General features: G+C 60.7%; 75 protein-coding genes and 5 tRNA genes (1 of these 80 only partly in view). 46 read left to right on the top strand and 34 right to left on the bottom strand.

Annotated features, from left to right (window positions below; all coding sequences use genetic code 11):
* The 7 genes from JNM85_07515 to JNM85_07485 form a co-directional block, all read right to left on the bottom strand.
* Positions 1-76, bottom strand: a tRNA-Arg gene (locus JNM85_07515).
* Positions 77-104: 28 nt separating this feature from the next.
* A complete protein-coding gene (locus JNM85_07510) occupies positions 105-701 on the bottom strand; it encodes a hypothetical protein (protein MBL8087901.1) in 597 nt (198 codons plus the stop codon).
* Between the two features lie 35 nt (positions 702-736).
* Positions 737-1,468, bottom strand: coding sequence for a hypothetical protein (locus JNM85_07505; protein MBL8087900.1), 732 nt, complete (start codon positions 1,466-1,468; stop codon positions 737-739).
* Between the two features lie 16 nt (positions 1,469-1,484).
* Positions 1,485-2,807, bottom strand: a complete 1,323-nt coding sequence (locus tag JNM85_07500) for a dihydroorotase (protein MBL8087899.1) — start codon at positions 2,805-2,807, stop codon at positions 1,485-1,487.
* Positions 2,804-3,784, bottom strand: a complete 981-nt coding sequence (locus JNM85_07495; GenBank protein ID MBL8087898.1) for an aspartate carbamoyltransferase catalytic subunit — start codon at positions 3,782-3,784, stop codon at positions 2,804-2,806. The genes JNM85_07500 and JNM85_07495 overlap by 4 nt, the downstream gene beginning before the upstream one ends.
* Positions 3,781-4,326 (bottom strand): bifunctional pyr operon transcriptional regulator/uracil phosphoribosyltransferase PyrR, encoded by a 546-nt coding sequence (gene pyrR / locus JNM85_07490; protein MBL8087897.1) that lies wholly within the window; start codon positions 4,324-4,326, stop codon positions 3,781-3,783. Before pyrR ends, JNM85_07495 begins: the two co-directional genes overlap by 4 nt.
* Before the next feature lie 65 nt (positions 4,327-4,391).
* Positions 4,392-4,464: transfer RNA gene (locus tag JNM85_07485), tRNA-Lys, on the bottom strand.
* A 48-nt stretch (positions 4,465-4,512) separates the two neighbouring features.
* Here JNM85_07485 and JNM85_07480 point away from each other — a divergent pair.
* Positions 4,513-5,553: a phosphoribosylformylglycinamidine cyclo-ligase gene (locus JNM85_07480; protein MBL8087896.1), complete on the top strand. Its 1,041-nt coding sequence runs from the start codon at positions 4,513-4,515 to the stop codon at positions 5,551-5,553.
* Here JNM85_07480 and JNM85_07475 read toward each other — a convergent pair.
* On the bottom strand, positions 5,546-6,409 hold the full coding sequence (locus tag JNM85_07475) for a tyrosine recombinase XerC (GenBank protein MBL8087895.1): 864 nt from the start codon (positions 6,407-6,409) through the stop codon (positions 5,546-5,548). The two genes, JNM85_07480 and JNM85_07475, sit on opposite strands and share 8 nt — an antisense overlap.
* A gap of 331 nt (positions 6,410-6,740) precedes the next feature.
* Between JNM85_07475 and JNM85_07470 the strand changes: the two genes are divergently transcribed.
* The 6 genes from JNM85_07470 (at position 6,741) to fabF (ending at position 13,038) form a co-directional block, all read left to right on the top strand.
* Positions 6,741-7,715 (top strand): PEP-CTERM sorting domain-containing protein, encoded by a 975-nt coding sequence (locus JNM85_07470; GenBank protein MBL8087894.1) that lies wholly within the window; start codon positions 6,741-6,743, stop codon positions 7,713-7,715.
* 126 nt (positions 7,716-7,841) lie between these two features.
* Positions 7,842-8,705, top strand: coding sequence for a PEP-CTERM sorting domain-containing protein (locus JNM85_07465; GenBank protein ID MBL8087893.1), 864 nt, complete (start codon positions 7,842-7,844; stop codon positions 8,703-8,705).
* Between the two features lie 145 nt (positions 8,706-8,850).
* Positions 8,851-10,182, top strand: a complete 1,332-nt coding sequence (locus JNM85_07460) for a hypothetical protein (protein ID MBL8087892.1) — start codon at positions 8,851-8,853, stop codon at positions 10,180-10,182.
* A gap of 122 nt (positions 10,183-10,304) precedes the next feature.
* Positions 10,305-11,462, top strand: coding sequence for a CofH family radical SAM protein (locus tag JNM85_07455; GenBank protein MBL8087891.1), 1,158 nt, complete (start codon positions 10,305-10,307; stop codon positions 11,460-11,462).
* 77 nt (positions 11,463-11,539) lie between these two features.
* Entirely contained in the window at positions 11,540-11,779 is a 240-nt protein-coding gene (locus JNM85_07450; protein ID MBL8087890.1) for an acyl carrier protein, read from the top strand.
* Between the two features lie 17 nt (positions 11,780-11,796).
* Positions 11,797-13,038 carry a beta-ketoacyl-ACP synthase II gene (fabF, locus tag JNM85_07445; protein ID MBL8087889.1) on the top strand — a complete coding sequence of 414 codons (1,242 nt, stop codon included), beginning with the start codon at positions 11,797-11,799 and terminating at the stop codon, positions 13,036-13,038.
* On the opposite strand, the gene JNM85_07440 is transcribed toward fabF, so the two are convergent.
* From JNM85_07440 to JNM85_07425, 4 genes are read right to left on the bottom strand one after another with little or no spacing between them, the layout of a single operon-like run.
* Positions 13,035-13,832 (bottom strand): biotin-dependent carboxyltransferase family protein, encoded by a 798-nt coding sequence (locus JNM85_07440; GenBank protein MBL8087888.1) that lies wholly within the window; start codon positions 13,830-13,832, stop codon positions 13,035-13,037. The genes fabF and JNM85_07440 overlap by 4 nt on opposite strands.
* The gene (locus JNM85_07435) at positions 13,825-14,499 is read right to left on the bottom strand and encodes a LamB/YcsF family protein (protein MBL8087887.1); all 675 of its coding nucleotides are present in this window, start codon (positions 14,497-14,499) and stop codon (positions 13,825-13,827) included. The genes JNM85_07440 and JNM85_07435 overlap by 8 nt, the downstream gene beginning before the upstream one ends.
* Positions 14,499-15,146: a carboxyltransferase domain-containing protein gene (locus JNM85_07430; protein MBL8087886.1), complete on the bottom strand. Its 648-nt coding sequence runs from the start codon at positions 15,144-15,146 to the stop codon at positions 14,499-14,501. Before JNM85_07430 ends, JNM85_07435 begins: the two co-directional genes overlap by 1 nt.
* 8 nt (positions 15,147-15,154) lie before the next feature.
* Positions 15,155-15,508 carry a hypothetical protein gene (locus tag JNM85_07425; protein MBL8087885.1) on the bottom strand — a complete coding sequence of 118 codons (354 nt, stop codon included), beginning with the start codon at positions 15,506-15,508 and terminating at the stop codon, positions 15,155-15,157.
* A gap of 50 nt (positions 15,509-15,558) precedes the next feature.
* On the opposite strand from JNM85_07425, the gene JNM85_07420 reads away from it, so the two are divergent.
* From JNM85_07420 to JNM85_07405, 4 genes are read left to right on the top strand one after another with little or no spacing between them, the layout of a single operon-like run.
* Positions 15,559-16,419: an NAD(P)-dependent oxidoreductase gene (locus tag JNM85_07420; protein MBL8087884.1), complete on the top strand. Its 861-nt coding sequence runs from the start codon at positions 15,559-15,561 to the stop codon at positions 16,417-16,419.
* A complete protein-coding gene (locus JNM85_07415; protein MBL8087883.1) occupies positions 16,412-17,917 on the top strand; it encodes an ABC transporter ATP-binding protein in 1,506 nt (501 codons plus the stop codon). The genes JNM85_07420 and JNM85_07415 overlap by 8 nt, the downstream gene beginning before the upstream one ends.
* Positions 17,914-18,903, top strand: a complete 990-nt coding sequence (locus tag JNM85_07410) for an ABC transporter permease (GenBank protein ID MBL8087882.1) — start codon at positions 17,914-17,916, stop codon at positions 18,901-18,903. Before JNM85_07415 ends, JNM85_07410 begins: the two co-directional genes overlap by 4 nt.
* A complete protein-coding gene (locus JNM85_07405; GenBank protein ID MBL8087881.1) occupies positions 18,896-19,741 on the top strand; it encodes an ABC transporter permease in 846 nt (281 codons plus the stop codon). The genes JNM85_07410 and JNM85_07405 overlap by 8 nt, the downstream gene beginning before the upstream one ends.
* A gap of 3 nt (positions 19,742-19,744) precedes the next feature.
* Here the strand turns inward: JNM85_07405 and JNM85_07400 are convergent, their stop codons facing one another.
* Entirely contained in the window at positions 19,745-21,964 is a 2,220-nt protein-coding gene (locus JNM85_07400) for a S8 family serine peptidase (GenBank protein MBL8087880.1), read from the bottom strand.
* A gap of 167 nt (positions 21,965-22,131) precedes the next feature.
* On the opposite strand from JNM85_07400, the gene nuoG reads away from it, so the two are divergent.
* The 12 genes from nuoG to JNM85_07340 all read left to right on the top strand — a co-directional run bounded on the left by nuoG (position 22,132) and on the right by JNM85_07340 (position 36,222).
* A complete protein-coding gene (nuoG, locus tag JNM85_07395; protein ID MBL8087879.1) occupies positions 22,132-24,243 on the top strand; it encodes an NADH-quinone oxidoreductase subunit NuoG in 2,112 nt (703 codons plus the stop codon).
* A 67-nt stretch (positions 24,244-24,310) separates the two neighbouring features.
* Positions 24,311-25,612, top strand: coding sequence for an NADH-quinone oxidoreductase subunit H (locus JNM85_07390; protein ID MBL8087878.1), 1,302 nt, complete (start codon positions 24,311-24,313; stop codon positions 25,610-25,612).
* A 49-nt stretch (positions 25,613-25,661) separates the two neighbouring features.
* Positions 25,662-26,183, top strand: coding sequence for an NADH-quinone oxidoreductase subunit J (locus JNM85_07385; protein MBL8087877.1), 522 nt, complete (start codon positions 25,662-25,664; stop codon positions 26,181-26,183).
* 28 nt (positions 26,184-26,211) lie between these two features.
* The gene (gene nuoK, locus JNM85_07380) at positions 26,212-26,529 is read left to right on the top strand and encodes an NADH-quinone oxidoreductase subunit NuoK (GenBank protein ID MBL8087876.1); all 318 of its coding nucleotides are present in this window, start codon (positions 26,212-26,214) and stop codon (positions 26,527-26,529) included.
* Between the two features lie 17 nt (positions 26,530-26,546).
* The gene (gene nuoL, locus JNM85_07375) at positions 26,547-28,703 is read left to right on the top strand and encodes an NADH-quinone oxidoreductase subunit L (GenBank protein MBL8087875.1); all 2,157 of its coding nucleotides are present in this window, start codon (positions 26,547-26,549) and stop codon (positions 28,701-28,703) included.
* Positions 28,703-30,439 (top strand): NADH-quinone oxidoreductase subunit M, encoded by a 1,737-nt coding sequence (locus JNM85_07370; GenBank protein MBL8087874.1) that lies wholly within the window; start codon positions 28,703-28,705, stop codon positions 30,437-30,439. The genes nuoL and JNM85_07370 overlap by 1 nt, the downstream gene beginning before the upstream one ends.
* Positions 30,436-31,104 (top strand): hypothetical protein, encoded by a 669-nt coding sequence (locus JNM85_07365; protein ID MBL8087873.1) that lies wholly within the window; start codon positions 30,436-30,438, stop codon positions 31,102-31,104. Before JNM85_07370 ends, JNM85_07365 begins: the two co-directional genes overlap by 4 nt.
* 3 nt (positions 31,105-31,107) lie before the next feature.
* Complete coding sequence (locus JNM85_07360) at positions 31,108-32,571, top strand: NADH-quinone oxidoreductase subunit N (GenBank protein ID MBL8087872.1); 1,464 nt, start codon at positions 31,108-31,110, stop codon at positions 32,569-32,571.
* A complete protein-coding gene (locus JNM85_07355) occupies positions 32,568-33,422 on the top strand; it encodes a sugar phosphate isomerase/epimerase (GenBank protein MBL8087871.1) in 855 nt (284 codons plus the stop codon). Before JNM85_07360 ends, JNM85_07355 begins: the two co-directional genes overlap by 4 nt.
* Before the next feature lie 48 nt (positions 33,423-33,470).
* Entirely contained in the window at positions 33,471-34,499 is a 1,029-nt protein-coding gene (gene aroF, locus JNM85_07350) for a 3-deoxy-7-phosphoheptulonate synthase (GenBank protein MBL8087870.1), read from the top strand.
* Positions 34,496-35,206, top strand: a complete 711-nt coding sequence (locus tag JNM85_07345) for a DUF554 domain-containing protein (protein ID MBL8087869.1) — start codon at positions 34,496-34,498, stop codon at positions 35,204-35,206. Before aroF ends, JNM85_07345 begins: the two co-directional genes overlap by 4 nt.
* The gene (locus JNM85_07340) at positions 35,203-36,222 is read left to right on the top strand and encodes a mechanosensitive ion channel (GenBank protein MBL8087868.1); all 1,020 of its coding nucleotides are present in this window, start codon (positions 35,203-35,205) and stop codon (positions 36,220-36,222) included. The genes JNM85_07345 and JNM85_07340 overlap by 4 nt, the downstream gene beginning before the upstream one ends.
* Here the strand turns inward: JNM85_07340 and JNM85_07335 are convergent.
* The gene (locus tag JNM85_07335; protein ID MBL8087867.1) at positions 36,219-37,982 is read right to left on the bottom strand and encodes a hypothetical protein; all 1,764 of its coding nucleotides are present in this window, start codon (positions 37,980-37,982) and stop codon (positions 36,219-36,221) included. The two genes, JNM85_07340 and JNM85_07335, sit on opposite strands and share 4 nt — an antisense overlap.
* An 86-nt stretch (positions 37,983-38,068) precedes the next feature.
* On the opposite strand from JNM85_07335, the gene JNM85_07330 reads away from it, so the two are divergent.
* From JNM85_07330 to JNM85_07320, 3 genes are read left to right on the top strand one after another with little or no spacing between them, the layout of a single operon-like run.
* On the top strand, positions 38,069-40,012 hold the full coding sequence (locus JNM85_07330; GenBank protein ID MBL8087866.1) for a sensor domain-containing diguanylate cyclase: 1,944 nt from the start codon (positions 38,069-38,071) through the stop codon (positions 40,010-40,012).
* A gap of 31 nt (positions 40,013-40,043) precedes the next feature.
* Complete coding sequence (gene mtnA / locus JNM85_07325) at positions 40,044-41,018, top strand: S-methyl-5-thioribose-1-phosphate isomerase (protein ID MBL8087865.1); 975 nt, start codon at positions 40,044-40,046, stop codon at positions 41,016-41,018.
* A gap of 5 nt (positions 41,019-41,023) precedes the next feature.
* Entirely contained in the window at positions 41,024-42,130 is a 1,107-nt protein-coding gene (locus tag JNM85_07320) for a phosphopentomutase (protein ID MBL8087864.1), read from the top strand.
* Here JNM85_07320 and JNM85_07315 read toward each other — a convergent pair.
* The 3 genes from JNM85_07315 to JNM85_07305 are packed head-to-tail and all read right to left on the bottom strand — an operon-like array spanning position 42,116 to position 44,655.
* Positions 42,116-42,760: an HAD family phosphatase gene (locus tag JNM85_07315; GenBank protein MBL8087863.1), complete on the bottom strand. Its 645-nt coding sequence runs from the start codon at positions 42,758-42,760 to the stop codon at positions 42,116-42,118. The two genes, JNM85_07320 and JNM85_07315, sit on opposite strands and share 15 nt — an antisense overlap.
* Positions 42,757-43,209: a hypothetical protein gene (locus JNM85_07310; GenBank protein MBL8087862.1), complete on the bottom strand. Its 453-nt coding sequence runs from the start codon at positions 43,207-43,209 to the stop codon at positions 42,757-42,759. Before JNM85_07310 ends, JNM85_07315 begins: the two co-directional genes overlap by 4 nt.
* A 12-nt stretch (positions 43,210-43,221) precedes the next feature.
* Entirely contained in the window at positions 43,222-44,655 is a 1,434-nt protein-coding gene (locus JNM85_07305) for an SLBB domain-containing protein (GenBank protein ID MBL8087861.1), read from the bottom strand.
* Positions 44,656-44,715: 60 nt separating this feature from the next.
* Between JNM85_07305 and JNM85_07300 the strand changes: the two genes are divergently transcribed.
* Both JNM85_07300 and JNM85_07295 read left to right on the top strand, forming a co-directional pair.
* Positions 44,716-44,789, top strand: a tRNA-Gly gene (locus JNM85_07300).
* A gap of 46 nt (positions 44,790-44,835) precedes the next feature.
* Positions 44,836-45,732: an alpha/beta hydrolase gene (locus JNM85_07295; GenBank protein ID MBL8087860.1), complete on the top strand. Its 897-nt coding sequence runs from the start codon at positions 44,836-44,838 to the stop codon at positions 45,730-45,732.
* Here JNM85_07295 and JNM85_07290 read toward each other — a convergent pair.
* From JNM85_07290 to JNM85_07280, 3 genes are all read right to left on the bottom strand, one after another.
* Entirely contained in the window at positions 45,686-46,687 is a 1,002-nt protein-coding gene (locus JNM85_07290; GenBank protein MBL8087859.1) for a tRNA-dihydrouridine synthase family protein, read from the bottom strand. The genes JNM85_07295 and JNM85_07290 overlap by 47 nt on opposite strands.
* Before the next feature lie 178 nt (positions 46,688-46,865).
* Positions 46,866-47,330 (bottom strand): SRPBCC family protein, encoded by a 465-nt coding sequence (locus tag JNM85_07285; GenBank protein ID MBL8087858.1) that lies wholly within the window; start codon positions 47,328-47,330, stop codon positions 46,866-46,868.
* Between the two features lie 68 nt (positions 47,331-47,398).
* A tRNA-Val gene (locus JNM85_07280) sits at positions 47,399-47,473 on the bottom strand.
* 114 nt (positions 47,474-47,587) lie between these two features.
* Here JNM85_07280 and JNM85_07275 point away from each other — a divergent pair.
* The 3 genes from JNM85_07275 (at position 47,588) to JNM85_07265 (ending at position 49,931) form a co-directional block, all read left to right on the top strand.
* Positions 47,588-47,965 (top strand): hypothetical protein, encoded by a 378-nt coding sequence (locus tag JNM85_07275; protein MBL8087857.1) that lies wholly within the window; start codon positions 47,588-47,590, stop codon positions 47,963-47,965.
* Between the two features lie 176 nt (positions 47,966-48,141).
* Positions 48,142-49,263, top strand: coding sequence for a hypothetical protein (locus tag JNM85_07270; GenBank protein MBL8087856.1), 1,122 nt, complete (start codon positions 48,142-48,144; stop codon positions 49,261-49,263).
* Positions 49,260-49,931: a response regulator transcription factor gene (locus JNM85_07265; protein ID MBL8087855.1), complete on the top strand. Its 672-nt coding sequence runs from the start codon at positions 49,260-49,262 to the stop codon at positions 49,929-49,931. Before JNM85_07270 ends, JNM85_07265 begins: the two co-directional genes overlap by 4 nt.
* 69 nt (positions 49,932-50,000) lie before the next feature.
* On the opposite strand, the gene JNM85_07260 is transcribed toward JNM85_07265, so the two are convergent.
* The 4 genes from JNM85_07260 to JNM85_07245 form a co-directional block, all read right to left on the bottom strand.
* A complete protein-coding gene (locus JNM85_07260) occupies positions 50,001-50,387 on the bottom strand; it encodes a hypothetical protein (protein MBL8087854.1) in 387 nt (128 codons plus the stop codon).
* 80 nt (positions 50,388-50,467) lie between these two features.
* Complete coding sequence (locus tag JNM85_07255) at positions 50,468-50,950, bottom strand: hypothetical protein (GenBank protein MBL8087853.1); 483 nt, start codon at positions 50,948-50,950, stop codon at positions 50,468-50,470.
* An 8-nt stretch (positions 50,951-50,958) separates the two neighbouring features.
* Positions 50,959-51,873, bottom strand: coding sequence for a bifunctional riboflavin kinase/FAD synthetase (locus tag JNM85_07250; GenBank protein MBL8087852.1), 915 nt, complete (start codon positions 51,871-51,873; stop codon positions 50,959-50,961).
* A gap of 12 nt (positions 51,874-51,885) precedes the next feature.
* Positions 51,886-52,920 carry an NHL repeat-containing protein gene (locus tag JNM85_07245; GenBank protein ID MBL8087851.1) on the bottom strand — a complete coding sequence of 345 codons (1,035 nt, stop codon included), beginning with the start codon at positions 52,918-52,920 and terminating at the stop codon, positions 51,886-51,888.
* A 189-nt stretch (positions 52,921-53,109) separates the two neighbouring features.
* On the opposite strand from JNM85_07245, the gene JNM85_07240 reads away from it, so the two are divergent.
* Genes JNM85_07240 through JNM85_07230 form a run of 3 tightly spaced genes read left to right on the top strand, consistent with a single transcriptional unit; the run spans position 53,110 to position 59,099 of the window.
* Positions 53,110-55,917, top strand: coding sequence for a hypothetical protein (locus tag JNM85_07240; protein ID MBL8087850.1), 2,808 nt, complete (start codon positions 53,110-53,112; stop codon positions 55,915-55,917).
* A complete protein-coding gene (locus JNM85_07235) occupies positions 55,901-58,204 on the top strand; it encodes a UvrD-helicase domain-containing protein (protein ID MBL8087849.1) in 2,304 nt (767 codons plus the stop codon). Before JNM85_07240 ends, JNM85_07235 begins: the two co-directional genes overlap by 17 nt.
* A gap of 37 nt (positions 58,205-58,241) precedes the next feature.
* Positions 58,242-59,099, top strand: coding sequence for a hypothetical protein (locus tag JNM85_07230; protein ID MBL8087848.1), 858 nt, complete (start codon positions 58,242-58,244; stop codon positions 59,097-59,099).
* Here the strand turns inward: JNM85_07230 and hisD are convergent.
* Complete coding sequence (gene hisD / locus JNM85_07225) at positions 59,096-60,409, bottom strand: histidinol dehydrogenase (protein MBL8087847.1); 1,314 nt, start codon at positions 60,407-60,409, stop codon at positions 59,096-59,098. The two genes, JNM85_07230 and hisD, sit on opposite strands and share 4 nt — an antisense overlap.
* Positions 60,406-61,932 carry a glutamate--tRNA ligase gene (locus tag JNM85_07220; GenBank protein ID MBL8087846.1) on the bottom strand — a complete coding sequence of 509 codons (1,527 nt, stop codon included), beginning with the start codon at positions 61,930-61,932 and terminating at the stop codon, positions 60,406-60,408. The genes hisD and JNM85_07220 overlap by 4 nt, the downstream gene beginning before the upstream one ends.
* A 133-nt stretch (positions 61,933-62,065) precedes the next feature.
* On the opposite strand from JNM85_07220, the gene JNM85_07215 reads away from it, so the two are divergent.
* Genes JNM85_07215 through JNM85_07195 form a run of 5 tightly spaced genes read left to right on the top strand, consistent with a single transcriptional unit; the run spans position 62,066 to position 65,029 of the window.
* Positions 62,066-62,626: a DUF4339 domain-containing protein gene (locus JNM85_07215; protein ID MBL8087845.1), complete on the top strand. Its 561-nt coding sequence runs from the start codon at positions 62,066-62,068 to the stop codon at positions 62,624-62,626.
* 50 nt (positions 62,627-62,676) lie between these two features.
* The gene (locus JNM85_07210) at positions 62,677-63,231 is read left to right on the top strand and encodes a peptidylprolyl isomerase (GenBank protein MBL8087844.1); all 555 of its coding nucleotides are present in this window, start codon (positions 62,677-62,679) and stop codon (positions 63,229-63,231) included.
* A 26-nt stretch (positions 63,232-63,257) separates the two neighbouring features.
* Positions 63,258-63,827 carry an orotate phosphoribosyltransferase gene (locus JNM85_07205; protein MBL8087843.1) on the top strand — a complete coding sequence of 190 codons (570 nt, stop codon included), beginning with the start codon at positions 63,258-63,260 and terminating at the stop codon, positions 63,825-63,827.
* A 30-nt stretch (positions 63,828-63,857) separates the two neighbouring features.
* Complete coding sequence (locus tag JNM85_07200) at positions 63,858-64,823, top strand: prepilin-type N-terminal cleavage/methylation domain-containing protein (GenBank protein ID MBL8087842.1); 966 nt, start codon at positions 63,858-63,860, stop codon at positions 64,821-64,823.
* Between the two features lie 17 nt (positions 64,824-64,840).
* A complete protein-coding gene (locus tag JNM85_07195) occupies positions 64,841-65,029 on the top strand; it encodes a hypothetical protein (protein ID MBL8087841.1) in 189 nt (62 codons plus the stop codon).
* Between the two features lie 57 nt (positions 65,030-65,086).
* On the opposite strand, the gene JNM85_07190 is transcribed toward JNM85_07195, so the two are convergent.
* The 7 genes from JNM85_07190 to JNM85_07160 all read right to left on the bottom strand — a co-directional run bounded on the left by JNM85_07190 (position 65,087) and on the right by JNM85_07160 (position 75,088).
* Complete coding sequence (locus JNM85_07190) at positions 65,087-68,587, bottom strand: DUF1939 domain-containing protein (protein ID MBL8087840.1); 3,501 nt, start codon at positions 68,585-68,587, stop codon at positions 65,087-65,089.
* A gap of 7 nt (positions 68,588-68,594) precedes the next feature.
* Positions 68,595-69,059, bottom strand: coding sequence for a YbaN family protein (locus tag JNM85_07185; protein MBL8087839.1), 465 nt, complete (start codon positions 69,057-69,059; stop codon positions 68,595-68,597).
* Between the two features lie 68 nt (positions 69,060-69,127).
* Positions 69,128-69,892 (bottom strand): ABC transporter ATP-binding protein, encoded by a 765-nt coding sequence (locus JNM85_07180; protein ID MBL8087838.1) that lies wholly within the window; start codon positions 69,890-69,892, stop codon positions 69,128-69,130.
* An 8-nt stretch (positions 69,893-69,900) separates the two neighbouring features.
* On the bottom strand, positions 69,901-71,109 hold the full coding sequence (locus tag JNM85_07175) for an ABC transporter permease (GenBank protein MBL8087837.1): 1,209 nt from the start codon (positions 71,107-71,109) through the stop codon (positions 69,901-69,903).
* A complete protein-coding gene (locus JNM85_07170; GenBank protein MBL8087836.1) occupies positions 71,109-72,875 on the bottom strand; it encodes an efflux RND transporter periplasmic adaptor subunit in 1,767 nt (588 codons plus the stop codon). Before JNM85_07170 ends, JNM85_07175 begins: the two co-directional genes overlap by 1 nt.
* Positions 72,872-74,188 carry a TolC family protein gene (locus JNM85_07165; GenBank protein MBL8087835.1) on the bottom strand — a complete coding sequence of 439 codons (1,317 nt, stop codon included), beginning with the start codon at positions 74,186-74,188 and terminating at the stop codon, positions 72,872-72,874. The genes JNM85_07170 and JNM85_07165 overlap by 4 nt, the downstream gene beginning before the upstream one ends.
* 90 nt (positions 74,189-74,278) lie before the next feature.
* The gene (locus JNM85_07160) at positions 74,279-75,088 is read right to left on the bottom strand and encodes a prolipoprotein diacylglyceryl transferase (GenBank protein ID MBL8087834.1); all 810 of its coding nucleotides are present in this window, start codon (positions 75,086-75,088) and stop codon (positions 74,279-74,281) included.
* A gap of 79 nt (positions 75,089-75,167) precedes the next feature.
* On the opposite strand from JNM85_07160, the gene JNM85_07155 reads away from it, so the two are divergent.
* The 4 genes from JNM85_07155 (at position 75,168) to JNM85_07140 (ending at position 78,916) form a co-directional block, all read left to right on the top strand.
* The gene (locus JNM85_07155) at positions 75,168-75,926 is read left to right on the top strand and encodes a prepilin-type N-terminal cleavage/methylation domain-containing protein (protein ID MBL8087833.1); all 759 of its coding nucleotides are present in this window, start codon (positions 75,168-75,170) and stop codon (positions 75,924-75,926) included.
* Positions 75,927-76,184: 258 nt separating this feature from the next.
* A complete protein-coding gene (efp, locus tag JNM85_07150) occupies positions 76,185-76,724 on the top strand; it encodes an elongation factor P (protein ID MBL8087832.1) in 540 nt (179 codons plus the stop codon).
* A 32-nt stretch (positions 76,725-76,756) separates the two neighbouring features.
* Positions 76,757-77,848: a hypothetical protein gene (locus tag JNM85_07145; protein MBL8087831.1), complete on the top strand. Its 1,092-nt coding sequence runs from the start codon at positions 76,757-76,759 to the stop codon at positions 77,846-77,848.
* Positions 77,849-78,916 carry a hypothetical protein gene (locus JNM85_07140; GenBank protein MBL8087830.1) on the top strand — a complete coding sequence of 356 codons (1,068 nt, stop codon included), beginning with the start codon at positions 77,849-77,851 and terminating at the stop codon, positions 78,914-78,916. It begins immediately after the preceding gene.
* A gap of 9 nt (positions 78,917-78,925) precedes the next feature.
* Here JNM85_07140 and JNM85_07135 read toward each other — a convergent pair.
* Positions 78,926-79,001 (bottom strand) — tRNA-Arg (locus JNM85_07135).
* A gap of 125 nt (positions 79,002-79,126) precedes the next feature.
* On the opposite strand from JNM85_07135, the gene JNM85_07130 reads away from it, so the two are divergent.
* The 3 genes from JNM85_07130 to JNM85_07120 all read left to right on the top strand — a co-directional run.
* A complete protein-coding gene (locus JNM85_07130; protein MBL8087829.1) occupies positions 79,127-79,957 on the top strand; it encodes a prepilin-type N-terminal cleavage/methylation domain-containing protein in 831 nt (276 codons plus the stop codon).
* Between the two features lie 3 nt (positions 79,958-79,960).
* Positions 79,961-80,197, top strand: coding sequence for a hypothetical protein (locus tag JNM85_07125; protein MBL8087828.1), 237 nt, complete (start codon positions 79,961-79,963; stop codon positions 80,195-80,197).
* A gap of 76 nt (positions 80,198-80,273) precedes the next feature.
* Positions 80,274-81,270, top strand: the 5' portion of a protein-coding gene (locus JNM85_07120) for a phosphoglycerate kinase (GenBank protein MBL8087827.1). It continues 179 nt past the right edge of the window; only the first 997 of its 1,176 coding nucleotides appear in the window; the start codon lies at positions 80,274-80,276; its stop codon lies beyond the right edge, outside the window.

The raw sequence follows: 81,270 nt of genomic DNA, 5'->3' as shown, positions 1-81,270 counted from the left end.
TGGCGGCCCCGGAGGGAATCGAACCCCCGACGCCCTCCTTAGGACGGAGGCGCTCTATCCACTGAGCTACGAGGCCGCGAGGCCCCAGTATATCCCTCGCGGGTTCAGGGGTTGAAGAACCAGCTCACCGCAGGCAACAGGCTCAGCAGCGTGAAGCACAGTTGGATCGTGATCCCCACGATGCCCCAGTTGTTCCACTTGCGTTGCGTCGCTTCCAGTTGGGCTTGGCTGGCGAAACGTCCACTCTGCCACGCCCAGCGCATTCCGCGTCGGCCCCAGGCGATGCAAAATGTCCACACCAAAACGGCCTGTACGATGGCTCCGAGCGGATGGAAGAAGGTCAGCACGCTGCCCAAGAACCCAATGGGCACGCACATCAGTGGTTTCCAGTTGCGGTGGGCGATGCCCCAGAAAAACGGAAGTCCCATTGCACCGTACGAGAATGCGGTGAGCGTTTCCTGTTCGACCTGCGCGGGGCCACCGTCCACGACCCGCAAGGGGTTCGCTTCGGCTGCAAAGAGCGTCTCCCCGCCGGCAGCCATCAGGCCCGGGATCTGACGCGCGAGCACGCGCTCGCCCGTTTGGGCGTTCTCGATCCATGTATCCGGCAACACTCGGCGCTCCGCGGCCCAGTTGCGCAGAACCTCGGCGGTCACCGGCCCATAGCGTTGGCCGTCTGGCATCACCACGTACAGTTGCATGTCACCCGAATTTTCGGCAAAACCGAACGAGAATCTCAGGTGCCGCGGATGGCGGAGAGGGTATCGCGTCGCTTTCGTTGAGCCCACTTCGCCTTCTCGGCCAGCCCAGCCCGAGCGTAAAGCCGCGAAGCGAGGTCGTAAGCGTTACGGATGTGGAAAGGGCGGGCTTGCATGAAGGCTTTGCCCGGATCGGTCGAGGTATCGACGACGGTCTGTAGGTGCTGCTCCACCGCGTCTACGAGCAAATCGGCCAGAGGCACGTCGGCACCCTTCCCCATGGCAGCGGGGGCGATCTCCAGGAGCGAGGCAGGCAGGATTGCGCCCTTATCCCCAGGGGGCGTATCGAAGACTGAACGGGCCAACTCAACAGCCTCCTTCGGGCGACCGAGCTTCGCTTCGCACTGAGCCAGCCGCAGGGTGTCGTTCACGCGTCTGTCCGGTGTGGCGGCTACCTTCACGGCGGCGCGAAACGCTTCGGACGCCTTGTCCCAGAGCTCGGCAGTTCGGTAGATGTCGCCGAGTCGCCACGCATCGGCGGGATCAGCCGAGCCGAGATCCAAGTACTTTGCGAACTCCCTTGCGCGGGCGCGCAGTTCATCGCGCAACTGGTACTGCGTGAGCTCCTTGGTTCGGACTCGGTCATCCAGGCTTTCGTAGACTCCGCGCAGCGCGTTCTGGATCGCCTCGGGCTCTACGAGCGAGGCGTTGGCCGGATCGTTCGGGTCGGGCGGGTGCTGGATCTTGCACCCGATGAGCACGAGACCCACCAAACCGCAAGCGAGCTTAGTCGAAAGTCTTATAGCGATCCTCGCGGAACCGGGCATCGCGGTAGATTTCGCCGCCGCAGAAAGTCGCCACGGCCTTGCCCTTGAGCTCCCAACCGTGGAAAGGCGTGTTCTTGCCCTTGCTGAACGTCCTCGCTGCGTCGAAAGTCCATTCGACCTCCGGGTCGATCAAGGTGATTTGCGCAACGGGGGTCTCGCCCGGGGTCAGGCATCCCGCGTCCAGTCGCAGAATGCGCGCGGGGGCCGTGCTGAGCTTCTCAATGGTGTCGAGCGGCGAGAGTAGACCCTTGTGGGTGACGTGGGTCAGTGTGAGACCGACCACCGATTCGAGCCCGACCATGCCGTAAGGAGCCTCTTCGAATGGGACTTGGACCTCGTAGTTGGCGTGCGGCGAGTGGTCGCTCGCAATGCAGTCGATGGTGCCATCGGCGAGCGCCTGGCGTAGGATATCGAGGTCGATCGGTGTCCTCAAGGGCGGCGTCGTCTTGTAGTGGGGATCGAATTCGCCCACCATGTCATCGGTCAGCGTGAAGTACTGCGGGCAGATCTCGCATGTAACCGGTGCGCCCAAGTACTTGGCTTGCCGGATCATCTCGACCGCGCCCCAGGTGCTAACGCGCATGACGTGCAGTTGGCAACCGGTGTGCAGCGAGAGCAGACAATTGCGCATCACCATGATCTCTTCGGCGCTGCGCGGCATCCCCTTCAAACCTAGCATCGCGCTCATCGCGCCATCGTTCATGCACGCGCCACGGCTCAGGTTCATGTCCTCGGCGTGCGACATGATGGGCAGATCGAGCTGGGCGCAACTCACCATCGCGCGAGTGAGGAGCGCAGAATCTTGGATCGGCGCGCCTTCATCGCTGGCGGCGATGATGCCCGCCTTCTTGAGCGCGGCGAGGTCACTGAGCCGCTCATTCTTGAGCCCAATCGTCAGGGCACCGACCGGCGCGACGAAGACGCCGCCCGCATCGGGCGAGGCCGCCCGGTCTAGGATGAAGTCGATAAGCTCCGGCTTGTCCAGCGGGGGGCTGGTGTTGGGCATGCAGCACACGGTGGTGAACCCGCCCGCAGCTGCCGACTGGGTACCGCTGGCGATGGTCTCTTTGTGCTCTTCACCCGGTTCGCGCAGGTGTACGTGTGGGTCCACCAGGCCAGGGGTGATCCACAGGCCTGTGCAATCGTATATCTCCTCGGCCCCGTCCTCATTCACCTTTGCACCGAGCTCGGTGATCTGGTCGAATTCGATGACAACCGAGCCGATCATGTCGGTTTTGGTAGACGGGTCAAGGATGCGGCCGTTCTTCAGGACTGTCTTCACTTCTTTCCTCCGCTCCCCGATTTGGGCCTCTTCGCGCTGGTTTTAGCAGACGGTTTCAGCCCCGCCGCCGCATGGCCGCCAAAGACCCAGTCATAAGCCGCCATCCGGACAAAGATGCTGTTCTCCACTTGGTCTCGGATTGCCGAACTCACGCCGTCGGCCGCCGCGTCGTCTAGCTCTACGCCACGGTTGATGGGGCCGGGGTGCATGACCAAACAGTCCTTCTTGGCGTACTTGAGGGTGCGCGCGTTGATCTGGTAGGCACGCCGAAACTCACCGATAGAGACGAGGCCGCTGTCCATCCGTTCGCGTTGCAGGCGCAAACACATGATCACGTCGGCCCCTTCGATCCCGGCGGCGAGGTCGTAGTACGTCTGGCCGGGCATGAGCGCCATATGCGAGGGCATCAGGGTTCGCGGCGCGACAAATCGGACGGTCGCTCCAAGTTTGCTTAGGAGCCAGGCGTTCGAACGGGCGACCCGTGAATGCAAGATATCGCCCACAATTGCGACCGTCAGCCCTTCGATTCGTCCCTTGCGATCGAGGATCGTCAAGGCATCGCCGAGCGCTTGGGTCGGGTGCTCGTGCTGGCCGTCGCCAGCGTTCAGGACAGGGGAGCCGAAGAACTGTGCCGCAAGTTGGGCCGATCCACTGGCCGGATGCCGGATCACCAGCCCTTCCAGCCGCTCATAGCGGAGGGTGAGGATTGTGTCCCGAAGCGTCTCCCCTTTGGCCATCGAACTGCCTTGGCTGGCGAAGTTGGTGGTGCGATAGCCTAGGTAGTGCGCGGCCTGCTCGAAGCTGACGCGGGTGCGGGTCGAGCCTTCAAAGAAGACGAGCCCAACGACGCGCGAGGGGTTTGCGGTGAGCGTTTCGCCCGCGAGGACCTTTGCGCGGAAAAGTTTCGCATTCTCGATGAGCTCTTCGATGATCGGGGTCTCGAGGGACCGGATCGTTAGTAGGTGGCGGGTGCTCATGCGTGCGACTCCTCGGCGATGGTGGCCGACTCCAGGACCACCGCGTCTTCGCCGTCAAACTCGTGGACTTTGACGATGACGTGGTCCCCGCGGTCGGACTCGATCTCCCGCCCGCAGTAGTCGGGCTGGATCGGAAATTCTCGATAGCCGCGGTCTACGAGGACGGCAAGTTGAATGGTGCGGGGGCGGCCAAATTTGAGCAGTGCGTCCATGGCGGCGCGGATCGTGCGACCGGTGAAGATGACCTCGTCCACCAGAATCACGTCTTTGTTCGTGACTTCGAATGGGATCTCGCTAAGGTCTTCGGTCTCGCCGGGGCGAATGTCGTCTCGGTAGCGCGAGGTGTCGAGCTTGCCACACGGGATGGTGCGCCCTTCGACGGTGGTCATGACAAAGGCGAGCCGCTTGGCGACCGGGTAGCCGCGCTTCATGACGCCGACGACGACCAGATCTTGGGCACCGCCGTGCGCCTCAAGGATTTCATGAGCCAATCGGCCCAGGGTTCGCTTCATGTCGTTGGCATCCAAGAGGACGATGCTCATAGGTTTATCGGATTATGACGACTTGTAAGCGGTGCATGCGCATGGGCGCGCAATGAATGAGAATGTGAGCCAGCTGGGACTCGAACCCAGGACCCACGCCTTAAAAGGGCGTTGCTCTACCGACTGAGCTACTGGCTCGGACCCGCTGAGGATACCCCGACCCAATCCTGGTACGCTCACCAGACGATGGCCGATCAATCGTTGACGTACCAGGATGCCGGGGTAAATATCGATGGCGCAGCAGTCGTGCTTCGGTCGGTTTCCGAAACGCTCCGCAAGACTCACAACGACTCGGTGATCGGCGGCATCGGCGGATTCGGCGCACTCTTCCAACCCGACTTCTCCGACATGGCGCGCCCGGTGCTCGTGAGCAGCATCGACGGCGTGGGGACCAAGACAAAGGTCGCAGCGATGCTCGGCAAATTTGATGGCCTCGGTGCGGACATCGTCAATCACTGCGTGAACGACATCCTCTGCCAGGGTGCACGGCCTCTCTTTTTCCTTGACTACTTTGGGTGTTCGCACCTAAACGCCGAGCAGTTTGGCGATGTGCTCCGATCGGCAGCAGACGCGTGCTCGGCAGTCGGATGCGCGCTCATTGGAGGCGAGACGGCCGAGTTGCCTGGCGTGTACGTAGATGACGAGATCGACATCGTCGGCTCAATCGTCGGCGTGGTGGACTACGAAAAGAAGTTGCCGCGGGCCAAGATGCAAGCGGGAGATGCGGTCGTCGGGATCGCTTCAAGCGGGTTGCACACGAACGGGTACTCGCTGGCCCGCCGCGCGCTGTTCGATTCGGCTGGCATCAGTGCCCGGGACGAGATTGCGGGTCTGGGCACGACGGTCGGGGAGGAGCTTCTTCGCCCGCATCGGTGTTACTTCAACGCGGTCTATCCCATCCTCAGTGAGGTGCCTGAGGTGTACGCGGCGGCGCATGTCACTGGCGGTGGGTTCTACGACAACATCCCGCGGATTCTGCCGACCGACTGCCGAGTCATCATCGACCGCCGAAGTTGGACGCCGTTGCCAATCTTCCAGATGATCCAGGAAGCAGGGAACATCGAGACAGCCGAGATGTACCGGGTCTTCAACATGGGCGTCGGCATGGTGCTCATCTGCAGCCGCGAGGTTGCGCCATCGGTCGTGCAGCGGCTGTCCCAAGAGGGCGAGAATGCGGCGATCATCGGCGAAGTGCAGAAGGGCCCGAACGACGTTCAGATCATGTAGTGCCGGTCTTGGCCTTTGGGTGCGCCGTCCGCACCGCATCCCGCAATCGCTCGACGCTAATGTGCGTGTACACCTGGGTCGTGGCGAGGCTCTCGTGGCCAAGGAGTTGCTGCACCGACTTGAGATCCGCTCCGCCATCCAGTAGGTGAGTTGCGAAGCTGTGTCGCAACGTGTGCGGAGTGGTGGTCGGCGGGAGTCCGGCATTGGCCGCCCACCGGTGGACGATGTTCTGCACCGTGCGGGTGCTAAGGCGTCCTCCTTTTGGATTGATGAAGAGCGCATCGCCGTTCCGAGCGGGGCCAGCCGCGATGTACTCGCGAATCGTGCGCGCAGCGGTCTCCGAGAAGATGACGACCCGTTGCTTGTTGCCCTTTCCGCGCACCAGCAGCGTGTTGTCTTGAAAGTTCAAATCGCTCCAATTGACCCCGACGGTCTCGTTGGCCCGCAGTCCTGCCGAATACATCAGCTCGAGAATCGCCTGGTCGCGCAGCGGCGTCTTGCCCGGGTTGTTCTGATCGAGCATCTCACCCATCTGGGTTTGGTTGAGGGCTTTGGGCAACCGTTTCCGGTGGATGGGTGACTCCAGCGTCAGCGTCGGGTCAGTTTCGAGGACCCTGACGCGGCGCAGGTACTTGCAGAATGAGCGGACCGCACAGAGCTTGCGTGCGCGAGTGGCCGGGTGCTTGGCGTGGTCTCGGAAGAATCTTCGCAGGAGTTCGGGGGTGAGCAGCTCGGGCGATTCGGCAGACTCGCAGAGGGGGCGCAGGTCGGCTGCATAGCTCCGAACGGTATGCACGGACTTGGATGCCGCGAGATGCGCTAGATACGCGTGCAGATGCTCCTGCAAGACGCTCATACCCGCATTATGCCGGGCCGCGAGGGTGCCACATTACGCGCGACGCCTTAGGTGCCACCCAAAGAGTACGTCGGAGCTGAACAGGCACCCCCGCGAACCGTCTCAGGCATGGACGCGGAGTGGTGCACTCAGTTCAGTCAATCTATGGGACAAATAACTTGTCGAGAGCGCACCTCGCACTGAGGCTAAATATGCGCATCCTGTGGATCATCTAGTAAAATTACTTGTCACCGATTGAGTCTCTGATAACGATAGTGCTGTGGATCGCGCTTTGGGGATGGAGATTGTAACTCCGGATATGCGGCCCAGATTTCTTGAAAGGTGATACTCAATGAAAAATAGTACGAAGCTTGCGTTTTCGTTTGCTCTGCTCGGTTCGGTTGTGGCCGCTCAAGCGGACATGTCCATGTATGACAGTGCTGCCACTGGTCCGTTCAAGTGGTCGGCCAAGGTTGGTTCAGGCTCGGCCGCCAATGGCACGATGGGTGGTGGACACTTGAACCCGACGAACGACGGTTTTAACTCGGCCGAGAGTACGCCGTCGACCAATCCGATCGAGCGTAGCTGGTTCTACTGGAAGAAGGGCACCAGCACCGAGTTTGCGCTGAACACGACCACCAGTTCGAACTCAATTTTCATCAGCGAAGACACCGGAGTGGTGGGTGCAAATGTGTCGCGAACGCTGGTGGTTAACCAGAAGGACACCGGCACTGGCTCGCAGATCCTGCAGTTCACGATCAAGTCGACGTTGATTCCTGGCGTCATCAACAACACTGATGTAGGAGCTTCGAAGGCTCAACTGAAGTACGAGTGGTCTATTCGGAATATCAGTACTTCAGCGCAGGCGTTCAGCTTCTACTACATGGGCGACCTCATGTCGACGATCAACGGTTCGTCGGGCAACGGGGACGACAAGTATGAGACGGTGCTCGGCGGCGTCGGTCAGTCGACCGTTCGCACTAAGATCAGCAGCACGAACGCATCGAGTTCGACGATCCCGACGATCTACGTGACGGCGTGGAGCGCTTCGAACCTGGTCGCCAACGGTGAGTACAGCGTCGGCGCGACCCCGGCAACCCGAACCAAGTTCACGGACACGACGGCATCCGCTGCCCTGCTGAACAACTTGGCAACCCCGGTTACGGGCAACGGCGCGCTGGCCTACCAGTACGACCTGAACCTGGCCGCTGGCGCAAGCACGAACGGTGTCGTATGGCTTGGCTACAACACGGTTCCCGAGCCCGCCTCGGTCGCCGCGATCGGACTCGGTTTGGTCGCACTTCTTGCTCGCAAGCGCAAGAAGTAAACAAATCCCCAGCAAAACTGCTGGATGATGGCCCGCCCCACTCCTATTTCGGGAGTGGGGCGGTTATCATGTGGGTGATATGCGCATGTTGCGCATTTCAAACTTTTATTTGGAGAGGACAACTGGATGAAGAGATATCTCGGACTGACCATCCTGGTGCTTGGTGCTGTCGGCGCCCAAGCTCAGGTCAGCAACATGACGCTTTCGACCACGAGCCCCAACTGGGTCTACAACCACATTTTCTCGAACTCGATCGGCAACCCCGGCGCGATCGGTCGAACGACCACCAGCAGCACGAATGGCGCTGGCTATTTCAACCCCGGAACAGGCCTGAACGTTGCCAAGGACGCCCTCAAGCGACTTTGGTTCTACTACAACGGTGACGGTGGCGGACGCGAGTACGCTCTGTCCAACCAGGTTGCAGCGACGGTGGGAGCCTCTTCGGCGACCATGACTTACCGCGAGTGGGATGGCGCGAACAACGCCAACAAGTTCGAGTGGACTCTGACCTACAACCTGACGGCGACCAGCGTGAACTCGGCGACCATGACCCTTGATTGGAAGGTCAAGAATGTGTCGGCGGAGGATCACTCGCTGAACGTGTTCATCCTCGGTGACCTGGGCGGCTCGAACGATTCGATCACGTACAACAACGGCCGATACGTGTTCAACACGAACCTGCCGAACTCGACGAAGATCACCATGGACTCCTACGGTCTGCCGATCACTTCGTACGAAGCCACCAAGAACGATGCGACGTTCAACAAGCTGCTGGGTGATTCGTCCCTGCTGACGAACCTGACGAACGTTGCGTCGGAGACGGGTGATGTTGCTGGTGCGTACCATTTCAACATTGGTACTTTGCGCTCGAACGACTTCCGCTGCGGCCAGATCGTGGTCAAGTACGAAGCTGTGCCTGAGCCAGCAACTATGGCCGCTCTCGGACTGGGTGTGCTCGCCGTGGCTGCACGCCGCCGCCGCTCCAATTAACTCGGCATGGGATGTTGAGGCACCACCCAGTTGGTGCCACAACATCCTTGTCTTGAGTACAACTTACTGGGTAAAATTTATCGGTTTTCAATCCTGCAAGGGCTCTGTAGGGGCCCGAAAGTCTGCTATCAAAGGTGAAGTGACGATGATCCGAAATACTAAACTTGCTCTCTCTATCGTTTTGCTCGGCAGTGCATTTGCTGCAAACGCCGACCTCCTGTTCTACGATTCGGCCGCTCCCGGTCCGTACAAGTGGTGCAACCGTGTTGTCACCGGTACTGGCGGTTCGCAGGGAATCCAAACTTTCAATGCGACCAACGACGGTTTCATCTCCCTTGAGAACTGGAACTGCTTCGAGAAGGCATGGTTCCAGTGGAAGAAGGGCGGCGGCGCTGAACTGCCGGTCAACGGTTCCACGTTCAGCACGCTCGAATCGGAAGAGACCACCCAGGTGGGCGCAAATGTGACCCGCACGATCGTGGTAAGCCAGCGAGATCCGGGATTTGGTAACAAGATCCTTGAGACGACCTTGGTGTTCAAGCTCGTTCCGGTCTCGGTCGACAACACGAACCCTGGCCTCTCGAAGGCCTATTTGCAGTGTGACTGGACGGTCAAGAACATCAGCACCAGCGCTCAATCGTTCTCGACCTACGCATTGGCCGACATGTACTCGACGATCAGCGGCATCGGCGGCAACAGCGACGACACGTGCTCGGTGGTTTCCGGCGGTATCGGCCAGAACAACCTTCGCGTTTCTTGGTCGAGCCCGTCGGTGGCCAACTCTCCGACGGTCTACTTCGACGTGACCGGAAGCAACCTGATTGCTGCGGGCGAGATCTCCTCGGGTGTCACGCCTCCCGTCCGCACCAAGCTCACCGACAGTGCAAGCGATACTTTAAGCGGCGCAATGACCGGTGGGTCGAGCAACAACTGGGCCGCAGGCATCCAGTACAACCACAACCTGGCGATCGGACAGAGCACCTCGGGCCGATTCCGATACGGCTACAACGTGCTGCCGTCGACGGTTTCGGGCAAGGTTACGCTTGACGCGCTTTCCGTGCCGATGACCGGCAAGCAGGTCACGGTGGATCTGCGAACTCCTTCGACGCTCACGGTCATCGAATCGAAGTTGGTCACCCTCGACGTGAACGGCAACTACAGCTTCGAAACGACCAACACGGGTTCGTACGACGTGGCGATCAAGGGATCCCACTTCCTACGCAAGGTGGTTCCGGGAGTCAGCATCACCGGTGCAGGCGCGACGGTCTCGGCAGTCACGCTCCGAAATGGCGACGCGACCAACGATAACTTTGCGGACTTCTTCGACTATCTGGTGCTCAACGCCGGATACGAGACCGAGTCCCCGGATCCGATCTACGTGACCAACCAGGGTGCAGACTTCAACGAAGATGGCACGATCGACTTCTTCGACTATCTGATCCTGAGCGACCAGTACGAAACCCAAGGCGACGACTAAGAATCGCTGAGGTTCAATCTATGCCCCCTCTTCGGCATGTTGGCGAGGGGGCTTTTCCTATCTGGGCGGGCAATTCGCAACTTTCAGGAATTCCTGAAAGTTGGAGCGGTAGAATTGAGTTAATGAACCCCGAGCGCATTCTCGGCCCCGAACTGATGGGCATCTACGCCAAGGTGGACGCTGGCAAGCGATTGTCCCGCGAGGACGGCCTGTTACTCTGTACAACCCAGAATCTCACGGGAGTGGGCTACCTGGCAAACATCGTGCGTGAGCGCTTGCACGGGGCGAACACGTACTACGTCCGCAACCAGCACATCAACTACACGAACATCTGCAACAAGTTCTGTAAGTTCTGCTCGTTCTATGCCAAAAAGGGCGGCCCGGCCCCGTACGAGATGGACATGGACGAGGTGCGACGCCGCATCGGCTGGCACCTGGACATCCCCATCTCCGAGATCCACATGGTCGGTGGCATTAACCCGCGACTGAAGTACGAATACTACATGGATCTGATCCGGACGGTCAAGGAAGCACGACCGGGCGTCCACGTGAAGGCGTTTACTGCCGTGGAGATAGTGCAGATTGCTCAGATGGGCAAGGTATCGGTCGAGCAGGCACTACGCGACCTGATGGACGCGGGGCTGGACTCGCTGCCCGGCGGCGGGATTGAGATCCTGAGCGAGCGCGTGCATGCGGAGCTTTTCGGAAAGAAGCTAAACGGTGATGAGTGGAAGGACGTGGCCCGTGCAGCTGCCAAGCTGGGGCTCAAGCAGTATGCGACGATGCTGTACGGCCACATTGAGACCGACGAGGAGCGTATCGACCACCTCATTCAACTCCGCGAACTCCAAGAAGAGACCGGCCACTTCTTGACCATGACGCCACTGAGCTTCCACCCCGAGGGGACGGAACTCGACCACATCGACCCCCTCACCGCCGACACGGACCTGCGCAACATCGCGGTCTGTCGGCTGATGCTCGACAATTTTGCCCACATCAAGAGCTTCTGGATCATGAACACCGTTCCGGTGACACAGGCAGCGCTGTGGTATGGCGCGGACGACACCGACGGCCTGGTCCAAGAGTACGAGATCACCTACAAGGATGGGGAATTCGGAAACAAGAGTCAGTCGCTGACTTACGAGAACATGGTGAGGATGATCACCGAGGCCGGGCGCATCCCGATCGAGCGAGATTCGCTGTACCACGAGATCGTCCGGGAGGGTGCCGAGGTTCGGCAAAGGACCCCATTGTCGCCTCTCGCGGTTGCCACGGTGTAACGGAATTCTCCGTATGCACGTAAGAATGGCGGTACAATCCTCTGCGGTCTGAGAGACCAAAGGAACAGATTAGACTCATGGCAAACGATACTTTTGAGCGTGTAAAGAAAGTTGTGGTCGAGGAACTGAACGTCAAGGACGAAGAAGTCAGCGAGACCGCCAACTTCCAAGAGGACCTCGGCGCAGATTCGCTTGACGTCGTCGAACTCGTAATGGCATTTGAAGAGGAGTTCGGGATCGACATCCCCGACGAGGACGTCACCAACCTCAAGACCGTCGGTGACGCGGTGAACTACATCACCGCCCACGCTTCCTAAGCCCCATCAAAAAATCTATGGACTTCCGTCCTTCAGGTCGAGTGGTCGTGACCGGCGTGGGAGCCGTCACTCCGCTCGGCGTCGGAATTGACACGTTTTGGCCGCGAATGATCGCTGGTGAATCGGGCATTGACCTGATCCAGAACATGGATGTTTCCGAATTCGCCACGCGCGTCGGAGCCGAAGTACACGGCTTCGATGCGGCGGACTGGATGGACAAGAAGGACGCAAAGCGGGTCGACCGCTTCATCGCCTTTGCCGTCGCGAGTGCCTCCCAGGCGCTTGCCGACAGCGGATTGAAGGTGGATGAATCCAATCGAGACCACATCGGCGTGCTAGTCGGCTCGGGCATCGGCGGTCTGACATTCCTAGCTGAACAGTTTCGCAAGCAGATCGAGTTTGGCCCGAGCAAGGTCTCCCCGTTCCTCGTGCCGTGGATGATTCCCGACATGGCGAGCGGTATGGTGAGCATCGTCCATGGCTTGCGCGGGCCGAACACCTGCGTGGTTACGGCATGTGCGACCGGAGCAAATTCGATCGGTGACGCCTACCACATGGTGAAGCGAGGCGATGCGGTGGCGATGGTTGCGGGTGGAGCCGAAGCGCCGATCAACGAGATCGGAATGTCAGGCTTCTGCGCCATTCGGGCGATGACTTCGCGCAACGACGATCCCAAGCGAGCCTCAAGACCGTTCGACAAGGAACGGGACGGGTTCATCATTGGCGAGGGGTCGGCGGTGGTGATCCTGGAGGATTACGACCACGCCGTTGCGCGCGGTGCGAACATCTACGGCGAAGTGCTCGGCTACGGCCTGAGCGGTGATGGTTATCACATCACGCAGCCGCTTCCCGACCACGACGGTGCACGCCGCTCCATGGCGATGGCGATGAAGGACTTGGGAGATCGCAAGATTGACTACATCAATGCCCACGGCACGAGCACGCCGCTGAACGACAAGGCCGAGAGCCATGCCATGCAGGTCGTCTTCGGTGGGATCGACAAGACTCCGCAGATGAGCAGTACGAAGTCCATGATCGGGCACACGCTCGGGGCCGCGGGCGCGATCGAATCGGTGGTCTGTCTGCTGGCGATGCGCGACGGAGTCATGCCTCCGACCATCAACTACGAATTCCCCGACGAGGAATGCCCGCTCGACTGCATCCCGAATGCGGCAAGGCACGGCGAAGTCAACACGACGATGACCAACTCGTTTGGGTTCGGTGGCCACAACGCCACACTCGTCTTCGGCAAAGTCTAGCGGGCGAGCTTGAATGCCGCCCGTTCGCCGGGTCGCAGCTGCGCAAGCCGATCCAGACCCTCGCGGGTGAGGATTCCCACTTTCGGATAACCTCCGACGGTCGGGCCGTCCGGTCCCAGAACGATCAACTGCCCGTTCGGAGTCACCTGCACGGTGCCCGGGCAGCAAGGCTCGCTGACGATCTCGCAGCCGCCCGGCAGCGGGAACCCCTGCAAACGAAGCCCTTGGCGATTGATGTTGGGCGTGACAGCGAACCGCTGCTGGAAAAGGTTGGCGACGCTGAATGAGCCTGAGTGCGGACCGAGCATCATCTCGATCGGTATATTGGTCATCGAGAGGGCGGGGGCTCGCAGTGCCACGGGCTCGCCGCTGGTCTGTCCTCCCGGTTCCAGCAGCGCCCCCGCCCGGACCGGTGTCGTGACGAGTGGGGGGTCGGCGAATCCGCCCCGAATTGCGATCACGGTCAGGACGCCCAGGCTTGGCGGTTTGAATGCGAGTGACTCGCCCGCGCGTAGCCAGACTGGCTCATTGGGTCGCGGGCTGCGCGTACTGATGAACATGGGCACGGGCGCGCCTGCAAAGCCAAGTAGGACATCCGTGTGCGCGGTGAACGTCGCGCCTGAGAGTGCGAGTTCAAGGATGGGTGCGTCGAGGTCGTTGCCGACAATCCGGTTTGCCTGCGTCATGCTCGTCTGATCGAATGCGCCGCCAAGCGGAATGCCAAATTTGAGACGGCCAAAGCGCGGGCGTCCCTGAATGCTGGCAAAACCCGCAAGCTCTGTAAGCTCAAGCATTGGTGACCTCGTAGCCTGCGCTCTCTAGCGCATGGCGAACACTTGCCGCCCGAGCCACGCAGCCCGCGACGTCGCCGTGGAGACACAGGCTTTGAACTTTCGGCGCAACACGCAGCGCTTGGACAGCGGCTTCGTCGGCGGACTCAATCAGCGCGCCGGGGTTACCCCGCGCCAAGAGCCTTCCAGCTGGGTCCAGTCCCCGGTCGGCGAACCCTTCGGAGATGAAAGGGATCCCCGCCTTGGCGGCCAGTTGCGGATGCAGCGAGAGCGGATCGCCTATCAGGGGTCGTCCGAGCGTGCTGAGCCAATCGATCAGTGCCTGCGTGAACTCAGGGCGGTGCCCCGAGTCGTGGTAGAGCGCTCCGTGGAATTTGATCGCGGCAGGCTGGAGTGCGGTCATTGCGAACTGGTCCTCAAGCACCTTGCTCCACTCTTCAAACTCAGCGGCACTGGCCGACCGACGCCCCATCGACTCGCGGTCGGGATAGCCGATATGGAGCGAGATCCGAATCCCCTGCTCACGGCACTGGGCGGAGAGCGACGCGGCCAGTTCGGGTGACCCGGCATGTGCACCGCAGCAGACGTGGGCGGTCGTGATGAACTCGAGGAGGTCAGAATCCCATGCGAACCCCTCGCCGATGTCGGCTGCCAGGTCGATGCACGGCATCAGAACTCACCCAGCCGTGCGCCCGCCCAGCGATCGAAGTCCGACTCCGGGATTTGAATGAACTGCACGGTGTCGCCTGCGCGGATGGGGAAGAACTCGCCTTCGACGTCGGCCATGAGTAGCGGCGTGCGGCCGATGAGGTTCCAGCCGCCTGGCGTCGCGCTCGGATAGACCGCACACTGGTGACCGACGATGCCCACGCTGCCCGGCTCGACCCGGGTGCGAGGCGTCGAGCGTCGAGGCAGACCTGAGAGCTCGGGCGCAACGCTTCCGAGATAGGCAAAACCAGGTGAGAACCCTACCGCTGCGCACCGGAACAGAGTCGTGGTATGCGATTCGATGAGAGCGGTACGGTCGATACCCAGTGCGCGGAGGACCGATTCAAGGTCGGGACCCATCTCGTAACAAATGGCGACGCGGTGGTGCTTGCCTTTGACTTTGAGATCTTCCGGAGCCGAGTTGAGGCTCGCCAGCGCGGACTCGGAGTCAAACTCAGAAGTCGTCCAAATGCCGAGAGTCTCATAGCTGCTGGTGACTTCCAAAATGCCTGGAATCGCTTGCGATTCGAACCACGCGGCCAATGCGGCTGCAGGTGCATCGAACTGGCGAACGATCCATAGGTCGGGTCCGCTGGGTTCGATGCGCATGCCCATCGTTAGGGTCCGACGCTGACTTCGAGCGTCTCAGATTTACCGAGCAACATCACGTCGTACGTCGCTTGCGCGTCCGTGCTCTTGACGATTCGGGCGGTGTATTGGTCTGCGAGGATGATGCTGGAGCGCTTGGCGTCTGTCGATTTGAGAACAACCTCACCGATGTCCGACGCCGACTTGGGCCATGCGCCATTGCGAGTTCGGTACGCCTTGATTTGCTCGTGGACCTTGGCCAGCGCGGGGCCGAACTGGGTCAGAAACTCGCCATCGGCGCGAAAGTCGGTCTTGTCCGGTGCGCGGTTGCATGCGCAGCTGGCCAGCATCAGCGGCAGGATCCACAAGTGCCTGGTTCTCACATCGGATTTATGACACATTCGCCCGGCGCTCTCCCAGCCATAATGCAGGGGTGAACATCGGGTTCGTCGGATTGGGGGTCATGGGTGCACCGATGGCCGGGCACCTCATCAAGGCCGGAAGGACCGTCCAAGTCTGGAACCGAACCCCTGGTCGAGCACCCGAGTTGGATTCGCACCGGGCGCCGAATCTAGACAGCCTGGGCAGTTGGGCCGACGTCGTTTTCCTCTGCATCCGCGGCACGGACGATGTGCGTGCCGTGTGCCACGATCTCGCGGGCACGATGTGCCGCGATACGCTCATCGTGGACCACTCCACAATCTCCCCTTCGGGCGCGATCGAACTGCACGACTGGCTGGGCGATCGAGCGATCCGGTTCGTGGATGCGCCGATCACGGGCGGATCGATGGGGGCGAAGGTGGGGACGCTCACGATCTTCTGCGGCGGCGACGAGGCATCAATTGATCAGGTGAAACCGATCCTGTCGGCGTATGCCAAGCGGTCGGAACGTGTCGGTTCCAAGGGCGCGGGCCAGATGATGAAAGCGGCGAACCAGATCGCGGTGGCCGGCTCACTCCTTGCCCTTTGCGAATCACTTAGTTTTGCCAAGAAGGTTGGGCTGGACGTGGTGCAGACGAGGGAGATGCTCAGCGGCGGGGCAGCTGGCAGCTGGGCGTTTGAGCACTACGGCGCGAAGATTCTCGCGGGCGACTGGAGCCCTGGATTCAGCATCGATAACCAGTTGAAGGATTTGGTCTATGCCATTGAAGCGGCGGAGGAGTCGCACGCGGCGGTCCCCGGAACCCGCCTGGTGCAGCAACTGCTGGGTATGTTGCAGACCGAAGGGGCAGGAGACAAAACAACCGCGCTGTTGTATGAGAAAATGCTCGCATTGACACATGACCATGAGTGATGCCGTGAACGCCGTCGAGATGCGGGGAATCACCAAGCGCTTTGGGCGGTTGGTAGCGCTCGACAACGTCTCCATCGCGGTGAAGCCGCAAACCATTCACGCGATCGTCGGCGAGAACGGCGCGGGCAAGACGACGTTGATGAAGGTGTTGCAGGGTTCACTGCGGTCTGAGGCAGGCGACATGTCGCTCCATGGCAGCCCGTTGCAGATCCATTCGGCGCAGCAGGGATTCGAACGCGGCATCGGGATGGTCAGCCAGCACTACAGCATTATCCCCGAACTCACTGCGTTGCAGAATTTGATGCTTGGCGCTGAACCGGGCACGATCTTGCCGCTGAATCATGCGCGTGAACGGGCCGTCGGTTTGGCCGCGGAGATGGGCATGGAATTCGACTGGGACGCCGAGGCGCGTACCCTCAGCCCGGCACGAGCGCAGAAGCTAGAGATCCTTAAGCTCTTGTGGCGACGCGCGGAAATCATGATCCTTGACGAACCGACGGCGATGCTTTCGCCGAGTGATGCCGAGGAGCTCTACGCGAATTTGAAGGAGCTGGTGAAGGCAGGAAAAACTGCCATCGTCGTGACGCACCGTCTGAACGAGGTCCTGGAGCACTGCGACTCCATCACCGTACTACGCGGCGGCAAGAACGTCGCAGATCGATCGGTCGCCGATACGAATGCAAGCGAGTTGGCTGAGTTGATCGTGGGTCGCGCCCTCTCCGAGCCACCGACCGCGCGCTCGAAGGGTGACAGCGCTGCGGTGCTTGAGATCCAGGGCCTGACGGCGCTCGGGCATCGAGGGGACGAGGCACTGCGCGAGGCGAACTTCCAACTCCAAGCAGGAGAGATGGTCGGCTTGGCGGGAGTGGACGGAAGCGGCCAGCGGGAGCTCTTCCATGCGCTGATGGGCATGGGCACCGGAGTGCGAGGAAGCGTTCGGTTGGGTGGTACCGAGATATCCGGTTGGAGCGTGCGCGAGCGACTGGAGGCGGGGGTGCGGCTGATCGCAGAAGATCGGCACGAAGAGGCCGTGATGGAATCTTGGAGCCTGATCGAGAACAGCGTGCTCAGCTACCAGCGGCGCGAAACGCTGACGAAAGGCAAAGCGCTGGATCGAGGGGCAATGACCAAGTTCGCCGAAGCGACGATCGCGCGATTCAAGACTAAGTGCGACTCGCCGGCAAGTACCATGCAAAGCCTGAGCGGAGGGAATCAGCAGCGGGTAGTCGCCGCGCGGGCACTCTCGTTTGAACCGAAGCTGATCTTGGCGTTTCAGCCGACCCGTGGGTTGGATATTGCCGGTACGCAAGAGGTGTACGCGGCGATCCGGGCGGAGTGCGAAAAGGGGGCAGCGGCGCTCGTGGTGAGCTTTGACTTGGATGAACTACTGGAGCATTGCGACCGCGTGATGGCGGTGAACCGTGGACGGCTGACCGTCATGCCGCCTGAGAAATCGCTGGACCGCGCGGAGATCGGTCGCTGGATGGTGGTGGATTGAGCGGGAAGCTTATCGCCTTGGCGCTCGGGTGCTTTGCGGTGCTCATCGGCGCGCTCATGCTTGCCGGGGTCGTCCCTGCCGACGCATTTTCCGCCCTGATGAAGGGGAGCTTCGGCTCGCCGACGGCGATTTCGCGGACGCTCAAGGAAACCACCCCGCTGCTCATTGCGGGAGTCGCGGTGTTTATCGCGCTCCAGGCCGGTCTCTTCAACATCGGCGTGGAAGGGCAGTTGCTGGTCGGCGCGTGTACGGCGGTAGCCATCGCGCTCAAGATTCCGACGCCGGTGGGCATGGTGCTGGCGGTTCTCGGCGCAATGGCCGCGGGTGCGCTTTGGGCGCTTCCCGCCGGTCTGATTCGGGTCTTCCGTGGCGGGCATGAGGTGATCTCCACGATCATGCTCAACAACATCGCCCTGTTCCTTACGCAGTACTTGGTGGTGGGTCCGTTGCGGAGCCTGGACACCGAGAGCCAGACCACCGCGAATGTGAGCCCGGGAGTCATGATCCCAAACATTCTCGTTGAGCCTTTCAAACTCAACACGACGCTAGTTCTTGCGCTGCTGCTCGTGATCGGCTTCGCGATCTGGTTCAAGCGATCCGTCGCGGGTTATGAACTGCGGGCGTCAGGCGCGAATGCCACTGCTGCTGCGTTCGCTGGGATCTCGGTGGACAAGATCCGGCTGAGGTCTATGGTCGTTTCCGGAGCGATCGCAGGGTTTGCGGGAGCTTCGATGGTGCTCGCGTACGAAGGCAGGTTCTATCCCAACTTTTCGCCGGGGTACGGGTTTGACGGTCTCGGCGTCGCGCTCCTCTCGGGGAGCTCGCCGTTTGGCCTGATCCCGGCCGCGCTGGGGTTTGGCGTGCTGGCAAGCGGGGGAACTCAGCTCTCTCTCATGGGGATTCCCAAGGGCGTGAGCGGGCTGCTGCTCGGGCTCTTAATCATCGTCTTTGCCGCCTATCGCTACCGAGAGGTGAACCGTGGGTAGTTTCGATCTCGCTTCGTTCATGACCAATACCGCGGTCCTCGCCGCCATCTTGATTCTCGCGGCGATGGGCGGCTTGACGAGCGAACGCTCGGGGGTGATGAACATCGGGCTGGAAGGCAAGATGCTCGGAGCTTCGTGCGTGGTCGCCATCATCGCCGCCAAGACGGGCAACGCGTGGATCGGACTCGGGGCGGGCATCTTGACGGCAGTGGCCCTTTCGATGCTACACGGCCTGCTGACTCAGGCGTACCGGCTGGACCACATCATCAGCGGCATGGCGATCAACCTCATCGCTGTCGGTGGCACTAAGTTCATGTACGGCAAGCTCGCCGACAGCTCCGCGCGGAGCGGTTTCCCCTCGCTTCCCGCCAACTTCTATGAGGCGGTGGCGATCACCATCGCCGTGAGCCTCGCAATCTACATCGCGCGGTTCAAGGGTGGATTGCGGCTGCTGGCGGTCGGCAACGACCCGGACAAATCACGTCAGGTCGGGCTGAATCCCGTGAGCATTCGGTACACCTCGCTCGTCGCGACCGGAGTGTTCTGCGGACTGAGTGGCGCACTGATCGTGACCAACGCGGGGGGGTTCACCGACAACATGACCGCGGGCAAGGGTTTCATCGCTTTGGCGGCGTTAATCCTCGGCGGATGGCGTCCGATCCCGGTGCTGATCGCCTGCATCACCTTCGGCCTGATCGATGCGGCGCAACTTCAATTCCAGGGCGTAGCCAAGATTCCCAGCGAGGCTTGGAACGCCATGCCGTACCTGATCACGCTGGTCGCGATCGCGGTGATGAACTCACGCAATCGTGCCCCGGCGGGGTTGGGACGCGCTTGAACTTCAATCACCGACGGCGTCGTAGTACTGGCTGAGAATCAGGTAGTCGAAGAAGTCGGCTCCACCGTCGCCGTTCAGATCGCAGTTGCTATCGAAATCGGCATTGGTACCGTCCGATTCGTACGCGGCCGAGAGTCGTAGATAATCGAAGAAGCTGACCTCGTTGTCGCTGTTGATGTCTCCGTTCTCCAACGTGTAGTTGAGACCGGTGGCCCCACCGGCACTTACGACGACATTTGCGCGCCGTCGCTGCAGCCAGTGCGCTCCCCGCGCGTAGACGTCGTACGTGCCCGGGACGACCGACGCGTAGACGGTGAAGTTGCCCGAACTGTCCAAGTGGCCCGCTTGAGACTCGAGAAGAGTGGACCCGCCGGGAGCGTAGAAGTCCAAGGTCACCGGCTGCATCGTCGGGCCTGCTGGGAAGCTCTGGAGTTGGATGTTGCCTGAGATCGGTCGCGTCGGCAGTGGCTCACCGATGTTGACGCGGGCCGCGAAGCTGTTCCACGTCCCAACGACACCAGCGGCTCCGTCGGTGATCGTGATTGTCCAGGTTCCGACCGCATTTTCGCCCCAGAAGCCGTTCATCAGGAACTTCCAAGGGACCATCGCGTTGGAGTCGACCGACGAGTTGCGGAACATGCGAAGGACCAGGCCGCTTGGAGAGGTCAAGAAGGCTTGGAGGTGCCCGCGGTTGCCGTGGGTTAGGTTTAGATCAATCTCGACGTCCTCAACCTTGCCGGGCTTGGTGATGGTGAAGGTTCGCGTGATGCCAGTGGTGGTGTTGTTGTCAGGGATTGTCGCCGCCACGTTCACCGTGCCGGTTGCCTGGAAGTCCGCTGGAGTGAGAGCAGTCAGAGACTGGGCCAGGTTCGTGAGAGCGGTCGCATCGACTCGGCCAAATCCGTACTCTTGGTTGAATTTGAACCCTGCCGAGTTGGTGCGCCAACCCCCGTCGATGAGGGTGGTCGAGGCGTCGACGACCTTGCAAGTGCGCACCATCAGGTGCTTCAGAAGGCGGGTGTCGAGGTTCGGATTGACCTGCTTCACCAGGGCGGCAACACCAGCAACCAGAGGGCTGGCCGATGAGGTTCCGCCAAAGCTTGCGGTGTAGTCGTTGTCCACGAAGCCGTCGTAGCCGAACCCGGTGCCGAGCCGGTCGGTGGTCGTGATCCCGAAGTTCGAGGTGCCGTTCGAGGGCGCGGTGCAGAAAACGTTCGCTCCGTAGCTGCTGTAGGAAGCAGCAGTGCCGGTCGCGCGGATCGCCGCTACCGTGATCGTGTAGCGCGAATTCAGAATCTGTTGCTTGGTGCTGTCCTGCGCCGATGTTCCGCGCGCATTACCCGCCGAAAAGCAGTGGATGGTTCCGCTGGCACCCGATGCGTTCACCGCAGTGACGCTCAGGGAGTCATCAACAAACGGAGAAGTGTAGCCATAGCTGTGATTCTTGATCTTGATCGCAAGGTTCGGGGCCGTGCTGCGATAACCCACCGCATTGGCAACATCGGCGTCGGTCACCGAACCACCGAAGCCGATGCGAAGCCCAGCGAGAGTTCCGAACGGGGCCGCGCCCGTAACTCCAATACCATTCCCCCCGCGCCCGACCGCGACACCCGAGGTCGCGACGCCGTGTCGGTCGGACGACAGCGTCGGCGCCGGGTCCGAGTCTTTATCGGCGAAGTCCCAGCTATTGAGAACGCTGAAGTTTGGCGCGAGATCCGGGTGGGTACCCTGGATCGAGTCGTCGACGATACCCAGCACAACCCCCTTGCCGGTCCAATCGTTGGCCCAGGCGGGAACAACGTTCACGTCCATCGGCGTGATCGAGTTGTGCAGCAGGTGCCATTGACCGTTAAAGGTCGAAACGGGCAAGTAGTAAGGGTCGTTCGGCGTGAAGGCCATCGGCTGGAGATTCACGCGGGCGATGGGGAAGGCCCGGACGACCGTTCCATCGCGGGCAATCTTTGTGGGCATCGCTTCTGCCACGGTGACGCTGGCGGTCTCGAACAGGACAAAGCTCGGATCGAAGTCCATGTGGCTCAGATACTTGAGCCCGTATCGCCGCTCCAGCGTGCCGATCTGAGCACCCGGGCGTAACTGCAGGGCGACCTGATTAATCCCAACTCGCGAGGCGATCTTGTTGGGAACGGTCAGCGTATCGTCTGGCTCAGCGAAGCAGAAACAGGCACAGGTGAGGGCAGCGACTAAGGCGAGGGAAAGCTTCATGGTTGTTATCGGTGGACGCGAGCGCGCATTCATCTTACGACGGAAATGTTTACTTGGTATTGCAATCGACGGGCCAACGGTGCGGATCGTGCGAGAACTTGTTGTGCCGCGAGCATCCGCGCTAGGTCGTAGGGTACACATTCGGCGAGCACACGAGAACTTCACCTATGGCAGCGCTTGCATCTCCTGAACTAGTGAACCTTACCATCAACGACGTGGACATTCAGGTCCCGAAAGGTGAGTTGATCGTCGAGTCGGTGAAGCGACTGGGACTCGAGATTCCGATCTTTTGCTACCACCCGCGAATGAAGCCGGTGGGTATGTGCCGCATGTGCCTGGTGGAAGTCGGCTTCAAACAGCCGGACGGGAGCGTTCGCAGAATGCCAAAACCTCAAGCGGGCTGCACGTTGCCAGCTTGCGAGGGAATGGTGGTTTACACCGATACGGAAGCCGTGCACCGCGACCGTAAGGGCGTGCTAGAATTTTTGCTCATCAACCACCCGCTGGACTGCCCGATTTGTGATCGCGGTGGCGAGTGCCCGCTGCAGAACAATACGCTGTTTTACGGTCCATCCACGAGCCGATACGTCGAACTCAAACGGCACCTGCCCAAGGCGTTTCCGCTCAGTCAGTACGTGACGCTCGACCTTGAGCGCTGTATCCAGTGCGGACGTTGTGTGCGATTCACGGAAGAGATTTCGGGCGATGCGCAGCTTGCGTTCCGATTCCGGGGCGCACAAATGCAGCCCAGCACTTACCAGATGACCGACTTCGATTCGAAGTTTAGTGGCAATGTCATCGAGATCTGTCCGGTCGGTGCGTTGACTTCCGCCAAGTACCGATTCCGCGCGCGTCCGTGGGACCTTGAGACGCGGGAAGCGATCTGCACGGGGTGCGGTAACGGGTGCAACCTCTGGATCGACCACCGCAACGGTCGCTTCGTCCGCGCCAATGGACGCACGAATGACGCGGTGAACGAAGAGTGGACTTGCGACCGCGGCAAGTTTGGCCACGATTGGTACAACTCAGACGATCGACTCTCGGTCCCACTCATCCGCCGGGGTGAGCGGTTCGAGCAGGCCACGTGGGCTGAGGCCTACGAACTCATTATTCAGAACTTCCGCCACGGCGCGAACAAAGTTGGCGCACTCGTGGGGGGCACCGTCTCAAACGAAGGGTTGTTCCTGCTCCAGAAGCTGTTCCGTCAGAGCTTTGAATCGAACAACTTGGATTACCGCTGGACTCGAACCGCGCTAAACGCGGACCGACGCCGTTCACAGTTTGCCCCGACTCCCATTGCGGAGTTAGAAGTCAAGTCCGCAATTCTGGTCTTCGGCACTTCGCTTGCGGATGAACAGCCTATCGTTCATCTGCGCGTTCGCAAGGCAAGCACACAGTTTGGCGTGAAGATCGTGGTGGCGCACTCGCGGGAGACCGAAATGGATCGGTTCGCCGATGTCGCGCTCCGCTACCGCCCGGGTACGGAGTTGTCGTTGGCCCAGGGGCTTGCGGGCACCATCGACCCCGAGCGGTGCGAGGTGCTGACCGGTGTGCCGGCGGCCACCCTCAAACACGTGCTGGGAATCTTGGACGGCTCGTCTTCGGTGCTCACCTCCCGATCACTGCTCGATCTTCCAAACGCGGAACAGACCTTGGACTCGCTGGAAGCTTGCGCGAAGCGGTTCGGTGCTGATTTCAGTTGCTATGCCTTGGGCTCGAACGACTACGGTGCCGACCTGCTGGGAGTCGTTCCGGATGCTCTTCCCGGTGGCAAGCCGCTGAGCGGTGAGGGTGGACTTGGGACGAGCGCTGTGCTCGAAGCCGCCGCACGGATGCGACTAAAAGCGCTATGGCTGGTCGAAGCCGACCCGTTCGCGCTCCACTCCGATTCAACCCTGGTCACGCGCGCACTCGAAAATGTCGAGTTCTTGGTGGTGCAGTCGACTCGGATGAGCGAGGCGACCCAGTTCGCGAGCGTGGTGCTCCCGATGGAGGCACCCGCCGAGCAAGACGGTACCTACACGAACATCGAGGGACGAGTCCAGCGCATGCGCCAGGTGCTGAAGGATGACGGCGATGCCAAGCAGGCATGGCGAGTGTACGGAGAGCTGCTCCAAAGGACCACCAACCATCGTCCGTATTTCAATGCTGGCGAGGTGATGGCGGAGATCGCAGAGCTCGTTCCTGAGTTCAAAGATGCGACCTACGACAAGCTCGAAGGTGAGGGTCAGCGGGTCGTCAAGCCGACCACGACATCGGATATGGCCGAGGTGAACTGAGGGGTTCGGCGGGTACATTAACGAGGGTTTTATGGTTCAAGATTGGTTACAGGGTCTTCATCCGGCAGTGCTTGCGCTCATTCGAGTGCTCTTGCTGGTCCTCCCAATCTTGATGCTGGTGCCCGGTCTGATCTGGTGGGAGCGACGACTCCTCAGCTGGATGCAAGATCGCATTGGCCCGAACCGCACCGGCACCATCCCGCAAGGTTTTCCGATCAAGGCGCTGCGCGGCAAGAAGACGTTTGGACTGCTCCAGCCGATTGCGGACGGCGTGAAGCTCTTCCTGAAAGAAGACATCACTCCGGCGTCGATTGATCGGCTCATCTACTTCGTCGCCCCCGCACTCGCTCTCTTCCCAGCGTTCGCAATCGGCGCGACGTTGCCATGGGGGCCGACCGAGGGTTTCTACGCGCTGCTTACCCCAATTGCCAACGTAGATATCGGCGTTCTGTACGTGCTCGCGATCTCGTCGCTGGGAGTGTACGGCGTCGTACTCGCGGGCTACGCATCGAACAACAAGTACTCGCTCTTAGGTGGCTTGCGCGCTTCGGCACAGTTGATCAGCTACGAGCTGGCGATGGGCATGTCGATCGCGGCGATTGCGATCGCGACGGGCTCGCTCCGGCTTGGTGACATGGTTAAGGCTCAAGAGGGCGACCTGTGGGGCAAGATCGACTACATCCAGAACTGGTTTGTTTTCACGCCGTTTGGGTTCCTGGCCGCCATTATCTTCTTGATCTGCATGGTTGCCGAAACGAACCGTGCGCCGTTCGATTTGCCGGAAGCGGAGAACGAGATCATCGCCGGGTACCACACCGAGTACAGCTCGATGAAATTCGCGGTGTTCTTCATGGGCGAGTACGCGGCGATGTTCGTCTTCGGCGGAGTCTTCGCGACGCTATTCTTGGGTGGTTACAACCTGCTGCCCATCGACTGGATGGCGATCAGCCAGAAAGCTGCGATGCTGGGTCCGGTCAGCGATCTCATGTTCAATCTGAACTACTGGCTCGCGCCGGTCTGGTTCCTTGGCAAGTGCGCAGCGGGCATTACGTTTTACATCTGGTTGCGCGCTACGCTTCCGAGGTTGCGTTACGACCAGCTCATGTCGCTCGGGTGGAAGTCATTGCTCCCGGTGGCGGTCATCAACTTCATCATCGTGGCGCTCTGGATCCTGGTTGAGAAGACGTCCGGCTGGCTGCTTGCCATTGCCGCGTGTGCCCTGACGTTCGCCGCTCTGTTTGGGGTCTACAAGTCTTTCTTGAACGTGATCAACGAGGGTCGTAAGTCGTTTGAGCGCCGAACTGTCGCACTCGGAGACGGGGGCGCGGCGGCGGCAAGTGTGGAGGCGGCTCCGACAGGGGCAAATTGAGAAGGCTTATGTTTGAGGTGACACTTGATACGGCTGGGGAGCGCGGTCAATGAACGTGCCGATACCGCCTGAACCCAACCAACTCGTCTTTTTGGGGATGGCAGGCTTGGCGGCGATGATGGCCGTCGGCGTCGTTGTCGTGAAGAGCCCGGTGCGTGCCGCTATCTGCCTGGTGATCAACTTCTTCGTCCTGGCGCTCATCTACTTCGGACTGAGCGCTCAGCTTCTGGGCATCACCCAGATTCTGGTCTACACCGGCGCGATCATGGTGTTATTCCTCTTCGTGATCATGCTGCTCAACCTCGCAGGGGCGGGCGACATGAAGGAGAAGCTTGACGTCAAGCCTGCGCTGGCGGGCCTGATGGGGCTTGGGCTTCTCGGTCTCATTGGCAGCCAAGTAGTCCTGCCGCTCAACACCATCACGACGGTTCGCGCAAACGATGCCTTTGGTACGCCGCAAGCGATCGGCAAGACGCTATGGACGACTTACGCTTATCCTATCGAGCTAATTTCTATCCTGCTGCTAGTCGGCATCGTCGGGTCCATCGTGCTGGCCAAGAGGAGAGTCTAGGTTGAACGGAGTTCCGCTCAGTTGGTACATCGGCCTCGGCCTTTTTCTTTTCACAACCGGCTGCGTCGGGGTGATTGTTCGCCGGAATCCCGTGGTTGTCTTCATGTGCATTGAGCTTATGCTCAACGCGGTGAACCTCACATTCCTGGCCTTCGCGCGGTACTCCCCGACGATGTTGCCCGGCGTGGGCGAGCGGCCTGAGACTTGGATGACCGGCCAGATGATGGTGATCTTTGTGATGGCGGTTGCCGCTGCTGAAGTCGCGGTGGGCTTGGGGATCATCATGGCCATCTTCCGGCTCAGAAACGAAGTGGACGTTGACGATATGAGCGTGATGAGGGGTTGACGGTGGCTCAAGAATCCATGATTTGGTTTGTGCTCGGGTTGCCGCTTCTCGGCTTCCTCATTCAGTGCCTTTTGGGCAAGCGACTTGTGGGTGTGATAGGCAAGCGGGGCGTGGGTGCTCTCGCAGTCCTGCCCATCGCCATCGCTTTCGTGCTCGGAGTGATCATCACGATGGGTCTGGCGGCCCAACCCGAGGGCAGCCGCGCGATTGTGACCGAACTGTTTAGTTGGATTCAGATTCAGAGCCTGAACATCCCGTTTGAGCTCCGAATCGACCCGCTCTCAATGACGATGGTCCTGGTCATCACGGGCATCGGCGCGTTGATCCATTTGTATGCGACCGGCTACATGGCCGAAGAGCAGGATTACCCGCGGTTCTTCGCCTATCTAAACCTATTCATCGCCTGCATGCTCGTCTTGGTCTTGGGCAATAACCTGGCGCTGTTGTTCATCGGCTGGGAAGGCGTCGGGCTCTGCTCGTACCTGCTTATCGGCTTTTGGTACAAGGACTTCGCCAACGCTCGGGCCGCGAACAAGGCGTTCATTGTCAACCGCATCGGCGACTGGGGCTTGACGCTTGGCCTCTTCATCATCGTCGCGATGATCGCAGGTAGTTACCAAAGCTTGGGTGACGTCAACGGTCGGTACTTCAGCTACGATGTCATCCTCTCGCCCGCGGTTCTGAAGATTTTCGAGGCGAACCCCATGTGGACGAGCGCCGCCGCGATGTTGCTCTTCGTCGGCGCGATGGGCAAGTCCGCTCAGTTCCCGCTGTACCTGTGGCTGCCGGATGCAATGGCTGGTCCGACTCCGGTTTCCGCCCTCATCCACGCCGCAACCATGGTCACCTCGGGCGTGGTGTTGCTCAACCGCATGCACCCGTTCTTTGCGCTCTCGCCCATGGCGAGCGCGATTGTCACCGTGATCGGTGCATTCACTGCGCTCTTCGCGGCGCTGGTGGCGTTTGGACAAACCGACATCAAGAAGGTTCTCGCCTACTCAACCGTCTCGCAACTCGGCTTCATGTTCGTCGCGTGCGGTGTCGGCGCATACTGGGTCGGCATGTTCCATGTCATCACCCACGCGTTCTTCAAGGCGCTGTTGTTCCTGGGTTCGGGCGCGGTGATCCACGCGATGTCGCACGAGCAAGACATGCGCCGTTACGGCAACCTCTTTAAGTACATCAAGATCACCGCGGTCACGATGATCATCGGCTGGTTTGCGATCGCGGGTGTCCCGGGTCTCGCTGGGTTTTGGAGCAAAGAGGCGATCTTGGGTGCAGCGTTTGGTAACCACGTGGCCGTGATCGATGGCTTCAACTACGGTGCGATGGCGGGTTGGGTCTGCCTGGCAGTTGCGGTGCTCACAGCGGCGTACATGACGCGCATGTCGATGCTGACCTTCTTCGGTGGCACCGAGCAGTGGCGTACAGTTGCCCCGAGCCACGCGCATGATCACGCGGATCACGCTCACGACGAGCACCATGGTGAGCACGCGCACCACGGCGAGGACGTCCACAACTTCTTCTACACTGATGCCGAATTGGCCGCTCTGCACGAGGAGCATGGTCACCACCCTGAACTTGACAAGGAGCACACGCCGCACGAAGTGCCGATCTCGATGTGGGTTCCTTTGGCCGTGCTCGCGGTGCTGTCGCTGGCAGGCGGTTGGGTCCTTCACAACGGCCATATGTTGCAGCACTGGCTGTATCCCGATGGGCCAATGTACTTGGCGAGCGAACAAGTCTCCGGACACCCGCACGGATGGGTTGGGGACTACCTCATGTTCATGGGAATTGGGGCCGGCGTCGTCGGCATTTTGTACGGCTGGCTTGTCTACCGCAAGGGCCTGCCTGCCAAGGAGCGTGAGGAATCTCGCTGGCACTGGTTCCGACGCTGGGCAGGCGCGCAGTTTAACTATGACAAGGCGATGGTGGACGCTTCCGTGGACGGTGGAGGGGCCATTGCCGAGTTCTGCTGGAAGACGGTCGACGTGAAGGGTGTGGACGGCGCGGTCAACGGAGTCGGATGGCTCGTTGGGGCGATCTCGAATCTGGTGCGAAAGATCCAGACCGGTTACGTTCGATCGTACGCGGCGATGATGATGCTTGGGGTGGTCGGTTTGCTTGCTTCAATCGTGTATATGGTGATGGCGCAGAACGGAGGAGGACGGTAATGCCGACCACGGGTCTTGGGATCTTGTCGCTCATGACGTTCCTGCCGCTGGTGGGGATGCTGCTCTTGTTCTTCGTTCCCGAATCGAACAAGCGCGCGATACAGTACACCGCGCTGGGGACCTCGGTCGCCACGTTCCTGGTTTCGCTCGTCGTTCTGAGCAAGTACATCGGCCACTCATTCAAGTTCCAGATGGTGGAGAACATCCCCTGGATGCCAAATCTGGGCGTTTCCTACTCGCTTGGCGTGGACGGTATCAGCATCTGGCTTGTGCTGCTCACCACGTTCCTGAGCGTCATCTCCGTTTGGTTCAGCTTCTACGTGGACAAGCGGGTGAAGTCGTACATGGCGTTCATCCTGCTGCTGGAGACGACGATGCTCGGGGTTTTCCTTGCGCTGGACCTGGTCCTCTTCTACGTGTTCTTCGAAGCCTCGCTGATCCCGATGTTCTTCCTGATCAACATCTGGGGTGGCGAACGCAGGACTTACGCCGCAATCAAATTCTTCCTGTTCACTTTCTTGGGTTCGATCTTCATGCTCGTGGGCATCGTCGCCATGAGCCAGATCTACAAGAGCGCCATGGGCGAGCAGAGCTTCAGCTTGCTGGCCATCCAGGGCGCGATCGCGACCGGAGACTTTTGGCGCGGCACCGCGCCGACCGTGCAGATGCTGCTCTTCTGGAGCTTCGCGATCGCATTCTTGGTGAAGTGCCCCATGGTTCCGTTCCATACGTGGTTGCCCGATGCCCACACGGAAGCGCCGACCGCAGGATCCGTGATCCTGGCGGGCACTTTGCTGAAAATGGGCACGTACGGATTCCTGCGGTTCTGCCTGCCGCTCTTCCCCGATGTAATTCGCAACCAGGTTGTGATCATCATGATCCTGGCGGTTATCGGCATCATCTACGGAGCGCTGGTGGCTGCTGTCCAACCGGACGTGAAGAAGCTCGTCGCCTACTCGTCAGTGTCGCACATGGGTTTTGTGATGCTCGGCATCTTTTCCCTGACTCACACGGGAATGCTGGGCGGAGCGATGCAGCAGCTGAATCACGGTATCTCTACGGGTGCACTGTTCTTGCTCATCGGACTCATCTATGAGCGACGCCACACCCGTTTGTTCAAGGACTTCGGCGGGCTGAAGGCGCAGATGCCCATCTATGCCGCCATCTTCCTAATCGTCATGCTCAGCAGCGTCGGCTTGCCCGGGACAAACGGATTCATCGGAGAATTCATGGCGATGCTGGGCGGATTCCAGGCAGCGTTTGCGGGCAGTTTTGGACTTAACATCGGCTACAGCGTGATCGCAGGAGCGGGCGTGATCTTGGCAGCGGTGTACTTGCTGGTCATGTTCATGCGGATGTTCTACGGACCGAACGAGAACCCCGAGAACCGAAGGCTGCGAGACCTGAAGCCGTGGGAAATCGCGATGTGCGGAGCGTTTGTCCTGTTCATTTTCTGGGGTGGACTCCATCCGAACACCTTCCTGAAGCCCATGGAGGCAAGCATCGGTGCGACCCGCATGATGGCGCTGAATCCGGAAGGGAAGCGTCCGAGTTGGGAGAATCCCAGCCACGAGATCGACGCCAAGGGCAACCTTGTCCGCGTCGCTCCGGGAACTTCGGAGGCACCCGTCCAAGGTGAGATCATCGCCGCGGGTGACCAGCAACCGGTTTTCAAACCCGAAGCCGAGCAGACTGAGCAAGCGAGTGAAGAAGGAGTGGTGGCCGCGCGCACATGACGGCTCGTGAGCGGGTGGATACGGTGCTGAGCGGGGGGACGGTGCGTCCTCACGCGAGCCTCGTATGGTCCGCTTCGCCTGGACACCAGTCAGATATCGTGACGTGCGAACTCCGAGAGATCGCCCACGCTCGGTCCACCCACCCGGATCAGCTGCTATTGGTTGAGATCTACAACCCGTACGGCCGTGCGATTCGCAGCGGGTGTGACATCAACGCCGTTCTGGAGGAGTCTCCTTCCAAGGGTGATGCTGTGCTGGCGCAGCATGTCGCAGAGGCCGAGGAGGATATCCGCGAAGCCCTGGCGAACGGCGCGGACGGCATCTTCTACCGGCTGGATGGCGCATACGCCGGAGCCTGTACGCCCATGCAGTACGGAGGCCACTTTCTAGAATTGGACCGTGCCCTCCTTGATGGGGTCCCCGCTGGCTCAGTCCGGTTGCTCCACATCATGGGTGAGACGGAGATCTTTCTCGACTTTGTGGCTGACCTGCCCGCGGAGTTTGTCAATTGGGATCAGGCCCACCAGACGGTATCGCTCGCGACTGCGCGTGCTCTGTGCAAAGGGAAGCTAGCCCTGGACCACGTGGACGCAGACTTATTCTTCGCCCGTTCGTACGACGAAATTGCCCGGCTGAACAAGCGCGCGCAAAAGATCACGCACTAAACCATGTTTGACGTAGCTCTGCCCACCATCGACTGGCTTGTACTCTCCCCCGTGATCGCGGTGTTGGTTGCTGGCGTACTCGGCCTCATGATCGAGACCCTGCGCCCGAAGCAAAACAATAACGTGATCGTGGGTGTTTCGCTCGTGGGGCTGGGTGTTGCTGCCGTGCTGCTGGGCCAGCAGTTGCAGCTCTTCCCGACCGAAACGTTTGCCCGGATGGTCGTGCGCGATCAGCTTGCAACGCTTCTGCAACTTGCGCTCGTGGGCGTGGGATTCATCGCGCTTCTCTTCAGCGAAGGGTATCTGCGGGAGAAGCGAATCGCCTTTGGCGAGTTCTATCCGCTTGTGCTGTGGTCCACGGCCGGTGCGATGATCATGGTGAGCACCAACTCGCTGCTGATGATCTTCATTGGGCTCGAGATCCTGTCGATTTCGCTCTACGTGCTCGCGGGACTCAGCCGGGGCGAAGAGAAGTCCGAAGAATCAGCGCTCAAGTACTTCCTGCTCGGCGCGTTTGCGAGCGGATTCTTGCTGTACGGAACGGCATTCGTTTACGGAGCGACGGGTGGCGTCCATCTGAGCGGGATCGCCCAGGCTTGGGCCTTGAACGAACCGATGACGCGTAACCTGCTGTCCTTCGGCATGGGATTGCTACTGGTGGGGCTTTGTTTCAAGAGCGCTTTTGTGCCGTTCCACCAGTGGACGCCGGACGTCTACCAGGGCGCACCGACGAATGTGACTGCGTTCATGGCTGCAGGTTCTAAGATCGCGGCGATTGGGGTTCTCTACCGCTTGCTCGACGCCTGCCTGCTGATGAAGGATCTGTGGCTACCAGCCCTCTTTTGGATCGCCGTCCTGACCATGACAGTGGGTAACGTCCTCGCCGTCGTGCAGAAGGACGTCAAGCGACTGCTCGGGTACTCCAGCATCGCAAACGCAGGGTACATCCTCGCGGCGATTGTCGCCCATGCCCACATGCCCGCAACCATCGGGTTCAGCACCGTCGCCTTTTTCCTCTTTAACTACGCGCTGATGACGCTCGGTGCCTTCGCGATCATTTCGCTCGCCGCCAAAGATGGGAAAGAGGGGACGCGCTTGGCGGACATGAACGGGCTTTGGAAACGTGCGCCGTTCATTGCAGTTGTGCTGATCATCTTGGTTGCGTCGCTCATCGGTATCCCGCCGACGGGCGGCTTCTTCGCCAAACTCTTCATCTTCCAGGATCTGATGACGGCGGGGCTCACGGGGCTGGCAATCACGCTCGCCGTGAACTCCGCGATCAGTGCCTACTACTATTTGGGAATCATCTATCACGCGCTCGTCGCCGACGAGGGGACGATCAAGACTCCGGGCGCAAAGCCCAATCTCGGTCTGACCGCCGCCTGTGCCCTGTGCGCGTTTGGAGTCTTAGCTATGGCTATCTTTAACAGTCCGATCATGAACATTCTGGAGCAGCAAGGGCATTGAACGTCGGCATCAGCATGTGGAGCTACGTTCACGCCTGGAAGGCCGATCGAATCGACCTCCCGGGATTCATCCATGAAGCGAAGAAGCTCGGTGCGGACGGCGTCGAACTCTTGGACTTCTTCTACAAGGAGCGAGAGGCAGACCGTGCACGCGCGCTCAAGGCCCTGGATGAGACTGGTCTGAAGTGCGGCGTCTTCTCAGTCGCCCAGAACTTCGCGAAACCCGATCCTCTAGACCGCAAGGCAGAACTCGGCAAGATCCGGCTTGGCATCGAAGAGGCCGTACGGTTTGGCGCGGGAGTGGTGCGGGTCTTTGCGGGTGACGTGCCCGCCGAGACGTTGATCACGTTTGAAGATGCGCGCGAATGGATCGTGGAAGGTCTGGCGGAAGCGTCGCGAATCGCGGGAGACGCGGGCATCAAACTCGCGCTGGAAAACCACGGCAAGCTTGCCGGTCGAGGTGAGCAAGTGCGCGACATCATTCTCGATGTTCGGAGCAGGGCTGGCAATGATGCACTCGGAGCGAACCCGGACACGGGTAACTTCTTGCTCGTCGGGCAGCCGAGTCACGAGGCGATCCGGGAAGTCGTGCAGTACGCAAACATGGTCCACTTCAAGGATTTTGCGCCCGCTCCGACCAGCTATGACGGGTTCGCCTACCAAGCCTTGGATGGCAGCAAGTTCATCGGCACGGTGATCGGAGAAGGCAGCGTGGATCTCGCTGCGTGCGTGGCGGAACTACGCACAGTCGGGTTCAGCGGATGGCTCAACCTCGAGTACGAGGCCGAGGAGGATCCCTTCACAGGCGTCCCCAAATCACTCGAGAACACGCGCCGATTCGTGTCCGCCTGACGCCGTTCTGTCCGATAATTTGAACCCGAACCGGGTACCCTCAGCCGCATGATCATCGTCATGCAGGTCGATGCGTCGCCGGAACAAGTCAGCGCTGTTGTCCGTGCGATTGAAGAGCAGGGGATAGAGCCCCTGGTGCTGCCCGGCGAGGGCCGTGTTGCAATTGGTATCCCCGCGTCGCTGACACCTGACCTGCGCGAAAAACTCGAGACGATCCTGAGCGGCCTGCCAGGGATCAACAAAGTAAGCACGACCAGCCGCCCGTACAAGCTGGCGTCACTGGAGTTTCACCGCTCGCGGACCATCGTCAGAGTCAAAGATGTGGAGATCGGTGGCGACTCGTTCGTGGTTATGGGTGGACCGTGCAGCATCGAGTCGCCGGAACAATTCATGGAGGCCGCCAAGTGCGTCAAAAACGCGGGCGCGACCATCCTGCGCGGCGGCGCGTTTAAGCCCCGGAGCTCGCCCTATTCCTTCCAGGGCTTGGCCGTCGAGGGGCTCAAGATCATGAAGGAGGTCGCAGAGGCGGTCGGGATCGTGACGATCACCGAGGTCATGAGCGGCGACTTGGTAGAGACAGTTGCGCAGTACACCGACATCCTCCAGATCGGGGCACGGAGTATGCAAAACTTCCCGCTGCTCATCGAGGCAGGACGCAGCAAGAAACCGGTCTTCTTGAAGCGTGGCCCGAGCGCAACGGTGGACGAGTTCCTACTCGCTGCGGAGTACGTCTTGAACCAGGGTAATCCCGATGTCATCCTCTGTGAACGGGGGATGATGCCGATCGATCGCAGCTACACCCGAAACACGCTCGATCTAAACGTCGTGCCGGTGCTGAAGGAAGTCTCGCACTTGCCGGTCATCGTCGATCCCTCCCATGGCACTGGAGTCGCGCGGTACGTGGCACCGATGGCCAAGGCGGCGATGGTTGCCGGGGCGGACGGCCTCATGATCGAGATGCACCCGAATCCCAAGGAAGCGCTGAGCGACGGCTCGCAGGCGCTCACGCCGGATCAGTTCGCCGCACTGATGACCGAGCTGCAACGTCTTGCCCCGTTGGCCGGTCGCCGAATGTGAAGATTCGGCTGCCTTGGCCGGGCACGCTGCTCAATACCCTTACCGTGATCCTAGGGTCCGCACTAGGCCTGGTCTTGCACCAGAGCCTGCCCGCTGGTCTCATGGACACCGCGCTTGTCGGGATCGGCCTCGTGAATCTCGCGATGGGAGTGAAGATGTTCATGGGCTCAGACAGCATCCTCATGGTTGCAGGGGCGATTGTATTCGGCGGGGTCATCGGAGCCTTGTGCGGCATCACTCCCGGACTCGATGCGGCGGCGGAGACGCTACGCCGGTCACTCGGTGCGGAAGGCGATTTCAATCAGGGGCTGGTGACGGCAAGCGTGCTCTTCTGTGTGGGGCCGATGACTCTCCTGGGCTGCGTGGAGGATGGTCTTCAGGGGCACTCAGAGCTGTTGCGTATCAAGTCGCTCCTCGATGGAGTGGCTTCGATCTTCTTGGCCGCGACGCTCGGGGCGGGTGTGCTCGCGAGTGCAGCCGTCGTGCTGATCGTCCAGGGAGCAGTGACCTCGATGGCGAAGACCCTGCGTCCGCTGGTGCATGATGAAGTCATGCAGAAGCAGTTGACGGCAGTTGGCGGCATCCTCATCCTTGCGATTGGTTTGAATCTCGCGAAGATCGCCAAGATTCCGACCGCCGATTACCTTCCCGCGCTGGTCGTCGCTCCCGCAATGTTGTGGGCATCCAGGCGATGGAGGCCCGCATGACGCTAGCTCGCATCGACTTCCTGACCGGGCTCGGCATGGCGGCCACGTACTTGATCACGCTGGTTGTTGTCACAGTTCTCTTCGCCTGGATCCGTCCTCGCAAACTCACGGAGGCGCTGGAAGCGCAGGCAGTGCGCCACGATTCGCTTCGCTCACTGCGCCTGGGATTGGCGCTGTTTGCCGTCGCTCTTGTGTTTCCGTGGTTCTTCGGGAAGTTGCCGATGGAGCCTTCGGAGAAGCTGACCGTTGACAGGCTGCTCGGCTTGAGCCTCATCATCGGACTGACGGCGTTGCTGGTCGGGATTTGGTGCGTCGTCATCGATCTGGCGATCGGGCGAGCAAGCGGGACGAATCGAAGCATGGGCCGGATTGTGCTGCCCTTCCTACGGCAGATGGGTCGCTTCGCCATCATCGTGGTCGGGCTGGTCGTAGCCCTGAGCTACGTGGGCGTCAATGTGGCAGGCATCCTCGCTGGCCTGGGCATCGGCGGTGTCGCGATTGCGCTGGCGAGCAAAGACAGCATCGAGAACTTCTTCGGCGCGTTCACGATTTTGGTGGACATGCCCTTCGGGGTCGGCGACTGGATCGTGGTCGGCACGATTGAGGGGGAAGTGGAGGAAGTTGGCCTGCGCAGCACCAAGATTCGCACTTTCAACGACTCGCTCATCACCATGCCGAACTCGACGCTGATCAAGGCGAGCGTCGAAAACATGGGTCGCCGACGGAAGCGTCGGTTGCGAGGGCTCATTCGATTCTCGCCTCCTGCTCGACCGGCGGCGCTTGAGGAGTTCTCCCGACGACTGCAAGAGAGCATCAACGAACAGCCTGAAATCGATGCAGCTCTAACGCGCGTGGCGGTCTCAGAGATCGCTGCGGACGGCGTCCACGTCAAGTACGTAGCCTACGCCATGGTGGAGACCGTGCGTGAGGAAGAACTCGTGCATCAATCACTCTTGACCGACGCGCTCACGCTGGCCCAGTCGCTGGAACTCGAGATCTTCCTCCGCGCGAACTAGGGTGTCTGCAGCAAGAACTCGTCCCACAGGGTATCGGCGGCGAATCTCATCTGGCGATAGTCGGTGGAGTAGCTGGAGAACTTGTTGTTCGGGCTGAAGTCGATCGATAGACCGTTCGAATTGGCGGAGTTCGAGTTGTGACCTTCCCACACTACGGCGGCCGTGAGGGCGGTCTGGACGTTCGTCGCAGCCGACTTGACGGCGAGCGGCGTCCCGGCGTCCGCCAGGTACAGGCGGCACAGATCGGACAAGTCGCGATAGTATCGAGTGCTGGTCGGGCTGTAGCTCTTCGCTGCGTTACGGACGTTCGGCGTAATCGTCGTCATGGTTGAAAGGTTGGCGATCAGTGCGCTTGCGAGACCATCGACGGCGGTCGCGAGATTGCCCAGTTGGTTCGTACGGATGACGCTCTGGGTGATCTTGCGCGGGTTGTAGGGCGCGTAATTGTTCATCCCGTCCACAAACCCCTTGGAGAGGTTGGCGGTGGTGTCGCTCGGGTTGGCGACCCACGGCGCGAAGACGAGATCGTAGGGATACCCCTCGCCGGGGGGGCTTTCCTCGCTGCCAGCGACGTACTTCACGTCGTCCTTGATCTCGTAGGCGACTTCGAGCATTTGCATCAAGCTCGCGTCCCAAGCGAGAATCTCGATTCCTTGGCCCTGAAGCGCCTGGCCCAACTCCCAGATTTGGATCTGGTTACCCGACTCCCAGTCTTCGCTTACGGACCGGACGGCATCTTCTGCGCCCCGTTTCCAGCCGCGTCCGTGGTTCCAGACGACAAGCGCGGTGCGGGTGGCCGGGTAGTTCTGCATCCCCCATTGGATGAACGACTTCAGCGTTTGCGGGATGCCCATGTCAACGCCCGAGCCCATGTCCTGGACTACGTTGCTTTGCACTCCCGCTGCGGTGTTCGGCGTGACTTCGAGTCGTCGGGTGCCGTCGAAGGTCGAGGATGGGAAGAGAGCACGGCTCTGCTTCCACTGGACGACAAACCGAACGTTCGGATTGTTCGCGACGCGCTCCATCTGATCGACGTTCAAGTCGCTGAATTCGAAGAGGTCGTTCGCGGCGTTCATATAGACGAGGATCGTCCACGGAGTGGTGGTGACCACGCGTTCGGTGACCGTGACGGGGGTCGCGCCGCTGAGTTCAGCGGCATAGGTCGCGCGGACCGATCCCGTCCCGACCGTCTCAGCGGAGAAGAGGCCAGTGGCGTTGATGGTGCCGATGCCTCCCAGGGCTGACCAGGTGAACGCGGTCGGACTGACGAGGATGTTTGCGGAGCCCGAGCGGGCGGTTGCGAAAAACTGCTTCGATTGTAGTCGCGTGAGCATAACCCCGCTTGGAGTTACGATCACCGAGGTGGGCGCATCCCCGATGCGGAACTGCTCCGTGACCGGCCCGTTGACGTTGATCGTAAGCAGCGATTCGAGCAGAAGTGTTCCGTTCCCTGCGGTGATGGGGTAGGCACGAGCCCGGACGACGTACGATCCGGTCGGCACGGTGTCTAGCGTGAGAACATTCCCATCCGCTCGGTTGAGGATACGACTCTCCACCGTGAGCCCCTCAGGGCTCATCAGGTCAAAAATCATCGACTGGACTGAGTTTCCGGTGGGGTCGGCTCCGCCCGTCCAAATGACGTTCAGTTGAACCTGATAGGTTACACCGCCTCCGCCCCCGGAAGCGCCCCCTGAACCTCCGCATCCTGCCAAGGCGAGCAGCATCATGAGTGAGGAGACAAACAGGACTAGGGAACGCATGGAGATTGGACGCCGATTCACTACCTCTAGTTTTGCAGAAATACGAGGTATGGAGCTTGGAGGCTTGTTCCGACAATAAAGACAACGTGTCTGAGGCACAACCACTACACAAGCTGATCTCGCTCCTGGGTGAAATGGGGATCCGCGCAGAATCGGACGGCCTGAAATCTTCGGCCGACGGTTACCCATTCACGCTTGAGCTTCCGAGCGGTGAGCAAGTCACGCTGGATCTCGACACGCCGCCTCTCGTTTCCAAGCTGGACCCGTCCGAGATTGGGGTCGCGGTGGTGGACGCAATGGGGTACACGGTGCGGAGTTGGGGATTTGCCACTCAGCTCGATACGTTGCGCCCCGACATCAGCGCATTCGAGACCGATCTCGCGCTGCTGATCCAGGCGGCGACGCGGGGCACGCCCGGCATCATGTACCTGGACGGAGTGCGCTACTACGCCAGCGGGTACGAGTTTGAAAAGTCGTTTGACGTCGTAGTGATCGTCACGAACGCGAGCGAGGAGCAGGACGCTCGGCAGCACGCTTCGCGGAGCTCGAAATCGGCGGAGGCACTTCGACGCGTGGGCAAGGCGCTCACGATGAATCAGAATTTGAGCCCTCTGTGCTCTGCCGCTGTGCAGGAGATTGCGAGCAGCACGGAGCTTGCGGCGGTCCTGTTGTGGGTGCACCAACCGGAATCCGACGGATACGAACTCGTCGGAAGTGTCGGAGCCAACCGCGAGGGGACACACGCTTTGCAGACCTTACGGATCGATGCCGAGTGCAGTTGTCTCGCGGAGCTGGTCGGCGGCTCGCGCCGGACTTTCACGCTGAATAGCGTCTACGAGAACATGATGACGGCGCACTTGGAGGCGAAGTTCTGCTACCTGCCACCGGGTGGCCTCATGACCATCCCACTCGTGAGCGGCGACCGGCTCATTGGCATGCTCGAACTCATCGCCCGGAAGGGTGACACTGAGTTTCTTGAATTTAGCGACCTGTACGAAACCATCGCCGAGCACCTCGCACTCGCACTGAATTCGGCAATCCTGTTTGACTCTATCGAGAAGCTCGCCTCAAAGGACCCGCTTACCGGAGTGGCGAACCACCGGTGCATGCAGGAGTTCTTGGACCGGCGCGTGAACGAATCTTCACGAACTCAGGCGGACCTCGGCGTGATCATGATCGACGTCGATCACTTCCGGGCGCTCAATGAAGAAGAGGGGCATGACACTGGCGACATGGTTTTGCGGCGAATCGTGGACGTGTTGCGCGAGTGCATTCGCCCGTACGACATGGCGGCCCGGTACGGTGGTGAGGAGTTTACGATCATCATGCCCGGCGGCGGTGAGCAGACGACCTTGGCGGTCGCAGAACGGATCCGCCAGCGCATCGAGGCGATGGAGATCGTCACGCTTTCTGGCCACGTCCGGCACGTGACCGTGAGTTCTGGTGTTGCGATTTTCCCGAAGACGAGCCGCGATGCGGCGGGTCTGCTTCGCGCGGCCGACAAGGCGCTCTACCAAGCCAAGCGAAATGGTCGGAATCGAGTGGTCCTGTTTGAAGGTGCGCTCGACGAACCGCGCGTGACATCGACCGTCGATCTGGATCGGATCCTTTCGTGGCTGACTCCGCGTGAGCGCGCCGAAGCGCTCGCCCGAGCGGAGCGTGCACATCCGCTTGTGCATCATCTTGTGACCACGCTGGGGTTGAGCAAGGGTCAAGAGGCGATCTTGAGCGCGCTGATCATCTTTGCGCCGCACTACCGGGAGACGCTGGTGGTCTGTGATGCCGAGCGACTGGAGGAGTTTCGCCGCGCGGCTGAGCTGCGAGTGCTGCTGCCGACACTGACCACACTGACGGAGTCGTACGATGGCTCCGGTCCGCTCAAACTGTCCGGGCCGCGTATTCCGATGCTGACTCGCGTCTTGCAGGTCATCGAAGCGATTTTGGATCGCCCGGCAGAGCTGTGGAACACCGAAGGGCAATACGATCCCCAGATTCTCCAGATCGCTTCGGACATGCCCGACGCCGCCTAGGCTCTCTGCGGGCAAGGTATCTTCGTGACCGATGGCGATTCGTCCCATGGTCTGGCAGGACTCCACCCTGCACATGCTCGATCAGCGACTGCTCCCCCTTCGTACCGAGTGGGTTCCGCTGACCTCTTGGCGGCAGGTCGAGAGCTCGATCCGGGACATGGTCGTCCGCGGTGCCCCTGCCATCGGGATCGCCGCAGCCTACGGCATCGTCCTGGCCGCCCTTGAAGGCGCAGACTTGAGCGAGGCAGCGGCCGGTTTGGCCGCGAGCCGACCCACCGCCGTCAACCTCTTTTGGGCGTTGGACCGGATGGGACGGGTGGGTTCTAGCGATCCCGCGGTCTTGTTGCAGGAAGCTCAGATGATTGAGAGCGAAGACCTGGAGATGAACCAGTCGATCGGGCGAAACGGGGCCGAGTTCGTTCGGCACGGGGCGCGCATCCTCACGATCTGCAACACGGGCGCGCTCGCTACCGCAGGCCACGGCACGGCACTGGGGATTATCCGTACCGCTCATGCCGATGGGAAGGAGATCTTCGTGTACTCGTGCGAGACTCGGCCACGGCAGCAGGGGTTGCGGCTGACCGCTTGGGAATTGACGCAAGATCGAATTCCGTTTAAGAGCATCGTGGACGGCGCGGCGTGCTCGCTGATGGCGGCGGGGCAAGTCGATTTGGTGGTGGCTGGTGCAGACCGGATCGCGGCCAACGGTGACAGCGCGAACAAGATCGGTACCTTCGCCCTTGCGGTCCAGGCGGCGCATTTCGGGATTCCGTTCTACATCGCCGCGCCGAGTTCGACGCTCGACCCTTCGCTGCCGGATGGCACGTGCATCCCGATCGAGGAACGAGCGGCGGAGGAGATCACCACCATCGAGGGGCAGCGGGTTGCGCCCGAAGGGTGTCCGGTCTGGAATCCAGGGTTTGACGTAACTCCCGCCGCGCTGATCCGCGCGATTATCACGGAGCGGGCCGCATACCGTGCGCCGTACGAGTTTCTGTCACACTAGCGGCCATGGCGAAGCGGGCGATAGTCATCGTGTTGGACGGATGTGGTGCGGGCGCGGCCCCCGACGCAGCCGCGTTTAACGACCACGAGAATCCGTCCACGTTGCACCACGTCTGGGATGCGTGCGGCGGTTTGCACACCCCGGTCTTGAACTCGCTCGGATGGTTTGCGGCGGCGGGTGTGCCGACGGAACACGCGATCACTCGCGCGGGCTACGGCCGATTGCGACCGGTCTCCATGGGGAAGGACTCGGTGACGGGCCACTGGGAGATGATGGGCATCGAGACCAAAGTCGCCTTTCCCACGTACCCCGAAGGGTTCCCGATCGCGCTCGTGAAGCGGTTCGAACAAGCCATCGGCGCGCAGACGCTGGGGAACAAGCCGTCCTCCGGTACGGTCATCTTGGACGAGTTAGGTGCATTGCACATGGAGTTGGGTTGCCCAATCCTCTACACGAGTGCCGACTCGGTTTTTCAGCTCGCTGCCCACGAGGAGATCGTGCCCCTGGCCAAGCTCTACGAGTGGTGCGAAATCGCGCGCGAACTGTGCCAGACCCCAGACAACGTGCAGCGAGTCATCGCGCGCCCGTTCGTGGGGGACCCCAAGGGTGGATTCAAGCGAACGCAGAACCGGAAAGACTATCCTGCCGTGCCGCCACCGAACTGGGTGGACAAGATCGGTGATGTCTTCGGGGTAGGCGTGGTGCCGGAGCTGTTCGGGGGTCGCGGATTCCGGTCGGTGCGGCGCACGCAGTCGAATGTCGAGCACGCGGCGATGTTGAAGGAAGCGATGGCGAGCGACGCGAAGTTCATCTTTGCCAACTTCGAAGACTTCGACATGCTGTATGGCCACCGAAACGACCCGATTGGGTTTGGGAAGTGCCTGGAGGAGTTCGATCTGATCCTGGCGGATGTGCTCAAGGGGCTGCGGCCGGACGATGTGCTGATCTTAACCGCTGACCACGGTAACGACCCGACCGACGCGTCGACGGATCACTCGCGGGAGTTTGTGCCTTGGGTAGTGGTTCAAGGCACCGAGACCGGGAACCTGGGAGACCGAGACGGGATGCAGCACGTCGGGGAAGCGGTCGCGCGGCACTTAGGCGTGCGGTAGGAACGGCACCAGCTCGTAGAAACTTCCGACGGGGGTTGCCCTCGCGGCAGTGATCTCCGTCGCGGTGAGGTGGCCGGTCAGACCGAAGACTCGCATGCCCGCCGACATGCCCGATTCGATCCCGGCGATGCTGTCTTCCACGACCCAGCAGTCGCAAGGCTCGCACTCCAAAGCGTGCGCAGCGAGTAGGTACACAGCCGGGTCGGGCTTGCCGCGAGCCACTTGCTCCGATGAGAAGAGTCGGCCCTCAAATCGCTGGATGAGCCCGCTACTAGTGAGCGACGCACGCATTTTGGCGAGCGAGCCATTCGAGACGACTGCGCACGGACACGTGAGTTGGGCAAGGCACTCACTCACGCCAGGCAGTGGCACGACCTCCGACGCGACCGCGCGGATTTCCATCTCCTCGATCTGACGGGCGAGGTCGGGTGGGGTCCGCGGTCCGAGCCTTGCCGCCGCCCAGTGGACGGTGTCCTGGGTTGTCAGGCCGGTGAAGACCGAGCGGCACTCCTGCACCGAGATGGCGATGCCGAGGGAGTTTAGAAGCGTGGTGAGCCCGGAATTGCAGACCTGTTCGGTATCGACGAGGGTGCCGTCGCAGTCAAAGAGAACTGCGCAAGGACGGCTCACGCCGCGGGTGCTTTGGCGAGGGCGGCAATGGTCTTTGGGAACTCGGCGAGGATCTCAAGAACCGTATCCTGCACCGTTTCTCCATGCGGTTCGTGGATGTCTTTGACCCATCGTCGCAGAGGCTCAAGGGCAGATTCATGCTCTAGCGCTTCATGCATGAACTGGGTCCCGTTTGCATCTTTGAGATCCAGCTCGATTCCGTTAAGCTTCAGGAACGCCAGGCACGCGACGAACGCGACAGCCTCGTTGCCATGGGGGAACGCTTGCTTTCGGGCCAGCCCGGGCAAAAACCGACCGGCTTGGCTTAGCTCGTCGGCATGTCGACCGTAGTTGTATTGGAAGTACGCCCCGTCTTCGAGCTTGGCGTAATCAAACGGCGATACCGATCCGGTCACCTGCAAATGGATCCAAAGGATGTCTTGGACGGTCAAGTAGTGAACGTAGGCCATTCGCTTCGGAGTTTACCGCCGTTTCAGCAGCGCATCGAGGAGGATCAGTGGCGAGAGCAAACGGTTCAGGTCGTCGAGCAGCAAACTCTTGCTGTTACCCACGAGCACCACATCGTCCGCTTGGATCACGGGGTTCGCGTCTTGCTTGCCGCTCTTCAGATACTCGTCGAGGTTGAACTCGCTGATGGCAATCTTTCCGTCCTTTTGCGCTCGGGCAAGATAGACGCGCCGAAGCGATCCGCCCTCGCGGACACCGCCCGCCATCGCAATGACGTCGGTCGCGCGGTAGTTGACGCCGTCCTTGAGGAAGAAGACGCCGCTAGACTGCACGCTACCGTGGACGCTAACCGTCCGCTCGTTGCGCTGGACGACCACCACATCTTTGTCCTGCATCTCAAAGCTGGAGGGCTTGCCTCCTGAGGCCAGTGCAGAGATGTCGATGCGATACGCTTGTCCCTCACGCAGGACGAGGATGTTGCGCAGCGTTCCCGCATCCGTCGTACCACCCGCCTTGGCGATGACCGCCTCCAATGTGGTGCTTCCAATGAATGCGTACTCGTCGGAGTCGCGGACTTCGCCCATTACGCGGATATGGTTGACGGGCTTGAGCTCCACCGAGATGATGTCGCCGTTCATGAGCACTGGCGCGAGCATGCCGACGGTTTGGACATTCGGAACGAGCTTTGAGTCCGGGCCGCGTCGGATCACGGTCGTATAGTCCTCGTTATTGAGCGCACCGACCCCGCCCGCTTCGGCAACGGCTTGATACACATCCGAGCCTTCGAGCAAGATGTGGCTGCCGGGGCGCGAAACTCGGCCGAGGACCCAAACGCGGACGTACGGCTTGACGCCAATGGTGATGACATCGTCGGCTTCGATGGAGAATGCGGCCTCCTCGCGGCCGGGATCGAGCGCCGTGTCGGCGGAAGAACGAAAGACGATCTGCTGCTGGCGGCTGACGGAGACCTGTAGCTGGTCTGGCGCGAGTGGGAGCGGGATGCCTGCCAGCACCATGCGCAGAGTGGCGAACGGCATGAGCGGGACGACGCCGCCCACGGTCTGGTTGCTGCCCATTCCCGCCGGAATCGCGGTGGTGGTGCCTGGGAGGTTTCCGCCGATGCTCAGGATGTAGACGACATCGGGGCGCTGGGTGAAGAAAGCGACATCGACGTAGGGGGTCTTCAGACGGCCCTGGAGCCCGGACTTGACTGACTGTTGGATCTCCTTGAGCGTCTTGCGGTGCGCGAGCACCCGGCCAAAACCTGTCCCCGAGATGCTGCCATCGCTGAGCACTGGAAACTGGCCCGAAAACTCTGGATGGCCGATCACCTTGACCGCTAGGACATCCCCAATTTTGGCCCGTGCTTCGGGCAGAACGGGCGCATTGGGCGCAGCCAATCCGATCGCAGAAACCATGAGAGCGAGACAGAGGACGAGCCACCGCATAATCGCGAGGGTACCTTGAACGGGTCCTGTGGGGGCTGAGGTAAAATCTACTTTCCCCAAGCGGGTGTAGCTTAGTGGTAAAGCTCCAGCCTTCCAAGCTGGCTATGCGGGTTCGATTCCCGCCACCCGCTCCAGATCACTCGGGAACGAGTTCGCTCCCGTTTCGCGTATCCTCCGACCATGCTTGCTGCAATGTTGGCTTTGGCATTGGTCGCACCGGGCGACGTCGACCGAGGGATCTACACGATCCACTACGCGATGGACGGGAAGGGGCCCGCGATGGTCATGATCGTGGGCGGTCCGGGCTTTCCGGGGTCGACGCTTGAGCCGCTCGCAGCGCAGATCCGGCACAAAACAACGACCATACTCTTCGACCAACTCGGTACCGGCGGCAGCCGATCCAAAAGTGGCAAGCAGCTCAGTCTCAGTCTGAAAGCCACGATCGAGGACCTGGAGGCGCTCCGCGAGCACCTCGGCCTCAAGAAGTGGATCGTCTTTGGTCAAAGTTGGGGCACCTTTGTGGGGATGACCTACGCTTCTCAACATCCGGAACGAGTCAGCGGACTGGTGCTGGCAAGCAATCCTGAGCCGAACGACGAGTTTGGTCCGACGCTAGACACCCACCTCCGCATGCGCCTGACGACCGAAGACGCAGCGAAGATCGCCGAGCTAGAACAAGAAGCGGATTCGACTCCGATCGAGTCGACGCGCAAGCTGCTGTGGGTCTACATTCCTTACTACTTTTACGACCTTGAGCTTGGCCGCAAGCTGCGCGACAAGTGGGACTCGAACGAGTTCAAGCCCGAGGTGATGTTCAGCTTATTCGCGGACATCTTGCCTGGCTCGGGGTTCATGCAGGATCTCCCGCGGGCGATGAAGCGGTATCGCGGGCCGACCCTATTGCTGCAGGGTCGTCAGGATCCGTGCGGCGCGAGCGCACCGTTCCAGATCAAGGAGATGCTGCCCCAGGCCAAAGTCGTGTTGATCCACAAGGCGGGCCATTTCCCATGGTTGGAGCAGCCCAAGGCGTTCACGGGGCCGCTACTCGAGTTTGTGGATCGGGTCGGCAATCGCTAGTTCCGCGGTCGAGGCGGTCGAGGATCTCTTCGACGGTGGCCGCGAGCTTCAGCCGGTCGAAAGCGGGGAAGTCGCCGTGATGGTGGGCGAGCTTCATCCATTGCTTGAGCCGCATCACGAGGTGCTTCTCATGCTCGAGCCCTTGAGCGCGCGAGATCGTGACGAAGCGCTCGAAGCAACCGAGCCAATCGGGGGCAGAGGGCTTGAGTGCGAGCCCAAGTTCCGCCGCAATTTGGCCGGGTAGAGCAGGGTTGGCGAGTGCTCCGCGGCCGATCATGAAGTGGATGCACCCAGTCTCTGCTTGGCAACGACGGAAATCGTCGGGGCTCCAGATGTCGCCATTGGCGACCACGGGGACGGGCACGGCGCAACGGACTTCGCCGACGTGCGGCCAAAAGACCGGCGGCGTGTAACCCTGCATGCGCGTCCGCGCGTGCAGGGTGATCCAGCTTGCCCCGCCCAAGACCGCACGCCGCGCATTCTCGTGGACGTCGTCAATGGACTTCCAGCCGAGCCGGAGTTTGGCCGAGACGGGGATGGCCTTGGGGACTGCAGCGCGGATGCGGGCGACGATCTCCTGAATGCGCTCGGGGTGGCGCAGGAGGCTCGCGCCGCCGTCGTTGCGGTTCACGGTTTTGGCGGGGCATCCGAAGTTGACATCGATGGCGGTCGCACCGGCTTCCACGGCAGCCATGGCCGACCGAGCCATCCGATCGGGATCACCGCCCAGAATCTGGACTTGGACAGGCAGCCCCGAACCGGTTCGTGCGCCTGTGCTGAGTTCGGGGACGTGGCGTAGGAACGCCTTGGCATCGAGGGCCGTGCCACTCACGCGGATGAACTCGGAGACACAGTAGCTGAACGCGCCGAGCTCGCCCATGAACTCGCGCATGGGAGCGTCGGTGACGCCCTCCATGGGTGCGAGGATCAATGCGGGCCGATTGGCGTCGAGCATGCAAGGCTAGTGTACGCCCACGAACTTGATGTCCGAACCGCTACCTAGCTCGATGCCGATGGAAAGCGCGTGCCAGGAAGCGACAATTCACTTCGCTTCGTGCAGCCTCCGAGCGTGAACGCGGCACGATAGCGATACGATGATCCTGGCTCGTCGATTGTGCGAGAGTGCCCGGAGTTCAGGGATTTTCACTCCCGAACAACTGGGCGATCGCCCGCGATCGATACTCGAAAATCCGTTCTACTTGTCCGCGGACAAATAGCCGAGTGAACATGGGCGCGAGCGGTCCACCCGGCACGGCGTAGCGTAGCGAATCGGTGACCACTGTGGACGAACCCTTTGCCCGAAAGCCATGCTCATGCTCCCAGAGCAGGTAGGGCCCCTTCCTTTGCACGTCGATGAACCGAATTCCGGGCTCCCACACGGTGATCTCGGTCAACCAGCGGAACGGGACGCCCAATAGCCGCAACTGGTACTCGATCAGTGCGCCCGGCTTCATTTCGATCGGCCGGTTGGTCAGAATCTTGAACCGGAGAGAGGCGGGGGTGAGCTTCTCTAGGTTGTCGGCGTTCGAGAAGAACTCAAACACTTCATCGAGGGGCGCGGGGACAACAACTTCGCGGTTGAGTGTGTAGGTACGCACTCGTGTTCTACGGGATGGAGCGTCCGTCGTAGGCACGAAGAGACGTGGAGGGCCGAGTACTTTGAAGATGGTGGGCGGTACAGGACTTGAACCTGTGACCCCTACAGTGTCATTGTAGTGCTCTACCACTGAGCTAACCGCCCGAAGGGACTTCTATTATGAACCGACGTGAATTGGAAGTCAAGGAGGGGAGCGGGGTGGAGTATCATGAAGTTGAGGTTCAGGGATTGAGCCGCCAATAGTTTCCAGGAGGAACCATGAGATTTTCGATGGACAGCATGTTTGAGTCTGACCCGACTCCCAAGCCCGAAGCGGTGGCGATGGCGTACGACGCCTACTGGCTGCCAGTCTTTGTGAGCCACTTGGCCCAGCCCAAGCTCAGCGCGCTGGATGTGCTCCACGCTTCGTTTCGCGGTACGTTCGAGCGTGCCCTCCTGAATATCCAAGAGACCTACCGGCGCAATCCCGCCGAATTCGCGTCCCGCAAGATTCATGTGGCGGATCTGATGCCGGGCGAGGATGTGCCCGAGGGGATACGGTTCAGCTACCGCGTCGATGCGACGGGACTGTACATCGCCGATCTCTTCACGCGGTCGCAGCATGCGCTGTTCCACGTCGAGCGCACCCGTCGGTGATACCGAGGCCCGCTCTTCCCGTTTCTTATTCGGGGCCCGGCTTAACTGGATGTTAACTCGGGCACGGTAGCGTGTGAGTGTCTGCCTTGGGCGGCCTCAGCACCTTGAAAACCGGTCCAAAATGCTAAACTAGCGAGCAGCTCACTCGATCCGAGCGGGCCAGCAGGAGGATTCATTTGGGTAGTGCATACACACCTGGGCTCACCGTAAGTGGAGACATCGTTGTCCGTCGCGTCCGACGCTTGCCCATCAAGGGCGAAGTGCTCGTACAAACTGGGGCTGCCGTAGAGCCCGAGGCGGTTGTCGCCCGTGCGCTACTGCCTGGCGTGCTGCAGACTCTGAAGCTCGCCGAGAAGCTCGGTGTCGAAGCCAAGGAGATCCGCACGTTCTTCACCCTGAATGAAGGCGATTCTATTGAGGTTGACCAGCTAGTCGCCGAGACGAAGGGCTTCTTCGGGATCGGTAAGAGTCGCGTGGTGTCCGAGTTTGGGGGCACGATCGAATCGATCAGCGAGATCACGGGCAATGTGCTCGTGCGCCAACCACCCATCCCCGTCGATATCACGGCGTACATGAAAGGCAAGGTCGCCGACGTGATGCCGGATGAGGGCGCGATTATCGAAACCCGAGGCGCGATGATCCAGGGGATCTTTGGCGTGGGCGGCGAGCGCGTGGGACGCATCCGCGTCGCCGTTGATGGCGCGCACGACCCGCTTGATTCGCGCCACGTCCTCGATTCCGATCAAGGCGCGATTCTGGTGGGGGGCAGCATGATCACTGCCGACGCCATCCGTCGTGCCGAACAAGTGGGCGCAGCGGGATTGATCGCAGGCGGCATCCGCGATGCCGACCTCGTGAGCTACCTGGGATATGACATCGGTGTGGCGATCACTGGCCAAGAGCCCATACCGCTCACGATGATGATCACCGAAGGCTTTGGTTCTCTCGCTATGGCGGACCGGACATTCAAGTTGCTGAAGTCGCTTGAAGGCAAGATGGCAAGCATGAATGGAGCAACGCAGATTCGAGCTGGTGTTATCCGGCCCGAGATCATTGTTCCGCTTGAAATCGAAGGTGGTACCGCTCATGTGGCAGCCAGTGGTGGTGAGTTGGGTCCGGGCACGCCGATCCGCGTGATCCGAGAGCCCTACTTCGGCCAACTGGGTACGGTGACCGAGCTTCCTGCGCAACTGCAGGTGGTGGAGTCCGGCACTGAAGTCCGCGTTTTGATGGCCAAGCTGGAGAATGGCGATATTGTCTGCGTTCCACGCGCGAACGTAGAGATTATCGCCACATGAAGATCCTAGTAGTTGACGACGAACAAACCATCCTCGAAACGATAGAGGCCAAACTGCGCAAGGAAGGGTTCACCGTGTTCACCGCGGAGACCGCCGAAGAAGGCATGCGCATCTATCGTCAAATGAAGCCCGACCTGCTCGTTCTTGACGTCATGCTCCCGAACCGGTCGGGCTTCGACCTGTGCAAGGCGATCCGCCGCGAGAGCAAGGTCCCGATCATCTTTCTCACCGCGCGGGCTTCGGAGCAGGACCGCGTGGCCGGGCTGGACATTGGGGCTGATGACTACGTGGTGAAGCCATTCAACTTGTCCGAACTTGCGGCTCGGGTCAAGGCGGTGCTGCGGCGGTCGGTGGGCAACGAGCCCCTGGAGATCATCGACGCGGGCGGGCTAATGATCAACCCCAAAACGCACGAAGCGGAATTGGATGGCCAGACGCTGTCGCTCTCCCCCAAGGAGTTCGCCCTGCTGTACTTCCTTGCCCGAAACCCGGGTCAGGTGTTCTCGCGCGACACGCTCCTTGATCGGGTTTGGGGACCCGACTCGTTCGTCTCTGCACGCACGGTCGATGTCCACGTCCGGTGGCTGCGCGAGCGAGTGGAAACAGACCCGAGCTCGCCGAGCCGTATCCTCACGGTCCGAGGTGTGGGCTACAAGTTCACCGGCTAGGGCACAAAAAAGCCGCCCCACCGGAGTGGGACGGCTTGGGGTGATCCTTTCGGATCACCGATTGAGTGCTTAGTGACCGCCAGCGGCCTTCTCAGCAGCTTCGCCAGCAGCCTTACCTGCATCGGTCGCAGCGCCTGCAGCAGCATCGCCAGCCTTGGTAGCGGCTTCGCCAGCAGCTTCGCCTGCCTTCTTAGCGGCGTCGCCAGCAGCTTCGCCTGCCGAGTGGGCAGCGTCCTTGGCAGCGTCAGCGACTCCGCCAGCGGCATCGGTGGCAGTGGTGCCAGTCTCAGGAGCAGCGGTGGTAGTGGTGTCCGTCGCAGCCTTGTCGCCTTCCGGCTTGGCTTCGGTCGAGGATGTTGCGCCGTCGGCCGGCTTCTCCTCAGCGGCTGGCGAACAACCAGTCATGAGGGCAGCGGCGAAAACGCCAGTGATGAACAGTGCAATGATTTTTTTCATAGGCAACCTCCAGTGTTTGCGGTCACGCAACCGCACTTCGCCTCTTGTGCGAAGTTCACACAATAATACCAAACCCGGTCTTATTGCATGAGTTCCCGCGGGACCTGCTCATTTGTCGAAATTTTTGTTATTTTCCATTTCGAACTCGGGAGCAGTCCCCACTTCAAGACGGACTCGCGCTCAAACTCGATGCGCACGTCCTTCAATTCAAGTGTCTGATTGAAGAGCAGGATCTGCATTTTGACTTTCGCGTTCGCTTGAATGGCCGCCTTATCGCCTGTAATGCTGAGGTGTTCGTCGGTGAGCGCGATGTCGGGTTTCGACTTGCGGACGAAGTCCGCGACCGATCCCATCCCCGGGGCAGGTTCGCCATCCAGAGTTGCTCTCGTACTCACAAAATCTGTGACCGGGCCCGATCTTCCTTCACGGCTGGCGGTCAATGCGTCCTTGAGCGCAGTACGGATGAGCTCCTCATCGCTAGGACCTGAGCACATGAGGATGAACCCAACCGCCGCGAGGCCGATGAGCAAAATACCAAATATGAGTCCGCGATTCTTACGCATGGTTCACCTCATCGTCGCGCATCCAGTGCGACTTGTTGTATGTCCGACGCCATCTGACTCTTCAACTGTTCGAGGTCGTTGAATCGCTCTTGGCCACGCACACGCGCCAAAAACTCCAGGCTCAGAGCAGTGCCGTACAGCGAATCGCCAGGATATTCCAGCAGGTACGCCTCCACCACTCGTGGCCGATCGCCAACCGTGGGGCGGGACCCGATGCTCACGGCGGCAGGGAAGACACCGAAGCGCGTCCGGGCCATTGATGAGTAGACGCCGTCACCTGGTATCGCCAGCGTCGCAGGCAACTCTAGATTCGCGGTCGGGTACCCGAGCGTGCGACCGAGCTTCTCGCCATGCCCGACGACTCCGGTGAGCGAGAAGCGTCTACCGAGCAGCCGAGCGGCATGTTCAACATCTCCGGACTGGACTGCACCCCGAATCTCGGAACTGCTGACTCGATGACCGTCGACGCTAAAGGGCGGGAAAGTCTCGGCCGAGATCCGCTCGGCGACCCATTCGCCGGTCCCCTCGCGGTCCTTTCCGAATGCGAAATCGTGGCCGATCACAAGCTCGCGGGCGTGCAGAGTCTGTACAAGGATCTCGTCCAGGAACGTCGAGGCACGGGTCGTGGCCAACGCGGCATCGAAGTGGAGTACGACCGTCGCCGCAACCCCAAGCTCAGCGATATGCGCAAGGTTCTGCGCCAAAGAGCCGAGTGCGGGAGGGCAGCGGTCCGGCGCAAGGACTCTTGCCGGATGGTGATCGAAGGTCACGACGACGGCGGGGAATTCAAGTTCCGCCGCACGTTGAACGGCGCGCCGAATCAGGGCTTGGTGGCCGAGGTGAACGCCGTCGAAGGTGCCAATGCACACCACTGCGTTCGACCACGCGATGTCCTGATTCTGCGCGCCGAAGATTGTCAGCATTCGGTGGGGAGATTACTCCACCACGATCACGCTTGTGGGTCGATTGAACTGCCCATTGCCGGAGCCGGTCGCTCCAATGGCAACCCAGTTATCTCCGTTCATGTTGTCGATGCGGACGATCCGATTGTTGCCGGTGTCGGCAACGTAGATGCGTCCCGCGGCATCAATGTCAAGGCCTTGAGGGCCATTGAACTGGCCATTGCCTGCGCCCGTGGTGCCCAGAGCCCGGGTTCCAACACCGCTCAAGTTGTCCATGCGGACGATGCGATCGCCACCAGTGTCCACGACGTAGATCTTGCCATCAGGCCCCACCTTGACTCCTTGCGGGAGGGTGAAGAACGTCAACGACGTCGGACTCCAAGCAAAGCCAGCGATCCCAGCGCCGCTTAGATCATCCCAGCGCATGAGCCAGCCGCTGGTCGGATTGAGGCTGTAAATTCGGTTGGACGAGTCCGTTGCGATGGCACCGCCCTCGAAGGAGTATCCGACCAGGTCGAGCACGGACCACGACGCACCGGTCATGTCCGACATGCCCGTGATGCGACGCTTGCCGGTATCGCAAATGAAGATCGTTCCGTTAGGAGCGACGCTGATGGCGGCGGGAGTGGTGAACTCAGCAAAGACGCCTGCGCCAAAAGAACCGAAATTCACACGATTAGCAGCTGCAATCGTGTCCATGCGGACGACGGCGTTGCCAGACGGGTTCACGTAATACAGACGCTTGCTGCTGTCACGGGCGATTGCAACGGGCGAAACTCCGCCGCTGATGCCCGTCGCGTGGGTGGCCCAATTCGAGCCGCCCATGTCGGTCATGCTGGCGAGGCGGTCGTTACCTTGGTCGGCGACCACAATCTGGAATGCGGGCGCGCCAGAAGTGCTGCCCGAGGTTGAGCCGGCGGTGCTGCCCGCAGTGCTGCCCGCAGTGCTCCCTGCGGTTGCGCCACCGCCACTTGTCGCGGCGACTCCGCCACCGCCGCCACAACCCACGATGAGCGCTGCCGCTACACAGAACGCTGCCACACCAACCCAACTCTTGTTACTAACCATCAATATGATTCCTCCACAATACGATACATCGGCCAAAATGAAGCCGTACTCCGTTAAGAAATGTAGACGGATGTAGGCTCAACTCAGTTCATTCTTATGCCGCTCACGATTCAATGGGTCGCCCCAACCGCTCTTGGAATTTCTAGAGCGCTCGCGAAGGCATGCAAAGGACCATCGGTACTGACGGCTTTGGACGACCGTCAAGTTCCCATCCTCGCCGATCTTCATGACGAAGACGACGACCGAGAAGTCCTGGGACTCAGCGAGCTTGTTCGCCGAGTCACCGTTATTCTGCGCGAACCGACCCGGCCCATCGCAAGAGAGTACGAACGGGATGCAGTTTTAGCTTCAGTCCTCACCAAGCTATCGCCCGAATCTCCCCTCTCGGCGTGCCAGTTGTATGCAGGCTTGCGCAAAGAGGTCGCTGATGTCCTGACCGAGTTGCGGCACTACGGTATTACGGCGGACGAGCTGTCCCAAGTCGCTACGGAGCAGGGCACCGAAGGAGACCGACTCGCCGAACTCACACATTTGATGGTGGCCGAGTCCGAGGGCATGGCGAGTGTGGGGAGAACGCATCTCACCGAAGTGCTGCTCGGCCAGATCGGACGGGAGCTACCGGAGCGAGCCACCTTCGCGGGCATCGGCCAGCTCGTGGTTCTCACAGGGAGCCGCCGCTTGCCGGTCGCTTGCGCATGGCTTCGGTGGCTTGCAGATCTCGGACTTCCGATCGTTGCGCTGATTGAGTCGCTCGGCCCCGAGTCGCCCACATTTTCCCAGGCCGCGCTCATCGCTCAAGACTTGGGGGTGGACCAACCTGTCACAACTCCCCAAGCCGCCGGTTGGCTCGAGACAGTCTTTTCTGAGCGCAAAGCAACCGAAGCCCCGGAGGTGTCGATGCTCGTCGCGCACGATCCGATGAGCGAGGCGGAATGGGCGGTCCGAGAGGCGTTCCGGTCGATCGAAGCGGGCGTGCCGATGGACCAGATCGCGTTTGTGGCGCGAGACACGAGTGTCTATGCGCCGCTACTGCTGGCCGCTGCTCGACAACTCCAGTTGCCAGTCATGGCCAGCTACAAGATCGAACTGGGAGCAAACTCCCTCATCCAGTTTTTGATGCGCATCCTGACCTCGCGGTCGGATGGAGACGTCCGTGAGTGGGCGGTACTGGCAAAGAGCTCGTACTTGAACTTCGACTCCGAGGTTCAGCGGAACATCGGAGAAGCCGTGTTCGAAGCACGAAGGTCGCGAGGAAAGGAGTGGGACGCGCTGGAGCAGTGGTCCGAGGCGCAAGGCGAAGTCACTCACGCCCTGACCAACATCTTAAGTTGGTACCGGATCGCATTGCAGGAGGATCGTTCCTATGTCGGGTGGCTAGAGCATCTCCAGGCCCTGTTTGTCATCGACCCATTTCCCGAGCGGGTGGCGGGTGAACTGAACCCCACGCGAGATCGCGACCTGCAAGCGAAAAATCGGTTAGAGATCATCTTGAGTCAGTTCGCCTCGGTGACCGAAGTGCAGGGAAGTGGCGCGCTCAGTTTTCAGGCTTGGGTCCGGTTCCTGAAACAGCGAGTGGACGAGGGGGAGGTTTGGTCCGCGCGACGCAGAGACGGCGGCGTACGGCTGGTCTCTGACCCTGGGCAAGCGGCCCGCAGCCAGGTCGTTCTCGCACTGGGGGTGGTCGAGAGCGCGTACCCAACGCCGAGGACCGAGAACGCTTTACTGAGCGACGCGGATCGTGCGCTACTGGAGAGAGAACTTCCCACCCGACCTGCCCTCCCGCGATCACCGTCACACACTGACGACGAGCGGGATGCGTTTGTCCGGCTCTGTGGGGCCGCATCGCGGCGGCTCGTCTTTCTGATGCCGGAATCGCAGGAGGAGCGCGAGGCGACGCCAAGTTACTACGTCGAGCGGCTGGAGCAAAACCTCGGCGCAGGGTTCAAGCGAGTGCTCCACGGGCGTGAAAACGTAGTGCCCACGGCGGCAGAGTGCACGCTCCCGTTCGATTTGAACCTGCGCTTGGCACTTGATGGGCCGCGGGACGCCCCACCACTGCGACGACTCCAGACGGATGCTGCTAAAGGGGTGGTGCGTCCTCATTGGGTTGAGGGAGTCGAGATCGCCGAGCTGGCGTCAGGCCTGAACTGTGCATTCCAATCGGCATGCCGACACCGGTTGAATCTGCGGGCCAAGGGGGCGAGCCAATTCCACTGGCGATTGCCGAAGATACCGGTCCGAGCGAATCTGGCGACTCAACCCGATGCGAATGCGGCAAAGGCAGCGCTCGAATCCGCGCTCGACGAGACACTGGATGAAGTCTTTCCGCATGCGGACCGTGCCGAGCTCAACCTTCTTGAAGCGCACGGGAGGAGGGCCATCGCTGGTTGGCTTCAGCGTGAGTTCTCCATGCGTGAGCAACTGGGCACGGGCGCGACGTCCTCGACCGCCCAAGTTCGTCTTGGCGAGCACGGAACTGGAGCCGAACTGAAGCTCCCGGGGAGAACTCTGAAGCTCAAAGGCACGGCTCCGGCAATCACCCAACAAGACGGCATCGCGTTCGTCCATCTGTTCCATGCCTCCGCGCCGTCCAGCAGGCTCCCGAATCACGACACCGGACCCCACCTGGATGAGCACAGGTGGTTCGAGACTTACCTGTGGATGCTTTCGCTGTTCAGAGTCGCGCCGACGTTTGGAGCGTCGGTCGATTCTATGAGTGGCGAGCGTCAAATCATCGTCATTTGGAACGCCGAAGAGTGGCGAGCGCTCAAAAACAACGTCCGATGGAAGCGGCTACCCGCAGAGCGAGGTCCGTTCGCGCGGCACGTCATGGACTTGGTGCAGCGCTCGTTCGAATCCCTTGACGCGGGAGAAATGGCTCCAACGCCGGGACAAGCGTGCGAGCGCTGCCTTTACGGAGAACTGTGTCGTGTGTCGTCGCAGTTTGGTGAAGCACTTCTTCCCGAGGAGGGCTCGACCGATGATCGAGCTGTCTGAAGAGCAGTCGGCGGCGGTCAATCACGCGCCGGCCCGGTTTTCGGTGATTGCGGCAGCCGGAGCAGGAAAGACTCGGGTGCTGGTGGCACGGTTCGTCAATGCGGTCCTGCTTGGGCGAGCCCGAGCCGACGAGATTCTCACGATCACCTTCACGCGTAAGGCCGCACGGGAGATGCGGGCACGCATCGTGGAGCAGCTCCGTAGCGCGGGCCGGTTTGAAGATGCCCAGCTTGCGGAGACGGGGCCGATCCAGACCGTTCACGGCTTCTTACACCGAGTCCTCCGCGAAAACGCGCTCGATGCTCGGATGGACCCGGAGGTCGAGATCGCCAGCGGCGCGGAATCGCGGACCATGCGGGAACTCGCGCTCGCTCGTGTCTTGACTGCGCCGGAACTCCTGAGCCCCGCAGCGAACGCGCTCATCTCGGAGCTCGCAGGTGAGCGGGTCTACAACTCGACGGATCCCCACGGCAAGCTTGGCGCGTTGGTCCATGAGGCGGTGGATGCACTGCGTATCAGCGGTCGGCCTCTCCGGGAGTTTGAGCGGATCTATGCGGACGCCTTGAGCCTGCAAGAAGCCTGGACAGATGTATTCCTGGCGAGCTTCGAGCCCCCCGCCCGAGCGATTTTCGAGGAGACGACAGGATCGGTGAGCGAGCGCTTGCTGGCGGTCAAAGCCAGCAGTAAAAACGTCGCGTGGATGAAATCGACGACCATCGAGACTGAGGAGCGCTTCTACACGACTCTGTGCGCGTTCATGGAGATCGCCATCGAGACGTGGCGGCAGTACGGCGCGGAGATGGAACGCGCCCAGAGATTCGACCAAACCGAACTGGAGTGGCGCGGGGTGCGGCTTATTACGGACGTCCCGCGTGTGCGTCAGCGTCTACGGGACCGGTACAAGCTGCTGCTAGTGGACGAGGCGCAGGACCTCAACCCGATACAGATGTCCCTGATTCAAGCGCTTCAGATCGAAGACGAGATGCTTGTCGGGGATGCGCAGCAGTCGATCTATGGGTTTCGTTACGCCGACCCGCAACTGTTCTTGGATCGCGTCGAGTCGCTACCCAGCGTAAGGCTTGCAAGGAATCATCGCACGAAGGAGCCGGGGATCTTGCGGTTTATCGACGACTACTTTGGCAAGCGTTGGAAGTCGCATTACGTGCCGATGTCTCCTACCGAAGATCTCGAGGACCCGTTTGGCGCGCCGGTCGCGCAGGAGTTCACGGGCGTCGAACTTTGGAAAGCCGACCTTGGCCGCGATGAAGCTATCGTCAGTGGCATCCAGCGGACGCTCGGGGACGGGATACCGGGTAACGCAATCGCAGTGCTGTGCCGAACCGCCAAGGAATGCTCAAGCATCCAGGGTGCGCTCGAGCGCGTCGGCATCGCCAGCCGGGTACTGACCGAAACCGAGAAGTTCTACACCCGGATGGTGGTGCGAGACATCGCGAATGGTCTTGCCGCCTTAAGCGACCCGAACGACGGCCTGGCGTTGCTCTCCATGCTCCACAGTCCATTCGTGGATCTTTCCCTTGATTCGGTGGTCCAGATCGCGAGCCACGAGAATACGCGCGAGGCCATGCTGACATTGGATTTGGAAGATGCCGACGACGCAGCCAAGTTGCAGAGTTTCCGCAGGTGGCTGGAGCCGCTGTCCGGGTACGCCGACCGTCTTCCTGCCTGGGAAGTGCTGAGCCTGCTGTTCGCCGAGACGGAGTACTTGCAACGGCTGGCGCGGGGGGTGCGTGCGCGGCAAGACGTCGCCAACGCGCGCCGGGTGTTAGCGCTTGCTGCCGCGTCGCCGCATTGGGGTCCGCGGGAGTTCGGGGAACATATCCGAGCGGTCCAGCTCATTGGCCACCGAGCGGGCGAGCCAACTTGGATCGATCCGGCCGAGGATGAAGTGACGCTGATGACAATGCACGCTGCCAAAGGGCTCGAGTTTCCGGTGGTGGTGGTGGTGGCCGATACAATGGGTCGGAACAAGGCCGACAAGTCCAGGTTTGACAGCAGAACCGGGCTAGCCTATGTGCCGCTGGAACCTGGAGCGAGGCCGTTCGCCAAGCAGTGGCTGGATCACTTGTCGATGAGTGCGGAGTTGGCGGAGCGTGACCGTCTGTACTACGTCGCGATGACCCGGGCGGTGGAACGGCTCATCCTCGTCGCGTCGTCCACTTCGGAGGCCTCGACCGCATCGAGGCACCTGTACCAAGCGACGCGACTCGCGGGTGGTCGTGCCCCAGGGATCGTGGAGTTTGGCGGTGACAACCCCGACGACCGCTGATTCACCAGGTTCAAACAGCGCTGGTAAACTGGCCAGCATGTCGAACCTCATCGCCAGCGTTCAGTTTGCGCCGGACAAGGCGGAGGTCGCGAAAAACCTGGATCGGCTGGCCAAGATCGTCCGCGACGCAAGCGAGGCGGGGGCCGAACTGATCGTGACCCCCGAGACGAGCGTCACCGGCTACTACCTGGAGGGCGGGGTACTTGAAAGCGCGCTCACCGCCGAAGCGCTTACTCAGGAGTTGGGCAAACGGTTCGCGGGGCACGCCCGGCCGTTCGACGTGCTGGTGGGCTACTACGAATCGCACCGCGAGGACGTTTTCAATTCTGCGAGCTACTTCGAGTGGTCAGGAACAGAGCTCCGTTGCATCCACACCTACCGCAAGTTCTTCCTGCCGACGTACGGAGTCTTCGATGAGGAGCGATTCATTGCCCGAGGTCACGAACTCGGTGTCTTCGAGACGCGGTTTGGCCGAGTCGGAGTTTTGATTTGCGAGGACATTTGGCACTCGATCTTGCCGACTCTGGCGGCGATGGCGGGTGCGACGATCTTGCTCGTTCCGAGCGCCTCTCCCGCCCGAGGATTCTCAGGCCCGAACCCGGGCAATTGGGAGCGTTATCGCCGGCTGCTGATCGCGACGGCTGAAGAGCACAGTGTTTTCTGCGTGAACTCGATGTTGTGCGGCTTTGAGGGCGGCAAGGGGTTTGTTGGGGGTGGCATGGTCGTCGGTCCGAACGGCGACGTCCTCGGACAATCGCCGATTGGGGAAGAACACGTGCTTCTGACCGAGATCCACTTTGACGACGTTTCCGTCTCTCGTGCGGGATCGCCGTTGCTCAGTGACCTTCGCTCAGCGTGGTCCGATGTTGTACGCCTTGCCTCTGATCTGCGCTAAGACCGACGGATCGTCGCGCCCCTTCCGTGCCCGGGGAGCCCCTCAAGCTCGCTAATGGTTTCGATCGCCGGAATGAGCGGGCGCAGATCGTCCGCGGTCAAGTGGGAGAGCGATTGCACCTTCAGGAAGTCGGCGACGCTCAGCGGACTGCCAAACCTGGCCGCAGTGGCGGTTGGCAGCGTATGCGACGGCCCGACCACGTAGTCGCCCCCGGACTCCGGAGTCCACTCACCCATCATGATGCAACCCGCGTTGTAGATTTCGTGAGCGAATCGCTCTGGATCGGCAACGGCAAGCGTTAGGTGTTCCGGGGCGATTTGGTTTACCCACCTCTGGGCTTCCCCCACGGAATCGGTCACCAGGATCGCGCCTCCTGCCAGGAGCGCGCTTCGCATGACCTCAGCGCGCGGGGCGTCCCCAAGCTGACGGTCAAGCTCTGACAGGAACGGGCGTTCGAGATCGCTGCCGATAAGCACGGCAAATCCCTGGTTGTCTTCGGCGTGTTCGATTTGAGTGAGAAGATCCGCCACCGCGAAGCGTAGATTGGCACCGGAATCGACGACGACGCACACTTCACTCGGACCCGCGTAACCGTCTAACCCGACCTGACCCCAAAGCTGGCGCTTGGCTTCGTTGACCCATTTGTTGCCCGGGCCGACGACCTTGTCCACGCGCGGCAGAATCTCGGTGCCGAGCGCCAGCGCAGCCACGGCCGCCGCCCCGCCCGCGCGATAAAACGGAAATCCGCCTGCGAGGCGGCCGGCCACAAGCAAGGCTGTGCCGGTGTCGCCTCTTGATCGAGCCGGGCTGACGAGGACAATCCGTTCCACCCCGGCGACATCGGCAGGAATGGCGTTCATGAGCACGCTGCTGGGGTACTGGGCGAGCCCGCCGGGGACGTAGATTCCGACCGATTGTAACGGGCGCATCCGCTGGCCAATCGTTCCGCCATGAAGCTGCTGGGTACGCCATTCGGCGGCTCCGTGGGGGGTCACCTCCCAACCGGACTGGATCGCATGCAACTGCGCTCGGTGGTAGTCGCGAATCCGGTCCGCGGCCAGGCTGAGCGCGGACTCGGCGTCTGGCTCGATCCGCGCGGCGGAGACTTCCTCCGCCGGAACCCATAAACTCTTGAGATCCGGTGAGTCGAATCGCTGTCCCGACTCCAGAACGGCTTGGTCGCCGCGCGCTGCTACATCGTCAATGATCCTAGCCACCGCGTCGCGCAGGGCGGAATCCCGTGTGACACCGCGAGCGGAAAGAAGCCGGTCGATTTCGGGATCACCGCTCTGCAGCACCCGAACGGTCATGCGCGAACGAGGCCCTTAGCGCGACGCAATCGCTGTACCATTCGGTCTGGGCCGAGCGTCGCCATCAGGTCCCACAGACCGGGGCCTGCGGTCTTGCCCGTCAGCGCGACCCGCGTCGGGTGTACCGCCGGGCCGATCTTCTCAAACCCGTGCGCCGTACAGAACTCTCGGATGGCGACTTCGCACTCTTCGGTCGTCACGCTGGATTTGCCTTCGAAGCGGGCAATCAAGAAGTCGATCAGCACTGGCACGTGCGCCTCGCCAAACCACTTCTCAACGGCCTTATCGTCCATGGGTGGTTCGTCTTGGAAGAAGAAGGCGCAAGCAGGCCCAAAGTCGGCGAGCGTCACAACCCGCTCCTGCTCCAACCGGATCGCCTCGCGCACCAGACCCGGATCGCGACTGGCGGTTTCGGTGAGCAACTCAAGCGCGGCCAGCGTCCCGTCCGCATGCGCCTCGCGGGACCAGTACTCCGCGGTGTCCGGGGCCTGGGCAAACCCGACAGTTTGGCTTACGAGTGCTCCCGTGTCTGCCGACCGGATGGCGTTTCCGTTCATCCATCGCAGCTTGTCCAGATCAAAGACGCCCGGCGACGGCTGCAATCCGTCCAGATCGAAAGCCTCGATCAGTTCGTCCATCGTCAGGATTTCGCGATCACCCTTGGGCGACCACCCGATCAGTGCGACGAAGTTTGCCAGCGCGGCGGGCATGTAACCGGCAGACCGGTAGTCGAGGACGCGAGTATCGCCATGGCGCTTGCTCAGCTTCGAGCCGTCCTTCCCCTTGATCACCGGGCAGTGGACGAATACCGGGCGCTCCCACTCGAACTGATCAAACAGCATCGCATGCTTGGGCGCGCTGGAGATCCATTCCTCGCCGCGCATGATGTGGGTGATGCTCATGAGGTGGTCATCCACCATCGCTGCAAAGTGATACGTTGGCATGCCGTCGGCCTTGATCAAGACGGGATCATCGACCGTATCGCTGTCCCACTCAACCCGACCGCGGATGAAATCCTGGATGACGATGGTCTGACTGCGTGGGATGCGCTGTCGGATCACGAACGGTCGGCCCGCCGCTTCGGCAGCTTCGACCTGGGCCGCAGATGCGTCCCTCCAGGTTCCTCCAAAGTAGCCGATGGGCTGCTTGTTCACCTGCTGGAACTCGCGCATCTCGGTCAACTCTTCGGGGGTATCGAACGCCTTGTAAGCATGGCCACGCTCAAGCAGCACCTGCACCCACTTCTCGTAGATGCCCAACTCCTTGCGTTCGCTCTGGCGGTACGGCCCGCAATCGCCGCCCGCAGTGATCCCCTCTTGAAACTGAATGCCAAGCCAGTTGAGACTCTCCACGATCTCGTCTTCGCAACCGGGTACAAATCGGGTTCGGTCGGTGTCCTCGATACGCAGGATGTTCACCCCGCCGTGGTGGCGCGCAAACAAGTGTTTGAACAGCGCGTCGCGGATGTTGCCAACGTGGGGGCTGCCAGTTGGGGAAGGGGCGTAGCGAACTCGAACGGACATGGATAGTTGCAAGGATACCGGACGCTGGGATCGGGACCAATTGCCCTATCGGTGAGCATTGCCTCGTCTCTTCCGATACAATAGTGACAACGTAAGCTAGCCCGACACCCCGTGAGTGAAAACTATGGCCTCCGTGAGTTCCGTTGAGTGGTTCTATATCGGTCACTTTGGACGCTTGGGACCTCTAACCGAGGACCAAGTAGTCGAACTGGTGCGTGACGGTGTCATCGAGAAGAAGACTTACGTTTGGCGAGCGGGCATGCCGGACTGGTCTCACGCGGACACGGTGCTTGAACTGATCCCCACGTTCCGTGAGATTCACTCGCTCACGCCGCCGCCTGAGCCCGTTGCGACCCCCAGCCCTTCGTTCGGCGGGTATTCGTCTCCACCCATTTCCCCGTATGGCTCTTACCAGCAACCGATGGCGTACGCACCGCTGCAGACCTACGCCCATGGGCCGATCAATTTCGCCTCGCTACCTCGAAGCGACAAGAATCGCCTGATCGCTGGGATTGTTCAACTTATCATCCCTGGAAGCGGGCGAATGTATTTGGGCTACTGGGCCCAAGGGTTTGTGCAGCTGCTCACGGCTCCGATCTGCGGCGTTGGGTTCATCTGGTCGGTCGTCGATGGCATCGCGATGCTTTGCGGCAGTACGAAGGTTGACGGCTACGGCCGGGCGTTGAACGATTAGCCTAATATTTCCGTCACCCCTCGCGCTCTCGTGCGTTAGAACAGAGAGAAATGGTTCGACGACTCCCCGTTTTGATATTGGTCACGGCACTCGCCGCTGGGTTATCTGCCCAACGGACGCAAGATGCCCCACCAGAAACCCGGATCACCATGCAGATCGCGGGGCGCGGTAACGTCGTCATCCGCCTATACACGGACGAAGCGCCGAAAACCACAGCCCACATCTCCAAGCTCGTGCGCGACGGCTTCTACGACGGGCAGAAGATTTTCAAAGCGGTCAAGAAGCCGAGGCCATTCCTCGTCCAGTTCGGCGATCCGCAAACGAAGACTCGGCCGATCGACGACCCGGCGATGGGCACCGGTGGCACGGGTACCAAGATCCCTTACGAGGCGAGCGGCCTGCGCCATGTGCGCGGCGCGGTAGGACTCTCGCGGTTGCCCGAAGACAAAGATTCCGGCGATTGCCAGTTCTACATCATGCTCGGGGCGTACTCGTTCCTGGATGACAACTACACCGTCTTCGGCCAAGTGGTCGAGGGGCTGGATTTGCTGGACTCGCTTGAGCCCGGCGATGTCGTGACCAAAGTCACCTACGTGAAGAAGTAACGCGCGGCATCGGGTAAACCGTCGCCATGGATCTGGGCGAGCTGCTCGAAGCCAGTGGAGCGATTCTCCGGGGGCACTTCATCCTCACGAGTGGGCGGCACAGCGACGTCTACTTCGAGAAATTTCGTGTGCTTGAGCAACCGAAAGTCTTGAGCACCCTTTGCGCCGAGATTGCCCAGCATTTCCAACACTCCAAGATTGACCTCGTGGCCGGTCCCACGACGGGCGGCATTATCATCGCGTTTGAAGTCGCCCGCCAGATGGGACTACCAGCACTGTACGTCGAGAGCGAAGGCGGAAAGAAGACACTGCGTCGCGGCGCAAGCATTCCGCGGGATGCGCGCGTTTTGGTCGTGGATGACGTTCTAACCACTGGGACTTCCGTCCGCGAAGTGACCAGTTTGGGCCGCGAGCACTCGGCTCAGATTGCGGGTGTCGGGGTGCTCATCGATCGTTCAGCCGAACCGCTCGACTTCGGCGCGCCGTTGTTTGCCTCCTACCGAGTGGAGGCTCAGACGTTCGCTCCGGACAACATTCCCGCATGGCTTGCGAAAACACCACCTCAAAAGCCTGGTACACGACCTATACTAACTTAACCTATTCCTATTCAAGCGACGCATATGCCTATGAAGAACTTATCCCGTGGCTTCACGCTCATCGAGCTTCTTGTTGTAATCGCGATCATCGCGATCTTGGCTGCAATCTTGTTCCCGGTTTTCGCCCAGGCGAAGGCGGCGGCATACAAAACGCAGGACATCGCGAGCTTCAAGCAGATCGGCACCGCAACGGCCATGTACACCGCTGACTACGATGGCGGCTACTTCCTGTCAAATTCAGGTGGAGTCGGGCTGCCGGGCTGGGGCTTTGGTCCGCCCGACACCGTGCCGGGCCAGCAGATGATGCCGTATGTGAAGAACACGTTGATTCACGTCGGCGCGGTAGATCCGAACAAGAGCGAAGAGTATCGCATTCGAGATCATGCGACGGACCCGAGCATCGGCTGGAACATGAACAACCTGACTCCAGCTCAACGAATGTACGCGCTGATGGTTCGGAGCAATGTCGGCTACAACTATGCGTTCTTCAGCCCGTGGCGCTACTTCATGAGGACGGGCACCGTTTCATCGGCGAGCGTCAATGAGTCAGAAGTTACGAACCCTTCAAACACGCTGCTCTTTGGATCGAGTATCTGGGATCGCAGCTTGACCACCGGTGCTCCCATTGGCGGCGGCAACTGGGTCATCGAGACTCCGTGCTGGGAGACGCAAGGCGACATGACCCTGCGCCCGATGCTGCAGTACCAGCAGGACGGCACGCTGAGCAGCTATCCGATCGGTTGGGCGACCCCGACCGCGGCCCTCAACCGCAATTCGTGGCTAGTGTACGGTGGGTTGTGGCCGTTCCACAATCAGGTGAGCCTGCAGAACGTGCAGCGCGGCCTCAAGGATGGTCAGGTGATCATTAGCTTCGCCGACACCAGCACGCGAGCAAAGCAACTGAAGTCGGTGACCGAAGGGTGCACCGCGTACGGCACCTCTCAACGCAAGGGCAAGGTCACGGACTTTGACAAGTTCATTTGGGATCTGGACTGATCGTGTACACACGATGGATGGTGTTGTTTATCGTGGCCGGAGTGATGCTGGCTGGCTGCAAAGGGTCGCCGGATGAAAGCGCTGAGGGCGGCGGCTCGATGGAGTCGACCCTGAAGGAAGCACAGGCTCAGCAGCCTGCGGACGATAAGGAAGACATGCCGCGCCAGGGCCGAATGCAGGCCAAGCCCGATGCGGTCACGCGCTAGCTTTCGATAAGCAATATCGGCGGGTGCGTGGGAGGGTCCCACGCACCCGCCTTTGTCTTAGTAGATCCCCGAGCCGATGCGGAGCTTCAGCGTCGGTCGCGCGGTGCGCGTCGCCGGGCCGGAAACTTCGACTTCAATGTACCGGACACTGCCCGCGGAGAGCGAACCCGAACTCACCGAGAACGCGAAGGCGGTCGGCGTGAGCAAGCTCTTGCCGAGGCTGTTGCGAACGACTGCGTTCGCGTTGTTCGGGTCGTAGAGCAGTACGAGTGGGCCGCTAAGGGCGGTCAGAGCGCGCACCTCGACGACGACGGTCATCCGACCCCCCGCGCCCGGCTTACCCATATCCACTACGGAACAAGAGTACGCATTGCTGGGTGCCTCGACGCTCATCTTGAGGTTGTATGTCGAGTAAGCGGACAGCGTGGCTGTCGAGGTCCCGGGGTCGCCCGAGATCGCTGTCGAGGACGGGAGATACTGATTTGTCATCCACGGGGCATAGGGGGTTCGGCCACCATTTGCCTCAAAGGTCGGGTCGGTGGAGAGTAAAGTGCTCCCCGATTCACCCGTGGTACCTAGGCCTGCCACGATTCCTACTCGAGGCGTGGCCGGGAGACCGCTCGGGAACAGGTCCGAAAGCCGCACCGCGCACTCAAGACCCTTGGCTGCATCGCCCTTGTTCGTTCGTTCTTGGTACGCCACGAGCGCGGGCACCCCGGTAAAGCGGTCCACCTGCGTGAAACGGTATGCGCCCGCCATAGAACCGATGGTGAACGGATTGACGAGCGTGCTACCCGCCGTCGATTCAGGCGCGGAATTGAGCCCGCGGCCCCACAGCGAGGCGATGCCCATCTCGGCGCCGAAGCCGGACGGGGCAATGACCTTGCGGTTTGACAAAAGACGGGTGGCGGGGCCACTGTCGTCCTTAAGCGTCGTGAGATCGGTGACGCCTGTTCCCGATCCCGGGTCGGTATCCAGGAACGCCATGAACCCGTTCGTGAATCCGGCGTTCGTATCGACGCGACCCGAAATCGCGACGTATAAGTACTGCCCATCGTTGTTCAGATACAAACCATCCGCCCGATTCGAGTTCGAAGTGGCGTTCTTGGTTTGGCCAGTGAGCAAACTGCCTGTGATGACGCCGTCGACGGGCGTTCCCTGATAGCCACGGGCCAGATACACGAACTGCAGGAAGTCGTTGAAGACCGGCGCCGCCGTACCGACGTTCTTGAAAACTCGAACACGGATCACATGGAGTCCATCGGGCATGTTGATCAGATCGACGGCTCCCAGTCGGAATTGACCTTGGCCAAGCGAGGTCATGCGCGTGAATCCGTTCACTAATCCGCTGTAGGGGCCACCGGTCTCCGCGCTCATGCCAGGGAGCGCCACGCCGTTGTCCACCTTGACGTAGGCGTCTGCGCCTGTTGTATCAGTGGTGACGTTGATGTCCAAGTAGCTGCGACGGATCGTCGCCGCGGAGTATTGTTTGGCCGAACCGTAAGTACCGAACGGAAGGTCGTACGTGTCTTCGATCGTAGGGTCCAGAGGCTTCGAGCGCGTGTCGAAGGTCTCGTTGACGGTGACCGGATCCACGCTCGGCAGGGCGCGCGGGAAGTCTGGCACGTAGATCACGTAACCCTTGGCGTTGTTGGTATTGCCTGCGGTCGAGTTCGACGGCACGGTGATGGTCACCTTGCCCGTACTATCGACCGTGACGTTTGACCGCTGGCCGCTCAGATCCACGAGAACTGTGCCGTTTGGAAAGGCCGTCTGCACTTGCTGCGTGATCGAAGTGTCGCCGCGGTCGTTCAGCCCGACGAGCATCGTGCCCTTGCCAGCTTCCTGCCGCTCGTAGACGTACAGGTCGGCGCCCACGAAGCGATTGACCATCGTGCCGCGCCCGAAGCGCGCCCGGGCGTCGAGCAACTGAGGCACGACGTCCGACGACAGCCCGAGCGAGTCCGCTCGGCCGGGCCGCGGGAAGTTCGACCAGTTGCCAGGCAGAATATTGTTGCCGTCGTAGTAGACCTTGGGGCGTCCGGTGCGGGTGAGCAGGAAGGCGTAGGCCAGATTGTTTGAGGTTGGTGGGCCATCATCGTGGCTCTGCACAAAGCTGACTCCGACGCTCGGGGCCAGCCCGCCCCTCTCAAACGGCACGCCATTGCCGTCGACTCCGTATGCATTGCTCAGCGAGGCCCCGATGTCGCCGAAGCCGCCCGCGCCAAACAGACTCTTCATGTTGTAGAAGAGGTTGAAGTCGAGCAGGTTCATGCCCGTTTTTGCAAACTCGCGGTGGGCGTACGCGTTCGTGGTGAAATTCTCGCCGAAGATGTACAGGTTCGGGTTGAACGAGACCATGTAGTTGAGCATGTCGCCGCGACTGAAGCTGTTGCCCGCAGTGGGCTGATCCGGTGCGTAGCCGAGGAACGGAGGCGGAATATGCTTGACCGCATCCAGCCGGTAGCCGTCCACGCCGATGGTCTCGGTCATCCAGCGGCCCCAGCGGCGCAGGTATTCGCGCACGTCTTCGGCGACGGGAGTAAACGTGCCCGGGTACAGGTTCCGAGCGGGCTTATTGCGGATGAATGACGGTTTGCCCCACGCATTGTTGGTGGCGTAGGAGGGAAGGGTAAACGTGCCGGTACGAGTGTTGTTCCCGTCTTCATGGGCAAAGTCTGCGAGGCCCACGAGGTCGTAATTGAGCATCGAGAAGCCAAAGTCGCTGGCCGTGTTGAAATCAATCTCGGTGTTCGAAGTGTTGGCGCTGCTCTTGATGTGGAAGTCCTCGGGGATGAGGCTTGGGTACCGGTTGATGCTGGTCGAAGCGCGGTTGTCCGAATGGTTCAGCACCATGTCCACATAGACCTCGATACCGAGTCGCTTGCTCAGCCGAAGCAGCTCCTGGAATTCCTGTGCCGTGCCGTAGGCGGTCCGGAGCGTCCCGCTTTGCATCCGGTCGCCCAAGTCAAACAAGTCGAACGGGTTGTATCCCGTGCTGAAGCCGCCCCCACCCGCCTTGCTGGGCGGCGGGAGATAGATCGCTCCGTAACCGGCGGCGACCACTTCGGGGAGCCGAGCCATGATCGTCTTGTAGTCGGTCTGGAACCACTGGAGGATCGGAGTGTCCCGGTAGTTCGGGCTGGGCCGAACAAAGAAGCCGAAGTTTGCGCTGCCGTTGTTATCATAAACGGTCCCGTTCTGATACTCCTGCGCCCGCAGATAGAACTGCACCGAAGTGTTCTTGTTGAAGTGGGGCAGAACGCAGTACCACTTACTGTTATTGCCGATATTGCCGTCCCAGGAGAATACGTATTCCTGGGTCGATTGCCAATTGTTCGTGGTCACGACTGCGACCACCTGCTGGTTCGCCGCGATCGGCCATGTCTCAGTCGTGATGGTCATCGACTGACTGCTCTCGATGTAGGCGCCGCGATTTGGGTAAAGGTTGGAGCCCTCGTACACCTTCGTATTGCCCATCCATCCGATGGCAAACGTAGCGGCGGGGAAGGTCATCGCCAATGAGACCAGTCCGAACAACGCAACTTTGCGGTTCATAGCTGGATTATAACGGCACTTGCTCAGAATTTGATGCGTTTGTGGCGGAATCCAGTACCCGCTTTTTTGCGAGGTTTAGCTCCGCTACCTTAGGCTTGAGTCGGATGCGGAGCAGGTAAATCGTCAAGATCGCGGCGACTGCAAACAGGATCCCCTTGGTTGTGGGTTTATGCACGAGCAGCATTGAGGAGCCGATGCCGACCCAAACCATCGTGATCGCAATGATCTTTGATTTTCGGGACATCCAACGGTGCGCGTCCCAGTCACGGAGCGCCTCGCCGAAGAGACGGTTGTTGAGGAGCCACGACTCCAGGCGCGGACTGCTGCGCTTGAACGCAAAGAGCGCCAGTATGAGGAAGACGGTGGTTGGCATGCCGGGGACCAGGAGTCCGATGTAACCCAGCGCGACGCACGAGAAGCCTCCGATCAGATACAACCAGCGAATAGGCTTGGCAAGTTGGGCGGAAGCCATACCTTGATTATAGAGTCACCACGGCGGCCACAACAGGCGCGGGAATATCGAAAGCGTGACTGGCCCGACTATGCTTCGAAGACGGGGGCGGCCGAGGCATAGAGTGCGTCCGGATCAGGGAGTTTCTTCAGGGCTTCCGCGGCATCGATCGGGTTCTCGACGAGCGAGTCGGTCAGGACGCGACCGTCCTTGAATCGGATGATCCTCTTACAGTGACGCGCTACCTCCTCTTCGTGGGTGACGATGATGACGGTGCTTCCGTGCCGGTTCAGGTCTTGGAAGAGCGCCATGATCTCCTCGGACGTGCGCGAATCCAGCGCGCCCGTGGGCTCGTCAGCGAGGATCAGCACCGGGTCATTGACGATGGCGCGTGCGATCGCCACGCGCTGCTGTTGACCGCCCGAGAGTTCATTGGGCTTGTGGTGGGTGCGTTGACCCAGCCCAACTCGCTCCAGGGCAGCCATGGCCCGTGCGACACGGTCGCGTGCGCCCGCATACATGAGCGGCAATTCAACGTTCTTCAGCGCGGAGGTGCGGGGGAGTAGGTTGAAGCTTTGGAAGACAAATCCGATGAGCCGGTTACGGACTTCGGCCAACTCGTTATCGGACATCGTGGCGACGTTCTGACCGTTCAGCGTGTAGCCGCCACTGGTCGGGCGGTCCAGGCAGCCGATCAAGTTCATGAAGGTCGATTTGCCGGAGCCCGAGGGGCCCATGATCGCGACAAATTCGCCTTTGGCGATGTTCAGTGACACGTCCCGTAGCGCATGGACCACATTGTCGCCCATCACGTAGTCTTTCTTCAATCCGTTTGTTTCGATGACATTGTCCATGATGGTGATTACTCGTGTCGAAGCGCCTCGATGGGCTGCAGGCTGCTGGCCCGGATCGCCGGGTACAGACCGAAGAACAGGCCGACAAAGACGCTGAACAAAAAGGCCACCCCAATCGCGGCGGGATTCACGATTGGTGGCACTTGCAGCGCACCGGAGACGTACTTCACCGCGACTGATCCCAGCATAATGCCGATGACCCCGCCGAAAACACACATGACCACGCTTTCCAGCAAGAATTGGGTCAAAATGCCCTCCCGCTTTGCGCCAATCGCCTTGCGCAGGCCGATCTCACGCGTCCGCTCGGTGACCGAAACGAGCATGATGTTCATGATCCCGATGCCGCCTACGAGGAGCGAGACGCTCGCGATGCCAGCTAGCAGCAGGCTCAATAAGCGCGATTGTGTTTCGATCTGCTCAATCATCTCTCCCTGATTGAAGACTCGGAATTGCGCCTCGCCGGTCGCGCTGCGGCGCTTCTCGCCCAGTACGTTCTCGATGTCCATCTGAGTGCTGGGCATCAGGTCCGTCTGCCGGGCTTGGATGGTGATCATGTCGAGTGTGGTCTTGCCCATAAGCCGCTTCTGTGCGGTGCGGAGCGGGATGTAGATCTGGTCATCAGGGTTCATGAAGCCCGAGCCGCCCTTGTAGCTCACGACTCCCAGGACTTCGTAGTTCTGTCCCTTGATCTTGATCGTGCTCCCCACGGCGTTCTCGCCTGCGAAAAGTTGGTCATAGACCTGGTACCCCAAGACGCAGACTTGCTTGGTGAGTACGTCATCTTCTTCGGTGTACCACTGGCCCTGGAGCATTTTGGTGGCATTGCGGATGATCGCGATTTGTGGTTCTGCGCCCATGACGGTTGTCTGCGCGCTGCGATTCCCAACCTTTGCGGTTGAGCCGCTGCGGACCGCGCCGGTGATCAGCTCGACGAGCGGGACTCGATCCTTGATTCGCTTGACGTCCTCGTCCTTGAGCGCGGACGCGGCGCTGCCACCACTCATGCCGCCCCGACGCCAGTCCGGCATTACGGTGATCATGTTGGAACCCATGACGGCGATGTTTTCGAGTGACTTCTGCTTGGTTCCCTCGCCGATGCCGATCATCGCGATGACCGAACCGACGCCGATAACGACGCCAAGCATGGTCAAGATCGACCGAAGCTTGTTCGCAACGATGGCGCTCAGCGCACTCTCGAAGCTATCGCCGAATCGCATCAGCGGCTTCCACCCCCGCCACCGCTGGGGCGCCCACCGCCCGAACCCATGCCGCCGCCCGTCGAAGGTCGACTGCCACCACGACCGCCGGGGCCCTGTGCTCCGCCTGCGAGTCCACCGCCCTGCTGGGCCTCAAGCATCTTCTTCTGCACCTCGCGGAGCTGAGCGAGGTCGATTTCAGCGATGACGACTTCGTCCCCGACTTTCAATCCCGAAAGGATCTGAGTTCCGTCATTGCCGGTCTCCCCCACTTCCACGTCGCGCTTGTCGGGCTTCTTAGGGTCCTTGCCCTTCACCAAGACGTACGATTTGCCGCCTTCGTCCTTGATCGCCTGACTTGGGACTTGCATGGCGTCGGGGATCTGTAGTGTGAGGAACTCGCACGTCGCCGTCATGCCCGGCATCAGCTCCACGCCTTTCTGAGAGATCACTTCGACGCGAACCTTGATGGCGGTGATGTTGTTTGCAGTGACCGCAGCGGGATTGACGCGATCCACCTTTCCAACCAATGTCCGCCCAGGATACGCCTCGAGGATGACGCGCGCATTCTGCCCAACACGGACCTGGGCGATGTCGGCCTCGTCCACCTGGCACTCCACGAACATGCGGGTGATGTCGCTTATTTGAACCAGGCTAGTGCCTTGAGAGAACGTGCTCGTGCCGGGCGGGATGATTGTGCCCTCTTCGAGGTACTTCGTGGTCACGACCCCATCGCGGGGGGCTACGACTTCCGTGCTCTCCAACTGCACCTTGGCGTTGGACATCGCCACTTTGCTCCGTACGGTGCTCGCACGAGCGGCGGCGACGTCGGCCTCGCGCACCTTGACCTGGCTCTTGGCGTCGCGCGCACGCTCGAGAGCGACCTTCGCCTGCTCGACCGCCTGGCGCGCTTCATCCAGATTCCGTTGCGAAATCGGAACTTGGCCCTGATTGGCCTGTGCTCGCTGCAAGCCAGCTTCCGCGTCCTTCAACCGCTGCCGCTGGGTATCGAGCTGTGCGCCGAGCTGAGCGTCCAGGTTCCGAGAGCGGACCTGCGCGGATTGATAAGCGGCTTTCGCCGATTCGAGGGCGGCCGAGGCTCGGTCCACGACGCTTTGGCTGACGAATCCCTTCGCCAGGAGGTCGCGTTGGCGGCTAAAATCCGCGTCTGCGGTTTCGAAGTCCACTCTCGTGCGTTCGAGGGCGACTTCGGCGTCCTTGCGAGTTTGGGGAATGGTCACCAACTCCAGCTCGCGCATCGCGGCTTGTTGGGTTGCGAGAGCCGCGCGAGCGCTGTTGAGCTCTGCGCCGCTCAGACCCGGCTGGGCCTTCGCGTTTTCTTCAGCCCGCTGGAGGCGGATCTTGGCCGTTGCAACGGCGATCTCGGCGTCCCGAACACTGGTGATGCTGTTCTCGCGCTCGAGACTGGCGTTGGTCGTGGCCGAGTTCACGCGGGCTTCGGCGCTGACGACGTCGGCTTGTGCCTGCTCAAAGCTGGCCCGTGTGTCGCGCGGGTCGATCAGGGCAATCACGTCGCCCTTCTTGACGCGCTGACCCTCTTGCACCAGCAGCTTGGTGACTTCGCCTCCGGCCTTCGACTTAACATCCACCGAGGTGAAGGCGACCAGTTGGCCAGTCGCACTGATGCTGCTGACGATCTCGCCTTTGGTGACCTTCGCGTACTTGTAGTCGATTTCCGGGGCGGCCGTTCCGCCCCGCAGCAACAGGGTGCCAGTCACCGCCAAGGCGATGACGCCTACGCCGATCAGGATTGTCTTCTTTGTCATTCTTCTCCGGGGAGCGGTTCTCCGACGGCCAACCGGTAGCGAACGTCCGAGATGAGCGCGTCGTACAGCGCTTGCACTCGGTTCGATTCCGCTGTCACCAGACTCACCTGGGCCGTCAAGATGTCGATCAGCGAACCTGCACCCAGCCGCATTGCTTCGTTGGCGGCATCAAAGTTTTCTTGGGCCGCAGCGAGGGCGGCGTTGGCTGCCTCCAGCCGGGCAGCGTTCTGGTTGTACGCCTTGTATGCGCTCTCAATCTCGGCGGCCGCCTCTCGCTCGGACTGGAGCAGCCGGAGTTCCTGAGATCTCAGCGAGGCTCGGCGACTGCGGACAGTCTCTTTGGAGCGCGCGCCATCGAAGAGCGGCACGGTCGCGGTGAAGCTGATGAGCTTGCGATCGCTTACATCTTTGCCGAAGATCCGCGTCGCCGTGGTGTCGAGCGAGTACTGGATGCCGCCGTCGATCTCGGCCAGCTTGACATCGAACCGTGTGGCTTCGACTTGCTTGCGCTGGGCAGCAATGTCGGCCCGGCGGCTCATACCCCGCTGGGTCACGTCGGTCAGCGGCTCCGTCAAACGCGCAAGCTTCGGCTCGACCACACGCTCTAGGCTCATCGGCTCCTTCTGCTCGCCGAGCCCTACAACGGCGCGCAAGGTTGCGAGCGAGTCGGTCACTTGGTTGTCGGCTTGGAGGACCGAGACTTCGGAGTTGAGCTGATCGGCCGTCGCCTGCAAGATGTCCTTGCGCGGAGCGTCACCGACTTCGACTCGAAGCTTGGTCTGTTCGAGGATGGCGGTCGCGCGCGTCCGTTGCGCCTCTTGAACCCGCAACAATTCCTGGGCCCGGAGTGCATCGAAAAACGACTGGTGGACTGAGAACAGGACTTGGCGGAGGGTATCCGTCGCCGTCAGCTCTTGGGCGAGCAGGGAATTGCGACTGCCGCGGAGGCGTGCTTGGCGAGCGCCGGAATCCAGCAGTTGCCAACTTGCTACAAGACTCGTTGTGGAGATCTGCTCATTCGCCGAGATGCGCGGCGAGCCGGTGTACGTGTTCCGGCGACCGGTTGAGTAGTCGTAGTTGGGAGTCAAGGTTGGCAAGAATGCCCCTTGGGCAATTGCCTTTTGGGCCCGTGCGCCGTCGAGATCGGCAATCGCCGCTCCGAGCCGGCCGTTACGCTCCTTGGCGAGCTTGAGCGCATCCGATAGCGTGAGCGTCCCAACCGGAACATCCGCGAACGCGAACGCCGCGTGGGCACCGCTGACCACCAAGGTCAGCGCAAGAAGGTGTCGGGCTAGTCGAGGGCGAGCAAGCATGGTTTCAGATTACCAACCAGGAACCCCGCACGACCGTAGCTAGGGCCTTGTTCCCACTGGCTTTCTACGTTTCTCGGGTTCAAATGTTCGCTACTTGGGCGAGTTTTTGACGGAATTTTCAGTTGTTCTCGCCCGCCCGCAGACTATCGCCAGCGTGCAGCCAATGAACATGATCATCACCGCGGCAAGGTGCGCCTCGGTGATGGGCCAGCCTGGAATCTTTGTCGAACTCGCGATCCCCTGGGCGACCTCTTCACGCGTGCCCGCGCGCCAAAACTCGTAGATGAATCGTCCCAGCCCCAGCAGGACGAGAGAGATGCCGCTGGCCTGTCCGGGGCGCAGTGTTCCGCGGCGCTCCCATAGCAGCAACAGCGCCATGAGCCCAAGGTTGATCGCAGATTCGTAGCTTTGCGCGGGGTGGTGGTGGTAGCGCGGCTCCGTAGCAAAGCGAATTCCGATCCAACTCTGAGTCGCCACGCCGAAGCAGCACCCGTTGAGCAGGCACCCGACGCGCCCCACGGCGTTCGCCATGAGCAAGGGGGCAGCCAGAGCGTCGAGGGCGCGCATGACCGGCAGCTTGATCCGTCGGCAGTAGTAGATGAGTCCAAGCGCGCCAAAGAGGAACCCCCCGAAGCTGGTGAGGCCATCGAATTTCAGGGACCATAGTTCATGCGGGTGCTCGCGGTAGTAGCCCCACTCCTGGGCAATGAACATGATCCGGGCCCCGAGCGCACCGGGGATCAGCAGCCACGGCGTGCCATCCAGCAGCTTCTGGCCCGGAAACCCCGCAGCGGTCAACCGCTTCGATCCCCACCAGACGCCAGCAGCGACCGCGAGGATCAGCATCACTCCATAACTGCGCACCTCGAAGCTGCCGATCTTGAAGAAAACGGGGATCATTGGATCCTTCCATTATGCCTGCCGAGCGTTTCCTCAAAATCTAATTGCATTTTTCTTGCAAGAGAGACAAAATGTATGTATGCGTCCGTTGACTCGTGCCTTTACCTTGATAGAACTGCTCGTCGTGATTGCGATCATCGCGATCCTCGCTGCGATTCTGTTCCCCGTTTTTGCTCGAGCCAAGATGGCAGCTAAGAAGACGGCCGACCTGAGCAACCAGAAGCAGATCGCTCTGGCCGCGCTGCTGTACGCCGGGGATAACGACGATCACAGCCCGGCATCACACCACGACTTAGAAGCGGGGGAGACGGTCGCCGACCTGTACCCTTGGTTTGCCCCGCTCACTCCTTACATGAAGAACCGAGAGATCTTACGAGATGCCACCGTATCGAGCAACCCGACCAAGTTCCCATCGCCGTTGACTCTGACCGACTGGAATCGCTTGCGAACGGACTATCTGGTGAACGGATTCTTCGCGCATGGTATGTCGCTCGGTGCAATCTCCCGGCCCGCCGAGCAGATCTTCACCAGTTCGCGGCACCGCGACGTTGCGTACTTTGACTATCACCCTTGGGGGTCCACACCGGACGGCAACTGGGAGCGAGGGTTGCTGGATGGCTCAGGTTATCGGCTGGTGGACCCCGCGACCGGAGCGATCGCGGTGGATTCGGCGAATGTTGGCCGCCACGGAGAAGGGAGTAACTACGGTTTCATCGACGGTCATGCTAAGTGGTTCCGATTCGTACAGACGCTCGACCGGACTCGACCTGCCACCGACCACGACAACTACGGAATGCACAACATCGATAATCTCGAGGATCCTGAGCACGAGCACTGATCGGACCGATGGTCCTAGTCGAATTGTTGCATCTGGGGTTCGCTACGAATAGACAATCGAATCTGGAACGTGGGGGGAACGGGGTTCGGTAGTCATGGATACCCATGCTGTAACGACAAGAAGCTACTTGCCCCGGCACCAGTCGGGGCCTTTTTATGCATGGAGGTCGGGAATCTCCCGAAGATGCCAAAATAACCCACAACGCGACTGCGGGGGAAAACGACTTTGGCAATTGACACCAGCGATTTTAAGAACGGTATGGCCATCTACATCGATGGCGAGGTCTATCAGATTCTGGAATTCCAGCATGTAAAGCCAGGCAAGGGCGGTGCCTTCGTGCGCACTCGACTGCGACGGCTGCGCACGGGCAACAATTTTGAGCGCACCTTTCGATCGGGTGAGAAGTTCGAGTCTGCCTACATGGAGAAGAAGAAGCTCCAGTACCTGTACCGCCAGGGCGACGAGATCGTGCTGATGGATTTGGATTCCTACGATCAGGTGCACACCACCGAAGAGCAGTTCGGGGAAGGGTGCAAGTACTTGAAGGAAGAGATGGAAGTGCAAGCTCTGACCGTGGACGATAAGGTCATGGGCTATGAACTGCCGAACACAGTGGAACTCGTGATCTCGGAGACCGAACCTGGTGTCAAGGGCGACACGGTGAGCGGCGGGGCGACCAAGCCAGCGACTCTGGAAACGGGCGCGGTGGTCCAAGTTCCGTTCCACATCAATGAAGGTGACCTCATCAAGGTCGATACCCGGTCCGATTCGTACATCGAACGCGTCAGTAAGAAGTAAGTTCGTGGGCCCCAGTCGGGGATACTGAAACAATGGCGCAGAACAAAGGTCTAGGTCCCTCTCGCCACGCCGAGGAGATCCTTTCTGGTTTGCTGGATGGGTTCGCAAAGGCCACGGCGGCGCTTGCATTCCTTGGGCTCATCGCATCTGCAGGGTTGATGTTCTATTACATCGGCTTATTCGGCGGTGACGGGGGCAGCAGCGCGCCGATCGCCGCGGCAATGAACAACTTGGTCATGGCCAGGAAGGCGTTGCTGGCCAGTTGTTTCGCTCTTGGGGTCAGCACGACCTATCTGTTCTGGGGCGACGAAGTGACCGGCATCATCCAGGCCCTGTTCGGTGCGCTTCTCCAATTCATCCCGCTGTGGCTGCCGATCGTGATGGCGGGGGCGAACTCAAGCCACACCGTGGTCGTGCAGGCGATGAGCGACCTGCAGTCCGGGGGGCTGATCCTCCTGGTCATCGGCGTCATCGTGGAGCTTGCGTATGTCGCTGGTCGCGTCAAGGATCGCATTAAGCACGGGACGAGGTCCGACCTGATGAAGTACGGGAAGGGGATCAAGAGTGAATCGATCCAGAACGTATTCATGGGCAAGTGCTGGCAACTCCCTTTTTGTCGCAAGTTCGTCCGCGAGCAGTGCCCCATTTACCATAGCCGCCGCACGTGCTGGAAGGAGCGGGTCGGCTGCATGTGCGAAGAGAAGGTGATCAAAGGGGCCATGGAGGGTATTCAGATCCCGCGGGACGCACTTCTTGCCGCCAAGTACATCCCCTACAGTCACACGATCTCGAAAGAGCAGAAGATGGAGCGGTGCCGCCAGTGCGTCATTTACAACGAGCACCAGAGGCACAAGTACAAACTGTCGCTGCCCATCGCCCTCGCGACAGTGATCGGTTTGTATGCACTGCTCCGGCCCGCATTGTTGGCGGTACTGGAGCGATCGATGGCTCAGGCCGATAAGGTGATTAGCTCGGCGACTCTTCGGGAAGCGACCGGGACGCTCGGTACCGATCCTGGCGGGCTCGTGATGCTCCGCGAAGTCTTGCTTGTGTGTCTCATGCTCGTCGTAATGGCCTACATCTTGAAGATCCTAGAGTACGTGTTCTTCAACCTGAAACTGTAGATGAAGAGTTCGACCGCGCCGCAACCAATTGTCCTCAACGGATCCTACGGTGAAGGAGGGGCGGCCCTCTTTCGCACTGCGCTCGCGCTCTCTGCGTTGACGTCCATTCCGGTGCGGGTCCATAACATCCGTGGGGCGACCAGGAAACCGGGTTTAAGCTCCGAAGATCTTACTTTCGTACGCGCCCTGGAGGCGGCCACCCACGCCGCGCTCGAGGGCGACGAGTTGCGATCGAGTGACCTAAAGTTCGAGCCCAAGAACTCCGTGCGGCCGCTCACCACGCGATTGGATGTTCAAGAACACGAGAAGGGAAGCCAGCCCGGCAACGCCCTGATCATCGCGGAGTCTGTCTTACCGGTGCTCGCCCGAGCGGGTAGCTATTCGAAATTGCTCATCCACGGGGAGACTTACAACGCCAACACGCTCACCTTTGACAGTTTCGAGAGGACGACCCTCGCCGCGCACCGACGCCAGGGGCTGTGCGCCTTTCCACGGCTGCAACTTGCGGGGTTTGGCTACGCGTCTGCGGGCGAGATGGTGGTGGAGGTCGAGCCGAGTGCGTTCCTGCCGATCCACTGGGATCGTCGCGGCGAGTGGCTTCGAGGTTACTGCGTGGTCACGACCGGTGGTCTCCAAGAGGGGATCGGCGAGCGCGGAGCTGAGTTCGCGCTGAAGCTGGCCCGCGAGCGCGGGCTCCAACTCGAGGTGGAACACCTGGCCGTGGAAGCCCGCAGCCCCGGCGCGTACGTGTCGGTGGGTGCCGAGTTCCAGAAGGGATTCGGCTCAGCGGGGGCCATGGGTGCTCGCGGGGTGCGCATCGAGCACGTTGTGACTCAGGCGTTCGACGAGTTCGAGCAGTGGCTGAAGAACGGGGCCACAACCGACCCTTATCTTGCGGATCAGCTGCTGATCGGGTGTGTCCTCTCTGGAGAGCCGTGCGAGTATTCAACCTCGCGACTGACCCAACGGCTGATCACGATGGCTTGGGTGATCAAACAGTTCATGCCCGTGCACATCACGCTATCGGGGCGCGAAGGCGAGCCTAGCGTCATCAAAGTGAGCGCATAAGACGGGCAGTGGCCCGGACGAAGGGACTCGAACCCCCAACCCTCAGTTCCGAAGACTGATGCTCTATCCATTGAGCTACGTCCGGGTGGAGCGTCAGGATACCTCAAGGATTGAGGGCGAATATTCCGAGAACGACCACATCCGCGGGGAATCTGGGTTAGAATGAATTGGGCGGCTCAGCCGCCATGTCCTTATATTCTGGAGTCAACCATGAAGTCCTCATATGCGCGAAGACGCGCTTTCACTCTTATCGAACTCTTGGTCGTGATCGCCATCATTGCGATCCTTGCCGCAATTTTGTTCCCCGTCTTTGCCCAGGCGAAACTTGCCGCCAAGAAGACGCAGGACATCAACAACATCAAGCAGACAGCAATCGCGTCGATCTTGTATCTCAACGACACGGACGATATGTTCCACCGGTTGCAGTCGGGCGGAATTACCCCGGCCAATACCAACATGCTCATCGGGCCGGAAGACATGCTTCAGCCTTACATGAAGAACGAGCAGATCTGGAAGGCACCCATCGACTCGATCACGCGAAACACCTGCGGCCAGGCTGGCAAGCAGCCAGGTTACGCGATCAGCTACGCGTTCACCTTCCGGGGGAACGACAACAACGCGGCGGAGACGAGCGTCACCCATACTTTCGGCGTTCACGGAACCTCGAATGACTCGAACGTGTTCATTTCGGACTCGCTTACGCAGAGTGCGATTGGTCAGACCGCATCCACGATTAACATGTATCCGCTGTGGATGACGAGCTCGACTTCGAACCTTCGAAGCTGGTGGCGATACTACAGCGCAAACATTCGCAGCTGGCCGCTCTACCCGAACTTCTTGACCTACACCTGCACCGGTTACGCGACTGGCGTTGGTAGCATCGGCGCCTACAACGGCACCACCAACTGGGGGTTCACTGACGGGCACGTCGCTTCGATGAAGCAGGCTGCCGTCATGGACAATCTGTGGGTAACGAACCCGACGCTTGCAGTAACCAACAAGGCGAAGAACATGGTTCACTGGAGCGAGGATTACAAATAACCCATGGATGATCAGAAAAAGAAACTCGCTCTCATTGCCATCGTAGTGCTCGCGTTGATCGCGGCGGGTGTTTCTATCACCAAGTCGACGAGTAGTGAACAGGGCAAGGCGGTCGGTTCCCTCGAAGAAGGGATCAACAAGGAGAATGGCTTGCCATTGAACCCTCCGCCGAACCCGACTGGTGCCGCCAGCGCGAACCCGGCAGGGGCGGCTCCCAACGACCCGAGCATGCCCAAGTAAGCGAGCTCGAGATCGTGTTCGGAATGCCTCCGTAGTGATACGGGGGCATTCTTATGCCAGACGGTAAACTCCAGGTATGGCCTTTGGTAAAGCGACCGTCCGGAACGCCCCAGTCGCGGGCAAGCGTGTTCTTGTTCGATGTGACTTCAACGTGCCAATGGAAGGCACGCGGATCACAGATGACACCCGGATCGAAGCGGCGCTTCCCACCATCAAATTTCTGATCAGCCACGGGGCGCGGGTGGTGCTCTGCTCCCACCTCGGTCGCCCGAAGGGGGTCACGCCCGAGTTCACACTGGATCCGGTCGCCAAACGGTTGACGGTGATGCTTGGCCAGCACGTCGAGCTCTTGCCAGACTGCATCGGACCCGAAGTAGCGGGCGGTGTGAACAAGCTTGAGGACGGCGACGTGGTGCTACTCGAGAACGTCCGGTTCCACCCCGAAGAGGAGGCGAACGACCCCGCCTTTGCGAAGCAACTGGCGGATCTGGCCGAACTCTACGTGAACGATGCCTTTGGGACGGCGCATCGCGCCCACGCGAGCACCGAGGGGGTCGCGCACCTGTTGCCAGCCTACGCCGGGTTCTTGATCGAGAAGGAATTGGCGTACCTGGGCGGCGCGCTGGAAGACCCGAAGCGACCATTCGTCGCCATCCTCGGCGGGGCCAAAGTCAAGGATAAGATAACAGTGATCGACCAGCTTCTGCCAAAGGTTGACGCACTATTGATCGGCGGCGGCATGGCCTTCACGTTTCTCAAGGCTCAGGGCAAGGAGATCGGCAAGTCGCTCTTGGATGAGTCGAACTTGGGCTACGCGGCGGACCTGCTGAACGAGCACTCCGACAAAATTTTCATCCCCACCGATGTGGTCGTGGCATCAGAACTGAGTCCCGCTGCGGCCACCGCAACGGTGAGCGTCGACGAGATCCCCGCGGATCAGCTCGGTGCGGACATCGGACCCGCAACGATTGCCGCGTTCCGCCAAAAGATCGCCGAAGCTGGGACCGCAATCTGGAATGGCCCTATGGGCGTCTTCGAGATGGCACCTTTTGCGGAAGGGACGCGAGCCGTCG

The sequence above is a fragment of the Chthonomonas sp. genome (genome assembly GCA_016788115.1).
In the GTDB taxonomy this organism is placed as follows: Bacteria; Armatimonadota; Fimbriimonadia; order Fimbriimonadales; family Fimbriimonadaceae; genus UBA2391.
Note: the sequence above shows the minus strand (reverse complement) of the source record. Positions and strands in the feature narration are given on the sequence as shown.

Excerpts from the sequence above, each read along its gene's own strand:
- fabF (MBL8087889.1), top strand. The coding sequence starts at position 11,797 with ATGGACTTCCGTCCTTCAGGTCGAGTGGTCGTGACCGGCGTGGGAGCC.
- JNM85_07365 (MBL8087873.1), top strand. The coding sequence starts at position 30,436 with ATGACGGCTCGTGAGCGGGTGGATACGGTGCTGAGCGGGGGGACGGTG.
- JNM85_07320 (MBL8087864.1), top strand. The coding sequence starts at position 41,024 with ATGGCGAAGCGGGCGATAGTCATCGTGTTGGACGGATGTGGTGCGGGC.
- JNM85_07250 (MBL8087852.1), bottom strand. The coding sequence starts at position 51,873 with ATGCTGACAATCTTCGGCGCGCAGAATCAGGACATCGCGTGGTCGAAC.
- aroF (MBL8087870.1), top strand. The coding sequence starts at position 33,471 with ATGATCATCGTCATGCAGGTCGATGCGTCGCCGGAACAAGTCAGCGCT.
- JNM85_07475 (MBL8087895.1), bottom strand. The coding sequence starts at position 6,409 with ATGAGCGTCTTGCAGGAGCATCTGCACGCGTATCTAGCGCATCTCGCG.
- JNM85_07195 (MBL8087841.1), top strand. The coding sequence starts at position 64,841 with ATGGTGTTGTTTATCGTGGCCGGAGTGATGCTGGCTGGCTGCAAAGGG.
- JNM85_07145 (MBL8087831.1), top strand. The coding sequence starts at position 76,757 with ATGGCGCAGAACAAAGGTCTAGGTCCCTCTCGCCACGCCGAGGAGATC.
- JNM85_07200 (MBL8087842.1), top strand. The coding sequence starts at position 63,858 with ATGAAGAACTTATCCCGTGGCTTCACGCTCATCGAGCTTCTTGTTGTA.
- nuoG (MBL8087879.1), top strand. The coding sequence starts at position 22,132 with ATGGCAGCGCTTGCATCTCCTGAACTAGTGAACCTTACCATCAACGAC.
- JNM85_07470 (MBL8087894.1), top strand. The coding sequence starts at position 6,741 with ATGAAAAATAGTACGAAGCTTGCGTTTTCGTTTGCTCTGCTCGGTTCG.
- hisD (MBL8087847.1), bottom strand. The coding sequence starts at position 60,409 with ATGACCGTTCGGGTGCTGCAGAGCGGTGATCCCGAAATCGACCGGCTT.
- JNM85_07260 (MBL8087854.1), bottom strand. The coding sequence starts at position 50,387 with ATGAAAAAAATCATTGCACTGTTCATCACTGGCGTTTTCGCCGCTGCC.
- JNM85_07460 (MBL8087892.1), top strand. The coding sequence starts at position 8,851 with ATGATCCGAAATACTAAACTTGCTCTCTCTATCGTTTTGCTCGGCAGT.
- JNM85_07435 (MBL8087887.1), bottom strand. The coding sequence starts at position 14,499 with ATGCCGTGCATCGACCTGGCAGCCGACATCGGCGAGGGGTTCGCATGG.
- pyrR (MBL8087897.1), bottom strand. The coding sequence starts at position 4,326 with ATGAGCATCGTCCTCTTGGATGCCAACGACATGAAGCGAACCCTGGGC.
- JNM85_07265 (MBL8087855.1), top strand. The coding sequence starts at position 49,260 with ATGAAGATCCTAGTAGTTGACGACGAACAAACCATCCTCGAAACGATA.
- JNM85_07140 (MBL8087830.1), top strand. The coding sequence starts at position 77,849 with ATGAAGAGTTCGACCGCGCCGCAACCAATTGTCCTCAACGGATCCTAC.
- nuoL (MBL8087875.1), top strand. The coding sequence starts at position 26,547 with ATGATTTGGTTTGTGCTCGGGTTGCCGCTTCTCGGCTTCCTCATTCAG.
- JNM85_07255 (MBL8087853.1), bottom strand. The coding sequence starts at position 50,950 with ATGCGTAAGAATCGCGGACTCATATTTGGTATTTTGCTCATCGGCCTC.
- JNM85_07455 (MBL8087891.1), top strand. The coding sequence starts at position 10,305 with ATGAACCCCGAGCGCATTCTCGGCCCCGAACTGATGGGCATCTACGCC.
- JNM85_07165 (MBL8087835.1), bottom strand. The coding sequence starts at position 74,188 with ATGCTTGCTCGCCCTCGACTAGCCCGACACCTTCTTGCGCTGACCTTG.
- JNM85_07360 (MBL8087872.1), top strand. The coding sequence starts at position 31,108 with ATGTTTGACGTAGCTCTGCCCACCATCGACTGGCTTGTACTCTCCCCC.
- JNM85_07495 (MBL8087898.1), bottom strand. The coding sequence starts at position 3,784 with ATGAGCACCCGCCACCTACTAACGATCCGGTCCCTCGAGACCCCGATC.
- JNM85_07430 (MBL8087886.1), bottom strand. The coding sequence starts at position 15,146 with ATGCGCATCGAACCCAGCGGACCCGACCTATGGATCGTTCGCCAGTTC.
- JNM85_07305 (MBL8087861.1), bottom strand. The coding sequence starts at position 44,655 with ATGCGGTGGCTCGTCCTCTGTCTCGCTCTCATGGTTTCTGCGATCGGA.
- JNM85_07385 (MBL8087877.1), top strand. The coding sequence starts at position 25,662 with ATGAACGTGCCGATACCGCCTGAACCCAACCAACTCGTCTTTTTGGGG.
- JNM85_07340 (MBL8087868.1), top strand. The coding sequence starts at position 35,203 with ATGACGCTAGCTCGCATCGACTTCCTGACCGGGCTCGGCATGGCGGCC.
- JNM85_07480 (MBL8087896.1), top strand. The coding sequence starts at position 4,513 with ATGGCCGATCAATCGTTGACGTACCAGGATGCCGGGGTAAATATCGAT.
- JNM85_07210 (MBL8087844.1), top strand. The coding sequence starts at position 62,677 with ATGGTTCGACGACTCCCCGTTTTGATATTGGTCACGGCACTCGCCGCT.
- JNM85_07295 (MBL8087860.1), top strand. The coding sequence starts at position 44,836 with ATGCTTGCTGCAATGTTGGCTTTGGCATTGGTCGCACCGGGCGACGTC.
- JNM85_07235 (MBL8087849.1), top strand. The coding sequence starts at position 55,901 with ATGATCGAGCTGTCTGAAGAGCAGTCGGCGGCGGTCAATCACGCGCCG.
- JNM85_07160 (MBL8087834.1), bottom strand. The coding sequence starts at position 75,088 with ATGATCCCCGTTTTCTTCAAGATCGGCAGCTTCGAGGTGCGCAGTTAT.
- JNM85_07175 (MBL8087837.1), bottom strand. The coding sequence starts at position 71,109 with ATGCGATTCGGCGATAGCTTCGAGAGTGCGCTGAGCGCCATCGTTGCG.
- JNM85_07180 (MBL8087838.1), bottom strand. The coding sequence starts at position 69,892 with ATGGACAATGTCATCGAAACAAACGGATTGAAGAAAGACTACGTGATG.
- JNM85_07230 (MBL8087848.1), top strand. The coding sequence starts at position 58,242 with ATGTCGAACCTCATCGCCAGCGTTCAGTTTGCGCCGGACAAGGCGGAG.
- JNM85_07370 (MBL8087874.1), top strand. The coding sequence starts at position 28,703 with ATGCCGACCACGGGTCTTGGGATCTTGTCGCTCATGACGTTCCTGCCG.
- efp (MBL8087832.1), top strand. The coding sequence starts at position 76,185 with ATGGCCATCTACATCGATGGCGAGGTCTATCAGATTCTGGAATTCCAG.
- JNM85_07465 (MBL8087893.1), top strand. The coding sequence starts at position 7,842 with ATGAAGAGATATCTCGGACTGACCATCCTGGTGCTTGGTGCTGTCGGC.
- JNM85_07205 (MBL8087843.1), top strand. The coding sequence starts at position 63,258 with ATGGATCTGGGCGAGCTGCTCGAAGCCAGTGGAGCGATTCTCCGGGGG.
- JNM85_07275 (MBL8087857.1), top strand. The coding sequence starts at position 47,588 with ATGAGATTTTCGATGGACAGCATGTTTGAGTCTGACCCGACTCCCAAG.
- JNM85_07335 (MBL8087867.1), bottom strand. The coding sequence starts at position 37,982 with ATGCGTTCCCTAGTCCTGTTTGTCTCCTCACTCATGATGCTGCTCGCC.
- JNM85_07440 (MBL8087888.1), bottom strand. The coding sequence starts at position 13,832 with ATGCTTGAGCTTACAGAGCTTGCGGGTTTTGCCAGCATTCAGGGACGC.
- JNM85_07400 (MBL8087880.1), bottom strand. The coding sequence starts at position 21,964 with ATGAAGCTTTCCCTCGCCTTAGTCGCTGCCCTCACCTGTGCCTGTTTC.
- JNM85_07130 (MBL8087829.1), top strand. The coding sequence starts at position 79,127 with ATGAAGTCCTCATATGCGCGAAGACGCGCTTTCACTCTTATCGAACTC.
- JNM85_07190 (MBL8087840.1), bottom strand. The coding sequence starts at position 68,587 with ATGAACCGCAAAGTTGCGTTGTTCGGACTGGTCTCATTGGCGATGACC.
- JNM85_07245 (MBL8087851.1), bottom strand. The coding sequence starts at position 52,920 with ATGGTTAGTAACAAGAGTTGGGTTGGTGTGGCAGCGTTCTGTGTAGCG.
- JNM85_07510 (MBL8087901.1), bottom strand. The coding sequence starts at position 701 with ATGCAACTGTACGTGGTGATGCCAGACGGCCAACGCTATGGGCCGGTG.
- JNM85_07155 (MBL8087833.1), top strand. The coding sequence starts at position 75,168 with ATGCGTCCGTTGACTCGTGCCTTTACCTTGATAGAACTGCTCGTCGTG.
- mtnA (MBL8087865.1), top strand. The coding sequence starts at position 40,044 with ATGGCGATTCGTCCCATGGTCTGGCAGGACTCCACCCTGCACATGCTC.
- JNM85_07125 (MBL8087828.1), top strand. The coding sequence starts at position 79,961 with ATGGATGATCAGAAAAAGAAACTCGCTCTCATTGCCATCGTAGTGCTC.
- JNM85_07415 (MBL8087883.1), top strand. The coding sequence starts at position 16,412 with ATGAGTGATGCCGTGAACGCCGTCGAGATGCGGGGAATCACCAAGCGC.
- JNM85_07450 (MBL8087890.1), top strand. The coding sequence starts at position 11,540 with ATGGCAAACGATACTTTTGAGCGTGTAAAGAAAGTTGTGGTCGAGGAA.
- JNM85_07310 (MBL8087862.1), bottom strand. The coding sequence starts at position 43,209 with ATGGCCTACGTTCACTACTTGACCGTCCAAGACATCCTTTGGATCCAT.
- JNM85_07185 (MBL8087839.1), bottom strand. The coding sequence starts at position 69,059 with ATGGCTTCCGCCCAACTTGCCAAGCCTATTCGCTGGTTGTATCTGATC.
- JNM85_07220 (MBL8087846.1), bottom strand. The coding sequence starts at position 61,932 with ATGTCCGTTCGAGTTCGCTACGCCCCTTCCCCAACTGGCAGCCCCCAC.
- JNM85_07170 (MBL8087836.1), bottom strand. The coding sequence starts at position 72,875 with ATGACAAAGAAGACAATCCTGATCGGCGTAGGCGTCATCGCCTTGGCG.
- JNM85_07290 (MBL8087859.1), bottom strand. The coding sequence starts at position 46,687 with ATGCTCGACGCCAATCGGCCCGCATTGATCCTCGCACCCATGGAGGGC.